Origin of the sequence: Mesorhizobium sp. M0761 (genome assembly GCF_040320205.1) — a bacterium.
Classification (GTDB): Bacteria; Pseudomonadota; Alphaproteobacteria; order Rhizobiales; family Rhizobiaceae; genus Mesorhizobium.
The window spans coordinates 219,384-329,583 of sequence record NZ_JAMYPF010000004.1 but is presented as its reverse complement, the minus strand read 5'-3'; the positions used below and the strand labels follow the sequence as shown (position 1 = coordinate 329,583).

Below are 110,200 nucleotides of genomic sequence, written 5' to 3'. Positions count from 1 at the left end.
CCACGCCGTCGTTGTTGAGATCAAATGAAGCTGCCATGGTTTCCTCCCATGAATTCCTGTTTGCCGGGTTTCAGAACGACGGAAGGGCTCAGAGCCACTCTATGTCGTCGAAACCGCGCGCGATGTAGCCGCCCTTGGAGTAGGATTCGCCCTCGTAGCCGAAGATCGGCCACACCTCCTGCTGGTTGTAGAGGCTGACGACGACGCCGCCGCGGATGGACTGGAAGAACGGCGTCGCCTCGATCTGCTGCAGCACGGCAACGCGCTGCTCCTCCCAGCCGAGGCCGCGATAGCCGCCCTCGCCCGACTTCTTGTCGAGGTCGGCGATGCCGTCTTCGATCATCGCCTTGTAGGCAGCGTCCTTGCCGGCCTGCTCATCATGCCCTTTTACGGCGATGGCGTAGTATTTGTCGGGCACCTGATCGTGCGGATAGATGTCGCGCGCCATCTGGATCAGCGTCGCCATGGTTTCGGGCTTGAGCGCCGATGTCTCGAGCCCCCAGGCATTTTCAGGGCTGATGACGGCGCTGCCGGAAATGACGAGCAACGCGCCGATGCCGCCGCGTTTGAGAAGTTCACGACGTGAGAGCCTCGCGTCATAGATCGTGACCATTTGTTCCTCCCTGCTTGCTGTTTGCGCCCTTGAACAGCGCCGTTGCTGGCGCCGCGCGGCTGAATGCGGCTGATAATCCCCTACTGGAAGCGCCCTCCACGCTGCAGAACCTCGATCTTGTAGCCGTCGGGGTCCTCGATGAAGAAAAAGCGGGCGATCAGCGATCCGTCGCGGTTGAATTCGACAATCTTCTTGGGGTGGAGGCCGAGCGCGCCGATCCGGTCGTGTTCGCTGTCGAGATCGGACACCGAGACCGCCAGATGGCCGTAACCGTCGCCTAGCCCATAAGGCTCGGTGCGGCCCTTGTTCACGGTGAGTTCGAGCTCGAACCCCGTTTCGGCGTTGGCAAGGTAAATCAGCGTGAATGTCTCGAAATCCAGCCTGTCGGCGACATCGAGCCCGAAAGCGTTTCTGTAGAAATCGACGGATCTGGCCTCTTGGAGAACCCGGATCATGGAATGGATTGCCTTCGCCAAATCAGTCTCCGCCGCTGCATGTTGGAGGCGATTATGGGCGGCACGCGCGAAAGGTGGTGGCAGCCGGTTACCACGGCTAAATTTGCAATCGCTGCTATGCCTGCGCCTAAAGACGAAAGTCCGATTGCCGATTCGGCCCACAAGGCCGAACATGCAGGGACAACCACAACTTGAAGGCGCGACACGCTGCGCCCAAAACCAACAATATCGGGAGGTAAGGATGTGCAGGGTTTTTGCCGGGCAGGATCCGGAAGGCTATCGACAGATCAACCGGTCGATCCGCATCGATGGTCATTCTACGAGTATCCAGCTTGAAGGAACGTTCTGGGCGCTGCTTGACGAAATTGCCGACAGCCAGGGCCTGACGACGCCGAAGTTCATCTCAAAACTCTATGACGAGGCGATCGAGATCAACGGCGCCATTCCCAACTTCGCGTCGATGCTGCGTACCACCTGCGCGCTCTATCTGCGCGGTCACCGGCCAGACATGGATGAGCTGACGCCGAAGCGCGAAGCGGCCTGAGGAAGCTAGCCTTCCGCCGCAACGTCGAGCCCGAGCCGCGCCATATCGGTGAACAGCGCCTGACGTTCGGAATAGGCAGTCTGTTCGCCGGTCACGATGTTGTCGACGACGGTCAGCAGCGACAGCGCGCGGGCGCCGAAATGCGCCGCGATTCGGTAGAGTGCGCTGGTTTCCATATCGACAGCGAGAGCGCCAAGCGCCTGCGCTTCGGCAAAGCGGTCGCGCCCTTCAGGGTGGTAGAAGACATCGCTGCAGATGGTCAGCCCGGCCTGGTGGTCGATGCCGAGCTGGGCGGCGCAGGCCAAAGCGTGGGCGAACAGGCCGGGATCGGGCCCGGCGGCAGCATCGTAGAGGCCGAAGACCTGGCCGCTTTGGTCGCTTTCGGCGCGCACCGACTGCGAGATCACCAAGGAGCGCAGCGGCACGCGGGGTGTCAGGCCGCCGCAGGTGCCTGTGCGGATCAGCGTTTTTACGCCGTGAACGTCCAGGAGTTCATGCGCATAGACCAGGAAGGACGGGACACCGATGCCGGTGGCCTGGATGCTGATGACACGGCCGCGATAGAGACCAGTGAAGCCGAGTGCGCCCCGGCGGCGGTTGACGCAGCGCGGCGCCTCAAGAAATGTCTTTGCCATCCACTCGGCGCGTTGCGGATCGCCCGGCAACAGCACCGTTGCGGCATAGTCGCCCCTGGCAGCCTCGTTGTGCGGCGTCACGACATGCTCCCCAAAACCCGCCGCCCGTTTCGCCTGCAATCATGGCAGTGTCACGTCATTGCGCAAGCTTTGAATTAGGGCGCCCTAGGACTCCAATACATCCTTGACCACGGTGGCCAGTTGCTTGAGGGAGAACGGCTTCGGCAGGAAGCCGAATTGCGCGTCCGGCGGCAGGTTTCTGGCGAAAGCGTCTTCGGCATAGCCGGACACGAAGACGAACTTGATGTCGGGCTGGCGCTTGCGCAGTTCGCCGAGCAGCGTCGGTCCGTCCATTTCCGGCATCACCACGTCGGACACGACGATATCGACCTTGCCGCCGAGCGCTTCGAAGACTTCCAGCGCCTCGACGCCCGAGGAGGCCTCATGGACGGTATAGCCGCGCGAGGTCAGCGCCCGCGAGCCGCCCATGCGCACGGCGTCTTCATCCTCGACGAGGAGCACAGTGGCCGAGCCCGACAGGTCCTTGGCGCTGTCGGCGGCTTTCACCGGCGCAGCCGGCGCCTCGCTGACGTCGCCGGGCTTTTTCGCCTCCACGATATGGCGCGGCAGGAAGATGCGGAAGGTCGAACCCTTGCCGACTTCGGAATCGCAGAAGATGAAACCGCCGGTCTGCTTGATGATGCCATAGACCATCGACAGGCCAAGGCCGGTGCCTTTGCCGACTTCCTTGGTGGTGAAGAACGGCTCAAAAATCTTCTTCAGCACGTCCGGGGCAATGCCCGAGCCGCTATCCTCGACCTCGACCACGACATAGTCGGCAGGCGTGAGCTCGCGGTAGGAGAAGCTCTTGCATTGTTCGGCGGTGACGTTGCGGGTGCGCAGGGTGAGGTCGCCGCCGGCCGGCATGGCGTCGCGCGCGTTGACGGCCAGGTTGACCACCACCTGCTCGAACTGGCCGATATCGACCTTGACCGGCCACAAATCGCGGCCGTGGTCGACCTTCAGCTTGATCTCGTTGCCAACCAGGCGGGCAAGCAGCATCCGGAGATCGGCAAGCACGTCGGTCAGGTTCAGCACTTCCGGCCGCAATGTCTGCTTACGCGAGAAGGCGAGCAACTGCCGCACCAGCGAGGCCGCCCGGTTGGCATTCTGCTTGATGTTCATGATGTCGGGGAAGGACGGGTCCGACGGCCGGTGATTGGTCAGCAAAAGATCCGACGCCATGATGATGGCGGTCAGCACATTGTTGAAGTCGTGGGCGATGCCGCCGGCGAGCTGTCCGACCGCCTGCATCTTCTGGCTCTGCGCCATCTGGCCCTCGAGCGCCTTCTGCTCGGTGGTCTCGACGGCATAGACGATGGCCGATTCCTCGGCGCCCTCGCCGGTGCCGTCGGCGACGGCGTTGACGTAGAAGCGGATGTGACGCTCCTCATTGCCGGGCAGCAGCGTGTCGATCGGCTCGATGTCGGCCTGCCTCAGCCGCGCCTTTTCGAACGCGGCGGCAAAGGCCGGCCGGTCGCGCTCGTGGATCACGGTGTCCAGCCGCACGCGGCGGTCGACCGCGTCGCCGTCGACGACGGAGGAAAACAGCGACAGGAACGGCGCATTGGTGCGCAGGATGCGGCCGCCATTGTCGACGGCGGCAATGGCCATCGGCGTCGAATTGAAGAAGCGAGTGAAGCGTACCTCCGAAGCCCGAAGATCGGCCGATGCGTCCTCGCCCTGGGTGCGGTTGAGCACGATGGTGCGGGTGGGACCGTTGGTCCCCTCGCGGCTGGCCGAGACCCGATGCATGAAGCGCACCGGCAGCGCCTCGCCGGTCGTCGTCGTAAGATCGAGATCGATGACGGCGTTGCGGGTGGTGCCGGGATCGGCCTTGACCGAGCGCACCAGCGCCATGCCGTCGCCGGCGACGATTTCCGGGAGTGTCACGGCGCCAGGGGTGAAGCTCGCCAGATCGATGCCCAGCCATTCGGCGAGCGTGGCGTTGATGTAGGTGACACGGCCTTCCTGGTCGGCCGAGAAGAAACCGGCCGGCGCATGGTCGAGATGGTCGATAGCCTTTTGCAGGTCGAGGAAGAAACGCTCCTGCTCGGCCCGTTCCTGCGAGATGTCGGCGAGTTGCCAGGCAAGCATCGGCAGGCGCTGACCGGGAACGCTGAAGGTACGGGCTCGCGCCCGGTACCAGCGCGCGCCGGGTTCGGCGCCCGGCCGGATCGACTGTGCCAGCCGGAACTCACCGTCGCCGGCCTGGCCATCGCGCAAGCCCGAGGCCAGCCGGTATATGGTCACCGAAGCTTCGGGGACATCGGAAAGCAGGCCTTCGACCGTCTTCAGATCGGCGGCCGACGCAGCCCCGGTCATCTCGGCATAGGCCCGGTTGGCGTAGACCACGCGGCCCTTCGTGTCGGTGACGATCAGGCCCTGCGACATGGAATCGACGAAGGCCTTCGACAGTTCATCCCCGGTCGAACGCGGCGCGATCTGCACGAAGCCGATGGCCGTGGCGAACAGGAAGCCGACGCCGATCATGGCAAGCACGCCCAGCATGCCGAGCAGGAACGGATCGCCAAGACGCTCGCGGAAAATGCCGAAAACGATCGCGGCCCCAGTCAGGACGATGATGAACACGATGAGCCGGGTAACCGCGCCTGGCCGCGTGTTCTGATCGACGATCGGTACCGGATAGAAATCGCCGCGCGTTTCCCTGGCCATATGCCCCCTGCTCGTGAGTTGTCCGACACCGCCCCCGGCCGGTTGAATCACATTCTCCTAATCCGGAAAAGGCCTTGGCGGCAAATGTCGGATAAAAATGACGCGTCGGTGTTTTCAAGCTGTTCACGAAGCGTGAAGGCAACTTGCGGTGGCTGGCCGCAACGGTCTAGTGTCCCTCCACTTCAAAGCCGATTGGGGGCACCGATGCAGTGGCTGGATAATGTGGCGGGTCCCGGATATGCCGCAGCGCTGCTGTGGACGTTTGCTGCCCTTGTCCTGCTGGTCATCGTGCTCATCATCATCAGGCTGATCCGCAACCTGACCTTCGGCACCTTCGTTGCCGGCGGCAGGAACCGCAAGACACGGCTGGCGGTCATGGACGCCACGGCAGTCGACAGCCACCGCCGGCTGGTGCTCATCCGTCGCGACGACATCGAACACCTGCTTTTGATCGGCGGCCCAACCGACGTTGTCGTCGAGCGCGATATCAGGCTTGCAGCGCCACGCCGTCCGGCATTGACCGGCGATGGCGGTGTTGGCCAGCAGCAACAGGCGCCGCGTCCGCGCGCAGCACAACCCGCTCCGGCCACGCCCGCAAGGCAGGCGCCGCCGCCGCAACCGGTAAGGGCTGCTCCGGCCGCCGTTCCGCCGCGCCAGGCCGCGCCGGCGCCGAAACCGGCTCAAATCTACCAGGCGAGCAATGTGACACCGCTGCCGGCCTATGGCTCCGCCGCCAATACTGCCCGGCAGGCCCCGCCACCGAAGCATGAGTCCATCGACGATACCCTGATGCGGGAGCTCGAGGTCTCGCTCGACGATTCGCACCCCAAACCGGCAAGCAAGCCGGCTGCGAAGGCACCGCAGTCTCTCGACGACGAGATGACCAAGCTGCTCGGCGAACTCGCCAGCCAGAAACGATAAAGCCCGGCGAACCGTCACATGTTGCCGATTCCCGATCGAACGCCGCTTAAGCGTGTCGTCCGTTTCAGCGCGACGCGCTTTAACTTGGGGGCGGACTAAACCCTTCGGCCAAAAACAGAAATGGCCGGGAAACCCGGCCATTTCTGATGAAACAGTCCTGCCTGACGGCAGCGGCTCAATCGTCGCGATAGACCTTCTCGCGGCGTTCGTGGCGCTCCTGCGCTTCGATCGACAAGGTCGCGATCGGACGCGCATCCAGCCGCTTCAGCGCGATCGGCTCGCCGGTTTCCTCGCAATAGCCGTATGTGCCTTCATCGATGCGCTGCAGCGCCGAATCGATCTTTGAAATGAGCTTGCGCTGGCGGTCGCGGGCCCGAAGCTCGATGGCGCGGTCGGTTTCCGAGGAAGCGCGATCGGCGAGATCGGGATGGTTGGCGTTTTCCTGCTGCAGGATTTCGAGGGTTTCGCGCGCTTCGCGCAGTATGTCGGTCTTCCAGGTGACGAGCTTCAGGCGAAAGTAGGATTTCTGCCGTTCGTTCATGAACGGCTCGTCTTCAGAGGGTACGTAATTGGCTGTAACGATATCGTTCATTCGACTCACCCAACAACCCCAAATTTGGCGCCTATATATTCGCGCAGAGAAGGCTGCACAAGCGTAATCCGCGCGCGTTTCACGCAATTGTTAATGCCGCGCGGGCGATCCTCAGCAAAGCCTTCCATAGCAAGGGCGCGGGCGAATTCGCACATGATTCGCTGCGCTTGGGCGTCGCCGCCCATTGTGCCTCAGGCCTTTCTCGTGGCTAATCCAGTTGTGTCATTGGTGGGCAGCACACCATTGGGGGTCCGGTGAGCAGACTGTATCTGTTGAGGCATGCGAAGGCTGGCTGGGCCCTTCCCGGCGTGCGCGACTTCGATCGCCCGCTCGACGCATCCGGCATTGCCGATGCCGAAATGATGGGGACTGCGATGCGTGCCCGCAACTACATCCCCGATATCACGCTCTGCTCCAACGCCAAGCGGGCGCGCCAGACGCTGGAAGGCATCGCCGGCCACACCGATACCGGCCGGGTGCTGTTCTTCGACACGCTCTACAGCGAGGATGCCGCCGGCTACCTCGCCATCATCCGCAGCAATGGCGGCCCCGGCTCGCTGCTGGTCATCGGCCACAATCCGATGACGGAAGACCTTGCCATGGCGGTCTCGGGCGACGGCGACGAGGCTGCTCGGGCCATCATGAACCATGGTTTCCCGACATCCGGCCTTGCGGTCGTGCGCTTCAGCGGCAACCTTGCGGAAGCCTCGCAAGGCGCCGGCTACCTCGAAGCCTTCCTGACGCCCGTCGATCTCTGAGCCGAGCCGGCCGAGGCCGGGCGCCATTTCAAACTTGAACCGCAAAGCCTATATCGGCGCAAGAGCACGCCTGAGAGAACAGATTTTGGCATCATCGCTGACCACTTTCACCGACGAAGCGAGAATTGCCCTGGATACGCTGTCGGGGCGTGCGAGCGGGCTTTTTTCGCCGTCGCTTCGGCTGGGCGTCACCGGCCTGTCCCGGGCCGGCAAGACGGTGTTCATCTCGGCTCTCGTCCACAATCTCATCCATGGCGGGCGCCTGCCGCTCTTCGAGGCGCAGAAGTCGGGCCGGATCGCGCGCGCCTTCCTCGAGGAACAGCCGGACGATGCCGTGCCGCGTTTTCAGTACGAGGACCATATCTCCGCCCTGGTCAACGACCGCACCTGGCCGGACTCGACGCGCGCCATTTCGGAACTCAGGCTCACCATCGAATATGAGTCTGCCTCCGGTTGGAACCGGATGTTTTCCAGCGGCCGATTGTCGGTCGACATCGTCGACTACCCCGGCGAATGGCTGCTCGACCTGCCGCTGCTCGGCAAATCCTTCGCCGATTTTTCGCGCGAGGCGTTCGAGATGGCGATGCTGCCGGTGCGGGCCGACGTGTCGCAGGACTGGCGGACGCTGTCGGCGACCATCGACCCCAATGCCGATGCCTACGAGATGACGGCGCGGCGCCTCGCCGAGAGTTTTGCCGCCTACCTCAAGGCCTGCAAGCTCGACGAGCGGGCGCTTTCGACCTTGCCGCCCGGCCGTTTCCTGATGCCTGGCGACCTCGAGGGATCGCCGGCGCTGACCTTCGCGCCCTTGCTGCTCAAGGGTGAGAAACGGCCGCGCTCCGGCTCGCTGCAAGCGATGATGGAGCGCCGCTACGAGGCCTACAAGACGCATGTGGTGAAACCGTTCTTCCGCGAACACGTCACCCGCCTCGACCGCCAGATCGTGGTGATCGACGCCATGCAGGCGTTGAACGCCGGCCCCGGCGCGATGGCCGACCTGGAACGCGCGGTGACCGAAATCCTCTCCTGTTTCCGTCCTGGCCGAGGCAATTTCCTCACCGACCTGTTTTCACGCCGCATCGACCGCATCCTGGTTGCCGCGACCAAGGCCGACCATCTGCATCACGAAAGCCATGACCGCCTGCAGGCAATCGTGCGGCGGCTTGCCGACCGCGCCGTGGCGCGGGCGAATTTCACCGGCGCCGATGTCGACGTGGTCGCCATGGCGGCGGTGCGCGCGACGCGCGAAGGCACGGTCAAGCAAGGCCGCGAAACCCTGCCGGTGATCATCGGCACGCCGCTGAAGGGCGAGAAGATCAACGGCGAAACCTTTGATGGTAAAGCCGAAACCGCCATATTTCCCGGGGACTTGCCGGAGAAAATTGACGCGGTTTTCGACGTTTCCGAAGCCGACCACCGGCAGAGCAGCGACGATCCGGCGATCCGTTTCGTGCGCTTTCGCCCGCCAAAGCTCGAACGCACCGCTGAAGGCGTCACGCTGTCGCTGCCGCATATCAGGCTCGACCGCGCCTTGCAGTTCCTGATCGGAGACCATCTGGCATGACCGCGCCCCGCAGACCGGCAGCTTTCCGCATCGAGCCGGAGGCCGAACCGAAGCAGGAAGCGCGCCGCCCCCATGCCGAGCCGTCGGCACGCAAGTCGCGCGCCGTCGTCGTGCCGGCCGAGATCGATGTCTTCGACGAACCCGACATTGTCGCCGCCGAACCGCCGCCGGCGACCGCGCCGCGCAGGCGCTCGCTGTTTGCCAGCCTGTTTTTCGGCGCGGCCGGCGTGCTGGTTTCGCTCGCCGTCGGCCTGTGGACCGACCAGCTCATCCGCGACCTGTTCGAGCGCGCAGAGTGGCTGGGGTGGCTGGCAGCGGGAATGGCCGCAATTGCCGTGTTGGCCCTCGCGGTCGTGCTGGTGCGCGAATTCCTGGCTATCGCCCGGCTGGCCGAGGTCGAAAAACTGCAAAAGCGGGCGCTCGATGCCGTGGCCCGCGACGATCCGAAGGCTGCAAGGGCCGTCGTCGAAGAGCTTTCGGCCTTTGTCGCTGCGAAACCCGAAACCGCGGCCGGCAGGCGCTCCCTGGCCGAATTGCGCGGCGAGATCATCGATGGCGGCAATCTGGTGCGACTGGCCGAGACCGAAATTCTCGGGCCGCTCGATGCGAGAGCCAAGGTGATGATCCTCGAAGCAGCCAAACGCGTGTCGCTGGTCACCGCCGTCAGCCCCCGCGCACTCGTAGACGTTGCCTATGTCGTGTTCGAGGCCGGGCGCCTGATCCGCCGCTTGTCCGAACTCTACGGCGGCAGGCCGGGCACGCTGGGCTTTTTCCGGCTGGCGCGCAGCGTTCTTGCCCATCTGGCGGTGACCGGCTCGATCGCCGTCGGCGACAGCTTTGTCCAGCAGATCGTCGGCCATGGCCTTGCCGCACGGCTTTCGGCGAAACTCGGCGAAGGCGTGGTCAACGGCATGATGACGGCGCGTATCGGCATTGCTGCCATGGAGACGGCGCGGCCCCTGCCCTTCATTGCCGGCAGGCGGCCGGGTATGGGCGATTTCCTGTCGGCGCTGACCTCGTTTGCGGCCAGAAAAGAGAATGAAGCACCCGCCTCGACCAAGTGAACGCCCTCTCGCGGTCACCAAGCATTAACCAATCTTGTTCATGGTCGTCCAACAACAGCCTCCTTGTTGCCGGGTGTCGTCTATGAAAAGCGTAATCTTGTCCTGCGTCCTGCCCCTGGTCGCGCTTGCAGCACCTCTGGGCCCGACCGGGAAAGCCTTTGCAGCGGAGCCCGACAAGCAGTTCTTCCGCACCGTTGAAGGCAAATGGGTCGGCCCGGGCGAAATCATCGCCGGCAAATACAAGGGCACGAAGTTCACCTGCAGCTTCGACGGCTCGACGCCGGACAACAAGACCGGCATGACGCTCGATGGCGACTGCCGCGTCGGTGTCTTCACCCAGAAAATGTCGGCGACCGTCGAGCGCAAGGGCCGCGACTACAAGGGCAATTTCATGGGCGGCGCCGCGGGGTCGGGCCTGGACATCATCGGCGGCAACGTGGTCGATGCCCGCAAAGTCGTCTTCACCATCAACCGCAACCAGCTGCGCGGCGTCATGCAGGCCCGCATTCCCGACGACAATTCGATGACGGTGACCATCGCCGTGCGCGTCGACCAGCAGCTGGTGCCGGTCATCGGCATGAGCCTCAAGCGCGTCGACGCCGTCGAAGTCGGCTCCATCGCCAAAAACTGACTCTCAAGCGGTTCCCCGAAAAAAGCGCGGAACGGGTTGCACTGCGCGTTAGCTGAGCTGTTCCGCTCAGCTCGATGTCGGGAAGGACACGCCACCTTGCGGCCAGGTTGGCGCTCCTCAAGCACGGGCCGCTCGGGCGGCACCTTTCTGCCGCGATCGGACATGTGGCGCGCAACCGACGATGTCAGCGTCCGACGGCCCAAGCCACAGCAAGGCCAACGTGTCAGGGTCCTGTGCGTGCCGGCCGTCCTTCGTGTCAGCGCGATGCGCTTTAAGAACACCAGCAAAAAAGGCGGCGGCTACTCGAGCCACCGCCTTTCTCAATTTCCGAACGAAGAATCAGCCCTTGATGGCGGCCGTCAGCTCGTCATAGGCCTTGCAGGCGTCGGCCGGCGTGGTGGCGCCCTGATATTTGGTCGTCACAGCCTGCACCTTGGCGGTCAGGTCGGCGGCCTTGGACGGATCCTTGGTGATCGCCTCCTGCAGCGCGGCGGTCATCTCCTGCGCCTTCTTGGCGGCAATCTCCTGCGTGCATTCAGGCGCCTTCGAACAGGCCGATGCGGCAAGCATGGCGACACCCACGCCGACGAGCAAAAACTTCTTCATGTCAGTCATTCTCCTCACGAAGGCAGAACTTGATCGTCGCTGCCTTCCAACGGCCGAAGCCTGGCGTCCCATAGCCGCCGATTGCGGCAAAACGCAACGTGTGCGGCGCATAAACTTGTGCAGCGCTGCTGCAACGGCGCGGACGGCCTGATTGAGGCCGCCCGTGTCAGACGAAGCAAGGTTTCAGCCACGAGGCTGCAGCAGCGCCAGTGCGGCCGTCGCCGCGGCAAGGACGGCGGTTAGGGTCAAAGGCCCCGTAGCGCCATAGGTGTCCACGACATAACCGCCGACAACCGCACCGACGGTGATGGCAACCTGGAAGGAAGTGACCATCAGGCTGCCTGCTGCTTCCAGCGCATCAGGCGCCGCGCGGGACATATTGGTCGGCAGCACAACCGGCGCCATGCCGAAGGCGAAGCCCCACAGCGTAACAAAGCCGAAGGCAACGCCGGTTTGCGCGCCCCAAAGCACCAAAGCGAGTGCCGCAAACGCCATCAACGCGGCGGTAACTGCGAGGGCCATGTGGATGTTGGTGTCGGCCAGGCGGCCACCGGCAATATTGCCGATCACAGCGGCGATGCCGAACCCGAGCAGCGCCAGGGCAATCGGCCCGGTTGTGAGGAGCGTCACCTGTTCGAGGAACGGGCGCACATAGACCGAGCCGGCAAAATGCCCGGTCATCAGCAGAACAATGGCAAGCATGCCGAGTTGGATGCCACGCCGCCGTGTCAGCCGAAAGACGTCTGCAAGGCTGTTGCTTGCCGCCGCAGGCAAGGTCGGCAGGCTGAGAAGCTGCAGCAGCATGGCAAGCGCGGCCAGCCCCGCCGTCATGGCCATCGCGCTGCGCCATCCCAGCCAGTCGCTGATCAACGCACCCATCGACGGCGCGGCAATGGTCGCGAGCGAGACGCCGAGGGTCACGATCGCCATGCCGCGACCTGTCGCATTGGCGCCGACCAGCCGCGCCACGACGGCAACGGAAAGTGCCCAGAAAGCGCTGAGAGCAATCCCCAGTCCGGCCCGGCCCAGCAACAACAGCCAGAAATTGGGCGCCAGCGCCGCAAGAATATTGGAACCGACCGCCAGGGCCATGAGGCCAACCAGCACCGCCTTGCGGTTCAATCGACCGATGAGAACATTGCTCAACATGGCCGTCACGGCGCCAACGGAAGCGGTGGCGGTGACGACCTGTCCGGCCGTTCCCTCGCTGATGCCGAGATCGCGCGCCATCGGCGTCAACAGACCTGCCGGCAAGAATTCGGCAGACACCAGGGCAAAGCTGGTGGCCGCCAATGAAAGGACCGCGAACCAGGTGGCCACGCTCCACGCGGCTGGTGCATCGGCATCAAGGCCAATGGCGGCGTCTTCAAGCTGTAATGTTGTGTCAGTCACGGGAAGATCTCCACAGTTTGGAGATCTTAGATAGGCGAGTCCGCCCGGATGTTATGTACCTTAAAATCCGAAATTCATATCCATTCGTCCGGGAATTGTGCGGCGCACAACGCCTGGCGAGACATTGGTGATGCGCTTGAACGCGCGGGCGAAGGACGCCTCGGAATCATAGCCCAAACGGGTAGCGACTTCGGCAACAGACAAGCCGTTTTGGCCCAGCAATTCGCGGGCAAGCTGCATGCGCAGGCGGGCGAGATAATGTGCGGCGCCCTCCCCCAATACCGCGCTGAAGCGCTCGGCGAAAATCGAACGCGATTGGCCTGCCACGCCGGCCAGGCTTCCCAGCGTCCAGCTGTGGCCGGGGTCGCGATGCATGGCCGCCAGAGCGCGCCCTATATGGGGGTCGCGGATGGCTGCAAGCCAACCGATGGTCGAGGCGCCGTTGCAATTGACCCAGCAGCGTATGAGCCTGGCTGTCAGCAAATCCGCCATACGCGACAGGATGGTGGCGCTGCCCATCTGCGGTTGCGCGGCCTCCACCGTCATGGCCGCCAGCAAAGGGCCGACCATCGGGTCATTGCCGGCCACGTCGCAACCCTTGATGAGAGGCGGCATCAACGTGATCAACGGATTGAGCGCATAGGAGCCGAGAGACATGGAGCCGCAGAAAAGGGTGCTTGTCGCGCCCGTTCCCTGCCGTATCACTTCGCAAACGTTGCCGCCCAACTTGATCACCTGGCAGCCCTCGAGCGAATCGCCCACCACGTCCGGCGCACTCGCCAGCCGATGGGCGATGCCTTGCGGCAGCAGCACCAGATCGCCATCGCGCAACTCCTGCCAGCCTTGCGCTTCGGTGTGAATCCAGCATGGACCCTGGCCGACAAAGTGAAAACGAAGCAGTTGTTGTTGCGGAAAGTCTATGCTCCATGGGTGCCGGAGTTCGCAGCGGCCATAGTTGACGCCACTCAAGCGAAAGTCTTGCAGAACTTCGCTGAGCGCATCCATCGGGATATGTGGCAGCGGCGACGGCCGGGACGAATAATCAGGCATTTGCCAGATATAGATACCGGCCGTCCGACAGGCAAGCGCAGACTGTTGTTCCACCGGGGAATCGCTGCCACGGCACCCTACCCATTCTGGCAGGCTTCCCGCCCTTGCCTCCCGCTCCCAGTGCATGCAAGGAGTGCTGTCGGACACAGGGACAAGAGGCATGGCAGCGGAAGCATCGGGCAGCGATCTCATTCAGGTGGTAGCGCTGCTTGCCGCAGGCGTCGTCGCCGTTCCGATCTTCAAACGCATGGGGCTGGGCTCGATCCTCGGCTATCTCGCCGCGGGCGTGGTCATCGGCCCGTTCGGTATTGGCATTTTTTCCGAATCGGAAGCCATCCTGCATGTCGCCGAACTCGGCGTGGTCATGTTCCTGTTCATCATCGGGCTGGAGATGCAGCCGTCGCGGCTATGGGGCCTGCGCCGCGAGATTTTCGGCCTCGGCGCGCTGCAGGTCGGCGTCTGCGCATTGCTGCTTACCGGTGTTGGTCTCGCCGGCGGCTTTCCGATCGCGCAATCCTTCGTTGCCGGCGCCGGCTTCGTCCTGACCTCGACGGCGATCGTCATGCAGCTTCTCGAAGAGCGTGGCGAGATGGCCAGCCCCAAGGGCCAGCGCATCGTGTCCATCCTGCTGCTCGAGGATCTGGCAATCGTGCCGCTTCTGGCGCTGGTCGCCTTCCTGGCGCCGGGCGGCGCCGAGATGACCCTGCAGCAGAGGCTGGCCGAAATCGGCATCGGTCTTGGCGCCATCGTCGGGCTGGTGGTGGCCGGCCGCTATCTGCTCAACCCGTTCTTCCGCATCCTGGCCGACGCCAAGGCGCGCGAAGTCATGACGGCGGCAGCACTTCTGGTCGTGCTGGGGTCGGCGCTGGTTATGCAGCTTTCCGGCCTCTCGATGGCGATGGGCGCCTTCCTGGCCGGCGTGCTGTTCTCGGAATCGACCTTCCGCCACCAGTTGGAGGCCGACGTCGAGCCATTCCGCGGCATCCTGCTTGGCCTGTTCTTCCTCGCCGTCGGCATGTCGCTCGACCTGCATGTGGTGGCCGACAACTGGCGGCTGATCGCCGTCTATGTCGTCGCCTACATGGCGATGAATGCGCTCGGCATCTATCTCGTCGCCCGCATGCTGAAGAGCGGTCATCGTGAAGCGCTGGAACGCGCCGTGATCATGGCGCAAGGCGGCGAATTCGCCTTCGTCCTCTATTCGGCCGCGGCGGCGGTTGGCATCATCGACAGCCGGGCCAACGCAACGCTGACCGCTATCATCATCATCTCCATGGTGCTGACGCCGCTGGCCATCATTGCGCTCAAATATTTGACGCCGCGCGACGAGCAGTCGCTTGAAGGCGTCGACATCGCCGACGGCCTTACCGGCAGCGTGCTGGTCATCGGCTTCGGCCGTTTCGGCCAGATCGCGAGCCAGCCGCTTTTGTTGCGCGGCATCGATGTGTCGATCATCGACAATGATGTCGAAATGATACAGGCGGCCGCCGATTTCGGCTTCAAGGTCTACTATGGCGACGGCACGCGGCTCGACATTCTGCGCGCCGCAGGTGCAGGCCGCGCGCGCGCCGTGCTGATCTGCGTCGACAAGCCGGACGCCACGGTGCGCATGGCGGAACTGATCAAGGCGGAGTTCCCGTTGCTGACTGTCCTGGCGCGTGCCTTCGATCGCGGCACCGCCCTGTCGCTCATCCGCGCCGGGGTCGACTTCCAGCTGCGCGAGACCTTCGAATCGGCCCTCGTCTTCGGCGGTTCCGCGCTCGAGGTTTTGGGCGTCGAGCCGGAAGATGTCGCCGATGTCATCGAGGATGTGCGACGGCGCGACAATGCCCGACTGGAGACGCAGCTGGCCGAAGGCGTCCGCGCCGGGCAACGTTTCCTCAGGGGCAATACCGGCACGCCGATCCCGACGCCGCTGACGCAACCGCGCCGGCCCGGCCAGGCGCTGAACGAAGAGACGGCCGGCGTGCTGCACAAGCCCGAGCCCGCCGATCAGGGGGAAAGCTGATGACCGCATCGGATGAGCGCGCGCTCGCCGTCACCAAATTCTGGCGCGAGGCCGGCGAAGACGCGTGGTTCGAGAAGAACGACGTCTTCGACGCGGAATTCCGCAGCAGGTTTCTCGACCTGCACTTTGCCGCCGCGCGGCGCGAGTGCGACGCATGGTCGGAGCATGCCGAGGGTTCGCTGGCGCTGATGATCCTGCTCGACCAGTTTCCGCGCAACTGCTTTCGCGGCTCAGGCCATATGTACGCCACCGATCCGCTGGCACGGCACTTTGCCGCCAAGGCGATTGCGGCCGGCCATGACCTTTCGCTGGAAGAAAACCTGCGCGTCTTCCTGTACCTGCCCTACGAACATTCGGAACTGCCCGCCGACCAGGACAGATCGGTCGAGCTCACCACCGCCAGGGCGCCGGAGTATGTGAAATACGCCATCGAGCACCGCGACATCATCCAGCGCTTCGGCCGCTTTCCGCACAGGAACAAGATGCTTGGCCGCGAGACGACGGCGGACGAACAGGCATTTCTCGATGGCGGCGGCTTCTCCGGTTAACCCAGCCACCAATCGCGGCCGGAAGCCAGCCGCTCTATGCCTGACGTATCGACGGCGCTGAGCCGCTCGGTCACGCTCCTGCCGCCCACCGCCAGATCCGGCGCGATCTCTGCCAAGGGCGCCAGCACGAAGGCGCGCTCCACCATTCGGGGATGCGGCACCTCCAGCCCGGTTTCGTGGATTGTGCGGTCGCCGAACACCAATATGTCGATGTCGATCAGGCGCGGACCCCAGCGCTCCTCGCGCACCCGCTTCAGCTTGCGCTCGGCCTCGAGGCAGAGGTCGAGCAGCGCCCTTGGCGCCAGCGAGGTCGAGATTTCGGCAGCGGCGTTGAGGAAATCCGGCTGGTCGAGCTTGCCCCAGGGCGGCGTGCGGTAAAGTGAGGAGACGGCGACGACGCGCGTGCTCTCGTCGGCGTCGAGCAGGCGCAGCGCCGCCGCCATCGAGGCCGAGGGATCGCCGAGATTGCCGCCAAGGCTGAGATAGACCGTGTTATTGTTACTCTGGCCAGACAACGGTCACCTCGACGTAATCGAGCACGCCGGGCACCGGTGCGTTGGGTTTGCGCACGGTGATCTCGGCCTTCCTGATCTGCGGGAACCGTGAAGTCAGCGCCTTCGCCACTTCGAGCGCCAGCGCCTCGATCAGGAAGCGGCGATGTCCAGTGACGATCTTTTCAATCACCGTGAAGGCGATGCCGTAATTGACGGTGTCCTCGATGGAATCATCCTCCAGCGGGCGGCTGGGCTCGACCGTCAACTCGGCATCGACATAAAAACGCTGGCCAAGCGCCTCTTCCTCATCCAGCACGCCGTGCCGGGCAAAGAAGGCGCAGTTCTTCATGCGGATGACGTACATTTCTTAGTGTCCTGGGCTCAGCGTCCTGGCTTTTCGCGCGCCAGCATAGCATCGCCGACCGCCAGTGCGTCCACGTTGATTGCGACATCGTGGACGCGAAACAGATCGGCGCCCTTCAGCCTCAGAATGACACTGGTGGCTGCCGTCCCGGCGGCGCGCGCGCCGGCTTCGCGGCCGGTGACGGTGCCGATGAAGCGTTTTCTGGAGGTGCCGGCCATCAAGGGAAAACCGAGCTCCTTAAGCTCGGAAAACCGCGCCATCAGGTCGAGGTTTTCCTCAGCCGTCTCCTTGGCGAAGCCGAAGCCGGCATCGAGTACGATATGATCGTCCGCAACGCCGCTGCGCCTGGCGACTTCCAGCGAAGCCTTGAGGAACAAAAACTGGTCGGCGATGACGTCGGGCAGTTTTTGCCGCCCGCGCCCGGTATGCATGATGACCAGTCCGGCGCCGGTCTCGGCGGCGACGCGGGCGATGCCGGGTTCACGCTGCAAGCCCCAGACATCGTTGACGATATGCGCGCCGGCGGCGACGGCGAGGCGCGCGGTTTCCTCGCGATAGGTGTCGACCGAAATCAGGGCTTCGCCTGAACTGGCGAGCGCGGCGATGACCGGCAGGATGCGGGCCTGCTCTTCTTCAGGCGTCACGGGCGAGGCGCCGGGGCGCGTCGATTCCCCGCCGATATCGACGACGGCGGCGCCTTCTTCCACCATGCGGTGCGCCTGCGCCACCGCCTGGTCAGGCGTGATGAACAGTCCTCCATCCGAAAAACTGTCGGGCGTGACGTTGAGAATGCCGACCACAATGGCTTTCTCGCCAAGGTCGAGATGGCACTTATGCGCCAGTTGCCATCGCCTTGTCGTCATTGTCCTTCAACCATGTGTCTCATTGGCATGTGGCTCATTGGCATGTGGCTCATCGAGCGCTTGCAATCCATCAACGATGCGTGATCGGTGGAAGATCAATTCCGTTGCGCCGGCAACGGCCGTAAAGCAAGGTGAGTGAAGAGGCAACATGATGAAACGACCCCTGCTCTGCGCCCTGATGCTGGCTTTGACCGTCCTGCCGGCGAATGCTGCCAATCTGGTGAAGACCTACAGCTATTTTGCCATCGGCGGCAGCACGCTCGATGACATCGAGACGCAATTGTCGAAGCATGGACCCGAGGTGAAAAGCACCGGGATGCGGCATCCAGGCGCCACCCAGATGGCGTTCACCACCCGCATCAGCTACGCGCAAACCGCAGACACCTGCCGCATCGCCAAGGCCGCCGTTACCGTCAAGGTCAAGGTCATCCTTCCGGAGTGGCGCAGGCCGCGCAAGGCCGATCCCGATGTCAGGCTGTTCTGGGACACCCTGTCGGCCGACATCAAGCGCCATGAGGAGCGTCATGTCGAGATCGCCAAGAACCACGGCCGCCTGCTCGAAGACACGCTGAACGCGAGCTTTGCGCAAAAGACCTGCGCCGGGGCAAAGGCGAAGGCGGCGCAGATCACCGCGGCCGAACTCGCCAGGCATGACCAGGACCAGTTGCGCTTCGACCGCGTCGAAGGCGTGAATTTCGAAAGCCGCATCCTGCGGCTGCTGCGCTACCGCATGCAGCGCGTCCAGAACGGCCAGCTTCCGCCCGGCTGAACCACAGGGCTGATACCAAGCCAATTCTGCCGAAACATGAGGCCAGCCCCAGAAAATTTTCGGGCAAAGGTCGAAATCGGCCTATACGGGACGACCTATGTCAGGCTCGCAAGATATGTCAGGTGGCAAGGCGCGAGCTTCGAAACACCAGATCAAGACCAATCGAGGCGGCGTATAGCGGAGCGGCCATTGGCGCCGCGCAATCGCTCGCAGACACTGTGGATGCACTGATATGGACCAGGCTGTCGACAAGCCGGCTAGGGTGGCGCCCGCCGCGCCGCTTACGGAAAGCGAGAAGAACGTCATCATCGCCGGCATCCTTTTGTCGATGCTGCTGGCGGCGCTCGACCAGACCATCGTCGCGCCGGCCATGCCGACCATCGGCCGTTCGCTCGGCCACGCCGACTACCTGCCGTGGATCGTGACCGGATATCTCCTGACGGCGACGGCCATGGCGCCGCTCTACGGCAAGATTTCCGACGTCTATGGCCGCCGGCCGACCGTCTATGCGGCGATCCTGATCTTCCTTCTGGGATCGCTGGTCAGCGCCATGGCCCCCAACATGTTCGTGCTGGTCATCGGCCGGGCGATCCAGGGTGCGGGCGGCGGCGGCCTGTTCGCCCTGGCGCAGATCGTCATCGGCGACCTGGTGCCGCCGCGCGAACGCGCGCGCTATGCCGCCTGGATTTCGGGCACCTGGGCTGTCGCCAGCATCGCCGGGCCTTTGCTCGGCGGCGGATTTGCCGAACATCTCCATTGGTCGCTGATCTTCTGGATCAACATCCCGCTCGGCATCTTGGCCATGGCCATCATCAACAAGCCGCTGCGCAAACTGCCGGTCGCCGCAAAGCGGCATCGCATCGACGCGCCGGGCGCGCTGCTTCTGGTGGTGGCGACGGCATTGCTGCTTTTGGCCCTCAACTGGGGCGGCAGCGCCTATCCATGGGCTTCGCGCGAGATCGTCGGCCTGCTCGCCTGTTCGGCGGTCTTCTGGGCTGCGTTCGCTTTGCGGCTGATGCGTGCGGCCGAGCCGCTGATCTCGCTTGAAGTGCTGAGCAATCCGATCGTGCTTGCCGGCACGGCGTCGATGTTCCTGCTGCAGGCCGCCAATATCGGCCTGTCGGTGTATCTGCCGGTCTATCTGCAGTCGATCATCGGCCTGTCGGTCAGCCAGTCGGGCCTTGCCATGCTCGGCCTGCTGCTCGGAACGGTCGCCGGCGCGACGTTCAGCGGCCGCACGATACCGCGCTTCTTCCACTACAAGCGTATCGCCATGGTCGGCGTTCTCTTCGCCATTATCTGTCTTGGCGTGCTCAGCCTGGTCGCCGGCCGCGCCTCGCTGCTGGTGGTCGAGCTCTTGACCATCTGCATCGGCCTTGGAAGCGGCACCACCTTCCCGGTCGCCACCGTATCGGTGCAGAACGCCGTCGACCGCGCGCATCTCGGCGTTGCCACCGGCGTGCTGACCTTCCTGCGTTCGCTGGGCAGCGCGCTCGGCGTCGCCATGCTCGGCGCCGTCGCGCTCGGCTATGGCCTGCCGCTTGCCGGCGAAGGCGCGCCGGCTGCCGGACAGATCGTCTCGGCGACGCCCTTCATGATGATCTTCCTTGCCGCGGCCGTCACGCTCGTGCTGGCGCTGATCACGCTGGCGCTGATGCCGGAGAAGTCACTGCGCGGCCGCGACGACGCCGAGGCGCCGGTCGTTCTGGTGGAGTGATCCGGAAAGCCCTGTAGGACCTACTCCACGACGCCGAGCTTCTTCTGCAGGCTGGTCGACGACGTCGTGTACTGGAAGACGATGCGCTCGCCCGGGCTGATGATGCGCTTGGCGGCCTGCGCCATCAGCGCCACCTCGTGAAAACCCGACAGGATCAGCTTCAGCTTGCCTGGGTACCAGTTGATGTCGCCGACGGCAAAGATGCCTGGCACCGAAGTCTGGAATTTCTCGGTATCGACCGGGATGAGGTTCTCATGAAGGTTGAGCCCCCATTCGGCGATCGGGCCGAGCTTCATGGTCAGGCCGAAGAACGGCAGCATGCGCGTGCACGGCACCTCGATGTCGCCGTCAGGCCCGCCCTTGATGGTAGCAGAGGCCAGCTCGCCGTCGGCGCCGGTCAGGCCGCTCACCTGGCCGACCCGGAACTCCAGCTGCTTCATCTCCTGCATGGCATACATCTTGTTGACGCTGTCGGGCGCCGCCCTGAATTCCGCGCGCCGGTGGACCAGTGTCACGCTTTTTGCCACCGGCTGCAGGTTCAGCGTCCAGTCGAGTGCGGAATCGCCGCCACCGACGATGACGAGGTCGTGGCCGCGGAATTCCTCCATACGGCGCACCGAATAGAAGACGCTCCTGCCCTCATAGGCCTCGATGCCGGGAATGGGCGGCCGCTTGGGCTGGAACGAGCCGCCACCGGCGGCGATCACCACCACCTTGGCTTCGAACACCTCGTTCTCGTCGGTGGTGACCCGAAATGAGCCGTCGTCCAGCTTTTCCAGGCTGGAGACCATGCGGTTGAAGGTAAAATCCGGCTTGAACGGTTGAATTTGCTCGAGCAGTTTGTCGACCAGCCCTTGCGCCGAGATCGAGGGCCAGCCTGGAATGTCGTAGATCGGCTTTTCCGGATAGAGTTCGGCGCATTGACCGCCGGGCCGGTCGAGGATATCGATCAGATGGCACTTCATGTCGAAGAGGCCGAGTTCGAACACGGCGAACAGGCCGACCGGCCCCGCCCCGACAATGAGTGCGTCCGTCTTGATTATATCGGTCATGCCAGGCGAGCCTCATTGTCAAACTGGGCCGAAACTGGCGCGAGACTGCATGAGCATTGGCCCGCTGCCAAGCGGCGGCGGGAAAAATCAGATGCTACGGGAGATCAACCCTGGCGAGCCGGCACGCGCACGACGAGGCCGTCAAGCGCGTCGCGCACCTTGATCTGGCAGGACAGGCGCGAGTTCGGCTGGACGTCATAGGCAAAGTCCAGCATGTCCTCTTCCATCGCCTCCGGCTCGCCGACCTCGGCCGTCCAGGCTTCGTCGACATAGACATGGCAGGTCGCGCAGGCGCAGGCGCCGCCGCATTCTGCCTCGATGCCCGGCACCGCGCTACGGATCGCATTCTCCATGACGGTCGAGCCGTTTTCGGCCTCGACATCGAAAGGAGTGCCGTCATGGGCAATGAAGGTCAGCTTGGTCATTTGTCACCTGAAGGGAGTCCCAGCCGAGATAATCACTCCGCCGGACAAGTCAACTGCCGCGCGAAAGCGCCGCTTTGTGACGTTTTTTCGGAAAGCTGGCCAAAGCACGCCCTGGCCCCGTCGATTCATCCCGGTGGCCGCTGCCGAGCGGCAGCCATTACCGGCTGATGGCGGCGATGAAATCGCGCACTTCCTCGATCAGGGTGCCGAGGCGCTTGAGGATGCGCGCATCTTCCGGCTGCTGTTCGATCGAGGTGGCGCAGTCGGCGATGGCAAAGGCGCCGACCCCGCGCGCCGAACCTTTCAGCCCATGCGCCAGAAGCAGTCGCTCCCTGATGTCGGCATCGACTATTCTGTCGCGGACGGAAAGCGCCTGCTGTACGAACAGTGCCAATACCTCCTGTTCGAGGGCGCGATCGCCCATTGTCTGACGGGCCAGATGGGCCAGATCCACTGGGCGCGAACGGGCCGGTCCCGACGCATCGCCGCCCGGCATTGAGAAGGCAATGCCGCTTTCACCGCGTACCAATTTGAAACTCCTTGTGCCGATCGCCGAAAAAACTAGGCGATTTCCGTCGCCAACGCGTTAATGAATGGGCTGGAAAATTGTTGCCGCTGAGGCGGTTAGATCACGTTGTCGTTAACCTTATATTTAAAGTTTTACGTATCTCGCGGAATGCATGTTTTCTTTACCCCTGTGTGTCATTACGATACGAAGGTCCATTTTCAGCCTCCTGCGTGGGATAAGACGAGCCAGAATCAGGCAAAAATAAGAAGTCCCTCGGCAGCTAGTACAGGGTAGCGAAGGCATGGCGAAGAAACCAACGACGACCAGAACTCTCGACAGCGACGTAGCCAGGGAACTCGAAAAGGCGCTAGACCTCGATCTCAGCGGAGACGGCAGCGGCGATCTCGATATCGCGGCGTCGATGGAAGATCTGGAAGCGCAGATATCGCAGGCCGCGGACGAACTGGCGCGCGAAGGCCGCCCCCAGAAGCCCGCTCCCGCTCAAAACGCGTCCGTCCAACAAAACCAGAGTGCGAAGCCGGCAGCCAAGCCCGCCGAGCTGCGCCCGGTCGAATCGCGCAACAGCGCCCAGCCAGCCGGCTTCAAGCCGGCAAACGATGACCGCCAAAAAGATTACAAGACGCTGCTGCACAGCCTCAACCGGCGCGCGTCGAGCACGATCTATTGGGTCGTGGCGTTCGTGTCGCTGGCCTGGATCGCCGGCGCCGGCGGCCTTGCCAATCTGCTGTTTGGCCCCAGCATCTGGAAAATTCGTACATTCGATCAAATCCTGGCCCGCCCTGAACTGATCGGCCTGGCGATCGCGGCAATCATACCGGTCGTCCTGTTTTGGGCCTTCGCGGCGATGATCCGCCGCGCGCAGGAAATGCGCATTGCCGCGCAGTCGATGACGGAGGTGGCTTTCCGCTTGGCGGAGCCGGAAAACCTCGCCCAGGATCGCGTGATGATGATCGGCCAGGCCGTTCGCCGTGAAGTGGCGGCGATGGGCGAAGGCATCGAGCGCACGCTGGCGCGCGCCGTCGAGCTCGAAACGCTGGTCCACAGCGAGGTCAACCAGATCGAACGCTCCTATTCGGAGAATGAATCGCGCATCCGGTCGCTGGTCGACGGGCTGGGCAGCGAGCGCGAAGCCGTCGTCACTCATGCCGAGCGCGTGCGCGCCTCGATCACCGGCGCGCATGAAACGCTGAAGGACGAGATCGGCGCCGCCTCCGACATTATTCGCGACTCTATCCTCAACGCGTCGACCAAGCTGTCGATGACGATCACCAATTCCGGCGACACGCTGATTGACCGCATCAATGAAAGCTCGATGTCGATCTTCGATTCCGTCGAAACCCGGCTGGATTCAATCACCGACAGGCTGTCGACATCGGGCGAAGCCTTTGCTTCGCTGCTCGACACCCGCATCGCCAAGCTGACGGACACCACAGACGGCCTGACCCGGTCGCTGACCGACCTGCTCGACGACCGCACCACAGGCATGGTGTCGCTGCTCGGCGGCGCCGCCCGCACCCTGAGCTCGGAATTCGAGTCCAGCCTGAACGGCATCGAGCGGACACTGGCCGAGCGCGGCCAGGCGCTGATCAGCGAATTTCAGACCCGCGCCGAAGCACTCGATACCGGCACGCAGAAGCTCAACGCCGCGCTCGAGGCGCGCGCCCGCCAGATCAACGAAACGCTGGTCGAGCGCGCCCGCGAGATCGCCCACACCTTTGCCGAGAGCAAGGATCATTTGTCGGCCATGATCGATCAGGGCAAGACCCAGATCGGCGCCGACATGGCCGACATCGTCTCGTCGACCTCGTCGATGCTCGAAGCCCGCGCCAGCGATTTCGCCGGCCGCATGGAAGCCGCCCGCCATGTCGTGTCGCGCTCATTCGACACCGACATCCAGCGGCTTGCCGATGCCCGTGTCGGCATCGAGGACGCCGTCGAAAACCACAGCCGCAAGCTGTCCGAAAGCCGCGAACGCATGGCGGCTGCCATGCAGGCAGACCTGGCGAAGTTCGCCGAGGGCCGCGCCGGCATCGATGCGGCCGTAACGAACCAGGTGCAGAAGCTGGCCGAAGGCCGCAACCTGATCTCGCGCGCCCTGGAAGAGGATCTGCGCAAGGTCAACGAGTCGCGCGCCGCCATCGACGCGTCGCTGGGCAGCCATCTCGAGCGGCTTGAAGAAGGCCGCAACCGGCTCAACCAGGCTTTGCATGAAGACTCCGGAAAACTTGTGCAAGCCCGTACGATCATTGACGAAATGGTCGCCGGACATGTCGGCAAACTGGCCGAAGGCCGCAACATTCTGTCGCGCGCCCTGGAAGCCGATCTCGGCAAGCTCGCCGACAGCCGCGCCTCGATTGACGGGCTGGTCGCCGGCCAGGTTGAAAAGATCGCCGAAGGCCGCGCCATCCTGACCAAGGCGCTCGAAAACGACATTATCGGCATCAAGGGCGTGATCGAGAACCACTCGGCGAAACTGGCCGAGGACCGCACCGAACTCAGCAAGGCGCTGGAGAACGACCTATCCGGCATCAGGGGCCTGCTCTCCGACCATTCGAGCCGGCTTGCCGACGATCGTGGCCTGTTGTCACAGACGCTCGAGGCCGACCTCGCCAAGCTCGCCGAGAGCCGGTCGAGCATCGACGGGCTGGTCGCCGGCCAGGTCGAGAAGCTGGCCGAGGGGCGCGATATCCTCAAGCGCGCGCTGGAAGCCGACCTCAACACCATCAAGGGTGCCATTGCGGGTCATTCCGACAAGGTGGCGGAAGAGCGCGGTCAGCTTTCCAAGGCATTGGAGGCCGACCTGCAAAATGTGAACAGCCTGATCGCCGACCACTCGAACCGGCTTGTCCAGGATCGTTCGACGCTATCCCAGGCGCTTAAGGATGACCTTCAGAATGTTAACAGCCTGATCACCGACCACTCGAGCCGGCTTGTCCAGGATCGTTCGACGCTATCCCAGGCGCTTCAGGACGATCTGCACAATGTCAGCGGCATCATGGCCGATCATCAAAACAGGCTCGTCCAGGACCGTTCGGCGCTCTCAAAGGCACTGGAAGACGACATCGCCAAACTGGCGGAGAGCCGCTCCAGCATCGATGGGCTGGTCGCCGGACAGGTCGAGAAGCTCGCCGAGGGCCGCGACATCCTCACACGGGCGCTCGAAGCCGATCTCAATGCGATCAGGAGCGCCATTGCCGACCAGTCGCAGAAGCTGAGCGAAAACCGTGGCGAGTTCGCACGGGTGCTGGAAGCGGATTTGGAAAATGTCAACAGCCTGATCGAGGGCCACAGCGACAAGCTCGTCCGGGATCGCGCGACGCTGTCGAAGGCTCTCGAGGACGACCTCGCCAAGCTGGCCGAGAGCCGGTCGAGCATCGACGGACTGGTCGCAGGCCAGGTCGAGAAGCTGGCCGAGGGCCGAGACATCCTGAAACGTGCGCTGGAAGCCGACCTGCAGAAGCTGTCGGCAAGCCGCGGTGAGGTTGACGACATCATCGCCGGCCATGTCGGCAAGCTGGCCGAAGGCCGCAACATGTTGACCCAGGCGCTGGAAGACGATCTGGCAAAGCTCGCCGACATACGCAAGGACGTCGACCGCTCTCTGTCGGGCCATATCGACCAGATTGCCGGCAGAAGCACCGATATCTCGGCGGCAATCGCTGCCGATGTCGAGAAAATCGAGCAGGCCTTCAGCAAGCAGACCGGCATCATCGAAGAGCGCGCCGGAACCATGGAGCGCGCGTTGTCGGTGGGTGTCGACAATGTCCGCAGCGTGCTTGAAAAGAGCGCCGTCTTCGTTGCCGGCGCGCTCCGTGAGAAGGTGATGGAAGTCACCAGCGCGCTGCACGAACAGGCCGGTGCTGCCTTCAGTGATGCCGACCGCAAGATCGCCGAGCGTGCCGAGCAGACCTCGGCCGCCCTTTTGGCCCGGGCCGAGGACATCGCCCGGACCTTCGAGGACGCGGATCGCCGTCTGCACGCCCGTGCCGAGGACACATCGAGCGCCCTGCTTGCTCGCGCCGAGGATACGACGAATGCCTTGCTTGCTCGCGCCGAAGACACGACGAGCGTGCTGCTTGCCCGGCATGACGAGACGTCGAACTCGCTGCTCGCCCGCGCCGAAGAAACGGCCGGACGGCTGGCTGCCCGCGCCGGCGAGATCGCCGGCACGTTCGACGCCGCCGACCAGAAGCTGGTCGCCCGCGCGGTCGAGACGGCGCAGTCGCTGGCCGACCGCGCCGGCGACATCCTGCGTAACTTCGAGGGTGCCGACCAGCGGCTGAGCATGCGCATCGGCGAATCCGCCGAAGCGCTGGCCGCCCGCGCCTCGGACCTTGGCCGCATCTTCGACGCCGCCGACCAACAGCTGATCTCGCGCATCGCCGAGGGTTCGGACGCGCTGTCAGCCCGCGCCACCGAGATCAGCCGCATCTTCGACGAGGCCGATCACCGCCTGGTGTCGCGCATCGCCGACTCCACGTCGACGATCGGCGAGCATGCCGACAACATCGTCGGCGCCTTCGCCAGCACCGAGCAGCGTGTTGCCGAACGCGCACGCCAGACCGGCCAGGAACTTGCCGTCCACGCCCGCGAGATGGAGCAGGCTCTTGCCGGCGCCGATGAGCGACTGGCCGCGAGCGTTGCGTCCGCAGCTTCGCGCGTCGAGGAACAGGTCGCCAACGTCGAGAACCGCCTTCTTTATACGACGGAGACGATGGGTCAGAAGCTCAACGAGCAGGTTTCCAGCGCAGAAGCTCAGCTGATCTCGCGCGCCAACACGATTGCGGAGACTTTTACCGCGGTCGGCCAGCACATCGGCCAGAGCACCAACGACGCTGCCAAGACCATCGGCACCAATACCCGCGAGCTCAACACGATGCTGGCGGCGCGTTCGGCCGAGATGGCGAAGATCCTGGACGAAACCGCGCGGCCGCTGGTCGAGCGCTTCGCCCAGGGCGGCTCGGAACTGCAAAAGAGCATGGAAGAGGTCACCGAACGCGCGACCGAGAAGCTGCGCAGCGAAAATGCCGCCCTCGTCAACGCGCTCGCCAGCCGCACCGCCGAAACGCTGTCGGCCGTCGAAGGCGCGCGCTCGTCGCTCGCCGATAGCGTCGCCGACCTCATCGGCCGCATGAGCGTCTCCAGCTCGCAGCTTGGTGAGCTGATCGAACAGGCGGCGATCAACCTCGGCCAGGTTGACGAACGTCTGAGCGGCAGCACGCAAAGCTTCGCGGCAACCACCGAAAAGGCCGCGCAGACCTTCGCCAGCTCGGCCCGCCTGGTCGATTCGAACACGACGCGGCTTACCGAACTGTCGTCGTCGACCCTGCGCGAAGTGGCCTCGATCGCCACCAAGTTCGACGAGCACAGCCGCTTGCTGTCCTCGGCCTCGGATCTGTTGAGCTCGGCGCAGAGCAATCTGGAGCACACGCTTGAGCGGCAGTCGTCGCTCGAAGATCTCGCCGTCGGCCTGGTCAAGAAGTCGGAAGACCTCGAGAAGGTGATGCGTTCGTTCGAAAACCTTGTCGGCCAGACGATGCAGAATGCCGAAGGCAAGACGCTGGCATCAGCCGACAAGATCCGGATCGCCATAACGGAAGTGGTCGATTCGGCAACCAGCCGGTTCGCCGATGCGACCGAGGAGATGCGGCGCACCGCAAGCTCGATCAAGAGCGAGCTCGACCTCACCCGCGCCGAGCTCAAGAAGGGCGTCATCGAGATGCCGGAAGAGGCCAAGGAATCGACCTCGGCGATCCGCCGTGCCGTTGCCGAGCAGATCAACGCGCTCAAGGAACTTTCGGATATCGTTGCGAAATCGGGACGCGGCGGCGACAATGCCGAACCGCGCGCCCTGCGCCCGGCGCCGCAGGCGCCAGTGCAGCGCCCGGCCGAGCCGGTACGCCGCCCGCCGCCGGCGCCACAGCCGGAGCGCCCTGCTCCGCAGGCGCCGCTCGGCGGCCTGCGTGGCACGCTCGATATCGAACGCCCTGCCGAAGCACCGCGCCAGCGCGACGCCAACGCCCGCACGCCGCAAGGCGGCTGGGTGCGCGATCTCCTGACCGGAGCATCGCGCGAGGAGGAAGTCGCCAGGCCGGCAGCGCCCGCGGAAGCACCGCGCGCAACTCCCGCCCAGCGCTCGCCGCTGCATGTCATGGAGTCGCTCAACTCGCTCTCGGTCGATATTGCCCGGGCGATCGACCACGACGCCTCGATCGAGCTGTGGAACCGCTACCGGCGCGGCGAGCGTGACGTGTTCACGCGCCGCCTCTACACGCTCAAGGGCCAGCAGACCTTCGACGAAATCCGCCGCAAATATCAGGCAGAGGCGGAGTTCCGCACCGCTGTCGACCGCTACTGCGACGATTTCGAGAAGCTGCTCAAGGACGTCTCGCGCAACGACCGCGACAACATCATGGCGCAGACCTACCTGACGTCGGACACCGGCAAGGTCTACACCATGCTGGCCCATGCGAGCGGCCGTTTGCACTGATTGAGGCGACACCACAGACAAGGCGGGAAGTTCCCGCCTTTTCTTTGTGCAAAATCGTCGGTCTGCGCTGCCCCTCATCCGCCGGCCGGCACCTTCTCCCGTATAGCGACGGGGAGAAGGGAGATGGCATCAGCCTCGCCGCCCATACTGGAACGGTGACAATTGGCGAAATCATTGGCGGCGGCGTTCTTTCTCCCGTCACTATACGGGGAGAAATGCCCGGCGGCGCAATGAGGGTCAGCGCGAACCTGCGATATTTGGTCGAGTGATGGCTAACGCGACGAACGATCGTTCGAAGCCTCGACCGGCTCAGATCACCGAATCCGTCCAGCCCACAATATCCTTCGCCGCCTCGCCGAAGGCGCTGTCGAGCGCGTTGACATAGGCCGGATTGCCGCTGCCCGAAACGGGAGCGGATGCGGTGAAGCTCTTCGAGGCGCGCACCTCGCCGTTGCGGTCATTCAGGATGCGCACGAAGAGATTGACCTCGGCATGCTCGCCACCATTGACGCGGACTTCGAAGGAGCGGATCTCGACGATCACCTGGTAGTCGATCGCCAGCCCCTCGCCCGGCTTGCCGACGCCGGCAAAGCTGCCGGAGCGCTGGAAGGTTTCGGCGAGCCTCGCCTGCACGATCAGCGGCAGCCGGTCGGCCCATTGCGCGCCCTTGAGATACTGGATCGAGCGATCTGACGGCTTGATGACGATGTTCTGGCTGTCCAGCGCCTTGAGCGCGGAGGGCTGGGCGATCAGGATCTGGCGGCGGCTGTGGCCACGGGCGTCGATCGACGGGGCGGACAGCTCGAACGTATCGAGCGGCGCCGGCTTGCCTCCCAATGCCGCGCAACCAGCCAGCGTCAAGCCAAGCAAAACGACTGCCGATCTATACCCACCCAACCCGAACGTCACGCGTGATCCCCACTGTCCCCGGATCGTATGATGAATCCGCATCCGCGGTCCATGTAATTGCTGCGGGCGGGCACGGAAGTCAACGCCGTGCCCTGCCATCGAACTGCCGGACCTCGCCGTCGCCGCCCGACAGGATGCGCTGCGGGTTGCGGCTGAGATCGGTCACCGCCTCTTCGATGCGGCTGATCGAACGCCGGCTGTCCTGGACCAGCGCCTCGACATTCGACAGGCCCTGGCCCGAGAAGCGCGCAATATTGTCGGTGATCGTGCCAAGCCGGGCGTTCAGCGTGTCGGCGACCTGCTTGAACGACTTCAGCGTGTCCCTGGCATCGGCCATGACGCCGTCGGCCTGGCCCGAACCGAGCAGCGTATCGACCCTTTTCAGGATGCCGTCGACGCGCACCGAGGCATCGTTGAGGCGCGACGCAAGCTGTTTGGCGTCCTTGATCGTCTCGTCGATGTCGTCGGCCCGGTCGGCGAACTTGTCGGTCACCTGGGCGATGTCGGCGGCGGCCTTGTTGGCATTTTCGCTGGCCTTCTGAATGTTGGCGAGCGCCACGCGCACTTGTGCCGGATCGATGCCGTCGAGCACATTGTCGACCTTTGCCAGCGTGCCTTGCGTGCGCTTGGCGAAATCGTTGACCGAGCCGACCGCGGTATCGATGTTCTTGATCACGCCGTCGAGCTGTCCGCTGGTCTCGTTCAGATTGGCGGTGACGGCGTCCACATTGGCGACGATGCTCTTGATCTTGTCCTTGTCGACGGCATTGAGCAGGCCTTGGGCAGCCTTCAGTGTGCCGTCGAGCTTGCCGGATACACCCTTCAACTCGTCCGACAGCGCGCTGACGGCGGTCAGGAACTTGTCGATGCCATCGGCATTCCTGGCCAGCGCATCGGAAAATGTCTGGGCGTTCTTGACGGTCTGGGTCAGCGGCCCGCGCACATCCCTGGTGAAACCTTCGAGTTCGGAAAGCACCTTGTCGGCACGGGTGAAGATATTCTGCGCCGTCTGCAGCAGGTTGGTGACCGCCGATGGATTGGCGACGATCTCGGCGGTCCTGCCTTCCTTTGCCGCCTCTTCCAGCAGATTTGGTTCCTTTGGATCGGCGCCCTTCAATTCGATGTTGACCTGGCCAGCAAGGCTGGCGATGCCGATATCGGCCTGCGTCGATTTGGTGAGCGGCGTTGTCTGGTCGATCTCGGTCGTAGCAATGGCGGCATTGGGGTCATTGCGGTCGAAATAGACGCGCTTGACCACCCCGACCTTGACGCCGTTGAACAGCACCAGACTGCCGGGGCCGAGGCCGGAGGCCGAACCCTGAATGCGCACGCGCAGCTCCGCCGTCTCGCCGCGATCACCGATCTGGGCGGTCCAATAGACGAACCCGAACGCCGCCAGGATTGCAGCCAGGGTGAAAATGCCGACAATTACGTAGTTGGCTCTGGTTTCCATTGCCCCACTTATGTCTATGCGCGCGCGGCAAGATCAAGTTGCCGAGCGCGTTTTCCGCGGAAATAGGATTTGACCCACGGTTCTTCGCTTTTCAGCATGTCGTCGATCGTGCCTTCGACCAGGATTTTCTTGTTGCCGAGCACCGCCACGCGGTCGCAAGCGGTAAACAGCGTGTCGAGATCGTGCGTCACCATATAGACCGTCAGATCCATTGTATCGCGCAGCTTGACCACCAGTTCGTCGAATTCGGACGCGCTGATCGGGTCGAGGCCGGAAGTCGGCTCGTCGAGGAAGACGATGTCGGGGTCGAGCGCCAGCGCCCGCGCCAGGGCGGCGCGCTTGATCATGCCGCCCGAAAGCTCCGAGGGAAATTTTTGCGCGGCGTCCGGCGGCAGGCCGACCAGTTCGATCTTGAGCAAGGCCAGTTCGTCCATCAGTTTCTTCGGCAGATCGAGATATTCGCGCATCGGCACCTGCACGTTTTCCTGCACGGTCAACGCCGAAAACAGGGCGCCGTGCTGGAAAAGCACGCCAAGGCGCATGTCGATGCGCAACCGTTCGATGTCGCTGGCCTTTTCGAGGTCGAGGCCAAACAGCTTGATCGTGCCGGACTGCTTGTGCAGCAGGCCGAGAATCGTGCGCAGCAGCACCGATTTGCCGGCGCCCGAGGCGCCGACGAAACCGAGGATTTCGCCGCGCTTGATGTCGAGCGCCAGTTTGTCGAGGATCAGCTTGTCGTCCAGGGCAACGGTGATGTCGCGCACCGACAGCACGATATCGCTTTCGCCCGTTCCCTGCATAGCCTTGGTCGCCTTTGAGTTTCTGCGCATCATGTCAGAACTCGATCGATGCGTAGAAGATGGCAAAAAGGCCATCGAGGATGATGACAACGAAGATCGATTTCACAACCGAGGCGGTGACGTGCAGACCCAGCGATTCGGCGCTGCCGCCGACCTTCATGCCTTCTACGGAAGCAATGGTGCCGATGATCATGGCCATGAACGGCGCCTTGATCAGCCCGGCGAAGATGGTGCTGATATCGATCGCGCCGCGCAGCCGGTCGATGAAGGCCGTCGGCGCAATACCGGAATAAAGCCAGGCGGCTAGGATGCCGCCGCCAAGAGCGGCAAAATTGGCGACGATGGTGAGACAGGGCAGCGCGATCACCAGCGCCACCAGGCGCGGAAACACCAGCACGCCGATCGGGTTGAGGCCGATGACCTTCAGCGCGTCGACCTCCTCGCGCATCTTCATCGAGCCGATCTCGGCGGTGATGGCGCTGCCGGAGCGGCCGGCGATCATGATGGCGGTCATCAGCACGCCGAGTTCGCGCAGGATCAGCACGCCGACCAGATCGACAACGAAAATGTTGGCGCCGAAATAATTGAGCTGGTAGGCGCCCTGCTGGGCGACGATGGCGCCGACGATCGCCGACATCAGCACCACCACGGGGATGGCGCCGACCCCCATGCGATCGATCTGGTTGAAGATCGCCGCCGGATTGATGGCATGGCCGCGCCCGAGCTTCATCTGGGCGCCGCCGATGGTGGCGCCGAGGATGTTCATCGAGGCGAGGAAATCGTCGCGCATCTCATAGATGCGGCGGCCGACCGCCTCCAGCCCGCGGAGGATGATGTTGGGGCGCCGGACGCCGCGCGATTCGGGCTCGCGCCGGACAGCTTCGCCAACGGCGCCGAGCAGGATCGAGGCGACATCGCTTTGCCCCTGCATCTTGATCTCGACACCCTTCTTTTCGAAGACACTGACCAGGCGATCGATCAGCCAGGCTCCGGCGGTGTCCATCTTCTCGATGTGGGAAAGATCCAAAGCGAGCGTCTGGAAGCCTTTGCGCTGCTCGATCTTGCGCATCTCGGCGTCGATCAGCGCCACTGTCGTCGTCGTCCAGATGCCGGAGAAAGCGCAGCCGAGGACGCCGCCCTCCTCGCCGACCGCAACGCGGGGCTGGTGGTCGGCCTCCTTGGCGGCGTTGCCGCTTGCGTCGCGTTTGCCGATGGTCAACATGGCGTCCTGTTTAGCCTGACGGGTCGTACCTGTCGATTTGCCGACGACGCGTTGTCGCATAGCCGGAGCAGAAAATTATGGCGCGTGTCATTTCGGTTGAGGCCGAGCGTTTTCCCATTGCCGGCACCTTCACCATCTCGCGCGGGTCGAAGACCGAAGCCGAAGTCATTAGCTGCACGATCAGTGATGGGGACAATCGCGGATGGGGCGAATGCGTCCCCTACAAGCGCTATGGCGAGACCATGGAGGGGGTGCGCGACGCCATCGAGGCCATGCGCCGGCAGATAGAAGGCGGCATCAGCCACAAGGACCTGCTCGATGCGATGCCGGCGGGTGCTGCCCGCAACGCCATCGATTGCGCCTTGTGGGACCTGGAGGCGAAGATCAGCGGCGTTGCGGTCGCGGACGCCATCCACGCTGTGCCCTTGTCGGCGCTGGAGACGGCCTACACGCTGTCGCTGGGCGAGCCGGAGGCAATGGCGGCGCAAGCCCGCGCCAATGCCGGGCGGCCGCTGCTCAAGGTCAAGATCGGCGGCGACAACGACATGGCCCGCATCCGCGCCGTGACCGAAGCGGCGCCCGACAGCCGCATCATCCTCGACGCCAATGAAGGCTGGACCGATGCCAACATCATCGAGAATCTCGCTTTCGCCGCCGAACATGGCATAGCCCTGATCGAACAGCCGCTTCCCGCCGGCCATGATGCCATCCTGCGCCACATCGCGCATCCGGTGCCGATCTGCGCAGACGAAAGCGTCCACGAGGCGAAGGACCTCGAAGCGCTTGTCGGCCTCTATGACGCCGTCAACATCAAGCTCGACAAATCCGGCGGCCTGACCGCCGCCCTTACCCTTCGCAACCGCGCCCGGGAGCTGGGATTCGGCGTGATGGTCGGCTGCATGGTTGGCACGTCGCTGGCGATGGCGCCGGCAGTGCTTTTGGCGCAAGGCGCCGACTTCGTCGACCTCGACGGTCCGCTGCTGCTTGCCCGCGACCGCCAGCCCGGCCTCGTGTACCAGGGGTCGCTGGTGTCACCGCCTGACAGGATGCTGTGGGGCTGAACGCGCGGCGAGCCCGATCAGCGCCAGGCCGACGATGGCGATCGGGATCATCGCCAGGAAGCCGTCGACGCCGTAGCGCTCATAAAGCGGGCCGGACGCCAGCGTCACCGCCGCCATGAAGAAGCCGTTGAAGAAATAAGCAATGCCTTGCGCGGCACCAGTGCGCTCTTCCGAAACCGTTTCGCCGATCATCTTCTGCAGGCCGATCAACACCATCGCCACCGACACCGAATGCAGGGTCTGGACGCCGAAGAAGCCGGCGACGCCAAGCCCGAGTGGCCAGATCAACGGAAAGGCGATCCAGCGCACGATGGAGCCGACGCCGGCGATCAGCATCACCTTGACGACTGAGACGGAGGCAAAAATACGGTTGAAAAACACGAACATGCAGACCTCGGCCACTACGCCCCAGGCCCACAGCAGGCCAACGACGGAATCGCTGATGCCGACCGATTTCCAGTAGATGGAGACAAAGCCGTAAAGGAAGGCATGGCTGGCGGTGATGATGCCGACGCCGAGGGTGAAATACAGGAAATACCGAATGAGAAGGCTCGGCGCCTGATGCTGGATATCGGCGGCAGATAGCGGCGAAGCGCGGCGCGGGCGGCCAAGCCGCGGCGCCAGCAATCCGGCGACGAGCGCGGCACACAATGCCGCAAAGATGATTACCGGCACGGCCTGCGGGCTCGTCCAGGCGAGGATAAAGCCGCCTGCGACATTGGCGCAGAGATAGGATATCGAGCCCCATTTGCGCATCGCGGTGTAGTTCGAGCCGAAGCGGCGCACACCCGACAGCGCGAGCGAATCGGCGATCGGCGAATGCGGCGTCCACACCACCGTCAGCGCCAGCGATACGGCAAGCACCATGGCGTAGGTCGGGTTGAGGAAATAGCCGGCGGAAAGCACCATCGTCGCGGCCACCAGCGCGATATAGACATCCGCCCTGTCCTTCGCCCGGTCGGCCAGCGCGGTCAGCAGGGGTGTTGTCACCACGCGCAGGAACATCGGCGCCGCCAGGATGATGGCGATCTGCTCGGCGTGGAAACCCTGGGCATGCAGCCACAGCGGGAAATAAGGCACATGCGTTCCCAGCGACACGAATAATGTCGCGAAGATCAGACTCATGCGCAGTTCGAAATGGCGCGGCTTGACGAGTTGTTCGGGCGAGAGCGGCGGCAGCGACATGAATCGATCCAATTACGCTGCACAAAGGGCTGCAACGCAGATCGATCCCTTAACATGCGCGAAAGCGGTCCGAAACTGCCTGGACCAGTCGATTAACAGGAGGGTTATGCCGCTTCGACGACCCTGTCTTCGATCAGCAAGGGGATGAACGGCTCGTCCGGTACTTCGGGCAGCACCAGCGCCCAGTGGATGATCTCCATCTTGCCGTCGAAATGTTCGACCACCGCCGTGCAGCTCTCTACCCAGTCGCCGGTGTTGATGTACTGCACATCCTCATAAGTCTCGATGGCGGCGTGATGGATGTGGCCGCAGATGACGCCGTCGACATGCGAGCGGCGGGCCTCCTCGGTCAGCACCGTCTGGAACGAGCCGATGAAGTTGACCGCGTTCTTGACCTTGACCTTGGCCCAGGACGAGAACGACCAGTAAGGGAGACCCAGCAAATGGCGGAGCTTCGTCACCACGCGGTTGACCATCATCGCGGCGTCATAGGCGTAGTCGCCGAGGTAGGCCAGCCAGCGTGCATTGTGGACGACGGTGTCGAACTGGTCGCCGTGGATGACCAGCAGGCGCCTGCCATCGGCGGTTTCGTGGATGGCGCGGTCGGCAACGACGATGCCGCCGAAATGCACGCCTTGGAACTGGCGCGCGAATTCGTCGTGATTACCGGCGATATAGGTGATCGAGGTGCCCTTTCGCGCCTTGCGCAGCAGTTTCTGGACGACGTCATTGTGGCTCTGCGGCCAATGCCAGCTGCGCCGCAGCCGCCAGCCGTCGACGATGTCTCCGACGAGATAGATGATATCGGCGTCGTGATACCGCAGGAAATCGATCAGGAACTCGGCCTTGGCCGCCTTCGATCCGAGATGCAGGTCGGATATGAACATGCTGCGGAAAGTGCGGGTTTCTGTACCGGACATCAGATCGTCACCGTTGCTTTCGCGCAGGCTATGCCCCGATTCATGCAACAACCGTATGACGGTTGCGATTGGGCCAGCCAAAGGGCTAGCGTGCCGCGCCATTCACAGGAGAAAATCGTCATGGATCTTGGCATCAAGGGCAAGAAGGCCATCGTCTGCGCATCGAGCAAAGGGCTTGGCCGCGGCTGCGCCACGGCGCTGGCCGAGGCCGGTTGCGATCTCGTTGTCAACGGCCGCAATGCCGAGCTGCTGGCAAAAACCGCAGCCGAACTGCGCGAACGCTACGGCGTGAAGGTGACCGAGATCGTCGGCGACGTCTCGAAACCCGACGTGCAGCACGCGCTCCTTGCCGCCTGCCCCGACCCGGATATCCTGGTCAACAACAATGGCGGCCCGCCCTTGCGCGATTTCCGCGAGCTCGACCGCGCAAAGATCCTCGAAGGCGTGACGCAGAACATGGTGACGCCGATCGAACTGGTGCAGGCCGTGATCGACGGCATGGCCAAGCGCGGCTTCGGCCGCATCGTCAACATCACCTCGCTGTCGGTCTACGTCCCGATTCCCGGCCTCGATCTGTCGTCCGGCGCGCGAGCCGGGCTGACTTCGTTCCTCGCCGGCGTGGCACGAACGGTGATCGACCGCAACGTCACCATCAACAGCCTGCTGCCGGGCAAGCTCGACACCGACCGGCTGCGCGGCCCGCATGAGGCCGGCACGATGGAAGACCCGGCAGCGGCCGCAGCGCGCAAGACCCGCATCAGCGCCGACGTTCCGGCCAAGCGGCTCGGCACGCCGGAAGAGTTCGGCCAGATCTGCGCCTTTCTGTGCTCGGTCCATGCCGGTTATCTCACCGGCCAGAACATCCCGGTCGATGGCGGCCTCTATGTCAGCGCGTTCTGAAGGGCTCGATGGATAATCGGCAGGATTTCAGCGCAATCATCTGAAATAGTTCGATCTTTCCGGACCGGGTTGTTTTAGCCGCCCTTGCGTCATTTGGCGTCGCGAAAAACCATTTTTGCGTGCTAAAAGGCTGCAAAGCAGGTTTGAGGGAGCGGCCGCATGGAAGGCGAGAACAAGAAAACGGCACGTTCGGACCTCGACGAAGCCGCCCTCTACTTCCACAAGCATCCAAGGCCGGGAAAGCTCGAGATTCAGGCAACCAAGCCGCTCGGCAACCAGCGCGATCTGGCGCTGGCCTATTCGCCGGGTGTTGCCGCGCCCTGCCTCGAAATCCGCGACAATCCGGCAACCGCGGCCGATTATACAGCGCGCGCCAATCTGGTCGGCGTCGTCTCCAACGGCTCGGCCGTGCTCGGGCTCGGCAATATCGGCCCGCTCGCCTCCAAGCCGGTGATGGAAGGCAAGGCGGTGCTGTTCAAGAAATTCGCCGGCATCGACGTCTTCGACATCGAGATCGACGCGCCGGGCATAGAGCGCATGGTCGAGACGATCTCGGCGCTGGAGCCGACTTTCGGCGGCATCAATCTCGAGGACATCAAGGCGCCCGAATGCTTCGAGGTCGAGGCGCAGTTGAAGGCCCGCATGGGCATTCCCGTCTTCCATGACGACCAGCATGGCACCGCCATCATCGTCGCCGCCGCCGTGCTCAACGGGCTGGAATTCGCCGGCAAGACCATTTCCGACATCAAGATCGTCACCTCAGGCGCCGGTGCGGCAGCGCTCGCCTGCCTCAACCTGTTGGTCTCGCTTGGCGCCAAGGTAGAGAACATCTGGGTCACCGACCGCTTCGGCGTTGCCTACAAGGGCCGCACCGACGAGATGGATCGCTGGAAAGACCCCTATGTGAAGGACACCGAGGCGCGCACGCTGGCCGATGTGATCCCTGGCGCCGACGTTTTTCTCGGCCTGTCGGCCGCCGGCGTGCTGAAGCCGGAATTGCTTGATCATATGGCGCCTAAGCCGTTGATCCTGGCGCTGGCCAACCCCAATCCCGAAATCATGCCGGAGGTCGCGCGCGCCGCTCGTCCGGACGCGATGATCTGCACCGGCCGTTCCGATTTTCCCAATCAGGTCAACAACGTGCTTTGTTTTCCTTACATCTTCCGCGGTGCGCTGGACTGCGGCGCCAGCGCCATCAACGAGGAGATGAAGATGGCCGCGGTCCGGGCGATCGCCGCGCTTGCCCGCGAAGAACCGTCCGACGTCGCCGCCCGCGCCTATTCCGGCGAGACGCCGATCTTCGGACCCGACTTCCTTATCCCCTCGCCCTTCGATCCCCGCCTGATCCTGCGCATCGCGCCGGCGGTGGCCAAGGCTGCCTGCGGCACCGGCGTCGCGACCCGGCCGATCACCGACTTCGCCGCCTATATCGACCAGCTCAACCGCTTCGTCTTCCGCTCCGGCCTAGTGATGAAGCCGGTGTTTTCCTCGGCCAAGGCGTCGACCGCCAAGCGCGTCATCTATGCCGACGGCGAGGACGAGCGCGTGCTGCGCGCAGCCCAGGTGGTGCTGGAGGAAGGCATTGCCGAGCCGATCCTGATCGGCCGCCCGCATGTCATCGAGGTCAGGCTGAAGCGCTACGGCCTGCGTATCAAGCCGGGCGTCGATTTCGGCCTGATCAACCCGGAAGACGATCCGCGCTACCGCCATTATGTCGACCTGTTGATCGAGCTTGCCGGCCGGCGCGGCGTGACGACGGAGGCCGCGCGCACCATGGTGCGCACCGACAATACGGTGATTGCGGCACTGGCGCTGAAGCGCGGCGATGCCGACGCCATGATCTGCGGCCTCGAGGGCCGTTTCGAGCGGCATCTGCGCAATGTGACGCTGGTCATCGGACCACGCGCGGGCGTCAAGGACCGCGACCTGTCGACGCTGTCGATGCTGATCTCGCAGCGCGGCATCATCTTCCTCACCGACACCCATGTCTCGGTCGACCCGACGGCCGAGGAAATCGCCGAAATGACCATATTGGCGGCGGAGGAAATCCAGCGCTTCGGCATCGAGCCGAAGGCAGCGCTGCTGTCGCATTCGGATTTCGGCTCGCGTGATTCTCCCAGCGCGCTGAAGATGCGGCAGGCAGCGGCGATCCTGGCGCGCGTTGCGCCCGACCTGCAATGCGACGGCGAGATGCATGCCGATTCAGCCCTGTCGGAGCATCTGCGCCAGCGCGTCTATCCGCATTCGCGGCTGAAGGGCGAAGCCAATCTCCTGGTGTTCCCCAACCTCGACTCCGCCAACATCACGCTGACCGCGCTGCGCACGATGATGGACGCGCTGCATGTCGGGCCGATCCTGCTTGGCACCGACAAGCCGGCGCATATTTTGACGCCGTCGGTGACCTCGCGCGGCGTCGTCAACATGACGGCGCTTGCGGTGGTCGAGGCGGCGCACAAGGCACAGGCGGTGGTTCATTTCAACTGACGCCGTCAGGCAGGCACGAAACGGTAATGCCCGGTCTGCTTGAAGGCGAACAGCGTGTCCTCCTCGCGGGCGCCCGACCCGATATTGTGGATGACCAGCGGCCTTCCCGGCACGTCCGCCGAGCGTTCGGATGAGACGATGACGATGTGCGGCAGGTTGCCGGGCAGCATCTGGGTGACAAGATCGCCCGGCTGAAAGTCGGCAGGATCCTCGCTTACGGCCAAGGAAGCACCCTTGCGCCCGAAAAAGGCGGCAAGGTTGCCGACCCGTCGGTGATCGATGTTGCGGTCGGTCGCTTTCAGACCCCAGGTCTTGGGATAGGCGGCGAAATTGGCGGCCATATCCTCATGCACCAGTTTCTGCAGGTCGAGATTGAAGGCGCGGCGATAGGCGCGCACAATGACATCCGTGCACACGCCCCTATCCGGCGCGACGTCGCCGCCGGGATAGCCGAGGCGGACATAGGCCGGGTCGTAGAAGGTGGTGACGCCGATCTGCTCACGCCCGGCTTCGACCAATTTGCTGCGCCAGTCCGGAGCGGCTGGATTTTCCTGCGCCCGGACGGCGGGCGCCGCCAGGCACAACAGACCGAACTGCAGCGCGGTTCGACGGGTAATCGCGATCATGCCAGCTCCCCGGGGCATTGCTGGATCGTGGGATAATTCCGGGGCGATTGCGCCTTTTTCATGCAGCGGTGAGATCGCACAGTTGCCGCCCTATCCAAACGCCTCCTGCAACGCGTCTATGGGCTAAGACCATCTTTGGTTGTAGATTGAGGGAACGGTTAACGGCGAATCCGGTAGACAGGCAGGCAAGCGGGGTTCGGGCAATGACGGGCGGACGATGGAGGCTGAAGCACCTGGCTGCGCTGCTCGGAGCGCTTGTGCTTTCGGCCGTCGCCACCACTGAACCGCAGGCCGCCTCCCGCGTTTGCCGTCAACTGGAAGCCGAGCTTGCTTCTTCATCGAATGGCGGCGGCAATTCCAGCATGGTGCGGAAGTATGACAAGGCCATCTCCCGCCAGTTCGAACAGCTATCAAAGGTGCGCGGTCGTGCGAGCGATGCGAATTGCGGGTTTTCGCTGTTTTCGCGCAATGTCAGCCAATGTGCTGCGCTGAACAGCAGCATCGATCGCATGAACGCCAATCTCGATGCGTTGCAAGCCAAGCGCGCGCAGCTTGCCGGCGGCGGCTCGCGGCGCGACCGCGGCCGCATCCTGGCCGCGCTCGACGCCAATGGCTGCCGTGACGAGCCCGCGCCGCGCCGGGAGCCGCTGCAGGAAGCCAGCCGCGAACCCGACGACGGCAATCTGTTCGACCAGCTTTTCGGCGGCAACCGGCAGATCGACACGCTCGATCAGCCCGATGATCCCGGCGAGGAGCGCAATGTGCGCCGGGTGCTCAATCAGCCCGGCGTGCCGGATTTCCCGACGGTCGGCGGCGAGTTCCATACGAGCTGCGTGCGCACCTGCGACGGCTATTTCTTCCCGATGTCGAACTCGGCTTCGCTCGGCGATTTCGAGCGCGACCAGAAGAATTGCGAATCGAGCTGCCCCGGCACCGAAATGCAGGTGTTCTATTCGCGCGGCATGGAAGACGATTCGGCCAACATGACGTCGTCGGTGACCGGCAGGCCCTACAGCGAGTTGCCGACCGCCTATCTCTACAAACAGCCCAACATGTCGCGGCCGCTGGCTTGTGGCTGCAATGCGCAGGCCGGAAATTTCGAGATCATCGGCGGCAACCCGCCACCGCCCGAGCAATCGCAGCCTGATACCGAGACAACGCCATTCATTCCGGTGCCGGCGGCCAAACCCGATCCGGGCGCGGATCCGGAGACGCTGGCGAACGTACAAGGCGGGCTCGACCGCGCCGCCATCAAGCGCCTTGCCGTCAAGCCGGTGGTGTCGCCGGTGTCGCTGATCCCGCCGGACCAGCGCAAGGTCAGGGTCGTCGGGCCAGCGTTCCTTCCCGACCCAGCAGCGGCAATAGATCTGCAAGCTCCGGCCCGGAAGCAAGTCCGGTAAGCGCCAGCCTGAGCGGCATGAACAGCGCCTTGCCCTTTCGGCCGCTGGCTTCCCTGATCCTGGCCGTCCAGTCTTTCCAGACCGTACCGGTCCACGGCTCTTCCGGCAACAGGTCGAAGGCCTGCTGCAGGAAGTCGCGATCCTCGCCGGAAAATTCCGGCGCCGGCTGCGGGCCGTCGGCAAGGATGCGCCACCAGCCGACCGCGTCGCTCAGCCGGTCGAGATTGCCGCGCACCGCCAGCCAGAACGGCTCGGCCTTGTCGCCGGAGATGCCGAGCACGATCAGCCGGTCCCGCGCCTCGGAAAACGGCATGTGGTGCATGAGCGCACGATTGAGCACGAACAGCTCGTCCGGGTCGAATTTGGCCGCCGATTTCGACGTGGCGGCGGGATCGAAGCGCGCGGCCAGTGCCGGCATGTCATGCACCGCCGCGACATTTTCCGAGGTGCCGACAAGGACGGCCAGCGAAGCCACAGCCATCGGCTCGATGCCCTCCTCGCGCAGGCTTTCGATCGACAGCGCACCGCTGCGCTTCGACAGGCCCTCGCCCGAGGCCGTGGTCAAGAGATTGTGGTGGCCGAAGACAGGCGGCTCGGCGCCCAATGCCTTGAACAGCGCGATCTGCACGCCGGTGTTGGTGACGTGGTCGTCGCCGCGGATAACATGAGTGACCCCCATCTCGACGTCGTCGACGACCGATGGCAGCGTGTAGAGATAAGTGCCGTCCTCGCGCCGCAGCACCGGATCGGACAGTGAGGCCAGATCGACGGTTTCCTCGCCGCGCACCAGATCGTTCCAGTGCACTTCGGTGCGTTCGGGCTGCAGCGGATCGCTGGTGAAGTTGGGCAGCAGAAAGCGCCAGTGCGGCCGGCGGCCATCGGAGCGGTATTCGGCGATCTGCTGCTGCGAAAGCGCCAGCGCCTCGCGGCCATAGACCGGCGGCAGGCCGCGCGTGCGGCGCACCTTGCGGCGCAGGTCGAGTTCTTCGGGGGTTTCGTAGCAGGGATAAACAACGCCGGCCCTTTGCAGCCGCTCCACTGCCGCGTCGTAAATTTCGAAGCGCCGCGACTGGTATTCGGTGGCATCGGGGAAAATCCCCAGCCAGTGCAGGTCGTAGAGGATGGCGTCGGAAAATTCCTGCCTCGAGCGGGCAATGTCTGTGTCGTCGAAGCGCTGGATGAAACGGCCCTTGTTGTTCATGGCAAACAGCCAGTTGAACAAGGCGGTGCGGGCATTGCCGATATGAATGCGGCCGGTTGGTGAGGGGGCAAAACGGACGGTAACTGTCATGGGCGGGGCGTAACGGATGCTCTTGGAATTGACAAGACGCGCCCCCGCGCGACGCCAAAGACATAATGCACGCCAGCTAAAATGAAAAGGCTGTGAGCCAGAATCCGGCCGGGCCTGTCTCGGGTGAACCGCTCACCAGCGGTCCACGCCGGCAGAATCGGGCTTTCCTCAGCCGTTTTTTGTCCCCGTTATCCACATATGTGACACACAAGATGTTGGGGTCACAAAAGCTACGCAAACGAATCCTTGACGACGCAAACCGAGTCGCCTTTTATGTGCCATGTGCTCTTGTTGAGGGCGCGACCGGAGAGTTTCGAGCCCGGTCATTTTTCCCGGATTTTGTGCGTTTTGGCCATGATTTCCGCCTGTTTACGAGGCTGGCGGAAGCGTTGGATCGTGGGGGCTTCGGGAGCGAAAAGGGAGATTTGTCGGACTGGAATAAATTGTCTGTTAACACTATATTTAGTGTTTGCAGGCAGGTTCGACGCTAGATAGTGTGAATTTCCCTCGATCGAGGGAATCGAGGAAAAATTCAGTTTTGAGGGACCCGCAGGGTTCGGCGCAGAGTTGGAACAGCGGCTTCGCAAGAAGCTCGACCAGCAAGGCGACGAAGAGTGCGACTAGGAGAGCCGGTGTTTCGAACGCCGGCAGACGGCGGACATGCGCGTTTCGCATTGGGGGCAGAAATCCCTGGGGAAAAGCGCTATATATAGACAAAAGGGACCGGACCAATGCGCATCGAGCGTCGTTTCACCAAGCCAGGCCAATCAGCTTACGCGGAGATCGAATTCCGCAAGGCGCTTTCGGAGATCAAGAATCCGGACGGCTCGGTGGTGTTCCGCTTGGACAATATCGATGTGCCGGCGCAGTTCTCGCAGGTTGCCGCCGACATCCTGGCGCAGAAGTATTTCCGCAAGGCCGGCGTGCCCGCGCGCCTGAAGAAGGTCGAGGAGAACGACGTCCCCTCCTTCCTGTGGCGCTCCGTCGCCGACGAGGCCGAGCTTGCCAAGCTGCCGGAAGCCGAGCGCTACGGTTCCGAAATCGACGCCCGCCAGGTCTTCGACCGGCTGGCCGGCACCTGGACCTATTGGGGCTACAAGGGCGGCTACTTCAAGTCGGAAGAAGACGCGAGCGCCTTCCGCGACGAACTCGCCTATATGCTCGCCACCCAGCGCGTTGCGCCGAACTCGCCGCAATGGTTCAATACCGGCCTGCACTGGGCCTACGGCATCGATGGTCCGAGCCAGGGCCACTATTATGTCGACCCGTTTACCGGCAAGCTGACCAAGTCGAAGTCCTCCTACGAGCATCCGCAGCCGCATGCCTGCTTCATCCAGGGCGTGCAGGACGATCTCGTCAACGAAGGCGGCATCATGGACCTGTGGGTGCGTGAAGCGCGTCTGTTCAAATATGGCTCGGGCACCGGCTCCAATTTCTCGATGCTGCGCGGCGAAGGCGAAAAGCTGTCGGGCGGCGGCCGTTCGTCCGGCCTGATGAGCTTCCTCAAGATCGGCGACCGCGCGGCGGGCGCCATCAAGTCGGGCGGCACCACGCGTCGTGCGGCCAAGATGGTCATTGTCGACGCCGACCATCCCGATATCGAGGAATTCATCGACTGGAAGGTCAATGAAGAGCAGAAGGTGGCGTCGCTGGTCACCGGCTCCAAGATCGTGAAAAAACATCTCGAAGCGATCATGAAGGCCTGCATCAATTGCGAAGGCCATGATGACGATTGCTTCGACCCGTCGATCAACACCGCGCTGAAGCGCGAGATCAAGGCGGCCAAGAAGTCGGCCGTGCCGGAGAACTACATCTACCGCGTCATCCAGTTCGCCAAGCAGGGCTACACCGCGATGTCGTTCAAGACCTACGACACCGACTGGGATTCCGACGCCTACCTCACCGTTTCCGGCCAGAACTCCAACAATTCGGTGTCGCTGAAGGACAACTTCCTGCGCGCCGTCGAGGACGACGCCGACTGGCATCTGACCGCCCGCAAGGACGGCAAGGTGCTGAAGACGCTGAAGGCACGCGACCTCTGGGAAAAGATCGGCTACGCCGCCTGGGCTTCGGCCGATCCGGGCCTGCATTTCAACACGACGATGAACGACTGGCACACCTGCGCTTCGGCCGGTGCGATCCGGGCCTCCAATCCGTGCTCGGAATACATGTTCCTCGACGACACGGCCTGCAACCTGGCCTCGATCAACCTGCTCCCCTACCGCAACGCCGACGGCACGATCGACATCGCCGCCTACGAGCACACGGTGCGGCTGTGGACCGTCGTCCTCGAAATCTCGGTGATGATGGCGCAGTTCCCGTCGAAGGAGATCGCCAAGCAGTCCTATGAATACCGCACGCTCGGCCTCGGCTATGCCAACATTGGCGGCCTGCTGATGACGTCCGGCATTCCCTATGATTCCGACGAGGGCCGCGCCATCTGCGCCGCACTCACCGCCATCATGACCGGCATTGCCTATGCCACTTCGGCCGAGATGGCCGGCGAGCTCGGCGCCTTCGCCGATTACGACCGCAATGCCCAGAACATGCTGCGCGTCATGCGCAACCATCGCCGTGCCGCCTATGGCGAGAAACAGGGCTACGAGAAGCTCGCCGTCAATCCGGTGCCGCTGGTCGCGTCCGACCTGAAGCAGCAGGAACTGGCCGCGCACGCCAAGGCTGCCTGGGACCGCGCCATCGAACTCGGCGAGGAGCATGGCTACCGCAACGCGCAGGCGACCGTGATTGCGCCGACCGGCACGATCGGTCTCGTCATGGATTGCGATACCACCGGCATCGAGCCCGACTTCGCGCTGGTGAAGTTCAAGAAGCTTGCCGGCGGCGGCTATTTCAAGATCATCAACCGCGCCGTGCCGGAAGCGCTGCGCACACTGGGTTACTCAGAAAGCCAGATCGCCGAGATCGAGGCCTATGCGGTCGGTCACGGCAACATGAACCAGGCGCCGGCGGTCAACCCCGGCTCGCTCAAGGCGAAGGGCTTCACCGACGACAAGATCGCGGCGCTCAATGCAGCACTGAAGTCGGCCTTCGACATCAAGTTCGTCTTCAACCAGTGGACGCTCGGCGCCGACTGGGTGAAGGAGACGTTCGGCTTCACCGACGAGCAGCTCAACGACTTCTCGTTCGAGATGCTGCCGGCGCTCGGCTTCTCCAGGAAGGACATCGAAGCCGCCAACATCCATGTCTGCGGTGCGATGACGCTGGAAGGCGCGCCCTTCCTCAAGGCCGAGCATCTCGCGGTGTTCGACTGCGCCAGCCCGTGCGGCAAGATCGGCAAGCGCTCGCTGTCCATCAACAGCCACATCCAGATGATGGCGGCGGCACAGCCTTTCATCTCCGGCGCCATCTCCAAGACCATCAACATGCCCAACGATGCGACGGTGGAAGACGCCAAGGGCGCCTACATGCTGTCGTGGAAGCTGGCGCTGAAGGCCAACGCGCTCTATCGCGACGGCTCGAAGCTGTCGCAGCCGCTCAATTCGTCGCTGCTCGCCGACAGCGAGGACGACGAGGACGATGCGGTCGAGCAGTTGATCGCGGCGCCCGCTTCACAGCGTGCCGTGCAGGTCACCGAGAAGATCGTCGAGCGCGTCATCGAACGCCTCTACCGCGATCGTGAAAAACTGCCGAATCGCCGCAAGGGCTACACCCAGAAGGCAGTCGTCGGCGGCCACAAGGTCTACCTGCGCACGGGCGAATTCGACGACGGCCGCATCGGCGAGATCTTCATCGACATGCACAAAGAAGGCGCCGCTTTCCGGGCGATGATGAACAACTTCGCCATCGCCATCTCGCTTGGCTTGCAATATGGCGTGCCGCTCGAGGAATTTGTCGAGGCCTTCACCTTCACCAAATTCGAGCCGGCCGGCATGGTGCAGGGCAACGACGCGATCAAGAATGCGACGTCGATCCTCGACTACGTGTTCCGCGAACTCGCCGTGTCCTACCTCGGCCGCCACGACCTCGCCCATGTCGACCAGTCGGATTTCGACAAGACGGCGCTCGGACGCGGCATCAACGAAGGCAAGGCGACGCCGTTCTCGAAGGGCCTTACCCGCGGCGCCTCGCCGGTCAAGTTGGTGTCTGGCCTAGGTGGCGAACCCAAGGGTTTTGCCGGATCACCTGCCGCGGCCCCTGCCCGGGTCACCCCAACTGCGTTCTCAGGCTCCAATGTGCTGGCGCTTAAACCAGCAAGCGACGAAGCCATCGCCTACAAGCGCGACTATGAGGAGCGAGCCAAGGAATTGGTCGAAGATATTGTTTCCGAGGAGGCAGCCGACCCCACCGGTTTGTTCACCGACGAAGCAGCGAAAGAAGCGGCCGAGGCAAAGGCGCTTGCCTCCACGCGGCGTCAGCAATCCTTGATGCAAGGCTACACCGGCAACGAATGCTCGGAATGCCACAACTTCACCATGGTGCGGAACGGAACCTGCGAGAAGTGCGATACTTGTGGATCGACGAGCGGGTGCAGCTGAGAACTCATGCCGCCTCGGCTTACAGTCCGCGAAGTCATTCGCCTGCTGGAGACCGACGGTTGGTATCTGGTTGCAACCAAGGGCAGCCATCGCCAATATAAGCACAAAACCAAAGCCGGCCGCGTCACCGTGGCCGGCAAACCGTCTGAAGAGGTTGCGCCAGGAACACTGAACAGCATCCTCAAGCAGTCCGGTTTGAAGGAGTGACTATATGCGTTACGCGGTGGTGATTGAAAAAGCAGGCAACAATTTCTCTGCCTATGTGCCGGACCTACCCGGCTGCATCGCAACTGGTGCTACCGTGCCAGAAGTAGAAATCGAAATTCGCGACGCTATACGCTTTCACATCGAGGGCTTGCGTGCCGATGGGCTGGAGGTGCCCAAAGGAATCAGTCTCGCGGAATACGTAGAGGCATAAGCGGTAGCCCTTCAGGACAACATCCTATCCCGGCACCCGCAGCGTTTGATCGTCGAACAGCGGCTCGTCCTGCCCCGCCCGAACGAACAGCACCCTCCGCCCCTCACCCGCCGGCGCCTCGAAATACTGAATACCATCCGGCATTTCGCCCCAGTCGCCGCAGGGCGGTTCGGGAACTTCGTCATTGGCAAGCGCTTTCAGCTCTTTGGAATAGGCGGCGTCGGGGCTGAATGTGTAGCGTTTGACGCCGGTGGGCACGGTGCCCTCGGTGTAGGGCGTCAGCACGCAGCGGGCGCTGACTGATTTGTCGGTCTTTTCCAGCAACAGGCGCAACACCGCGGCCTCGGCGGTTTCGCCTGATTTGATGTCGAACACCTCGATCAGCGGATCGGGCGCGCTGCCATCGCTGTATTTGATGGCGAGTGCGTTGTCGACGAATTCGAAATGGATCTGGCGGAAGCCGAAATCGCAGCGCTGCACCCAGGCGGCCAGCCCAATCGTCTTGTCGGCTAGCTTTTCCCAGACGCATTTGTCGATCGGCGGGCGGGATGGCGCCGGCTCGTCCGCCCGCGCTGCGGCTGATATCGTCGCCGAGGCAAACAGCGTGCATATCCAGACAATCGGTCTCATGGCGCTATTCATCGCTGCATCCTGTCAATGTGAAGGCGTCCCACGCCGAGCCGTCCGGATTGGCATTGGCGAAATCGGCAAATTCGGTGAAGCCCGCGCCGAAATCGGGCAGCAACAGCCTTTCGGCGCCGGTGTCGCTTCGCGTGAATTCAGCTGCTCGGCTCCGCCTCCGGTCAAGGCATAGACCTGGCCAGTCCATATCCGGCACATCCCGCTGCCGTCCTCCAGCCCCGCTTCGCGGTCGTCGTCGGTGCAGGCATGGCGGATGGTGCCGAGCGGAAACGAATTTTTGCCATTGGTCCAGGTGATGTCGGCCGGCAAGCGCGTGTCGGTGTTGGGCACGGTCACCGAAAACACTTCGGCCGTCAGTGCCGCCGGCTCATTGTTCAGCGGCCGGAATTGCATCACCGCGCCCGAACGCGGCTCGCGGTAGGTGGCATGGCTGAGCAGACATTCTTTTGCGCTCGCTGCCTGCACGGCGCCGAGCAGAGCCAGGCAAACGACGGCCAGCCTGCGGACGATCATTGGATGTCTTGTCATGAAAGTGGGCGCCTCAGATAAAACCGACCAGCCAAGCCGCGCCGCCCAGAAACGCGGCCGAACAGACCCACAGCAGCCAAAGCCCGCGCACCCTGCATTCGAGCACTGCCGAGGCGGGGTTGGCTGGGTCGTAATGCACGTCGACCTTGCCGCCCTCGGCATAGCTGCGCGCCTGGCTGCTGACGAGGCCGGGCATTGAAGCGGTGACCGTGGCGCCGAAGGTGACGCGGTCTGAGGTGTAGTGCTGGCCTGCGACGCCGTAGCTGTACACGATGCGGGATTTGAAAACGGTGCTCCAGCGTCGGTGGCCGCTGTAGTTTCGTAGCGCCTGCAGACCGGAGGAATCGATGCGGCCGGGCGCGACCGGCCATTTTGCCGCCTGCTCGGCAAGCGACTTCTGGACGAAGGCCATGCGCAGGATCATCAGGCCCATGAACAGCAGCAGCGCTCCGGCGCCGAGGTTCTGCGGCTTGGGCAGGTGCGGCCGGATCGCCTCCAGCACGCCACCGAGCGAAAACACCAGCACCACCGTGCCGATCACCAGCCCGGCCGAGAGCTTGACCATGAACTTGAAGGCGCCGTCCGGCAGGGTGCGTTCGATCACGGCCTTGCCCGGATCGGCCGGATTGTAGAAGACGGTCACTTCAGCGCCGGTGGGAAACTGCGCCAGGGTTTCGGTGACTTCGAAATTCCCCAGATTCTCCTTCACGCTGTAGCGCGAGCTTTGAAATTTCTTTTTACCGACCTTGTATTCGAAGGTGATCGCCGGAAAATTGCGCATCTCGGTGGTGTCGCTGCTGTCCGAGCCGACGCCCGACCTTCTGACTTCACGCGCCTCGACGCGCGACGAGATGATCTTGCCCGGCGCCGGCAGCCAGTGGCTCATCGCCTGCACCTCGCGCCATTTGACGAAAGTGATGAACGACAGACCGCCCGCGATCGCGCAGGCAAATCCGACAATCAGAAATTTGAGCTCTACGTCCACCGCGTCCCCCAGGAGTGTCGGAAGCTGCGAATAGATAGCACGGCGAAGGCAATGTCTTGATTATTCGCGAAGGACGAACCGCCCTTCCTCGGGTATCGAAGCCCCCTCAACTTTGTTAAGAGTCGCCCAAACTGTTAGGAGCCATGAGACCAGGATGACAGCACTGCGCGTTCTCTCGGATGCCTTCATTCCGGAACTCCCGAACCACTACAAAGGCAAGGTCCGCGAGAATTACGATCTGCCGGATGGCCGCCGCATCATCATCGCCACCGACCGGCTGAGCGCCTTCGATGTGATCCTGACCGCAATACCTCTCAAGGGAGAGCTGCTGACGCAGACGGCGCGCTACTGGTTCGAGGAAACGGCGGACATCTGCCAAAACCATGTGCTCGATTATCCCGACCCCAATGTCGTTGTCGGCACCAGGCTCGACATTCTGCCGGTGGAAATCGTTGTTCGCGACTATCTCGCCGGCACCACCAGCACTTCGGTGCTGACGAAATACAAGAACGGCGAACGCGATATGTACGGCATCCGCCTGCCGGACGGGCTGCGCGACAATGAGAAGCTGCCGCAGGCCATCATCACGCCGACCAGCAAGGCGCTCGATGGCGGTCATGACGAGCCCTTGACGCGCGACGAGATCCTGACGCGCGGCCTGTTATCGGAAGAGCAATGGGACACAGTCTCGCGCTATGCGCTGGCGCTGTTTGCGCGCGGCAAAGCGTTGGCCGCGAAGCGCGGCCTGATCCTGGTCGACACCAAATATGAGTTCGGCACGAACAAGGATGGCACCATCATCCTTGCCGATGAAATCCATACGCCCGACTCAAGCCGCTACTGGCTTGCGGCAACCTATGAAGAGCGTTTCAAGGCAGGCGAGCGGCCGCAAAGTTTCGACAAGGACTTTATTCGCGCCTGGGTGACCGCGCGCTGCGATCCCTACAAGGATCGTATTCCGAAAATCCCCGCCGAGCTCATCGAGCAGACATCGCGGGTTTACACGCAGGCCTTTGAGACCATCACCGGCAAGACCTTCACCGCCGATATCTCGGGAAAGACGGTGCTGGACCGCATTCGCGAGAACCTGCGACCTTATTTCTGACGGCGGCTGGCGGCCGCCGGTCAACTTGCCGAGGTCGCGGACACGGACGGTTCTGGCGGAGCGCGCCACGTGCCGAGATATGATCCGCACAGGATGAGCGCGAAAGCCGCTACAATGCCGATATCGAGCGGCTCTGAAAGGACGAGCACGCCGGCTGCCACGGAGACGGCGGGCGCCACATAGGTTATGACGACCGCCCGTTCGGGGCCGATCTCCCGCACCAGCAGAAAATAGGTGGCGAAGGCGATCGCCGTGCAAAACACGCCAAGACCGAGGATTGCGCCAACCACCGTTGTCGACGGCATGGCCGCCGGCCAGGCCAACGCCGCCGGCACGGCGTAGATCAGCGCGGCCCCTGCCAGACAGACTGCCGTCAGCGAGGTTGCCGGCACATCGTTCAGCCAGCGCGACGCGATGATCGAACCCGAGGCATAGCAGGCCGCGGCCATGAGAATCTCGACGACCGCGAGAAATCCGCCACCCAAGGTCGGCAGCGCCAGCACGAAGACACCGGCAAAACCGAGGAAAAGACCGGTCCAGCGGCGTATCCCCAGCCGCTCATCCGAGCCCATCAGCTTTGAGAGCGCGACGGTTACCGCCGGCGTCATGGCAATCAGCAGTCCGGCGGTGGAACTGTCGATGCTGACTTCGCCATGGGTGATCAGCCCCCATGGCAGGATCATCTCGACCAGACAGAATGCGGCGACCGCCGGCCAATGTGTCTTCAGCCATCCGAAACTGCGCTGGACAAGGACGAAGGGCAGCAGCGCCAGGGCGCCGACGGCTGTTCGGGCAAAGACCAGGAAGGGCACCGACACCTCGGCAACCGCCAGCTTGATCAACAAATAGGGAATGCCCCACAGGAGGCTGAGCAGCACGAACAAAAACAGTCCGCGGCGCGTCATGACGGCCTCACAGCCAGAAAGGTGGTCCACTCTTCGCGATCGCGGCCGACGTTGAATTCGTCTCCGACAAGAACCAGCCCGGCGTTTTCAAGGCGGGCCGCGAAGTCGTCCCTGCGCCAGTAGACCGTATGATATTCGCCGCTCTTCTCGCCATCGCCAATGCGCATCGAGACGAGGAAGGCGCCGCCCGGCCGCAACGACCCGGCAATCTTGGCAAGCACCTGGTCGGCCTGCTCGCGCGGCACGTGGATCAGGACGCACAATGCGAGCACCGCGTCGTAGGGGCCGCCGAGATCGTCGGTGATGAGATCGAGAAACTCACCATGCTTGCCGCGTGCGGCCTGCAACTCGAGAAACCGCTTCGTTGCGTCTGTGCGCCGAACCTGGACACCGAGCCCTTCGACGAAGTCCGCATCGTATCCGGGCCCCGAACCGACTTCCAGAATCCGGCCACCTTTGCCGGCGATCTTCACCAGGCGCTTCAGCCATTTCTGTTCTCTTTGGTTCGGAACGTGCCGCACCAGAGCGTCGTAGCGTTCGGCATAGTCCTCATAGGCGTTGATCGTTTGGCGGCTCTTCGCCAGATCCTCGGATGGCACAGTCATCTTTCCCTCCCCTGGTCAAAGAGCTTGCTTAGCCAATGGTGCCGGGAGGCACGCGTCCGTCAAGCATACCGATATCCCTGAGGAAATGATCCGACAGCGAGCGGCGGTCGAGCAAGCCGCGCTTGCGAGGCCTGAACGGCGCGGTGAAGAGGTCGAGCACCGGGCGGCGAAGCGTGTTGTAGAGAGCGATGGTGGTGGTCATTGCCGTATCCTCAGGGTTTGATCCGATGAATGCAGCATGCCGTTTTCCGGGCTTGGTTTCCAATCGAACGTCGCGTAGTATGCATCAGCGGGATTGATGCGTCATGAGCTGGGAACTACCACCATTAGGAGCCATCAGGGTCTTTGAAGCCGCGGCCCGGCTGGGCAGTTTCACCAAGGCAGCCGAAGAACTCGGCATGACCCAATCAGCTGCCAGCTATCAGATAAAGGTGCTGGAAGAACGTGCCGGAACGCCGCTTTTCATAAGAAAAACAAGGCAGATCGCGCTGACCGAGGCCGGACAGCAGCTGGCGCCGCACGCAACAGGCGCGTTCTCGACCCTGGCCGACGCATGGGTCGCCACCAAGGGTGGAGCGACCGGCGTGCTGTCGGTGACGACCATGGAAACCTTCGCATCGAACTGGCTGGCCGTATGGCTTGGAACATTCCAGCTGATGCATCCCGATCTTGCCGTGAAGGTGAATACATCGCACGGGCTGGTCGATTTCACGCGCGGCGACATGGATGTCGGCATTCGCACCGGCAGTGGAAAATGGCCGGGCCTGACGGCTCACTATCTGTTCAAGGCGGACTATACGCCGATGCTCAGCCCGAGACTCGCCGAAAGCGTCGGCGGCATCCACCGCCCCGAGGATCTCTACCAAGTGCCGCTATGCTGTGCCGACGATCCCTGGTGGGAAATCTGGTTCAAGGCTGCCGGCGTGCCGTTCGAGCCCGATCGCGTCATCGCTGGCCCGAAGCTGGGTACGCAGGCCTATGATGCGATGGCGGCGCTGACCGACAAGGGCGCCGCGATCCTCACCAGAAACCTTTACAGCGCCCTGTTGGAAAAGGGCCAGTTGATACAGCCATTCGGCGTGCTTGGATCGGACGGCGACGGCTATTGGCTGGTGCATCTGGAGAGCCGCCGCAACGCGCCCAAAATCAAGGTGTTTCGCGACTGGGTGCTGGCGCAGACGGCAGAGATACGCGAACGCGAAAAGCGCGACAGCCCTCTAGGCACCGCGATAAAACTCGCCCCCGCCTCAACCCTCAGTCCTTGAAGGTCAACCCGTATCTTGCAACCTGTTCCTTCGGCATATCCGCAAGCGCCTGGCGCGTGGTGTAGCCGCCATAGATCACCTTGCCGTTCTTGATCATCCAGTCCTCGACGTCGGCCTCGGTCACCGTCATCCTGTCGCCCATCTTGTACTTGTTGCCATTGACCGGGACGTCGGCGAGCAGGCCGATATAGGAGCCGTCGCTGTAGCCGACCAGCTGCAGCCAGATATGCTCGGTGGCGCCGTTCTGGGTCAGCGGGAATTTTACCGTGTAGGTGCCGGGTGTGCCGGCGTCCATCAATTCGTGGAAGCGCTTGAGGGTCGAGCGGCCGCTGTCCTTGGCGGCCTGCATCGCCTTGTCCTCGGTGGAATAGGACACGACGTTCTGCTTCGACTCGGCCAGCGAAGTGCCACTTCCGCCCGGCATGTGGCCGAGCGAGCTGAAAAACCCGTAGCCGACAGCGGCGGCAAGAGCGACAGCCACAACTGGATTGCGCATGGACCCCTCCGAAACCCGATCACGGGCACGTTACCGGAAGGCTGTTGCGATACCGCTAAAGGACACAGTGAGCGGATCGTTAGCGAGACGCTGAAAATTCAACCCAAGCCGCAGCGGCAGGCAGCGCAGGCGCACCGGCACCGGCCTGACGTTCAGTCGGCGTCGGCGACGGTCGTCTGCCCGCCTGCCCATGCCCACCAGGCGCGCTCGTCGCCATGGAAGACGTTGAGGTCGATGCGGCCGGTCACGCCGTGCGACAGGCCGGAGCCGGAGTACTGCCAGAACAGCCATTTGCGGCCGGGATAGACTTTTGAGGGATGCCGCGCCACGGCGCGCAGCCAGAACGGATAATCGAGAAACGCACCTTTGAGATTGTCGCGATAGAAATCCGGTGCGGTGTAGATGATGGGCCGCTGGCCGTAATGGCGCTCCAGCTTGTCCATGAACACCTTCATCTTTTCCAGCACGGTGGCCCGCGAAGGCTGCCGCTTGCAGGAGGATTCGCCGTTCCATTCGACATCGATCACCGGCGGCAGCGCGCCTTCGACCCTTGGCACATTGCGGATGAACCAGTCCGCCTGCTCGCCGGCGGTGCGGCACCAGTAGAAGAAGTGATAGGCGCCGCGCTTCAGCCCGGCGGCATCGGCATTGCGCCAGTTCTTCATGAACATCGGGTCGAGATGGTCGCCGCCATCGGTCGCCTTGATATAGGCGAAGTTGGCGCCCTGGGCACGCAGCTTGCCCCAGTTGACATTGCCCTGCCAGCGCGAGACGTCGACGCCGTGGACGGCAAGGTAGCGTGGCGAAGCCTTGCCGAAATTGATCGGCTTGGCGTCGCGGAAACCGTAGCGGGTGACCGGCGAGGCCAGCATGGCCGGCGCCGCGCGCGTCAACCGCTTCGGCGCAGACATCAGAGCGGCGGGCTCGAGCTGTGGTCTGGTGCTCCCCTGCGGCGTGCCCGCGACGATGGCCTCTTCTTCCTCGACCATGGAAAAGGGCGGCGCATTGTCGGCCACAGCGTTGTCGGCCACCATGTCGGACCGCATCGGCGCGAGGTCGGCGGTCTCCGCCGGAGCCGCTGTGACCGGCGCGCTCGGACGCACGACCGAACTGGTCGTCTCGTTCGACGGCTGCAAGCCATCGACGCCCGCTGTGGACGAACAGCCGGCAAGCCACAGCGATGCCAACATGAAACTGACGACGCCTGAAATCCGCATCTGGACCTGTACGCAAAACACAACAGACCGAAGGCAAACAGACGCCGCCGGACAAACCGGCCTCGATTACTAACGAGAAATTACCAACAAAGTTTGAATCAAGTTGTTAGGAATTGGCCCTCTTGTCTTCTCCCCCTGTGGGAGAAGGTGGATCGGCGCGTAGCGCCGAGACGGATGAGGGGTGTTCCAGCGGAGTGAGGCGTTGGCGTTCCCTGGAACACCCCTCATCCGACCGAGCTTCGCTCGGCCACCTTCTCCCACAAGGGGAGAAGGGGAAGCCCTTACCTTCCCAGCCATTGCTGCATGCAGCTTTTCGCCACCACATGCGCCGGTGGCACGGCGTCGGCGGCCGGGCGGCGGGCACGTTCGAGCAGCAGGCGAACCTGTTCGGGGCGCACGCGGTCACGCTCCATCACGAGGAGGACCATCGGATCGCTCAAAAGCTCGTCCAGGGTGCTGATTCTGTCGCTCATCGGTCGTCTCCTCGATACCGGCCCGCAGACGATAGATAGGCAGGCAATCATGGCCCGCCAATGACGCTTTGCCGGCTATGTCGTGGTTTCGGGATTAATTTCCGGTAAGGCCGGCGTCAATTCGGAGGCGGCGCGCCTTCATGGTGCGGCAGGCCGTCATCGAGCTGCAGCCAGGGCTGCTTCGAGGCGGTCCACATATGCATTTCCGGCTTGAACAGCGAGGGATCGTCGAGCGAGCCGGTGGTGATGCCGACGATGCCGGCGGAGTCGCGTCGGGAAAACAGCGTGGTGCCGCAAGCGGCGCAAAAGCCGCGCTTGAGGTCCGGAGAGGTGTTGACCGTCGCCACCTCTCCCTCGACCGTGACATCGTCGATGCGAAACAAAAGGCGGGCGTTGAACGCCGCGCCTATGACCTTCTGGCAGCACCGGCAGTGGCAGACGCGCTGGTTGAGCGGCGCCGCCTCAGTGCCGTAGCGCACTGCCCCGCAATGGCATCCGCCCTGGTATTTCGTCATCATTCGAACTCATCACACTGAAGGTCTCTTGATGATATCGACAGGTACCTTTCGGTCAATTGAAAAGCCCTGATGGCGCCATCGATTGCGCCGATAGGACCAATGGCTGCGCCAAGGCTCCGTAGCTTCGCAGGCACAAAAAAGCCGACCGCCTCTTCGAGACGGCCGGCATGTATTTTCAGGCAAGCTATTTCGTTTCGCTGAGGACTTCGTCCCAGGTCTTCACCTTGGTTTCGCCATTGAGGAAGGGCAGTGCCGCGGCCGTCAGCTCCGGTGCGAAGAAGACGTCGTAGTGGGTGCGATTGGGAATGATGGCCAGCCGGTTCTGCGACAGGTTCTCACGCATCCAGCCGGCATCCTTCAGCCCGCCGCCGATCAACTGGTAGAACCTGATCTCGTGCTCGGGCTTGTACATGTCGCTGTCGCCATAGGCCAGCATGACTGGCATCTTCAGCTTCGCCACATCGGCGGAATAGTCGTAATCCTTGCGCATGAAATTGCCCAGCGCATCGAGCAGTTTAGGGAAATCGTCGGGACGTGGGGCGACGGCGACGTAGGATTTGTACATCGGCGTGTCCTTCATGAAATCGGCGGCGGCCGCGCTCACCTGCGCCTGCTGGCCGCGCATCTCGTCATAGAAGCCATTGGCGGCGAAGCCGGTCGAGACCAGGACCAGCCGGCGCACCGTCTCGGGATGCTGAACGGCCATGCGGAAGGCGACGCCGCCGCCCAGCGAATAGCCAAGCACGTCGACCTTGTCATAGCCGAGCGCCTTGACGATACCAGCCATGTCGTCGCCCATCCCCTCCAGGCTGAAGGGTCGCTCGCCGAGCGCGGTGCGGCCATGGCCCTGCAGGTCGACGGCAATGATGGTGCGGTTTTCCGCCAGCTTCGGCAGCAGCGGCGCGAACATGTCCGACGTGCCAAGGCCGCCATGCAGCAGAAGCAGCGGTTCGCCCTTGCCATAGACGGCATAGTAGTAATTCAGGCCGTCGATCGGCAGCAAGCCGGACTTTTCCGGCTTCGGCATGGCTGTTGCCTCGGTGGTCATGGCGGGCTTGGTCTCCTCTGCATTGGCTGGGCCGGGCGCTGCAAACAAGGCAGCGACCGAGGCAAGAATGGCGAAATAGATTCGTCTGGACATGTCGGTCTCCTCAGGTTCCCCCCAAGGACGAGCGAGCACGCCGCGTGCCGACATGCCCTGCGAAAAATCCGCGGAAGAATGACCGGTTTGGCTGTTGTCGATCGGTCGCGCGCCTCAGTGGCGCTTGGCCTGCACCAGATAGGCGTCGATCTCGGTCTCGCCGAGCCATTTGGCGGCTTCCAGCCGGTGCAGGCCCTCGACCAGGATGTGGCGCTTGCCGTCATGGCGAACCTGGATCGGCGTCTTCATGCCGTTTTCCAGTATGTCTTCGGCCAGATGCCGGACCGTTTCGGGATGCAGCGTCTTCTTGCGCGCCGTCGGCACGTAGATTTCGTCGACCTTGACCTTCTGCACTCTCAGCATACCGGCTCCCGAGGCGGAAAATGCCGCCTCGCCTGAGATAGTCGGTTTGCCAGGTGCGGCCAAGAGCGGCCAAGCAATTGTGTCGTATGCAATTGCTGGCCCGATCGTTTCCATTTGACGCTTGGCCGGCAGATGGCCGAAATGGCGGCCTGTCACTTTTCCGGTGTTCATGACCCAACTGCCGACCGAATTTCCCGATTTCGGACTGACGCCCGAGCAGCGCCGCGAGGCAGTGCGCGGCCATTACTATGAATGGCCGGGAATGGACGGCGAGCGCGGCGAGATCTGGTGTTATTCCAACCGCTTTTCCTACCGCGCCGGCGAGACCGTGACGCTGCATGTCAGTTCGACAGTGCCGCGCTTCAGCATTGTCATTGTCCGCGACGGCGGCAGCGAGACAAAAGTCTTCGAGCAAACGGGGCTTTCGGCGCGCTGGCAGGATACGCCCGACCAGTGCTCGGTCGAAGGCTGCGGCTGGGAGGCGTCTTTCGAATTTCGCATAGGCAACGATTGGCCATCCGGCGCCTATCGGCTGACACTGACGGGGGACGGGCGCGAGCCCATCCATTGCCATCACCTCATCATCGTCGCGCCCCTGCCCGGCAAAAAGCCCGGTCGCGTGCTGCAGGTGGCGGCGACGGGCACCTGGCTGTCCTACAACACCTGGGGCGGCTCCAACGCCTATCAGGGTATCACCGGACCTGGCCGCGACCAATATGCGCGCATGGTGTCGACGCAGCGGCCGTGGTGCCGCGGCTTTGTCGTGCTGCCCAAGGACGCGCCGCGCGTGCCCTTGGAGGTCGCGGTGCCGCCGAAAACCGTGCCGCGCTATCCGCACATGGAATGGGCGTACGCCACCGGACATTCGAAGAAATACACCTCCTCCGGCTGGGCGAGCTATGACAGCCACTTCTTCCGCTTTGCCGAGCGCGCCGGCTATGGCGTCGATCTCGCCAGCCAGCACGATTTGCACTTCTCGCCCGAAATCCTCGATGGTTATGACTGTGTGGTCTTCGTCGGCCATGACGAGTACTGGACCTGGGAGATGCGGGACGCCGTCGACAGCTACGTCGAGCGCGGCGGCCATGCGGCGCGCTTTGCCGGCAATTTCATGTGGCAGACAAGGCTCGAGGACGAAGGCCGCCGGCAGGTCTGTTACAAATACCGCGCGCGGGCCGAAGACCCGGCCTATGGCGGCGACGTCACCCGCGCCACCAACTCCTGGGAAGCGCCGGAGATCGGCCGTCCCGGCGCTCTGACCTTCGGCCTTAACGCAACGAGGGGCGTCTATTCCGGCTGGGGCGGATGCGCACCGCGCGGCGTGCGCGGCTTTCCGGTCTATCGGCCCGAGCACTGGGCCTTTGCCGGCACCGGCATGTACTATGGCGACCTGCTCGGCGCCGACAGCCATGTCTATGGCTATGAGGTCGACGGGCTCGATTTCGAGATCCGCGGCGGCCTGCCCTATCCGACACCGGACAGCGGTGCGCCTGACGGGCTGCAGGTGCTGGCCGTCGGCATAGCGAGCCAGGTCGAGGAAAGCGCCGATATCCCGATCGAGGACCAGTTTCTCGCCGACGAGGATGGCCGCTTTACGGCCGAAACGCTGTTTGGCGAGGCGACCGACGCCAATCTGGAAAAGGTCAAACGCGGCAACGGCATGATCGTCAATTTTCCGCGCGGCAAGGGCGAGGTTTTCCACGCCGGAAGCTGCGAATGGGTCGCCGGCCTGCTCAGGCAGGATCCCATGGTCGAGCGAGTGACCAGGAATGTAATCGATCGCTACCTCGGAAAGTCCTGACATGCAGAAGCCCTCATCAACTGGTTCAGAAACGCGCGCGCCCTCGCACCTGTTCTACCTCTCCAGCCTGCGCCGGCCGCTGATCGACCGCGCCGAAGGCATTTATATGTGGACGCAGGACGGCCGCCGCTTCATCGACGGATCGAGCGGACCGATGGTCGCCAATATCGGCCATTCCAACCGCAACGTGCTCGACGCCATGAAGCGGCAGATGGACCGCGCCACCTTCGCCTACCGGCTGCATTTCGAGAACGAGCAGGCGGAAGAACTGGCGCGGGAGCTCGCCGGCAAACTGCCGGAGGGCATGGACCGAATCTTCTTCGTCTCCGGCGGTTCGGAGGCGACGGAATCCTGCATCAAGCTGGCGCGGCAATGGGCGGTCGCGACCGGCCAGCCGAAGCGCTGGAAGGTTATCACGCGTTTTCCCTCCTATCATGGCGGCACGCTGGGTTCGCTTTCGATAACCGGCGACGATGCGCTGGCCGAAACGTTCACACCGATGATGCGGGTGATGCCGACCGTGCCGGCGCCGACGGCATGGCGCGACCGCGACAATCTTTCGATGGAGCAGCGCGGCGTCCGTTATGCCGACATGCTGGAGGAGAAGATCCAGGCCGAGGGCCCGGACAGCGTGCTCGCCTTCATCATGGAGCCGATCGGCGGTGCGGCGACTTCGGCCCTCGTCGCACCGGACAGCTATTATCCGCGTATACGCGAGATCTGCGACCGCTACGGCATCCTGCTCATCCATGATGAAGTGATGAGCGGCGCCGGCCGCACCGGAAAATTCCTTGGCGGCGACCATTGGAACTGCAAGCCCGACATCGTCGCGCTGTCGAAGGGGCTTGGCTCCGGCTATGCGCCGCTCGGCGCGCTGGCCGCCCCGATGCGGCTGGTCGAGCCGCTGCTGGCGTCGGGCGGCTTCCAGCATGGCCACACCTATGCTGGCAATCCGCTCGCCTGCGCGGCCGGGCTCGCCGTGCTCGGCGAAATGGACCGCCTCGACCTGATCGCCAATGCCGCCGCGATGGGCGACGTGCTGATGGACGGGCTGAAAGGGCTGGCGAAGCGTTTTCCGTTCATCGCCGATGTCCGAGGCAAAGGCCTGCTCACCGGCGCCGAGATGGTTGCCGATCCCGAAACTCTACGGCCGATCGAACAGGGCAAGAAAGCCACGCAGCGCCTGCTCGACCTCGCCTACGAGCGCGGGCTGATCATCTACGGCCGCAGGGTCAAGGGCGGTGTCGACAGCGACAATTTCATGGTGGCGCCGCCGATGATCGTCACGGCTGAAGAGGTCGGCCAGATCATTTCCATCATCGGCGATTCGCTGGAAGTTCTGGCCGCCGAACTCGACCTGCCGGTCGAAGGCTGAGGGCTAAAGAATGGCGCCGAGGAAAGTCATCATCACCTGCGCGGTCACTGGCTCGGTGCACACCCCGTCCATGTCGCCCTATCTGCCGGTGACGCCGGACCAGATCGCGACCGACGCCATCGCGGCGGCCGAGGCTGGCGCCTCAATCCTGCATCTCCACGCCCGCGATCCCAAAGACGGCCGGCCGACCGCCGATCCCGAGGTGTTCATGCAGTTCCTGCCGCGCATCAAGCAAGCGACCGATGCGGTGATCAACATCACCACCGGCGGTTCGTCGCTGATGACGCTCGACCAGCGGCTGGCGGCACCACTGCGGGCCGAGCCGGAAATGTGTTCGCTGAACATGGGCTCGATGAATTTCGCGCTGTTCCCGATGCTCGACAAGCCAAGGGAATGGCAGCACGAGTGGGAACCAAAGCTGCTCGAAGCCACCCGCGACACCATCTTCAAGAACACCTTTGCCGATATGGAAGGCGTGCTCGAAAAGCTCGGCAAGGGCTGCGGCACGCGCTTCGAGTTCGAATGCTACGATGTCGGCCATCTCTATTCGCTGGCGCATTTTCGCGACCGCGGGCTGGTGTCGGGACCGCTGTTCATCCAGTTCGTGCTCGGCATTCTCGGCGGCATCGGCGCCGATCCCGACAATCTCATCCATATGAAGCGCATCGCCGACAAGCTGTTCGGCGACAGCTACCAGTTCTCGGTCCTGGCAGCAGGCCGCAACCAGATGCCATTGATCTCGATCGCGGCGGCGATGGGCGGCAATGTCCGCGTCGGGCTGGAGGACAGTCTCTATGATGGCCGCCAGCTGGCGAAATCCAATGCCGATCAGGTGCGCAGGATACGTGGCATTCTCGATGGCCTGTCGCTGGAGGTGGCCACACCGGCGGAGGCGCGGGAGATGCTGGCGCTGAAGGGTGGGGACCGGGTGGCGTTTTGAGATGATTGAGATGGCGGCGCCCAGTCGCACCCCCCTCTGTCCTGCCGGACATCTCCCCCTCAAGGGGGGAGATTGGATGTCGCCACGGCCTTCGCAAACTTCCAAAGTTGCAGGATGGACGGCAGCGCAGAAACTGCTGATCTCCCCCCTTGAGGGGGAGATGGCCGGCAGGCCGGAGGGGGGTGCCTTGGCATCATACCTCCAGTGACTGCCTCGCCTAAAGTCACCCTCCGCTCCGGCACCATCGACGACGTCGACACCATCCACGCCGCGTTGCTCAAGCTTGGCACCCATATCGGCGCGCATCAGGAGATCACGTCCACCGCAGGCGATCTCCGCCGCTACGGCTTTGGCGACAAACCCGCCTTCTCCACCCTGATCGCCGAGATCGGCGGCGATTTTGCGGGGCTCTGCCTGCATTTCCCGATCTTCTCGACATGGATGGGGCGGCCCGGCGTCTATATCCAGGACCTCTATGTCGAGGACCGGTTTCGCGGCCGCAAGATCGGCGAAAGACTGCTGCGCCGGGTCGCGCGCGACTGCCGCCGGGATGGCGGCGCCTATCTCAGGCTGTCCGTCGACACCGACAATGACGGCGCCAAGGCTTTTTATGAGCGGCTGGGCATCGCCTGGTCGAGCTACGAGCAGACGCAGAAGATTGTTGGCGATGCCTTTTTCGCCTTTGCCGATGCAGCGCAGGATGGGGACGCGGAATGAAAGCCTTCTTTGCCGAGGAGCAGAAACGCCACGACCCGAAGGCCTTTCTGTCCAGCGGTGCGCCGCAGCCCAATCCCGAACAGCCGGAGCGGGTAGAGCGATTGTTAGCCGGCGCAAAATCCGCCGGATTGATGATCGAGCGGCCCAGGGAACATGGCCTAGGCCCGGTGGCGGCCGTGCATACGCCGGAGTATCTCGCCTTCCTCGAACACATTTTTGCGCGCTGGCAGCGCATCGAGGGCGCATCCGCGGAAGTCATCCCCAACATCCATCCACTGGCCCGCACAGGGTCCTATCCGGCCTCGGCGGTCGGCCAGGCCGGCTACCACATGGCCGACACCGCTTGCCCGATCTCGGCCGAAACCTGGCACAGCGCGCTGTGGAGCGCCTGGAGTGCAGTCGAGGCAGCCGAAGCGGTGATATCGGGCGCGCCTGCCGCTTATGCGCTCTGCCGGCCGCCCGGCCATCATGCCTTTGCCGATGTCGCCGGTGGCTTCTGCTTCATCAACAATTCGGCGGTCGCAGCCCAGGTGTTGCGCAAGCAGGCGGCGCGGGTGGCGATCCTCGATGTCGACCTGCATCACGGCAACGGCACGGAAGGCATCTTTTATAGGCGCTCGGACGTGCTGACGGTGTCGCTGCATGCCGATCCGGTGCGCTTCTATCCGTTCTTCTGGGGCCATGCCGATGAGCGCGGCGAAGGTCCGGGCCTCGGCTATAATTTCAACCTGCCATTGCCGCGCAAATCCGCCGATGCTGCGTTTCTCGAAGCACTCGATGCGGCGTTCCAACGTATCCGCGCCTTCTCGCCGGACGCGCTGGTCGTGGCGCTAGGCCTCGACGCCTTCGAGGGCGATCCGTTCGGTGGGCTTTCCGTGACCACGCCAGGCTTCTTGCGGATCGGCGAGGCGATTGCGAAGCTCGGGCTGCCGACGGTGATCGTGCAGGAAGGCGGCTATCTCTGCGACGCGCTCGGCGACAATCTCACGGCGTTCCTCACCGGTTTCGGCGGCAAACAGCGATAGCTGACTAGCGCTGCTGCCTCAGCATGGCGATCACCCGGTGCACGCTTTCCAACGTCTCGTCGATCTCTGCCGCCGTGTTGTAGTGCGCAATACCGATGCGCACGACGCCCTGCTCGGCCGGAATGCCGAGATGGTGGACGATCTCCCAGGCGTAGTTGTGACCCGACCATAGAAAAATGTTCTCGGCATTCATCTGCCGCACGATCGTCTCTGGCACGATGCCGTCGACGGTGAAGGACACGGTCGGCACGCGCTCAATGACACGCTTCTGATCGGTGATGCCGCGGATGGTCAGGCCCTCAATGGCGGACAGCCCATCGATCAGCCTCAGCGCCAGCGGGTTTTCGTAGGCGATCGACACTTCGTATGCCTTTGCGATCTTTTGCCTTCGCGAACCGCCCTCGCCGGCCGCAGCACCGAGTTCGGCGAAGTAATCGACCGCTGCGGTAAGCCCGGCCATCAGTTCGATCTGCGGCGTGCCGAGTTCGAAGCGCTCCGGCAGGCCATTGGAAGAGCAACGGCATTTGTAGGGTTGCAGCGCATCGATGATGTCGCGGCGTCCCCACAATATGCCCATATGCGGGCCGAAGAATTTGTAGGCCGAGCAGATCAGGAAGTCGCAGCCGAGATCCTGCACGTCGACCAGCCCATGCGGCGCGAACTGCACGGCGTCGACATAGACCACCGCGCCGGCCTGTTTGGCGATGGCCGTCAGCGCTTTCACCCGATTGATCGAGCCGGTGAGGTTCGAGGCATAGTTCAGCGCAACGAGTTTTGTCCTGTCGGTAAGCAGAGCGCTGAGCGCCGCCTCCTCGACCTGCCAGCTGTTCTCGTCGAAAGGCAGGAAGCGCACCAAGAGGCCAAGATCTTCGGCCAGTTGCAGCCAGGGCGAGACATTGCCCTCATGATCCATGCGGGTGACGATGATCTCGTCGCCCGGCTTGAAGCCGCGGCCGAGCGTGCGCGACATGTGATAGGTCAGCGTCGTCATGTTGGCGCCGATGATTATTTCCTCCGCGCTCGCTGCACCCAGGAAATCGGCCATCGCCTCATGGGCGTCGTCGAACACCTTTTGCGCGGCAAGCGTGGTTTCGAAATAGCCGCCGAGATTGGCGTTGGTGGTGAGGAGGCAGCGCGCCACCGCGTCGGCAACCGCTTGCGGCACCTGCGTGCCGGCCGGATTGTCGAGATAGATGCGCCGGCGGCCCTTGTCGGTCAGGTCCAGCGCCGGAAATTTTCCCCTGACGGTCTCGATCGGAAAATCCATGGCTGTCCCCTTCCCCTTGTCTTTGCTCGGCAATCCCGGCCAAACGGTCTGCTTATGGGCACGGATTGCCGACGCGCTGGTGGATCGCATCCACGCCCTTCTGCATCTCGTCGGTCCAGGTCACGTCGGCTGACGACAGCGCCATCTCAAGCTGGGCAATCGTCGTCGCGCCGATGATGCTGGAAGTGACGAAAGGCCGGCTGGCGACATAGGCGTTGGCAAACAGCGCCGGTTCAAGGCCGAAGGAACGCGCCAGTTCGTTGTATGCGAGCTGCGCCTCCGCCGCATTCGGCGTCTCGTAGCGCTGGCCGCGGTTGAACAGCTGCGAGCGCGAACCTTGCGGCCGCGCGCCATGATCGTATTTGCCGGTGAGATAGCCTTGCGCCAGCGGCGAATAGGCGAGAAAGCCAACCTCTTCGCGGTCGCAGACTTCGGCGAGGTTCACCTCAAATGTGCGGTTGACGACGTTGTATGCGTTTTGCAGCGAAACGACACGCGGACCGACGCCTTTGTCGGCCTCGGCGATGAAGCGCATCACGCCCCAGGAATTTTCGTTGGACAGGCCGAGATGGCGGATTTTTCCCGCCTTCACCAGTTCGTCGAAGACGGCCAGCGTCTCGGCGATCGGCGTCTCGCCGGCCGGCGCGCCAACCGCGTCGGCGCGGCGCGGCACAGCACCCACGCGGGTCGGGTTGGCGCCCCAGGGGATGTCGCGCTCCGGCCAGTGGATCTGGTAGAGGTCGAGATAGTCGGTGCCGAGCTTGGCCAGCGATTTGTCGATGGCGTCAAAGATGTCGGCGCGCACCAGTTTTGACGGCCGATCGCCACGAAACCAGCGGTTGGCGGTGCGGCCGACCACTTTCGAGGCCAGGATGACCTTGTCGCGATTGCCCTTGGCCTTCATCCAGCTGCCGATGATCTTTTCCGTGCGCCCCTGCGTCTCGGCCTTGGGCGGGATCGGGTAGAGCTCGGCGGTGTCGATGAAATTCACGCCGCGCTCAAAAGCCAGATCCATCTGCGCATGGCCATCGGCCTCGGTGTTCTGCTCGCCCCAGGTCATCGACCCCAGGCAGATCTGGGTCACAAGAAGATCGGTCCGACCGAGACGGCGTTTATGCATCGAATTTTCTCCGGCGGGAATTGCGCGGCTACGCTGGAAGGAAGCCGCATCTATAGGGAAAGCGGCGCCGCTCTCCAACCCTTAGCGGACCGACTTTTGCGTGAACCCTGGAAAGTCAGCGCCGGACGCCAGCCAAAGCGCGCCGCTTGGCCTCGTCGATCAGCATGTTGGCCACCTGCATGCGGATCATTGCGCGCTGGCGCAGATGCGGCGCGACGCGGTCGGGGTGGTTGGCGAAGGCGAAGCTGCGGCGCATGCGGCCGAGATCGGCGTTCTTGACTGGATGATCGAGGCCGAGCTCGACGGCGATCGCGTCAGGGTCGATCGTCGGCAGCTTTTCCTCGGGCTTTGCCTCTTCGCCGGCCAGCGCCAGCTTGGCATGATCGAGAAGGGCTGCGAATTCGGCGGCGAGATCGGCTCCCGCCTCGCGGTATTCGGCTGCGAACGTTTCGCCCGAGACCTTGATGCGGCCGGAATGAAGCTCGTCGGCCACGGAGAGATAGTCGAACGGGATCGACGGCCGGGCGCTCGTCTCTTCCGCCGCCTCATCCTTGTCGGAGGCAACGAACAGATCGTCGAGCAAGGAAGCGAAATCCCGCTTGGCGCCGATGTCAGCCTCCCCCTCGTTTAAGCGTGCGAACAGAGCCGGTCGCAGCATAGAACCGGCTCGTTAAAAATGAATGCCGCTGATCTTAACCAGTTTAGGCGTTCGCCGGGCTTGCGCGACCGGTTGATGGTGCAGCTCAACAAAAAGCCGGACTGCATTTGCATGCAGTCCGGAAATTCGCCAGGAGTGGCGAGGAAAAGCCGGCCATGTGCCAGCGTCTATGCGTACGGTCGGCACCAGTCATAAGTTTCAGCGGGTGAGCCAATTGTGCCGAAAAAATTGCGCCCCCGGCATGGCTGCCATGCAAATGCTGCACTGCACAATCTTCATAATTTGCCTATACTCGAAGATGTGGAGGATCAACTAGGGGCCGAATCATGGGGTTCTTCACTGAAATGTTTGCCCGTCCGCGTCCGCAGGAGCATCTGCGTTATCGTTCCGCCCTGGCACTGCTGCACTCGATGAGCAATGCCGACCGCGCCGACATCGGCATCAAGCCGGCCGACTTCCCGCGCATAGCCCGCGAAATGTCCGTGCGCTGAACCAGCGCGAGACGAGGTTTCCCGGCAGCGACCGGGAAACCTCGGAATGCCGAATTCGTCAACGATTACCGAGATAGGCGCCCTTGGTCAGCGGCACGCCATTGTGGCGCAGGATGTCGTAGGCGGTGGTCACGTGGAAATAGAAGTTGGGCATGGCGACATGCAGCAGATACTGCATGCCGGGCATCGAGGCTTCGCGCTGGCCAAACTTCAGTTCGACCACCCTTTCATCCGAACCATCGAATTCGGCGGCCGAGAATGACGCCAGCAGATCGAGCGTCTTGGTCAGGCGCGCCTGAAGCTCGGCGAAGGTCGCTTCATTGTCTTCGTATTTCGGCACCTCGCGACGGGCCAGCCTTGATGGCGCGCCCTTGGCGTGGTCGGTGGCGACCTGCACCTGCCTGACCAGCGCGTACATGTCGGGCGCCAACCTCGCGGTCAAAAACACCTGCGGGTCGATCTTGCGCTCGATTGCATTCTGTTCGGCCGCCGACAGCACGCCGGACAGCGCCTTCAGCCTGGCCGAAAACACCGGCACCGAGGCTTCATACATCGATAGTGTCACGTTCAAATCTCCATTGCGGCTGAAGCGCCGACGGCGGGACGTAGCGCCTTCCCGGAGGATTTTTCAAGCGTCACCACGTCGCCGCAATCGATGTGATAGAATCCTGTCGTGGTGGAGATCCCCGATGAGACTTGTCTTTCTGGCAGCGACCGCTTTTTTCTCCCTTGCTGTATCCAGCCAAGCTTTGTTGGCCGATGATGACCCGGCGACCGATGACCAGGCACCTTATGTCGACGACAGGTCGGATGCCGCAGCGGTGGTCCGTTCGCTCTACAGTGCCATCAACCGGCACGAATTCGCCCGCGCCTGGGCTTACTACGGCGATACCAAGCCGGCAAAGGATTTCGACACTTTCGTCAAGGGCTATGACGGCACCGACAAGGTCGACGTGGAAACCGGCGCCATTTCCGATGAAGGTGCCGCCGGCAGCATCTATTACAGTGTCCCGGTGGCCATCCGCGCCACCGACAAGGACGGCAAGGAAGCAGTCTTCGCCGGCTGCTACACGCTGCGCCAGGTCAGCGCTCAGATCCAGGCCCCGCCGTTCCGACCAATCTTTATCGACAAGGGCGCGCTGAAGCCATCCAAGGCCGATTTCGAGGGGGCGCTGCCGCCAAGCTGTGGTGACGGGCCGCCGCCGCCGAAGAAGGACACCGCACTCGAGCAGGTGAAGAAACTGTTCGCCGCCGATTATGGCGATCAGTGTGACAAGCAATTTCTCGGCGAGGAGCCGAACATCTTTTCGATCAAATACAAGGCAAAGGACGCGGCTGCCAGCGATCCCGACAAGGAAACGCGGCTTTTCGAGTTCTACTGCCAAGCGGCAGCCTATAACGCAAGTTCGGTCTACTACATGACCGACGAAGTATCGGGCGTGCGGCAGTTGCAGTTCACCGAGCCCGAAATGGATATCCGTTACGAGAACAATGACAGCGACGGCAAACTGCTGGGCATGGATATCATCGGCTTCCGCACAACCGGCTGGGCGGCCAATTCCGAATATGACGAAGACGCCAAGACGCTGACCACGTTCAACAAATGGCGCGGCATCGGCGACGCCTCGGACAAGGGGATATACCTGTTCCGTAACGGCGATTTTTCCCTCGTCCAATATGATGTGGACGCGTCTTACGATGGCGAGGAGAACCCGCAGACAGTGGTCGACTACAACACCGCGCCGTGAGCCGGGCCAGCCATGCGTTATGATCAGCGGCAGCGGCGCCGGTCCGTTGCCTGGCTGGTGGACAAAGTGGACATCTAGGTTGTTCAGCCTCGTCAGATATTGCGGCAGCCGGTTCAGCCGCGCCTCTTGCACTCTCCAGTCGAAGCGGTCTCGCCAGTAATCCGCAAGGCGCTTGATAAACGGCAGCTCGGCCCCATCGCTCCAGCCCGCTTCGCTTAGCGGAATTGGCCATCGTGTTGCGCTAAGCCGGCGCTGGAGATCTTCAAGTTGTTCGTTCGGAATTTGGATCTTGAAGGGGTGGGCGTCCATCGCTGTGCTTCCGATCTGTTGGATCATATCAGCCTACACCTAAGAGGATATCGGCCGAACCATGATTGCCAAAACCAAGGGGCACCTCTGGGCGATATGCCTCAGGGCGCCTTCGACAGCATCCAGTTCAGCGTTTGGCGCCAGTCGACCATGCGGATCGGCGTGCCATGGGTGCCGGTCTCGAACCGGACGAACCGGGTCGGATAGGCTTTCGAGTTCGCAATGATGGAGCGGAAGAAGGCCTCCTGCTTCTCCACGGGAAAGACCGGGTCCTTGCTGCCCTGGCCGAAGAACACCGGCACATGGCGCCTGTAGGCCGGGCTCGACAGGAAACTGTCATCCCACAGCGAGCCGAGCAACAGCAGCCCGTTGATGCGCCGTCCCGTATCGCTGCGGCCGGCCAGCTTCCAGCACAGCGCGCCGCCCATCGAGCCACAGGCGACGAAGATTTTCGCGTCCGGCGAGGCCTCGGCATAATGGCCGATCAGCGCCGCGACCTGGGCCGCGCCCTTGTCGCCGAAATCGGTGAAATCGGGTGAGAGATAGAGGCCGCCATTGCCGGCCATCAGGTTCTTGATTCGGTTGAAGTTGCCGCCGAAGGTGAAGTCGTCGACGCCCTGCTTGCGGCTGCCGCCCTGCCCGTGCAGGTAAAGCACGATGATACCGGCGCCTTCGGTCTTGCCTACGGCGACATGCCTGACATCGCCGGCTTCGGTTTTCAGCATCAAATCCCGCTGCACCTTGCGCACGCCGGTGTCGGTATACTGCGCATGCACGCGCTTTTCCGGCACTTCGTCGCGGTCGTTGATGTCGCGCATCTCGCGATAGTCGATGACGGCGTAAGCGCCTTTGTCAGACGAAGAGAGCGTCGCCGGATAGGCGAAGAGGTCATCCTTGTAGGGTTTTAGTTCGAGGGCGTCAGCGTGGGTGGTGGAGAACAGGAACAGAAGTGAAACCAGAAGGGTATGGAGCGCGGCTACCCCCCTCTGGCCTGCCGGCCATCTCCCCCTCAAGGGGGGAGATTGGATGTCACGCCGGCTTCCGCCAATCTTCAAAGCTGTAGGATAGACGCCGCCATCGAGGCTGCTGATCTCCCCCCTTGAGGGGGAGATGGCCGGCAGGCCAGAGGGGGGTAGAAGCGCTGAGGCAAGTAAAGAGAGAGCCATGCTAAAGGCATGCGTTTTTCGGCTTCGCTTTGTCAATCCTGCAGCACGCCGCCGGCGTCTTCCAGCGCCTCGCGGGTGTCGACATCGATCGACGCGCCGTCGCCGATCTCGACGTCGATGACATCCAGTCCCTCGGCCTCGACCAGATGGCGGGCGCCGGTGTCGCCCTCGAGGTGAGCGATGCCTCCAAACAGCGCGCGTGGCAGCAGCACCGGATTGCCGCGGCGGCCGTCATGGGCGGCACGCACCACTGAGCGGCCGCCGTCCCTACGGAAGGCCTCGATCAACCGGTCGAGATCGGCCGATGAGATACCCGGCATGTCGCCGAGGACGATCATGGCGCCGGCCGCCTCGGCTCCAACGCGGGCAATGCCGGCTTTTAGAGACGAGGACAGGCCGTCGGCAAAATCCGGATTGTCGGCGAAGATCACGTCGAGGCCGGTCAAGGCTTGGTGCACCCGCTCACGCTGGTGGCCGGTGACGACAACGGTGCTGGTTGCCTTCGAGGCCAGTGCGCGCTCGACTGTCCGGCGCACCAGCGGTTTGCCGTCGAACAGCGCCAGAAGCTTGTTCGGCCCGCCCATGCGGCTGGAGCGACCGGCGGCCAGAAGCACGATCTCGACCTTCAGCCCGGCTCTCGCCGGCAGCGGCTCGCGCGGCTGCGGCCGGGTCGGGATTTCCATCAAGAGGCCGCCAACGCCCATGCCGGCGATGTCCTTGGCGGTGACGTCGAGGCCGGCGATCAGCCTGTCGAGCACCCAATCGAAACCGTTCTCCTTGGGGCTGCGGGCGCAACCGGGCGCGCCGATGACGCGCTTGCCGTCCAGCGTGCCCAGCACCAGCAGATTGCCGGGATCGACCGGCATGCCCGCGCGGATCACCGTGCCACCTGCTGCCTCGATCGCCGCCGGAACGACATCGTTGAAATCGCTCATCGCCGAGGCGCCGAAGATCACCACCATGTCGTTGTCGCGCGCCAGCGCGGCCGCTGCCTCGGCTACAGGCGCGATCTCGTGCGGCGTGCGGCGCTCCGTCGTCAGCCGACCGCCGGAGCGTGCCAGCCGGGCCTCGGTGACGCGCAGCGTTTTGTCGAGCACGCTGGGCTTGATGCCGGGCAGCATCGTCTGAATGACGCCGATGCGCACCGGATGGTAGGCGTTGACGGCGAAGATCTCGCCGCCGGCGCAGATCTTTGTCACCGCATCGACAAGGGCCGAGGCAACGGCGAACGGGATGATCTTGACCGTCGCCACCATCTGGCCCTGCTCAACCGGCGCGTGCTGCGCCAGCGTGGCGATGGTGATGGTCGGGTCGACCGCATTGATGGCGTCGATCATGGCGGCATCGACGGTGAAGAGACCGGCGGCCTTGGCATGGAGGTTGACGCGGCCGGTCGCGGCCGGTTTTGCCTCGATGTTGCGGTGGGCCATGCTGGCTGCAATCTTTTCGGCCGCCGCATCCTCGCTGAGGTCATCGGCGGCAAGCACCGCCACGACGATCTCGGTAATGCCGGCCGCCTTCAGCACCGCCACGTCCTGCGTGCTCAGCCTGTGCGCCTTGCGGAAACGCCGCTCGCCCGCCGTCGTGGCATGCGCCAGCACCGCGCCTTGCGCCTGATCGATCGGGATCGGCCCGAACTTCACGCCGCCGCGCCTTTGGCTTCGAGACCGCGCGAGCGAAAGGCGTGGATCGTCTGCGCCAGGATGGCGACGGCGATCTCGGCCGGGCTCGCCGCGCCAATGTCGATACCGATCGGTGCGTGGATGCGGGCGATCTGGTCGGCGCTGGCGCCGAGCGCCAGCAGGCGCTCGACGCGCCTGGCGTGTGTTTTGCGGCTGCCGAGTGCGCCGACATAGAAACAGTTGGCGTCGAGCGCGGCCTTCAGTGCGAAATCGTCGATCTTCGGATCATGGGTGACGGCGGCCAGCGCCGTATAGCTGTCGAGCGGCTGGCGTTTCAGCACATCCTCCGGCCATTCGGCATGGAGTGCTACATCGGGAAAACGGTCCGGGGTGGCGAAGGCGGTGCGCGGATCGACGATCTCCAGGGGATAGCCGGCGATCCTGGCCATCGGCGCCAGCGCCTGACTGATATGGACGGCGCCGACTACCACCAGGCGCGGCTGCGGCAAATGCGCGTTGAGGAAGAAGGTGCGCCCTTCAGCCTCGACCGAACCCGAATTGCCGGTGCGGAAAGCCTTGGCGATCGCTTGGCCGAGATCGCCGGCAACCTGGTCGCCTTCTCGCACGATGCGGTCGCGGCCGTCGCCGAGATCGGTCACCAGGATCGCCGCACGGCGGGCACGGCGTTCGGCATTGAGGGCTTTGAGAGCGTAGGGATCCATGCCTAACCGAGCCGCTCCACATAGACCTTGATGCGGCCGCCGCAGGATAGGCCGACCTGCCAGGCGGTTTCGTCGGCAACGCCGAATTCCAGCATCTTGGCTTTCCCCGAGTCGATGACGTCGATCGCCTCGCTCACCACCGCGCCCTCGACGCAACCGCCCGAGACCGAGCCGTGGAAATTGCCTTCGGCGTCGATGATCAGATGGCTACCGACCGGCCTCGGCGCCGAACCCCAGGTCTCGACCACAGTGGCGATGGCGACATCCTTGCCGTCCTTCATCCAGCCTTCCGCGATGATCAAGGGGTCGCGGGCCTCATCGAGATAGATGCTGTTGTCCATGATCGCTTGCCTCAAAGTCTGTTTTCTCTGGGAGCCTGTTTTCGGAATCCAATATGGCTATGCGGCGCGCCTGACACCAGCGTCCTGCCAGCGACGCGGATCGACCGAAGCGGCGGATTTCTTGTCCAGCGAGGCGCAGAGGTCGGCCAGCGCATCGAGATTGTGTACCGAGCGGAACTCGTCAACATGAGGCAGCATCGCCTTGACGCCGCGGGCGCGGGCCTCGAAACCGTCAAAGCGCAGCAACGGGTTGAGCCAGATCAGCCGCCGGCAGGATTTGTGCAGGCGATCCATCTCCTCCGACAGGCCGGAAACATCGTCGCGCTCCAAACCGTCGGTGATCAAAAGCACCACCGCGCCCTGCCCGAGCACGCGGCGTGACCAGTGCTTGTTGAACTCCGCCAGCGTATCGCCGATGCGGGTGCCGCCCGACCAGTCCTTCACCGCCGCCGAGCAGTCGGCAAGGGCGGCATCGGGGTCGCGATGGCGCATCTGCCGCGTGAGATTGGTCAGTCGCGTGCCGAAGACGAAGGTGTGCACGCGCCGCCGTTTTTCGGTCAGCGCATGCAGAAAGTGCAGGAAGATGCGCGTGTACTGGCTCATCGAACCGGAGATATCGGCGAGAACCACCAGCGGCGGATGCACTTCGCGGGCTGAGCGGAATTTCGGCAGGATCAGTTCGCCGCCGGTGCGCGCGGCCGAGCGCATCATGGCGCGTGGATCGATACGGCGGCCATGCAGGTCTGCCTTGAAGCGTCGGGTACGGACCATGTCGAACGGCAGCCGCAGCCGGGCAATCGCCTTCTTGGCGTCTGCCATCTCGTCGGCATTCATCTGGGCAAAGTCCTTGCCGCGCAGCACTTCATTCCCGGAGAAGGTTAGCCGGGCGTCGACTTCGATCTCCGGGATTTCCCTGACCGGCCGATTCTTCTCGTGGCCTTCGAACATGGCCTGGCTGACGCGATTTTCTGCCGCGCGCGGCTTTTGCTTCTCCCTGGTGTCGGGCGCCACAGGCGAGAACATCGCCAGAAGTTTCTCGATCAGCTCGCGCGATTTCCAGAACAGCCGGAAGGCTTCGTCGAAAACAGGGTGATCCTCGTGCCGCGACACCAGCACGGCATGCAGCGTCCAGTAGAAATCGTCGCGCGAACCGATGCCGGCTGCCAGCACCGCCTCGATCCCATCCTTGACCGAAGCCGGCCCGACCCGCATGCCGGATTTGCGCAAGGTGCGGGCGAAATAGACGATGTTGTCGGCGATGCGCCCGTCTTCCGTCGCCTCTCTGGGGTCGGTCTCTTTGGGGTAAGCACCCGGCGCCTTCACTGCCCTACTCCGCAGCCGCCAGTTCGGCCTTGACCTCATCGAGGATGCGCCGGCCCTCGCCCGCGCCGATGCGGGCAATGTCGTCCTGGTATTTCAACAAAACGCCGATCGTGTCGGAGACGGTTTCGGGATCGAGCGCCACCTTGTCGAGTTCGGTCAGCGCGCCGGCCCAGTCGATGGTTTCGGCGACACCCGGCGCCTTGAACAGCTCGACCCGGCGCAGCTTCTGGATGAACGACACCACTTCCGCGGAAAGTCGGCTGTTGGCCTGCGGCACCTTGCGGCGCACGATCTCCAGCTCGCGCTCGGCATTGGGATAGTCGACCCAGTGATAGAGGCAGCGCCGCTTCAGCGCGTCGTGGATTTCGCGGGTGCGGTTGGTGGTGATGATGACGATCGGCGGCTCCTCCGCCTTGATGGTGCCGAGCTCAGGCACCGTCACCTGGAAGTCGGACAGGATTTCGAGCAGGAATGCTTCGAAAGCCTCGTCGGTGCGGTCGAGCTCATCGATCAGGAACACCGGGGCCGCACCCGCCATGCCGGTCAGCGCATCGAGCACCGGGCGGCGGATCAGGTATTTTTCGGAAAAGACATTGCGCTCCATGTCGGAGCGGTCGACCGAGCCTGCCGCCTCCTCCATGCGGATCTCTATCATCTGCGCGGCGTAATTCCACTCATAGACAGCGGACGAGACGTCGAGCCCTTCATAGCATTGCAGGCGGATCAGCCGGCGGCCGAGTGCCTGCGCCAGCACCTTGGCGATCTCGGTCTTGCCGACGCCGGCCTCCCCTTCAAGGAACAGCGGCCGCTGCATGCGCAGGGACAGGAACAGCACCGTTGCCAGCGAGCGGTCCGCGACGTAGTCCGCGCTGGTCAGGAGATCGAGCGTTTCGTCGATCGTCCGCGGCTCGGGGCGCGGTTTCAGCTCGGTCATTCTTTCTCCGTTGCCGCCTCTGCTCCGCTCTGCAGCACGTGGTAGTCGCGGGCGTGGTAGATCAGCGGCCGCAAATTATCGCCCATGCGCAGGCCTGTCACCTTGCCAAAAAGCACACGATGGGTGGCGAGATCCTTGGTGTCGATCAATTCGCAGTCGAAAACCGCAAGAGCGCCCTTCAGGGTAGGCGCGCCCGTCGATATGACATCCCACTCGCCAAGCGCGAAACGCTCATCGGCCGACAGCCCGGTCAGGCCTGAAAACGCCACCGATAGGGGCTGCTGGTGCGAAGCCAGCGTGTTCAGCGCAAACCGGCCGTTTTGCACGAACAGCTCGTTCTTGGCATTCTCGCGGTTGAGACAGACGAGAACCGTCGGCGGCGTGTCCGACACCGAACAGGCGGCAATCACCGTCGTGCCGCGTTTGCCGGCGGGCCCGTCGGTGGTAACCACATGGACGTGGCCGGCAAAATGCGCCATCGCGTCGCGATAGGCCTGAGGCCCTATGTCGTTCAACTTCAACACCGATGATTTTCCATAAGCGGGAATCCAAGCGTTATATATGGCGGCACACAATAGGCCACAAGCGAAGTGGTTGACGCCAATCCGCAAATTCCCGTGTTGCGCCTGGGGCGGGCAGCCTTTAGGTCTTGGCGGAAGAGACGCTGGAAGCATGCGACCGGCACGGAGGAATTCGTCGTCAGAATGCGACCCCCAACAGCTGTAATAGCGGCACTGCTCTGGCTGCTGCCGGCAAGCGCCGGCGCGCAGACTTTGCTTGTCGGCGTCGCCGCACCCCTGTCCGGTCCGTCGGCGATCCTGGGCAAGCAGATTGAGGCGGGTGCTGCCCTGGCAGCAGAAGCCAACGGCGCCGAGATCAGGACGGTCGACGATGCCTGCACAGCCGATGGCGGCGCCGCCGCCGCGAGGGAGTTCGCGGCGGCGAAGGTCAAGGTCGTCGTCGGCTTCCTCTGCACCGAGGCGATCCATGCGGCGCTGCCGATCCTCAAGGACGCTGACATACCGGTCATCACCGTTGGCGTGCGCACCGAAAGCCTGACCGATCGCCGCGCCAAAACCGGCTGGCCGGTCTATCGGCTGGGGCCGCGCGGCGATGACGAGCGCAATGCGGTGGCCGCCATCCTGACCCGGCTGTGGCAGAGCGAATTGTTCGCCATCGTCGATGACGGCACCATCTATGGCCGCGAAATCGCCGAGACGCTGCGCGCCGCAGCGGAGCAGGCAGCGCTGAAGCCGGTCTTCACAGACACGTTCCGGCCGCAGCTCGACAACCAGATCGGGCTGATCGGGCGGCTGAAGAAGGCGGGCGCCACGCATGTCTTTGCCGGTGGCGACGGCGACGACATCGCCATTATGGGCCGCGACGCCGGCCAGCTCGAGGCCGGCATTGTCTTTGCCGGCGGCGAGAATTTGCGCACGCCACCCGGCGATGTGCCTTACGCCGTCGGCACGCTGATGATCGCGCCGCCGGAATGGGCCGATGTCGCCGATCCCAAGGTGCTGGCGGCGTTTACGGCCAAAAACATCGCGCCGGATGGCTATGCCTTGCCGGCCTATGCGGCGGTGGAGATTGCCAAGGCGGCCTCGGCCGCGCCCGAGACCTCGGGCAAGGGGCTGGCCGACGCGCTAACCGGGAACGATTTCACCACCGCGATCGGCCCGCTGCGGTTCGACGACAAAGGCGATCTGAGCCAAAACCTCTATCGCGCCTTCCGCTTCGACGGGACGCGTTTCGTGCCGGCGGAGACGAACTGATGTTTCGCACCGGGCCGCGCAATCTGATCACCGATGTCGCCGGCCTGCGCGTCGGCAACGCGTCGGACGCCAGGCTGAAATCGGGCGTCACCACCGTATTGTGCGACGAACCGGCGGTCGGTGGCGTGCAGATCCTCGGCGGCGCGCCGGGCACGCGCGAGACCGACCTGCTCGAACCGCACAATTCCATCGAGGCGGTTCATGCCGTCGTGCTGTCGGGCGGCTCGGCCTTCGGCCTCGACGCCGCCTCCGGCGTTCAGGCAGCGCTGCGCGAAAAAGGCATTGGCGTCGATGTTGGCGGCTTTCGCGTGCCGATCGTGCCGGCGGCGATCCTGTTCGACCTGCGCAATGGCGGCGACAAGGATTGGGGCCGTTATCCTCCCTACCGCGACCTCGGCTACGAAGCCGCCCAGGCGGCAACAGTCGACTTTCCGCTCGGCACAATCGGCGCCGGCACCGGGGCGCTGAGTTCCGGGCTGAAGGGCGGCCTTGGCTCTGCCTCGACTGTGCTCGACAGCGGCGTCACCATCGGCGCACTCGCCGCCGCCAACCCGACCGGCTCGGTAACGATCGCGCGGACCCGCTATTTCTGGGCGGCGCCCTTCGAGATCGGCGATGAGTTCGGCGGGCTTGGCTATCCCTCGCCAATGCCGGACGATGCCAGGCGGATCCTGTTGAAATACCGCGACAAGCGTGTCGGTGGACAAGCCGAGGCCGGTGGCAACACCACCATCGCCGTCATCGCCACCGACGCCGTGCTGACCAAGGCGGCAGCCAAGCGGCTGGCCATTTCAGCGCATGACGGCTTCGTGCGCGCCATCTGGCCCGTGCACACGCCGGCTGACGGCGATCTGGTGTTCGCGCTGGCGACGGGGAAGAGCGGCATAGAACTCAGCGCCGACGATGCCGTCGATTTCTTTGCCGCCGCCGGCGCCACCATGGCGCGCGCCATCAGCCGCGGCATCCATGCCGCGACGCCGGCCGATGGCGATCTGTTTCCGGTGTGGTCGTCGCGCTGACTTTCAGTCAGGTCGGGTCGGACTCCTCTTCCTCGAAGCTGACCGCGACATCCGAATTCGCCGACAGCCAGACTTTCTGGCCCTCGACCTCGGCAAGCAGGCTCAAGGGAATGTAGTGGTGATGCCCCTGATGGGTGCCCTCGCCGCTGTCGGCCTTGGTCAACTTGATCCGCTCGCCATCGACCCTGTCGACGGTGCCGATGTGAACGCCGTCGGCGCCGACCACTTCCATATGCTCGCGAATCTTGCTGGCCTCAGTCATGGGGTGTTCTCCTTTTGAAAACGATCGACGATAACAAACAGAGGCGAAATTGGATGCATCGCCTTTCGAATAGCACGATGTTTTGACTGTCTCGTGATAGGGAACGATCGAACCACGGCAGGCGGAGCGGAACCCCGATGCGAAATCTCGTCCTGATTGGCGTTTGCCTGCTGGTCCATCTCGCATCCGCCATGGCCGCCCGAGCGGGCGATGTCGCCGAGCTTGAAATCCTCGGCTTCAGCAAGGATGGCAGCGTCTTCACCTTCGAGGAATATGGTGTGGCAGACGGTTCGGGCTTTCCCTATGCCAATCGCTACTACATCAACACCGCCGACGACACGTTCCTGAAGGGCACGCCAATCCGGGTCCGGCTGGAGGATGAGACCGCCTCGCTCGAGACGGCCCGTCAGCAAGCCAGGCAAAAAGGCGAAGCAATCATTGCCCAGGCCGAGCTTACCGCCAACCGCGGCATCACCGCCGGCTTCAACCCGGTGACCGAATTGTCGGCCGACCCGTTCCGCATGGTGGTCAACCCACGGCCGATCTTTTCGCCGGTCGACCCGCCGCTGGAATTCCGGCTGGACGAGATCGGCATGAATGACACCGAAAGCTGCCAGAGCCAGGGCGAGGTCAACGGTTTTCGCCTGCTGCGGATCGAGGCCAGGGATGGCGGCCGGACCCATCTGCTGCATGAGGATAAATCGATCCCGAAAAGCCGTGGCTGCCCCAACGGCTACAGGATCGGCGCGGTGCAGACGTTCTCGATGGACAGCATCAGCGCCTATGCGGTGCTGATCGCGGTGCGCCAATACGGCTTCGAAGGGCCGGATTTTCGCTGGATCGCCGTGACCGGACGCCTGTGACATCGCTCGATCAATCCAGTTGGCGCAAGCGCGCCGGAAATCGCGTCAGCCGCGCCGTACCATCGACGGGCACGGCGCTTGTCGGCGCCTTGCTGTGGGCGATGGCCATGGGCGCCAGCGCGCTGACCGGTCTTTGGCTCGACAATTGGGAGACCCCGGAAAAGATCCGCTTCGTCGCCCTGCTGTTTGCGACCGGCGCGGCATTGGCCTTTCCCGTCGGGTTGTTCGCGGCGCGGCTGGTCTCGCTCGACCGGCATTGGGAGGTGGCGTTCGCCGCCGCCTTCGTCTGCCTGCTTGCCACGACGCTCGCCTTCACCGGCGGGTTGTTTGCGCTGCAATACCGCTCCTACTATGCCGAATGGCACGCGGAGGCCTTCACCGCCCGGTGGGCGTTCGAACTGGTCTTCACCTCGCTGACGGCGCTCTACCAATTCGTGGTGCTGGGTATCAGGCTCTATTTTCCGCTCGGATTCATCGCGCTTGCCGCCGCCAGCGTGTGGTTTGCGCGCCAGCAGCGTTGAGCATTCGGTCCGCCTCTGTTAGGACGCGCACTTAACCACGGACACATCAGGACTGACGGATGATCCCTCGCTATTCCCGGCCGGAAATGGTCGCCATCTGGTCGCCGGAAACCCGCTTCCGCATCTGGTTCGAGATCGAGGCCCATGCCTGCGATGCGCTGGCCGAGCTCGGCGTCATTCCCAGGGAAGCCGCCAAAACCATCTGGGAAAAAGGCGGCGCCGCCCAATTCGACGTCGGCAAGATCGACGAGATCGAGGCCGTGACCAAGCACGACGTCATCGCCTTCCTCACCCATCTGGCCGAATTCGTCGGGCCGGATGCGCGTTTCATCCACCAGGGCATGACCTCGTCAGATGTTCTCGACACCTGCCTTGCGGTGCAGCTCGGCCGCGCCAGCGATATCCTGCTGGCCGACCTCGACGGCCTGCTCGCCGCGCTGAAGCGCCGGGCCTTCGAGCACAAGGACACCGTCACCATCGGCCGCAGCCACGGCATTCATGCCGAGCCGACCACGTTCGGCGTCAAGCTGGCGCAGGCCTATGCCGAGTTCTCGCGCTGCCGCGAGCGGCTGGTGCACGCGCGAGAGGATATTGCCACCTGCGCTATCTCGGGCGCGATCGGCACCTTCGCCAACATCGACCCCTATGTCGAAGAGCATGTGGCGAAAAAGCTTGGGCTGAAGCCGGAACCGGTGTCGACGCAGGTCATCCCGCGCGACCGCCATGCCATGTTCTTTGCCACGCTCGGCGTCATCGCCTCGTCGGTCGAGCGGCTGGCGACAGAGATTCGCCATCTGCAGCGCACCGAGGTGCTGGAAGTGGAAGAGTATTTTTCGCCGGGCCAGAAGGGCTCGTCGGCAATGCCGCACAAGCGCAACCCGGTGCTGACCGAAAACCTCACCGGCCTTGCCCGCATGGTGCGCTCCATGGCGCTGCCGGCGATGGAGAATGTGGCGCTCTGGCACGAGCGCGACATCTCGCATTCCTCGGTCGAGCGCATGATAGGGCCGGACGCCACGGTAACGCTGGATTTCGCGCTGTCGCGGCTCACCGGCGTCGTCGACAAATTGCTGATCTATCCCGACAACATGCTGAAGAACATGAACAAGTTCCGTGGCCTGGTGCATTCGCAGCGCGTGTTGCTGGCGCTGACCCAAGCCGGCGTCAGTCGCGAGGATGCCTACCGCCTGGTGCAGCGCAACGCCATGAAGGTATGGGAACATGGAGCTGATTTCCTTGAGGAACTGTTGGCCGACAGGGAAGTCACCGCAGCGCTGCCCGAAGCCGAGATCCGCGAGAAATTCGACTTGGGCTATCACACCAAGCATGTCGACACGATCTTCAAGCGGGTTTTCGGATAGGTTTTTCGATGCGGCTGGCCGTCCTTTCCGACATCCATGGGAATCTGCGCGCGCTTGAGGCGGTTCATGCGCAGATCAAAGACGCTTCTCCCGACATAATCGTCAATCTGGGCGATTGTCTTTCCGGGCCGCTATGGCCAGAAGAAACCGCGCAATATCTGATGGCGCAGAATTGGCCGACCGTGCGCGGCAATCACGACCGTGTGCTGGTCGAGCCGCCTGCTTCCGGGTTGGAAGACGTCGATGCTTTCACCCACCAACGCCTGTCCCAGGCGTCATTGACCTGGCTCTCCGCATTGCCGGTCACCCTGTCGCCTGCCCAGGACATCCTGCTTTGCCATGGCAGCCCCAGTGACGACGACGTGTTCCTGCTCGAGGAAGACGGAGGCAGCCACTTCCACCCGTCCAATGAAAAGCAGATCAGGCACAAGCTGGGCAGCGCCGGCGCCGGGCTGACCTTGTGCGGCCATACACATACGCCGCGCGTTGTGCGCTTGTCGGACAACCGGACAATCCTCAATCCCGGCAGTGTCGGCGTCCAGGCATTCCCAGGTTTGACTGTGACCGGCAGTCCGGATGCCCGCTATGCCCTTGCCACGCGCAAGGACAGACAATGGTCGTTCAGCCATCATACGGTCAGCTATGACTGGACCGAAGCATCCGGCCGCGCCACGGCGACCGGATTCGACAGCTGGGCGCATGGGCTGCTGACGGGCTACGCCGCCAATTCCTTGTAAGAACCGAGCAGACGCTCAGCCTGGGGCGCCTGGTACGGTGCGGATCACCGTGCCCCACGGATCTTCCCGTGTGATGTCAGCGGTTGTCTTGTCCGAGCGCATCTCGACCCAGGCCAGCCCTGAGCGGGACGGATCGCGGCGCCCGGCGCCGGCGCTGTGCCACGAATTGCCACCGATATGATGGTGGTAGCCTCCCGACGACAGGAACACCGCCTGCCCTCCATACTTAGCGACCGTGTCGAAGCCAAATTCGTCGTGCCACCAGGCCTCGGCATCTTCCGGCCGGCCGACGCGCAGATGGACATGGCCGATAATGCTGTTTTGCGGCGCGCCCTGCCAGCCGGCGTCACCGGCCGGCACGCTGCCAACCACGGCGGCCAGATTCAGCCGCTCGGTCGCCATGGCGATCTTGTCGCCGTTCCACTTCCACTCCTGCGGCAGACGGTCCCTATAGATTTCAATGCCGTTGCCTTCGGGGTCGGTCAGGTAGAGAGCCTCGCTGACCAGATGGTCGGAGGCGCCCTCGATGCGGATTTTGTTGGCGGCGGCATGGTTTATCCAACGGCCGAGATCGGCGCGGCTGGGCAGAAGGAAAGCGGTGTGGAAAAGGCCGGCGCTGCGCGGATCGTCGGGCTTGGCCGCTGCGTCAGGCTCGATCACCAGCAGCGGGCGCTCGGCAGCGCCCAGCGTGATGGCGCCATCGGCGCGGCTCAATTCCTGCAGGCCGACAACAGCCCGGTAGTAATCGGCAAGTCCTTCGGCGTCGCGCGCCTTCAGGCCCACGCGTGACACGCTGACGGGGGTCGTCGCGGCAAAAGGCAGTTCGCTCATAAAACTCTCCGTTCAGCGCATTATCCCAGGCCGCGCCACCAGTCTATTCTGTCGTCCATCTCTTCCTGCCTCAAATCGTCGATCCTGATCGTTCACACAAGATGGAAAGAATCGAACAGGTTGTTCACAATTGTGATGCACCGCATGCGTCAGCGCGGGTTGCACGAGACACGGCCGCTCGCTATCTCAGCGCCATGAAAGTCAAAGACGCAGATATTCTGATCGTGCCGGGCTACACCAATTCCGGCCCCGAACACTGGCAGACACGCTGGCAATCGAAACTGTCGACGGCGCGCCGGGTCGAGCAGGCGGAGTGGTCGAAGCCGGTGCGCGAGGACTGGACGACGAGCGTGGCGAACGCTGTCAACGAGGCCGAGCGGCCGGTGGTGATCGTTGCCCATTCCCTCGGTGTGGCGGCCGCGGTGCAGGCCATTCCGCAGTTCAGGAAGCCGGTCGCCGGCGCGTTTTTTGTCGCGCCGCCCGACGTCGCCAACCCGGAGATAAGGCCGCGTCACCTGATGACCTTTGGTCCCTATGCGCGCGAACCGCTGCCCTTCCCGTCCATCGTCATCGCCAGCCGCAACGATCCGTTCTGCGCCTTCGAGGTCGCCGAGGACATTGCCGGCGCCTGGGGTTCGCTGTTCATCGATGCCGGCGAAACCGGTCACCTCAATGAGGATGCCGGCTTCGGCCCTTGGCCGGAAGGGTCGATGACCTTCGCCAAGTTTCTGACCGACCTCAAGGCCTGACCGGGCAAGGCACCACGCCTCAGCCCTTTATCGAATCGTTCATGCTTTTGATGAGTGTCTTTGCGCCGAGCGAAATCAGCGCATGGTCCGAGCCCATCGCCAGCAGCCGGTAGCCCATCGCCACGACGCGGCCGGCAATCGCCGGCTCAACGACGTAGATCGCCGCATGCTTGCCCGCCTTGCGCGTCCGCTCGGCGATGGAGGCGACGGTTTCCATCATGCTTTCCAGCGTCGAATTGACGGTGGCGCCATTCGACCAGGCGATGGAGAAATCCGATGGGCCGAGAAAGATGCCGTCAATGCCCGGCGTGTCGAGGATGCCGTCCAGCGCATCGAGTGCGGCGCGCGTTTCGACCATGGCAAAGGCCATGGTGCGTTGATTGGTGTCGCGCAGCCATTCGGCGTGGTCGCCTTTGCCATGGCGCGGAAAAGCATAGGTCGGGCCCCAGGAGCGCTCGCCCATCGGCGGATATTTCATCGCCGCGGCAAAGAGTTTTGCATCGGCCACCGAATTCACCATCGGTGCAATCACCGCCTCGGCACCGAAATCGAGGGCGCGGCTGGCCATGTCGAAGCGGCCGACCGGAATGCGCACCAGCGCCGGCTTGTTGGCGGCGAGCACCGGTACGAGGCCGCGCAAGACCGAGTCTTCGTGGTGTCCGCCATGCTGCATGTCGAGCGTGACGGCGTCAAAACCCTGCTTGGCGATGATTTCGACCGTCAAAGCGTCCGGAACGCCGGACCAGGCGGTGAACAGCGTTTCATCCGCCGCCAGGCGTGACTTCAGGGACATGGGTGCTTTCCTCGTTGGGTAGAGCCTTGTAACAGGCCTACGCACAGTTTCAGCCGGAAAAGGCTGAAAAGGCAAAGAAAAACCGCCCGGCTGGACCGGGCGGTCGATTGGTCCAGCGCTACTCGCTCTAGGTGTTCTTGATCTGCTCGATCGCCTGCGCCATCAGTTCGTCCATGGTGCGGCGGATCTGGTGATCCGACTGGTCGACGCCGGCGGCGTCGAAATCCTTGCGGATCTTGCGGAATACGTCGTGATCGCCAGCTTCCTCGATGTCGGAAACCACAACTTCCTTGGCATAGGCGTCGGCGTCAGTGCCGGACTTGCCCAGCTTTTCGGCTGCCCACAGGCCAAGCGCCTTGTTGCGGCGTGCCGAAGCCTTGAAGCGAAGTTCTTCGTCGAAGGCGAATTTGCGCTCAAAACCCTCTTCGCGGTCTTTCATGCTGCTCATGGCTTCCCTCCGATGAAATCGATTCGCGTTGGTGATGGATATGTGTGCTGCCGCAGCACAAACCAAAAGGGCGCGGGCCGGTCAATATACTACATCGCTTGCTGCGCTGCGGCATTTCATTCCTGAAAGCGGTCGATCGAAAGGATTTGCCGATTGAGCAAACGCTGTGATTGGGATAGACCCGGCATTGAACCCCACCCGTCGCCGCACCAATTTAGGCAGACGGACAGGAACTGGTCGCTTGCCGCCTGCCCGCAAATCCAGAGAAAAATCAGATGAAAAATCGCCGCCGCATTTATGAAGGCAAGGCCAAGATCCTCTATGAGGGACCGGAACCGGGCACACTTATCCAGTTCTTCAAGGATGATGCGACCGCATTCAACAAGAAGAAACATGAGGTCATCGACGGCAAGGGTGTGCTCAACAACCGCATTTCCGAGTACATCTTCAACCATCTGAACCGCATGGGCATTCCGACCCACTTCATCCGCCGGCTCAACATGCGCGAGCAGTTGATCAAGGAAGTCGAGATTATTCCGCTCGAAGTGGTGGTGCGCAATGTCGCCGCCGGCTCGCTGTCCAAGCGCCTCGGCATCGAGGAAGGCACCGTTCTGCCGCGCTCGATCATCGAATTCTATTATAAGGCCGATGCGCTCGACGATCCGATGGTGTCGGAAGAGCACATCACCGCTTTCGGCTGGGCAAGCCCGCAGGAGATCGACGACGTCATGGCGCTGGCCATCCGCGTCAACGACTTCCTCTCCGGCCTGTTCATGGGTGTCGGCATCCAACTCGTCGATTTCAAGATCGAATGCGGCCGCCTGTTCGAGGGCGACATGATGCGCATCGTCGTTGCCGACGAGATCTCGCCGGATTCGTGCCGGCTGTGGGACGTGGCAACGCAGGACAAGCTCGACAAGGACCGTTTCCGCCGCGATATGGGCGGCCTCGTCGAAGCCTATCAGGAAGTTGCCCGCCGCCTCGGCATCATGAACGAGAACGAGCCGCCGCGCCCGACCGGCCCGGTGCTCGTCGCCTCGACCGATGGCCTCAAAGGCAAGCCGCACTAAGTCTTCATTTCTTGACGCGATTCCGGACGAAAAACCGCTTCAGACTTTTCCTGGAATTGCTAAGTCTTCGAACAGGAACCTGTCCAGCATGATCAAGGCCCGCATCACCGTCACCCTCAAGAACGGCGTGCTCGACCCGCAGGGAAAAGCCATAGAGCACGCTCTGTCCGGACTGGGGTTCGGCGGCGTCGGCCAGGTGCGGCAGGGCAAGGTCTTCGACCTCGAGCTCTCAGAGACCGACAAGGCCAAGGCCGAAGCCGATCTGAAAGCCATGTGCGACAAGCTGCTGGCGAACACAGTGATCGAGAATTACGCGGTGGAGATCGCTTGATATGAAATCAGCTGTCGTTCTTCTCCCCGGCCTCAACCGCGACCGCGACATGATTGCGGCGCTGACCAAGATCTCCGGGCAGGCGCCGGCGACCGTCTGGCAGACCGACACCGAAATCCCTGATGTGGACCTGATCGCCATTCCCGGCGGCTTCTCGTTCGGCGACTATCTGCGTTGCGGCGCCATTGCCGCGCGCATGCCGGTCATGCGGGCGGTGGCGGAAAAGGCGGCCAAGGGCGTCATGGTCATCGGCGTCTGCAACGGCTTCCAGATCCTGGTCGAGGCTGGCCTTTTGCCCGGCGCGCTGATGCGCAATGCCTCGCTGAAATTCGTCTGCCGAGAGGTGAAGCTCGAAATCACCAACGCCAACACCATGTTCACCCGCCGCTACCAGCCGGGTCAGATCATCCGCACGCCGGTGGCGCATCACGACGGCAATTATTTCGCCGACGCCGACACGCTTGCCCGTCTCGAAGGCGAAGGACAGGTGGTGTTTCGCTATGCCGAGGGCAGCAATCCCAATGGCTCGATGAACGACATTGCCGGTATCGTCAGCGAGAAGGGCAATGTGCTCGGCCTGATGCCGCATCCCGAAAACCTGATCGAGGCAGCGCATGGCGGAAGCGACGGCCGCGCCCTGTTCGAAGGCGCGCTCGGCATCGCCGCCTGATATCTCTTCGAATTCCTTTCAAAACGCGGGGGCGGTTGACCATGAGACTGATGATTGTTCGCCTAGGTCCCCTGGCTGCTGCCGGCTTGGCGTTGGCGTCCTGCCAGTCCAGCCCGAAGAGCGCGCCGGTCCCCACGGGCAAGAGCGCTTCGCTGCTGGCCATGGAACAGGTAGCGATATCGGCCCACAAATGCTGGATCGCCAGCAAGGATCCCGCCTTCAAATCCTATCAGATGGCCAATGAGCTGAATTCGTTCAGCGGCACGCCCCGCTTCCTGCTGGTGCCGGCCAAGCATTATGGCGGCAAGCCGCTGCTGGTCGTCCAGGCGCAAGGCAATTCCAGCCGCGTCGACGTGTTCGGTCCGCTGATGGACGATCCGCTCGGCGCGCGCATCGGATCCGACATTGCGCGCTGGCAAACGGGCAACCCCTCCTGCAACGCGGCCGCCTGACGCCATGGGCCGCTTCCTGCAGTTTGCGGGATTGGTCATAGGTCTGGCCGGGCTTGTCCTGCAAGCGTGCATCACCATCCCGGCATCGATGGAGGCCGGCCGCAGTTTTCTCGGCTCCATCGTCTTTCTGTTCAGCTTCTTCACCATCCTGACCAACATCGGTGCGGTGCTGGTCCATGTCTCGCTGCTGTCGCCTTCGGGCTACGCCTGGCTGCCCGCCTTTGCCGGACCGCGGATGCGGGCCGGCGTCGCCGTGTCCATCGCGCTTGTCTTCATCGTCTATGCGACGGTTCTGGCGCAGCTCTGGCAGCCGCAGGGGCTGTTCCTGCTCTGTGACGTGCTGCTGCACTATGTGACGCCGGTGCTGTTCGTGCTGTGGTGGCTTGTTGCAGGCGCTGACGGCAGGACACGCTGGAGCGACATTTCGTGGTGGATGGCCTATCCGATCGCCTATCTCGCCTATGCGCTGGCGCGCGCACCGATCGCAGGCGAAGTGCCCTACCCGTTCCTCGACGTTGCGAAAAACGGCGCGGCCAACGTCGCCCTTGCGGCGCTGGCCGTCACCGGTGTTTTCCTGGTGCTGTGCATCCTCGCCGTGCTTGCCGATAAGGGCGTCTCACGCCTCAGGGCTCCGGGCACACGCCGCTGACCAGACTAAAAGTTAGTCCCAGAATCGCCTGATGCCTTCGCGGTGAGCGTCGTCACGCGACACACCGATGTCCCTGAGCTGCTCGTCGGTCATTTCGAGCAAAGCCAGGCGGCCGCGACGGCGCTCGATCAGCACGTCAATCCATCGCGCCAGCGATCTGACCACATGCACGATCCGGCCGACAAAGCCTCGCCGGCTGGACGGGCGCGGCCCGACCAATTCAATGCCCGCGCAGCGGATTGTCTCGATTGTATCCATTGTCTTTCTGCCAACCTTGCAAATTGTACCCATCTTGGTACGGTTCTCATATGCATTGACACCCGATCTGGTGCAATATACAGAATTGTCACCATGACAAATTGGCTCCCTGACCTCACCACCGGTTCCGGCCCGCTTTACCAGCGCCTTGCCGACAGCATCGAGTCGGACATCGACAAGGGCGTTATCGATGCCGGGGCAAAATTGCCGCCGCAGCGCGATCTCGCCTATGACATTGGCACGACGGTCGGCACGATCGGCCGGGCCTATCAGCTGCTGCGCGAACGCGGGCTGGTGAGCGGCGAAGTCGGACGCGGGACCTATGTGCTGGCGCAGCAATCGGAAGCGGCGTCACCCGAATTCGCCGAGCCCGCCGTGCAAGGCACGCGCTGTGTCGATGCACCGCCGGGCAAGCTGCGCTTCGACAGCACTGCCGCGCCCGACATCGGCCAGGGCGCCATTGTTGCCGACATGTTGCTTCGCACGGTTCAGGATCATCCGCACGAGATTTCGAGCTACACCAGGGATTTTCCGGAGCGCTGGTTCGAGGCCGGCGCCCGCTGGCTGTCGCGCAATTCGTTCCGCCCTGCCGCCGAGACCATCGTTCCCACGCTGGGCACCCATGCCGCGGTGATGGCGGCGATCGCGGCGCTGACCACGCCGGGCGACTATGTCGTCTTCGAGCACCTCACCTATTCGCAGATCGCCCGCAGCGCCGGGCTGATCGGGCGGCGCATAGCACTGGTGGCATCGGACGAAGAAGGCCTCGATCCCGAGGATTTCGAACGCGTCTGCGCGCAAAAGCACCCGAAGATGATCTTCCTGATGCCGACGGTGCAGAACCCGACGCTGGCGATCCTGTCGGTTTCGCGCCGCGAGGCGATCGCCCGCGTCGCGCGCGCGTACAATGTCATCGTCATCGAGGACGATCTCTATGGCGGCCTGACCGAAGATCCGACGCCGCTCATCGCCGAATATGCGCCCGAGCGCACCATTGTCGCCGGCGGTCTGTCGAAATCGGTCGTGGCAGGTGTTCGCGGCGGCTGGCTCTCCTGCCCGCCCGCCTATCGCCATCGCATCCGCGTCGCCCACAAGATGATGACCGGCGGGATGCCGTTCCTGTTGGCGGAGGTGAACGCGCGGCTGGTGCTGTCTGGGCAGGCTGGCGATATCCGCAAACGCAGCATTGCCGAAATTGCCGCCCGCATCGCCATCGTGCGCGAGACACTGGCGGGTTTCGCCTTCAAGTCACACGGCAGCGTGCCCTTCGTCTGGCTGACGCTGCCCGATCCCTGGCTGTCCGGCACTTTCAGGAGCGCATGCCTCGAAAATGGCGTGCTCCTCGACGACGAGGACGAGTTCAAGGCGGGGCGTTCCGAGCAGGTTTTTCACGGCGTGCGTTTCGGCGTCTCGCAGCCAAGGCGGCGCGAGGACATCACCGGCGGCGTCGCGGTGATCCGGCGACTGTTGGAGGAAGGCCGCGCCGGCTACGACAGTTCGTCCTGACTCGGTCCTCCTGTATCCCGATCTTCAGGTTCAGCCCTCTGCCTTGAAGTTTTTGGCTTCCTTCGCGCCCTTGTCCTTGCCGTGCTTCTCGGCCAGGTCCTTGGCCTGCTTGGGCGAAACGTCGGTCGTCTCGGCAATATGCATGGCCTCCTTGTCGGAGAGGCGATTGTCTTTCTTGCCTTGCTTGGTGGCCATGTCGAAATCTCCTGATTGGTTTGAGGCCTAACGGCCGGGATGCCATAGCGTTCCCCAACGGCGCCCCGCTACCATCGTCGCCTTGTGTTTTCCGGCGTTTTTCGTCATCCGATGGGGTGTATCACGCCAAAGCTTGCGATATGAGGGGACTCAAATTCCCTCTCCCATGGACACCAATCGCCGCCCATGACCATTTCTAATTCCGTGCCGATCACCCCGGAACTCATAGCCGCGCATGGGCTCAAGCCCGACGAATACCAGCGCATCCTCGATCTGGTCGGGCGCGAACCGAGCTTTACCGAACTCGGCATCTTCTCGGCGATGTGGAATGAGCACTGCTCCTACAAATCCTCGAAGAAATGGCTGCGCACGCTGCCGACCACCGGGCCGCAGGTCATCCAGGGTCCGGGCGAGAATGCCGGCGTAGTCGATATCGGCGATGGCGACTGCGTCGTCTTCAAGATGGAGAGCCACAACCATCCCTCCTACATCGAGCCCTACCAGGGTGCGGCGACCGGCGTCGGCGGCATATTGCGCGATGTCTTCACCATGGGCGCGCGGCCGATTGCGGCGATGAACGCTTTGCGCTTCGGCGCACCGGACCATCCCAAGACCAGGCACCTGGTCAGCGGCGTGGTTTCCGGCGTCGGAGGATACGGCAACGCCTTTGGCGTGCCGACCGTCGGCGGCGAGGTCAATTTTGACGCCCGCTACAACGGCAACATCCTGGTCAACGCCTTTGCCGCCGGCCTCGCCAAGACAGATGCGATCTTCCTGTCGGAAGCCAAGGGCGTCGGCCTGCCGGTCGTCTATCTCGGCGCCAAGACCGGCCGCGACGGCGTCGGCGGCGCCACGATGGCCTCGGCCGAGTTCGACGACAAGATCGACGAGAAGCGCCCGACCGTGCAGGTCGGCGATCCCTTCACCGAAAAATGCCTGCTCGAAGCCTGCCTTGAGCTGATGGCGTCCGGCGCCGTCATCGCCATCCAGGACATGGGTGCGGCCGGCCTCACCTGTTCGGCGGTCGAGATGGGCGCCAAGGGCGACCTCGGCATCGAGCTTCACCTCGACCAGGTGCCGGTGCGCGAAGAGCGCATGAGCGCCTATGAGATGATGCTGTCGGAGAGCCAGGAGCGCATGCTGATGGTGCTGCGCCCCGAGAAGGAAAAGGAAGCCGAGGCGATCTTCCACAAATGGGGCCTCGACTTCGCCATTGTCGGCAAGACCACCGACGATCTGCGCTTCCGCGTCATTCACCAGGGTGACGAGGTCGCCAACCTGCCGATCAAGGACCTTGGCGACAAGGCGCCGGAATATGACCGCCCCTGGGTCGAGCCGAAGAAGCCTGCGGCGCTCGCAGCCGGCGATGCGCCGAAGGCCGATGTCGCCGATGCGCTGTTGAAACTGCTCGGCGGGCCGAACCTGTCGTCGCGCCGCTGGGTGTGGGAGCAGTACGACACGCTGATCCAGGGCAATTCGCTGCAGCTTCCCGGCGGCGACGCCGGCGTGGTGCGCGTCGAAGGCCATCCGACCAAGGCGCTCGCCTTCTCCTCCGACGTCACGCCGCGCTATTGCGAGGCCGACCCGTACGAAGGCGGCAAGCAGGCGGTGGCCGAATGCTGGCGCAACCTCACCGCCAGCGGCGCGCTGCCGCTGGCGGCCACCGACAACCTCAATTTCGGCAATCCGGAACGGCCTGAGATCATGGGCCAACTGGTCGGCGCGGTGAAAGGCATTGGCGATGCCTGCCGGGCGCTCGGCTTCCCGATCGTGTCGGGCAATGTCTCGCTCTACAACGAAACCAATGGCCAAGGTATCCTGCCGACGCCGACCATCGGCGGCGTGGGGCTGATTGCCGACTGGTCGAAGATGACCCGTATCGGCTTTGCCGCCGAGGGCCAGATGATCCTGCTGGTCGGCGCGCCCCCAAGCTTGGGCAGCCATCTCGGCCAGTCCGCCTATTTCAGAGACATTCACGGTCGGACCGACGGGCCGCCGCCACCCGTCGACCTCGCCCATGAAAAGCGCGTCGGCGACCACGTGCGCGCGCTGATCGCGTCGGGCGTCGTGACCGCGGCGCATGACCTTTCCGATGGCGGCCTGGCGATAGCCCTGGCCGAAATGGCGATGGCGTCCGGCATCGGCGCCACCATTCCGGGGCTCGCCGGCACCGACCCGATCCCGGTCTGGTTCGGCGAGGACCAGGGCCGCTACCTCCTGACGCTGTCCGTCGATCCGCAGAGCAAGGAATGGGACGCCATCCGCGACGAACAGAGCAGGCTCGGCATCTTTGCGCCATGGATCGGCTCGACCGGTGGAAACGAAGTGAAGCTCGGCGATGCCAGGGCGATCCCGGTCAGCGAATTGACCGCTGCCCACGAAGGCTGGTTCCCGAACTTCATGGACAAGTCCAGTTGACCAGCCTGGCAGCCCGGACGCTGATCGCAGTCGTCTTCTGGCCGTCGCTGTTCTTCTTCTGGTTCCTCGGGCCGTTCGTCTTTTTCCTGCTGTCGACGACCTCGAGCGAGGTCTGTCCGCTGCTGGAAAGGCGTGACCAGTTCCTTGAGGCGGCCAATGGCACACTGCAGATGCTGGCCTTGCAAAGTCTGATCTATGCGATCCCCATCGTCTGCCTGGTGCTGTGGAGCCGCCTTTTGCCGAACCCGGCGCGCGCAAGGCATGTCGCCACCTGCATCAAGCTATTTGCCATTGCGGTCATTACCGGCGCGCTGTGGGAATACGGGTCATCGCTGATCTGCGACGGCTATGGCCAACCATTCTTTTCGCCCTTGTGGCAGATGACCAGCTATCTCCCGATTATCACCCTGGCGCTCAACATCCCGCTCTATGTCCTGGTGTTCAGCCTTGGCCGGGGGTTCTCGACCCGCGACGACATCACAGAAGATGGTGTGGTTCACCCGCGGCAGGATGGCCCTTAGACACTGCGTCGCCGACAGAACGGCTTCAACCCGGACCAGAAAGGCTTTAGGCTGCCGTCCGAGTCACTCGTGCCTAGCCGCCCAGAACAGGATTTTGCCATGGCAATGGATGCCCACGACATCGAAAAACTGATCAAGGACGGCATTCCGGACGCCAAGGTGACGATCCGCGACCTCGCCGGTGACGGCGATCACTATGCAGCCGAAGTGGTGGCCGAAAGCTTCCGCGGAAAGAGCCGCGTCCAGCAGCACCAAATGGTCTATGATGCGCTGAAGGGCAATATGGGCGGCGTGCTGCACGCGCTGGCCCTGCAGACCAGCGTGCCGGACTGAAGCCAGACTGGCCTACTGTTTCTGCGGCTGCTTCGCCGACACTGACGTGATCGGCTTCGCCGACACTGAGATGATCGGGCCCGCCGGGTATTTTCCGCCGACGATCATTCTTTTCCCATCCGACAGCGCGGAGACCGCGCCGTCGAGGAACAGCGCGTTGCGGCATTGTAGCGCGTCGCGAAACAGCCGCGCAAAGCTGCCGAAACTGACCTCAGACCGCGAGATCACCTGCAAAACGGTGTTTTCATCGCGCACGCCGACGCCGTTGCGGATGTAGCGCGAGGTTCCGTTCGGCTCGAAGCGTGGGTGAATCTTGCCATCGATCACCAGCATCGGGCCGGACTGCGTGGCGAAGGCAACATCGCGTTTGGTGACCGCATAGGCGTTGCTTTCCATGACAGCCGCCTTGCCGTCATTGCCCACCAGAAAGACGCCGTTCGGTTTCAGGAAGAAATTGCCTTCGCCGTCGGCAAGATTGAGCCGTGACTTTTCGCTGCCGTCCTCGACCAGCAGGCCGACCGGCGACAAATCCTCGTGATACATGCCGCCATTCATGGCGAGCATACCGGCCTCCCCTCGCCCGCAACCGCCTTGTCGAAGGCTTCGAGCGAACCAAAAGGCTTGCCATCGGCGCCGGCGTGGAAAACACCGATGCTGTCGGCGCGAAGATCGATCTCGCAAACGACATAGGTCACCGCCTCGAAGGCGACATTCCGGCAAGGCGCGGGCAGGTCACCGCCAATGACCAGCGGCGGCGGCTCCGGGCGTCTCGGCCACCAGACAACGGCAATCGCGGCCAGCAGGATGGCGATCAGAAGGGCGGCGCCATATCGTCTTTTCATCATGTCCCGGAGGCTGCAATCGGCAGGGATGCTTGGCCCAAGACAGGCGATCCTTTGCGCCATTTCCGCGACGGCGGCGCAAACATCTTGTTTCGGCCCATCTATGGGTTTATTTGATGGCTATGCTTCGAGCCTGACTCCCACAGGCGTGAAAGGATATCTCATGAGCGGCATCAACGACTACATCGACAGCGAAGTGAAGGGCAACGACGTCGTCCTTTTCATGAAGGGCACGCCCGGTTTTCCGCAGTGCGGCTTTTCCGGCCAGGTCGTCCAGATCCTCGATTACATCGGCGCCGACTACAAGGGCGTCGACGTGCTGACCTCGGCCGAACTGCGCCAAGGCATCAAGGAATATTCGAACTGGCCGACGATCCCGCAGCTTTACGTCAAGGGCGAATTCGTCGGCGGCTGCGACATCATCCGCGAAATGTTCCAGGCGGGCGAGCTGCAGACGTTGCTCGTCGACAAGGGCGTCAGCGTCAAAGCGACAGCCTGATTCTGAGTTGAGACGGGGCAGCCCCGCCCCGGCAAAATGTTACCTGCCCCTATCGGAGTGAGGACGAACTTATGCGCCGGCATGCCGGCGCATATTCGTTTTGAAGATCGGACCCGCCGTGGACCAGCCAGCAAAAGCGCCGCAACAGGCACGCAAATTGCCTATTCCGCGCTGGGAATTCATCGCGCTTTGCGCGGCACTGATGGCGTTGAACTCGCTGGCCATCGACATCATGCTGCCGGCACTGCAGCAAATCGGCGCCACGCTTGGCGTTGAGAATGAAAACCACCGCCAGTATGTGATCACCGCCTATATATTGGGCTTCGGTGGCGGACAGCTTTTCTTCGGACCGATCTCGGACCGGTTCGGGCGCCGCGCGCCACTCGTTGCCGGGCTGGCGATTTATGTCGTGGCGGCGGCAGCTGCCGCCATCGCCCCGTCATTCGCCGTCCTGCTGCTGTGCCGGCTGGTGCAAGGCATCGGTGCGGCGGCGACCCGCGTCATCGCCGTCTCGATCGTGCGCGACACGTTCGACGGTCGGCGCATGGCCGAGGTGATGTCTCTGATCTTCATGGTGTTCATGGCCATCCCGGTGATCGCGCCTGGGATCGGCCAGTTCATCATGCTGTTCGCAACATGGCACTGGATCTTCGTCACCATGGCCGTCGGAGCGCTGATCGTGTCGGCGTGGTCGCTGCTGCGGCTGCCGGAGACGCTGCATCCGGAGTACCGCCGGCCGCTGACAGTCTCATCCGTCGTCGGTGGTTTCCGCATCGTGCTCACCAACCGCATGGCGCTTTGCTACGCCTTTGCCAGCACCTTCATTTTCGCCGCCATGTTCGGCTTCATCGCCTCCGCACAGCAGATCTATGTCGACATTTTTCATGTCGGCGAATTGTTTCCTGTCATCTTCGCGGGTGTCGCCGGCGTTCTCGCTTTTTCGAACTACCTCAACTCGCGCCTGGTCGGCCGCATCGGCATGCGCCGCCTGTCGCAGAGCGCACTGCTGTTGTTCCTGGTGATCAGCCTTGCCTGGCTCACCGTTTCGCTTCAAATGAAGATGCCACTCTGGCTGTTCATCACCTTCTTCGCCAGTGCGATGCTCCCGTTCGGCGCGCTCGGCGCCAATTTCAACGCGCTCGCGATGGAACCGCTCGGCCAACTGGCGGGCACCGCGTCGTCCATCCTGGGCTTCATGCAGACTTTTCTCGGCGGCATCCTCGGCACGCTGATCGGCCAGGCCTTCAACGGCACGGTGACGCCGCTTGCCGCCGGCTTCTGCAGCGTCTCGGTCGCGGCCCTGCTGATGATCCTGATCGCCGAGCGCGGCAAGATGTTCCAGCCGCACAACCCACCCAGGGCACGTCACCGACCTGCATTGAGCGACGCGCCTTGAGATTGTTGGTCTCAAAACCGCATCCACCTTTATGCGACGCGTTTCAGGATGCGCCGCCAATCACTGCCGTGAAACGAGGGAACAGCGGGCGCCCTGCGATGGCGCCACCCATGCTGTCCGACAGCGGCATCGGCAGAGCCTTGTCGAGCGCTTCGAGCACGGATGACACAAAGACCCGGTTGAGCGAGGCATCATCTCCCATATGGGAGAAAGTGGCGCGCGGCTTGCCCATCAGCGTGCCGTTTTTGCGAATTGAAAAACTCAGCGTCAGGGTCAGGCCAGCACTTCCAGGCGGCGGCTGCCAACAGGCAAAGATCGCGTCGAACATTTCGTCGATGGTGTCGATGGGATCGGGGCTACGACACGCGCGCTCCTGCGATCGTGCCTCAGTGGCGCAGGCGACCAGGGCAAGTGCAAGTGCCGTTGCGACAATTGCGGACCGATGTTTCATTTCGCGGCTCCGGCTTCGCGAGAGATTGGACCACTATAACAGAGCCAATATACTTGACGAAAGCGTCTACCGGCAGTTGGACCGACTATTGCGCCCAGAGTTCCCTGCGCAACTCCTGCCAGCTTTCCTTGTCCGGGGCGACAAGAATGCCGCCGTCGATATGCGAGGGCAGATAGGCGCTACCGTCGATCCGCGCGGTGTAGCCGCCGGCCTCGGCGTGGATCAGCACACCGACCAGATGGTCCCACGGCATCAGTTTGTTGTAGACGACGAAATGGGCATGGCCGCTGGCCAGAAGACGGTATTCATGTGCCGCGCAGCGATAGCCGAACTGCGACAGGGTCTTGGTCTGGTTGCGCGCCAGGAGCGAGCGTTGCGGTTCCGCCAGATATTGCCAGGAGACGGAGCCGGTCATCTGCGAGATCGGCACGGCATCGGCGACGTGCACCGTCTCCAGCGCGCCATGCGCATGGCGGATATGGCTGCCGGCGCCCTTGGCGCCGATCAGCCAGTCCCGGCCTACGGGGTCATGGATGATACCGGCGACGGTTTCGCCCTTGACGACGACGCTCAGCATGACGCCGAAGAGCGGCACGCCGGAGGCGAAGTTGAAGGTGCCGTCGACCGGGTCGACGACGAAGGCGAGGTCGGCATCGCCGAGCCCCTGAAGCAGCGCCGGATTGTCGGAACAGGCTTCCTCGCCGACGATCATCGCCGTGGGATAGCGCTCGCGCAGCCTGGCCGTGATCAGCCGCTCGGCGTTGATGTCGGCCTCGGTCACCAGGTCGGCAGCCGAGGTCTTCTGTCTGATGTCGCCCTCGCCCAGCCGGCGAAAGCGTGGCATGATTTCGGCCCTGGCTGCATCGGCGAGAAGCTCGGCCAGCCAGTCGATCGCTTGGTCGTCAAATATCATCGGAAATGTCTTGTCCTGTGCTGAGGCTGCCATTGAGGGCGGCAAAGTCGAACAGCTTTCTGTCGAGCAGATGCGACGGCCTGGTGTTGGACAGCGCGCGCAGCATCGTATCCTTGCGGCCCGGCATGCGCTTTTCCATATCGTCCAGCATCGCCTTCATGGCGTTGCGCTGCAGGCCTTCCTGGCTGCCGCAGAGATCGCAGGGAATGATCGGGAATTTCATAGCGGCGGCGAATTTTTCCAGATCGACCTCGGCGCAGTAGCTCAGCGGCCGCAGCACCATGACGTCGCCGTCGTCGTTGAGCAGCTTTGGCGGCATGGCGGCAAGGCGGCCGCCATGGAACAGATTCATGAAGAAGGTTTCGAGAATGTCCTCGCGGTGGTGGCCGAGCACCAGCGCCGAACAGCCCTCCTCGCGCGCGATGCGATAGAGATGGCCGCGCCGCAGCCGCGAGCACAGCGAACAATAGGTGCTGCCCTGAGGCAGCTTGTCGGTGACCACCGAATAGGTGTCCTGATACTCGATGCGATGGGCAATGCCATGCGCATCGAGGTAGTCGGGCAAAATGTGCTTCGGAAAATTCGGCTGGCCCTGGTCGAGATTGCAGGCCAGCAGCTCGACCGGCAGCAGCCCGCGCCATTTGAGATCGAGCAGCACGGCCAGCAGCCCGTAGGAATCCTTGCCGCCGGACAAGGCCACCAGCCAGCGGTCGCCGGGCCTCGCCATGGCGAAATCCTCGACCGCCTGACGGGTTAACCGCAACAGCCGCTTACGCAGTTTGTTGAACTCGACGGAAGACGGCACGTCGGCAAACAGCGGATGGAAGCCGCCTTCAGCAATCGGTTCAACTGTTTCGATGTCTGCCAGCATGTTCATGGCTTGTCGCTTTCCATAGCCGAGAGTGCCGGATTAGCGGACATGGCCGACAAAGAAAAGGCCGCCTCGACGGGCGGCCCTTTCCAGTATCGCAGAAAAGCGATCGCTTAGCGCGAATAGAATTCGACGACCAGGTTCGGCTCCATCTGCACGGCGAACGGAACATCGGCCAGGCCGGGGATGCGCGAGAAGGTCGCGACCATCTTGTTGTGATCGACTTCGATATAGTCCGGCACGTCGCGCTCGGCGAGGCCGACCGCTTCCAGCACGATGACCAGCTGCTTCGACTTTTCGCGCACTTCGACGACATCGCCCGGCTTGCAACGGTACGAGCCGATGTTGACGCGCTTGCCGTTGACGTTGACGTGGCCGTGGTTGACGAACTGGCGAGCCGCGAAAATGGTGGGCACGAACTTGGAGCGGTAGACGACCGCGTCGAGACGCGACTCGAGCAGGCCGATCAGGTTCTCGGAGGTGTCGCCCTTGCGGCGATCAGCCTCTTCATAGACTTTGCGGAACTGCTTTTCGGAGACATCACCATAGTGACCCTTCAGCTTCTGCTTGGCGCGCAGCTGCAGGCCGAAATCGGAAAGCTTGCCCTTGCGGCGCTGGCCGTGCTGGCCGGGGCCGTATTCACGCTTGTTGACCGGGGACTTCGGGCGGCCCCAGATGTTTTCGCCGAGACGGCGGTCGATCTTGTACTTCGCGGATTCGCGCTTGCTCATCGCATTCCCTTTCAAAACAAACCACCCGGAGCCTCATGGTCCGGGTGAAGGAAACGCGCCCTCCTCTGGCCTCCGTTTTCGAGGCCTGACAGGGTTTTCCCACGCAACGCGGCGGAAAACCCACGGGACACGTCAGTCTAGACAAAACCCAGGAAACGATAAACCTGCTTTCCCGGGCTTGCCATGCAAAAGAAACAACCGGGCATTGCGGCCCGGTGTTGGTGCGCTCGTTAAACGGAGATTTGAGCAGAGTCAAGCGCGTCGCTGGCGCTGGGCCCGGCAACCATATCACGTCTTTGGCGTTGAGTGCCGTGCCGGATGCGGCGGGAGGTTGTTGCGCCGACGGCATTTAGGAAGGGACTGGAGCCAAAGGAGCCCGAAGTCGCATGAAGAAGTTTTTCCTCTCGTTGGTCGGTGCAGCCGTCCTGGCCGGGACGATGTCGATCGCCGTGCCCGAGCCAGCGATGGCCAAGCATTGGCAGGGCCACAAGCATCGTCAGACCTGCCATGTCGTGGTGAAGAAGAAGGTCATCTGGCGGCATGGCCACAAGAAGGTCATCCGCTACAAGGTGAAGCGCTGCTGGTGACGTCAGGGGTTTCGGGCTTGGCCTGAACCGAAGAAGCCCGTGGTTTCGGCCACGGGCTTTGTTTATCGACTCGGTTCAAGGTTTCAGTCTGCCGATTTCTTCTCCGGCAGGCCTTTGCGCTTGGTCTCTGCGAATTCCTCGAGCTGTTTTTCGCTCATCGAATTGTACATCGACTTCGACGCGCCTTGAAGTTCGCTCTTCCTGGTCTCGCCGCGCTTGGCCGACAGGGCTGCGCCAGCGGCCTTTTGCTGTGCTTTTGAGGTTGCAGGCATATCGGCACCTCCTTTGCTGACAGAGGAAGAAACGTTGCGCTCCGGCGACGGTTCCAGCGCTGGCGGTCAACTTCCGTTCCGCGCTCATGTCTGCCCATGGTCGGCCAACTGCCGGCAAAACCACCTTCCCGTGCCCGCAACGCCGGTGTAGGACGGCGCCATGAAATCGTTGAACGATCCCTCGCAGGCACTCGCTACCGGCCTCGCGAAAATCCGCACCGAGTTCCATGTGCCGGAGGGATTTCCCCCTGATGTAATGGCCATGGCACAGACGGCGGCCAGGCGCGTGCCCGACCAGCATGCCGACCGCACGGCGATGCCCTTCGTGACGCTCGATCCCGCGGCTTCCACCGATCTTGACCAAGCGTTTTCGATCGAAGCGAGCGGTAGCGACCTTCTGTTGCACTATGCGATTGCCGACGTAGCCTGGTTCGTCGCGGACGGCGACGCGGTGGATCGCGAAGCCTGGGCGCGAGGCGAAACCCTGTATTTGCCGGACGGCAAGGCCGGGCTCTATCCCCGGGTGCTTGCCGAGGGCGCCGCGAGCTTGCTGCCCAGCGGTCCGCGTCCGGCTGTCATCTTCACGGTCCGGATCGTCGACGACGGAGCGGTAAGGCTGGATGGCGCGGAGCGGGCAATCATTCAAAGCCGCGCCAAGCTCGCCTATGACAGCGTGCAGGCCGCCGACGTCCCAGTCGGCTTCGCCGAAATCGCGCGGCGCATGGCGGCGGCCGAAGACCGTCGCGGCGCTTCGCGCGTCGACCCGCCCGAGCAGGAGGTGGAACAGCTTGCCGATGGCACGTTCCAGCTTGCGTTCAGACCGCTGCTGCAATCCGAGCAAGACAACGCAGCACTTTCGCTGGCCGCCAACATGGCGATTGCCGACGCCATGCTGGCACACCGGACCGGCTTGTTCCGGGTGATGGCGCCGCCCGATGCTTCCAAAGTGCAAAGACTGCGCAGCGCGGCACGGGCCTTAGGCCTGTCCTGGCCTCCTTCGACCAGCCTGCCCGACTATCAGCGAACCCTCGATCCTGCCAACATGCAACAGGCAGCGCTGATGCTGGAAATCCGCCGCGCCGGCTCCGGTGCGTCCTACCAGCCCTATGAGGAAGGCGTTGTCCCCTGGCACGAGGCGATGGCCGCGACCTATGCCCACGCCACCGCACCCCTGAGGCGGCTGGCCGATCGCTATGTCGTGCGCTGCGTGCTGGCCATCGTCAACGGCCAGCCGGTGCCGCAAGTCGTTAACGAGGCGTTTTCCAGACTGCCGAAGGTGATGGGCCGCGCAGGCGCCCGCGCCTCGCAGATCAACCACGCGGCCATCGACCTTGCCGAGGCGGTGATGCTGAGGGGGCGTGTGGGTGAAACATTCAAGGCCGTCGTCACCGACGTCGGTGATCAGCGTGCGCGCGTTCAGCTCTCGGACATGCCTGTCGTTGCGAATGTGAAGGCCTCAGGGTTCAGGCAGGGCGATGGCCTGACGCTAAGGCTTGTTTCGGCCGATCCGGATCGGCGCGTCATTGTCTTCGAACCTGTCTAAAGCGCGTCGGCGACGCGCTTTAGTTTTTTTGTTTTTATGCATGTCCTTGTCCCAAAACCGCTGCGCACTTTTGGGCGACATGCATTAGCGTGCGCTCAATCCAAAACCCTGCATCAGCCGGCTGATGGCGAAGTCCGCCTTTCCCGAGGTAAAGACGGCGATGTCGGGCTCGCTTTGCGGCAATGGCCCGTCGACAGCCGGAAGCAGCGACAGAGCGCGCCGCGCAATCGCCTCGGCCGGGTCGATCCAGTCGACCGGCCAGGGCGCGGTCTTGCGCATGCGATTGGCCAGGAACGGATAGTGCGTGCAGGCGAGCACGACGATGTCCGTGCGCAAATCGTCATGCTGGACAAAACACGGTGCGATCTCGGCACGCACGGCCTCCTCGTCGACAAAGCCCTCGCGCATGTAGGCCTCGGCCAGTCCGGCGAGATTGTTGCTGCCGACCAGCCGGACATGGCATTTCTGCGCCCATTTGCCGATCAGGTCGCGCGTGTACTGGCGCTTCACCGTGCCCGGCGTCGCCAGCACCGAGACCAGCCCGGACCGGGTGCGCTCGGCAGCCGGCTTGATTGCCGGCACCGTGCCGACAAAGGGATGGCCAGGGAATTTTTCCCGCAAGGCATCGATCACCAGCGTCGAAGCGGTATTGCAGGCGACGACCGAAATTTCCGGATCAAAACGGTCGAGCAGCTTGGCGAAGAGCTCGACTATATGGGCCTGCAGCGCCGGCTCTTCCCACGCGCCGTAGGGAAAGGCCTTGTCATCGGCGACGTAGACGAAGCGCCGGTCGGGCATCAGCACGCGCGCTTCGCGCAGCACGGTCAATCCGCCAACGCCGGAATCGAACATCAGGATCGGACGGTGGCTCATTGATATCGGACCATGAAAGAGGCTGGATCAGAAGGCTTGGCGGTCATTGGCCAATGCCGTTCTTCTATCTGCAACCATCATGGTCTTGAAGTGGCGAATGTCAGCAAGTTCTATGCAAAGCCGGCGAAGACGACCTTGCCTCGGTCTAGAGCCCGCGCTTGCCGAAGCCGGCGGGCCTCGGGCGGCCCATAGGCTGGGCGGACGGCACCGAGCGCGTGGCCGGTGTGGCGTTGCGCATGGAAGACTGTGCCGTGCTGCTGGCCATCCGACCGGATCCCGCAGGCATGGGCGTATCGCCATCGAAATCGAAAACCGATGTCAGTTCGTCGATATTGATGCCCGCCACCGGCTTAGCCACCAGGATCGTGCACCAAAGGCCAAAGATCGACAGCGCCAGCAGGTTCAAACCGCTGGACGTGCTTTCCGGGTTCTTGAAATCGATGACCAGCAGCGTGCCTGCCTGCAGAAAGGCGTAGATGGCGCAGAACACGATGTAGGACCACAGGATCCAGGCTTTGCCGTTGGCGTCGCGGCTGCGTCGCCAGGCGATGTTGGCACGCATGACCACGGCCAGGAGGGAAACGACCAGAACCGCGCCTGCCATGCCTTGCCGCGATGGACCGGGCGCCGAGTTGACCAGCCCCTCAAAGCCGATCGTGCCAACGATGCACAGCACAGCAAGAACGGCCTCGAGCAGGGCTACGCCGAGCGAATAGAAGAAGAAGCGCATACGGCCGATTTTGGACGTGAACATTTGCCACCCCACCGTTTTGACAACAATGGACGAGAGGCAAATAAAATTCGGTTACTTCAGCCGTTCGAAGCTTAGCGATTTCTAATCTTCTTTGTCTGCCTGGCGTTTTCGCGCAGCGGCCGGCAAACGCCTTGGATCGTCTCCCGGCGAGCCGTCACCGCGCGGCATGGCCGGCGAAAACCGGTCGAGCGACGAGATGATGCCACGCAGCACTTTCAGTTCCGGCTCGGCGAAACCGGCGCGCGTCAAGACGGCGCGCAGATTGTCGACCATCTTGGGTTTCTTGGGCGCCGGGCGGAAATAGCCGCGCGCTTCGAGCGCGCCTTCGAGATAGGCAAACAGCCCGTGCAACTCTTCCTTGCTTGCCGGCTTCATTTCAGGGCTGGAGAAATTGGTCGCCGTCTCGTCTTCCAGGCCCGACTTCATCCATTCATAGGACATCAACAGCACGGCCTGGGCGATGTTGAGCGACGAAAAGCCGGGATCCACCGGGAAGGTGACGATCTCGTCGGCCAGCCCGACCTCGTCATTGTAGAGCCCAAAACGCTCGCGGCCGAACAAGATGCCGGTGCGCAGGCCGGCCATCTGACGCGCCCTCAGCGCCCTGCCCGCTTCGACCGGACCACGCACGGGTTTGAAGCCGTCGCGCTCCCGCGCCGTGGTGGCGAAGACGAAGTTGAGGTCGGCGACGGCGGACGCCAGGTCGCCGAACACTGTTACGGCATCGATGACATGGTCGGCGCGGCTGGCGGCGGCGCGCGCCTTCTCGCTCGGCCAGCCGTCACGCGGGTTGACCAGTCTCAGTTCGGCAAGGCCGAAATTAGCCATGGCGCGCGCAACCATACCGATATTCTCGCCGAGCTGCGGCTCGACCAGGATGATCGCCGGCCCGGCGGCGGATGCGTTTTCAGGATGATCGACGGCGGACATGATCTCAATGAACTGCTGTTTGCGGCATTTCAGCGTTCCCTGCCACATCCGCTCGGCAAAATGAAGCTTTTGCAAACACCGGTCGCGGCACAGACGACCCATTCTGCACGGATGGTCGTTTGCGCGGCCAAATAGGCTTTGATATACGCTCCGCATACCCGGCCGAAGCCATGCGGGCGAGGCCGTTTTGTTCCCCAAAAGCGAGGCATTCTTTTCATGGCGAAGATCAAGGTGGCGAACCCGGTCGTCGAGCTCGACGGCGACGAGATGACCCGCATCATCTGGCAGTTCATCAAGGACAAGCTGATCCACCCTTATCTCGACCTGAAGCTCGAATATTACGACCTCGGCGTCGAGCACCGCGACGCCACCAACGACCAGGTGACCATCGATTCGGCCAATGCCATCAAGAAATGGGGCGTCGGCGTGAAATGCGCGACGATCACGCCCGACGAGCAGCGCGTCGAGGAATTCAAGCTGAAGAAGATGTGGAAGTCGCCGAACGGCACCATCCGTAACATTCTCGGCGGCACCATTTTCCGCGAACCGATCATCATGAAGAACGTGCCGCGTCTGGTGCCGGGATGGACCAAGCCGATCATCGTCGGCCGTCATGCTTTCGGCGACCAGTATCGCGCCACCGACTTCCGCTTCCCCGGCAAGGGCAAGCTGACCATCAAGTTCGTCGGCGAGGACGGCAAGGTGATCGAGCACGACGTATACGACGCACCCGGCGCCGGTGTTGCCATGGCGATGTACAATCTCGACGACTCCATCCGCGAATTCGCCCGCGCCTCGCTGAATTACGGCCTGCTGCGCAATTATCCGGTTTATCTCTCGACCAAGAACACCATCCTCAAAGCCTATGACGGCCGCTTCAAGGACATTTTCCAGGAGGTCTACGAGGCTGAATTCGAGGCCGAGTTCAAGGCGAAGAAGCTGTGGTACGAGCACCGGCTGATCGACGACATGGTGGCCTCCGCCCTGAAATGGTCTGGCGGCTATGTCTGGGCCTGCAAGAATTATGACGGCGACGTCCAGTCCGACACGGTGGCGCAAGGTTTTGGCTCGCTCGGCCTGATGACCTCCGTGCTGATGACGCCGGACGGCAAGACGGTGGAAGCGGAGGCCGCGCACGGCACAGTGACGCGCCACTATCGCCAGCACCAGAAGGGCGAGGAAACCTCGACCAATTCGATCGCCTCGATCTTCGCCTGGACGCGCGGCCTCGCCCACCGCGCCAAGCTCGACGATAATGCCGAGTTGAAGCGATTTGCCGACACGCTGGAGAAGGTCTGCATCCAGACGGTTGAGAGCGGCTTCATGACCAAGGACCTGTCGCTCTTGATCGGTCCCGACCAACCATGGCTGTCGACCACCGGCTTCCTCGACAAGATCGACGAGAATTTGCAGAAGGCGATGGCGTAAGCCGGCAGCCATGGCCAAGCCGGTCGTCTACGGGGCGGACTACAGCGTCTATGTGCGCATCGTCCGCCTCGTGCTGGCGGAAAAAGGCATCGACTACGACCTTGTGCCGGTCGATGTCTTTGCCGCCGAGGGCACTCCCGCCTGGTACTTCGAGCATCACCCTTTCGGCCGCATTCCGGCCGTCGAGCATGACGGGTTTCGCCTGTTCGAAACCAGCGCAATCGCCCGCTATGTCGACGAGGCGTTCGACGGCCCGGCACTGCAGCCAAAAGACGCCCGCACCCGCGCAACGATGAACCAGATCATCGGCATGCTCGACGCCTATGCCTACAGATCGATGGTCTGGGACGTCGCCGTCGAGCGGCTTGAGAAGGAAGCGCCAGACGAGGCACTGGTCGCCAACGGGCTGCGCCAGGCGGAAACGGTGCTGCGGGTGCTCACCGCACTCAAGCCTCCCGGGCCGTGGCTGCTCGGCGACCAGCTGACGCTGGTCGACCTGCATGCGGCATCCATCATCGCCTATTTCGTCAAGGTCGCCGACGGGCAAAAGCTGCTTGCGGCGTTCGCCGACATCCAGGCCTGGTGGGAGGGCATCGCAAAACGTCCGAGCCTGGCGGCGGGCTGATATGGGTTCGGGCCATGGCTGAGCCATCTCGCCAGGACGCGCTCACCGTCGCCAGAATTGTCAGGGTCAACCACGCCGGTGAGTTCGGTGCGATCAGGATCTATTCGGCGCAGATTCTTGTCGCCAGGCGCTTATGGCCGGATTGCGTGCCATCCTTGTCGGAGATGCTTGGGCACGAGCGCACGCATTGCGCTGCGTTCCGCGCCGCCATGCCGGCGCGGCGGTCGCGACCGTGCCGGGTGATGCAGTTCTGGAGCTGGGGTGGCTGGGTGCTGGGTTTTGTCACCGCCCTGCTCGGTCCGCAAGGCATCTGGGCCTGCACGGCGGCGGTTGAAGCGGCGGTGCATCGCCATCTGGACGATCAGCTGTTTTTCCTCGCCAATCGCGACCACGACTTGCACGGCATCATCCTGGCGATCCGCGAGGAAGAGCTCGCCCATCTCCATCACGCCGAAGAGCAGCTGAAATCGCCCGGCCCGGCGCTGAACTTTTTACGGTCGCTGATTTCGATCGCCACGGACGTGCTGATCTGGCTGTCCACCTGGGGCGATTCCAGCAGAATGACGCGCGCCCTGAAAGCGGCGAAAAAGAACTAGCTAGACGGACCGTCTAAGAGCTGATTGCAGGCTTGCCACTATCAGCCACAGAATGGCAAGCACGGCGGCGAAGGCCGGAAAGCCGCACACGAACCAGATACGACATAGGGTGGCTTTCAGGCTGCCTCCAGCGCCGCCCTCACCGCGGCGATCGCATCATTGGCCTTCGAGGCGTCCGGGCCGCCGGCTTGCGCCATGTCGGGCCGTCCGCCACCGCCCTGCCCGCCCAATGCGGCCGAGGCAACGCGCACAAGATCGACAGCGCTGAAGCGGCCGACGAGATCGTCCGTCACTGCGACCACGACGCTTGCCTTGTTGTCTTCGCCCGCACCGACGAAGACGACGACGCCTGAGCCGAGCGAAGTCTTGCCGGCATCGGCCAGCGGCTTCAAATCCTTCGGCGACACGCCGGAAACCGCTTTGCCGAGGAAGCCGATACCGGCGACGGTTTCGGTGGTGGCCGGAGCATCGGCCGCGGCACCACCGCCCAGCGCGAGTTTCTTGCGGGCTTCGCTCAGTTCCTTCTCGAGCTTCTTGCGTTCCTCGAGCAGCGCCTCGACACGCGCCGGCACGTCGGCCGGCGAAATCTTCAACACAGCCGCCGTCGCCTTCAGGCGCCTGTCCTGCTCGTCGAGATATTTTCGTGCGGCTTCGCCGGTCAGCGCCTCGATGCGGCGCACGCCGGCGGCGACCGCGCTGTCGGAGACAACGCGAACCAGACCAATATCGCCGGTCGCCCGGACATGGGTGCCACCGCAGAGCTCGACCGAATAGGGCCGGTTGGCCTTGGCGCCATGCACGCCGGTGCCCATCGAAACGACACGCACCTCGTCACCATATTTCTCGCCGAACAGCGCCATGGCGCCTTCGGCGATGGCGTCGTCGACCGACATCAGGCGCGTCGTCACCGGGCTGTTCTGGACGACGATTTCGTTGGCCATGCGCTCGACCTCTTCGAGGTCTTCGGCCGAGATCGGCTTGTTGTGCGAGATGTCGAAGCGCAGGCGCTCGGGCGCGACCAGCGAACCTTTCTGCGCGACATGGGTGCCCAGCACCTCGCGCAGCGCCTCGTGGATCAGATGCGTTGCCGAATGATTGGCGCGCAGCCGGGTGCGGCGCGCATGGTCAACCTTCAGCTCGACGGCTGCACCTGGCTTGACCGTGCCGTTCGTCACCTTGCCCAGGTGCACGAACAGGCCGTCGGCCTTTTTCTGCGTGTCGGAAACCTCGATCGAGAAACCTTCGCCGGAGATGATACCGGTGTCGCCCATCTGGCCGCCGGACTCGCCATAGAACGGCGTCTGGTTGACGACCACCGCCACCGCGTCGCCCTTGATCGCGCTGTCGACGGTCTTGCCGTCCTTGACCAGCGCCTGGATGAGGCCTTCCGCCTGTTCGGTCTCGTAGCCGAGGAATTCGGTGGCGCCGGCCTTCTCGCGTACAGAAAACCAGATGGTCTCGGTGGCCGCGTCGCCGGAGCCAGCCCAATGCTTGCGCGCTTCGGCCTTCTGCTGCTCCATCGCATGGGTGAATCCGGCAAGGTCGACCGAGATGTTGCGCTGGCGCAGTGCGTCCTGCGTCAGATCGAGCGGGAAGCCGTACGTGTCATAGAGCTTGAACGCGGTCTCGCCATCCAGCATATCGCCGGCGTGCAGCGTATCCGTCGCCTCCGAGAGCAGGCCGAGGCCGCGCACCAGCGTCTTGCGGAACCTGGTCTCCTCGAGCTTCAGCGTCTCGGTGATCAGCTGTTCGCCGCGCAGCAGTTCGGGATAGGCCTGGCCCATCTCGCGCACCAGCGCCGGCACCAGTTTCCACATCAACGGCTCCTTGGCGCCGAGCAACTGCGCATGGCGCATGGCGCGGCGCATGATGCGGCGCAGCACATAGCCGCGGCCTTCGTTCGACGGCAGCACGCCGTCGGCAACCAGGAAGGAGGACGAGCGCAGATGGTCGGCAATGACGCGGAAGGAGGCGACCGTCTCCTTGTCCGGGCCCTGCCCGAGCGCCGATGACGCCGCATCGATCAGGTGGCGGAACAGGTCGGTCTCGAAGACGCTCTCCACCCCTTGCAGGATGGACGCCATGCGCTCCAGGCCCATGCCGGTGTCGATCGACGGCCGCGGCAGGTCGATGCGCTCATCCTTGGTGACCTGCTCATATTGCATGAACACCAGGTTCCAGAATTCAAGGAAGCGGTCGCCATCCTCCTCCGGGCTGCCGGGAGGGCCGCCCCAGATGTGCTCGCCACGGTCGATGAAGATTTCCGAGCACGGCCCGCACGGTCCGGTGTCGCCCATAGCCCAGAAATTGTCGGAGGTCGGGATGCGGATGATGCGGTCGTCGGAGAAACCGGCGATCTTCTTCCAGAAGCCGGCCGCCTCGTCATCGGTGTGATAGACGGTGACCAGCAGCTTGTCCTTGTTCAGGCCGAACTCCTTGGTAATCAGGTTCCAGGCCAATTCGATGGCGCGCTCCTTGAAATAGTCGCCGAAGGAGAAATTGCCGAGCATTTCGAAAAAAGTCAGGTGGCGCGCGGTGTAGCCGACATTGTCGAGGTCGTTGTGCTTGCCGCCGGCGCGGACGCTTTTCTGCGCGGTGGTGGCGCGCGAATAGGACCGCTTCTCCAGGCCGGTAAAGACGTTCTTGAACTGCACCATGCCGGCATTGGTGAACATCAGCGTCGGGTCGTTGCGCGGCACCAGCGGGCTCGAGGCCACGACCTCGTGGCCCTCCTTGCGGAAATAGTCGAGGAATGTCGACCGGATCTCGTTCACGCCACTCATGACTGCTGCCTTTTCGCGAAAACCGCCGGCACGGCCGGCGGACACTGGTCTCTGCTTTTTAGAAGATTGACTTGGCCTTTTAGCGGGCACGCCCCACCCTGTCCAGAAACACGGAATTGGGCCATCCCGGCAACTGCCAAGCCGGCTTCACGCTGCCCAAAAACGAAAACCGCCGGCGCGAAGGCCGGCGGTTTGAAACGCAATACTAAAGAACTCGGTTACTTAATCATCGGATAATAGACTGGATTTTTATGGCCGAACTCTGGCCGTGCCCTACATGGCGCCGGATTCTTCCTCGAAGCCGTCGTCGCTTTCGCCGCGCTCGGGGCCGCCATTTTCAAGAAATTTCTCGGCGATCAGCCCGGCATTCTGCCGCAGCGCAAGTTCGATCTCACGCGCCGTGTCGGGATTGTCGCGCAGGAACAGTTTGGCGTTTTCGCGACCTTGGCCGAGACGCTGCGAATTGTAGGAGAACCAGGCGCCGGACTTCTCGACCACGCCGGCCTTGACGCCGAGATCGACCAGTTCGCCGGTCTTGGAGACGCCCTCGCCATACA

General features: G+C 63.2%; 115 protein-coding genes and 1 pseudogene (2 of these 116 only partly in view). 50 read left to right on the top strand and 66 right to left on the bottom strand.

The window, feature by feature from the left end:
- From NKI32_RS09290 to NKI32_RS09280, 3 genes are all read right to left on the bottom strand, one after another.
- A protein-coding gene (locus NKI32_RS09290) for a GMC family oxidoreductase (RefSeq protein WP_023684618.1) crosses the window boundary here: on the bottom strand, window positions 1-37 show its 5' end (the start). It extends 1,535 nt beyond the left edge of the window; the window shows 37 of its 1,572 coding nt (coding positions 1-37); it begins with the start codon at window positions 35-37; its stop codon lies beyond the left edge, outside the window.
- Between the two features lie 51 nt (window positions 38-88).
- Window positions 89-613: a twin-arginine translocation pathway signal gene (locus NKI32_RS09285; RefSeq protein ID WP_023832053.1), complete on the bottom strand. Its 525-nt coding sequence runs from the start codon at window positions 611-613 to the stop codon at window positions 89-91.
- A gap of 80 nt (window positions 614-693) precedes the next feature.
- On the bottom strand, window positions 694-1,089 hold the full coding sequence (locus tag NKI32_RS09280) for a VOC family protein (RefSeq protein ID WP_023693374.1): 396 nt from the start codon (window positions 1,087-1,089) through the stop codon (window positions 694-696).
- Between the two features lie 220 nt (window positions 1,090-1,309).
- On the opposite strand from NKI32_RS09280, the gene NKI32_RS09275 reads away from it, so the two are divergent.
- Window positions 1,310-1,612, top strand: coding sequence for a ribbon-helix-helix domain-containing protein (locus tag NKI32_RS09275; protein ID WP_023670924.1), 303 nt, complete (start codon window positions 1,310-1,312; stop codon window positions 1,610-1,612).
- 5 nt (window positions 1,613-1,617) lie between these two features.
- Here NKI32_RS09275 and NKI32_RS09270 read toward each other — a convergent pair whose 3' ends face one another.
- Both NKI32_RS09270 and cckA read right to left on the bottom strand, forming a co-directional pair.
- Window positions 1,618-2,328 (bottom strand): purine-nucleoside phosphorylase, encoded by a 711-nt coding sequence (locus NKI32_RS09270; RefSeq protein ID WP_353002532.1) that lies wholly within the window; start codon window positions 2,326-2,328, stop codon window positions 1,618-1,620.
- A gap of 84 nt (window positions 2,329-2,412) precedes the next feature.
- The gene (cckA, locus tag NKI32_RS09265) at window positions 2,413-4,983 is read right to left on the bottom strand and encodes a cell cycle histidine kinase CckA (RefSeq protein ID WP_353002531.1); all 2,571 of its coding nucleotides are present in this window, start codon (window positions 4,981-4,983) and stop codon (window positions 2,413-2,415) included.
- Between the two features lie 204 nt (window positions 4,984-5,187).
- Between cckA and NKI32_RS09260 the strand changes: the two genes are divergently transcribed.
- The gene (locus tag NKI32_RS09260) at window positions 5,188-5,904 is read left to right on the top strand and encodes a flagellar biosynthetic protein FliO (RefSeq protein WP_023706175.1); all 717 of its coding nucleotides are present in this window, start codon (window positions 5,188-5,190) and stop codon (window positions 5,902-5,904) included.
- 175 nt (window positions 5,905-6,079) lie between these two features.
- On the opposite strand, the gene dksA is transcribed toward NKI32_RS09260, so the two are convergent.
- Together dksA and NKI32_RS09250 are read right to left on the bottom strand one after the other, a co-directional pair.
- Complete coding sequence (gene dksA, locus NKI32_RS09255; RefSeq protein WP_023673491.1) at window positions 6,080-6,496, bottom strand: RNA polymerase-binding protein DksA; 417 nt, start codon at window positions 6,494-6,496, stop codon at window positions 6,080-6,082.
- Between the two features lie 5 nt (window positions 6,497-6,501).
- Window positions 6,502-6,681, bottom strand: a complete 180-nt coding sequence (locus tag NKI32_RS09250) for a hypothetical protein (RefSeq protein ID WP_023696495.1) — start codon at window positions 6,679-6,681, stop codon at window positions 6,502-6,504.
- A 69-nt stretch (window positions 6,682-6,750) separates the two neighbouring features.
- Between NKI32_RS09250 and NKI32_RS09245 the strand changes: the two genes are divergently transcribed.
- The 4 genes from NKI32_RS09245 (at window position 6,751) to NKI32_RS09230 (ending at window position 10,513) form a co-directional block, all read left to right on the top strand.
- Window positions 6,751-7,254 (top strand): SixA phosphatase family protein, encoded by a 504-nt coding sequence (locus NKI32_RS09245; RefSeq protein WP_023688651.1) that lies wholly within the window; start codon window positions 6,751-6,753, stop codon window positions 7,252-7,254.
- An 85-nt stretch (window positions 7,255-7,339) separates the two neighbouring features.
- Window positions 7,340-8,818, top strand: a complete 1,479-nt coding sequence (locus NKI32_RS09240; RefSeq protein ID WP_352841242.1) for a YcjX family GTP-binding protein — start codon at window positions 7,340-7,342, stop codon at window positions 8,816-8,818.
- Entirely contained in the window at window positions 8,815-9,882 is a 1,068-nt protein-coding gene (locus NKI32_RS09235) for a YcjF family protein (RefSeq protein ID WP_352885916.1), read from the top strand. Before NKI32_RS09240 ends, NKI32_RS09235 begins: the two co-directional genes overlap by 4 nt.
- Window positions 9,883-9,964: 82 nt before the next feature.
- Window positions 9,965-10,513: a hypothetical protein gene (locus NKI32_RS09230; RefSeq protein WP_023673495.1), complete on the top strand. Its 549-nt coding sequence runs from the start codon at window positions 9,965-9,967 to the stop codon at window positions 10,511-10,513.
- Between the two features lie 339 nt (window positions 10,514-10,852).
- Here NKI32_RS09230 and NKI32_RS09225 read toward each other — a convergent pair whose 3' ends face one another.
- The 3 genes from NKI32_RS09225 to NKI32_RS09215 all read right to left on the bottom strand — a co-directional run bounded on the left by NKI32_RS09225 (window position 10,853) and on the right by NKI32_RS09215 (window position 13,561).
- Window positions 10,853-11,119, bottom strand: coding sequence for a hypothetical protein (locus NKI32_RS09225; RefSeq protein ID WP_023688654.1), 267 nt, complete (start codon window positions 11,117-11,119; stop codon window positions 10,853-10,855).
- A gap of 183 nt (window positions 11,120-11,302) precedes the next feature.
- Window positions 11,303-12,511 carry an MFS transporter gene (locus tag NKI32_RS09220; RefSeq protein WP_353002530.1) on the bottom strand — a complete coding sequence of 403 codons (1,209 nt, stop codon included), beginning with the start codon at window positions 12,509-12,511 and terminating at the stop codon, window positions 11,303-11,305.
- A gap of 60 nt (window positions 12,512-12,571) precedes the next feature.
- Window positions 12,572-13,561: an AraC family transcriptional regulator gene (locus NKI32_RS09215; RefSeq protein WP_023688656.1), complete on the bottom strand. Its 990-nt coding sequence runs from the start codon at window positions 13,559-13,561 to the stop codon at window positions 12,572-12,574.
- 160 nt (window positions 13,562-13,721) lie between these two features.
- Between NKI32_RS09215 and NKI32_RS09210 the strand changes: the two genes are divergently transcribed.
- Window positions 13,722-15,569: a monovalent cation:proton antiporter-2 (CPA2) family protein gene (locus NKI32_RS09210; protein WP_353002529.1), complete on the top strand. Its 1,848-nt coding sequence runs from the start codon at window positions 13,722-13,724 to the stop codon at window positions 15,567-15,569.
- Window positions 15,569-16,117 carry a DUF924 family protein gene (locus tag NKI32_RS09205; RefSeq protein ID WP_353002528.1) on the top strand — a complete coding sequence of 183 codons (549 nt, stop codon included), beginning with the start codon at window positions 15,569-15,571 and terminating at the stop codon, window positions 16,115-16,117. Before NKI32_RS09210 ends, NKI32_RS09205 begins: the two co-directional genes overlap by 1 nt.
- Here the strand turns inward: NKI32_RS09205 and folK are convergent.
- Genes folK through folP form a run of 3 tightly spaced genes read right to left on the bottom strand, consistent with a single transcriptional unit; the run spans window position 16,114 to window position 17,838 of the window.
- Window positions 16,114-16,632 carry a 2-amino-4-hydroxy-6-hydroxymethyldihydropteridine diphosphokinase gene (gene folK, locus NKI32_RS09200; protein ID WP_023685987.1) on the bottom strand — a complete coding sequence of 173 codons (519 nt, stop codon included), beginning with the start codon at window positions 16,630-16,632 and terminating at the stop codon, window positions 16,114-16,116. The two genes, NKI32_RS09205 and folK, sit on opposite strands and share 4 nt — an antisense overlap.
- A complete protein-coding gene (folB, locus tag NKI32_RS09195) occupies window positions 16,616-16,975 on the bottom strand; it encodes a dihydroneopterin aldolase (protein ID WP_023673502.1) in 360 nt (119 codons plus the stop codon). Before folB ends, folK begins: the two co-directional genes overlap by 17 nt.
- 17 nt (window positions 16,976-16,992) lie before the next feature.
- Window positions 16,993-17,838: a dihydropteroate synthase gene (folP, locus tag NKI32_RS09190; RefSeq protein ID WP_023752194.1), complete on the bottom strand. Its 846-nt coding sequence runs from the start codon at window positions 17,836-17,838 to the stop codon at window positions 16,993-16,995.
- A 148-nt stretch (window positions 17,839-17,986) separates the two neighbouring features.
- On the opposite strand from folP, the gene NKI32_RS09185 reads away from it, so the two are divergent.
- Window positions 17,987-18,607, top strand: a complete 621-nt coding sequence (locus NKI32_RS09185; protein ID WP_353002527.1) for a DUF922 domain-containing Zn-dependent protease — start codon at window positions 17,987-17,989, stop codon at window positions 18,605-18,607.
- Between the two features lie 232 nt (window positions 18,608-18,839).
- Window positions 18,840-20,324: an MDR family MFS transporter gene (locus NKI32_RS09180; protein WP_352760031.1), complete on the top strand. Its 1,485-nt coding sequence runs from the start codon at window positions 18,840-18,842 to the stop codon at window positions 20,322-20,324.
- Between the two features lie 20 nt (window positions 20,325-20,344).
- On the opposite strand, the gene NKI32_RS09175 is transcribed toward NKI32_RS09180, so the two are convergent.
- The 3 genes from NKI32_RS09175 to NKI32_RS09165 all read right to left on the bottom strand — a co-directional run bounded on the left by NKI32_RS09175 (window position 20,345) and on the right by NKI32_RS09165 (window position 22,297).
- On the bottom strand, window positions 20,345-21,376 hold the full coding sequence (locus NKI32_RS09175) for an NAD(P)/FAD-dependent oxidoreductase (protein ID WP_023748746.1): 1,032 nt from the start codon (window positions 21,374-21,376) through the stop codon (window positions 20,345-20,347).
- Between the two features lie 104 nt (window positions 21,377-21,480).
- On the bottom strand, window positions 21,481-21,801 hold the full coding sequence (locus NKI32_RS09170; RefSeq protein ID WP_023673507.1) for a 2Fe-2S iron-sulfur cluster-binding protein: 321 nt from the start codon (window positions 21,799-21,801) through the stop codon (window positions 21,481-21,483).
- Window positions 21,802-21,958: 157 nt separating this feature from the next.
- On the bottom strand, window positions 21,959-22,297 hold the full coding sequence (locus NKI32_RS09165; protein WP_023700815.1) for an Hpt domain-containing protein: 339 nt from the start codon (window positions 22,295-22,297) through the stop codon (window positions 21,959-21,961).
- A gap of 313 nt (window positions 22,298-22,610) precedes the next feature.
- Between NKI32_RS09165 and NKI32_RS09160 the strand changes: the two genes are divergently transcribed.
- Window positions 22,611-28,820, top strand: a complete 6,210-nt coding sequence (locus NKI32_RS09160; protein WP_353002526.1) for a kinesin — start codon at window positions 22,611-22,613, stop codon at window positions 28,818-28,820.
- Between the two features lie 309 nt (window positions 28,821-29,129).
- Here the strand turns inward: NKI32_RS09160 and NKI32_RS09155 are convergent, their stop codons facing one another.
- Genes NKI32_RS09155 through NKI32_RS09140 form a run of 4 tightly spaced genes read right to left on the bottom strand, consistent with a single transcriptional unit; the run spans window position 29,130 to window position 33,204 of the window.
- Window positions 29,130-29,771 (bottom strand): ABC-type transport auxiliary lipoprotein family protein, encoded by a 642-nt coding sequence (locus NKI32_RS09155; RefSeq protein ID WP_502897930.1) that lies wholly within the window; start codon window positions 29,769-29,771, stop codon window positions 29,130-29,132.
- A 37-nt stretch (window positions 29,772-29,808) separates the two neighbouring features.
- A complete protein-coding gene (locus NKI32_RS09150; RefSeq protein ID WP_353002525.1) occupies window positions 29,809-31,182 on the bottom strand; it encodes an MlaD family protein in 1,374 nt (457 codons plus the stop codon).
- A 14-nt stretch (window positions 31,183-31,196) separates the two neighbouring features.
- Window positions 31,197-32,015, bottom strand: coding sequence for an ABC transporter ATP-binding protein (locus NKI32_RS09145; protein WP_023694175.1), 819 nt, complete (start codon window positions 32,013-32,015; stop codon window positions 31,197-31,199).
- Window position 32,016: 1 nt separating this feature from the next.
- Entirely contained in the window at window positions 32,017-33,204 is a 1,188-nt protein-coding gene (locus tag NKI32_RS09140) for an MlaE family ABC transporter permease (RefSeq protein ID WP_023708615.1), read from the bottom strand.
- 77 nt (window positions 33,205-33,281) lie between these two features.
- On the opposite strand from NKI32_RS09140, the gene dgcA reads away from it, so the two are divergent.
- Entirely contained in the window at window positions 33,282-34,265 is a 984-nt protein-coding gene (dgcA, locus tag NKI32_RS09135) for an N-acetyl-D-Glu racemase DgcA (protein WP_023711447.1), read from the top strand.
- Here the strand turns inward: dgcA and NKI32_RS09130 are convergent.
- The gene (locus NKI32_RS09130; RefSeq protein ID WP_353002524.1) at window positions 34,236-35,450 is read right to left on the bottom strand and encodes an MFS transporter; all 1,215 of its coding nucleotides are present in this window, start codon (window positions 35,448-35,450) and stop codon (window positions 34,236-34,238) included. The two genes, dgcA and NKI32_RS09130, sit on opposite strands and share 30 nt — an antisense overlap.
- Before the next feature lie 104 nt (window positions 35,451-35,554).
- Window positions 35,555-36,370: a UDP-2,3-diacylglucosamine diphosphatase gene (locus tag NKI32_RS09125; protein ID WP_023694171.1), complete on the bottom strand. Its 816-nt coding sequence runs from the start codon at window positions 36,368-36,370 to the stop codon at window positions 35,555-35,557.
- A 120-nt stretch (window positions 36,371-36,490) separates the two neighbouring features.
- On the opposite strand from NKI32_RS09125, the gene NKI32_RS09120 reads away from it, so the two are divergent.
- Window positions 36,491-37,270, top strand: a complete 780-nt coding sequence (locus tag NKI32_RS09120) for an SDR family oxidoreductase (RefSeq protein ID WP_023694170.1) — start codon at window positions 36,491-36,493, stop codon at window positions 37,268-37,270.
- Between the two features lie 159 nt (window positions 37,271-37,429).
- On the top strand, window positions 37,430-39,754 hold the full coding sequence (locus NKI32_RS09115) for an NADP-dependent malic enzyme (protein ID WP_353002523.1): 2,325 nt from the start codon (window positions 37,430-37,432) through the stop codon (window positions 39,752-39,754).
- Between the two features lie 5 nt (window positions 39,755-39,759).
- Here NKI32_RS09115 and NKI32_RS09110 read toward each other — a convergent pair whose 3' ends face one another.
- Window positions 39,760-40,380 carry a DUF1287 domain-containing protein gene (locus NKI32_RS09110; RefSeq protein ID WP_023711449.1) on the bottom strand — a complete coding sequence of 207 codons (621 nt, stop codon included), beginning with the start codon at window positions 40,378-40,380 and terminating at the stop codon, window positions 39,760-39,762.
- A 203-nt stretch (window positions 40,381-40,583) separates the two neighbouring features.
- Between NKI32_RS09110 and NKI32_RS09105 the strand changes: the two genes are divergently transcribed.
- Window positions 40,584-41,780, top strand: a complete 1,197-nt coding sequence (locus NKI32_RS09105) for a DUF2865 domain-containing protein (protein WP_023694166.1) — start codon at window positions 40,584-40,586, stop codon at window positions 41,778-41,780.
- Here the strand turns inward: NKI32_RS09105 and gltX are convergent.
- Window positions 41,698-43,071 carry a glutamate--tRNA ligase gene (gene gltX, locus NKI32_RS09100; protein ID WP_353002522.1) on the bottom strand — a complete coding sequence of 458 codons (1,374 nt, stop codon included), beginning with the start codon at window positions 43,069-43,071 and terminating at the stop codon, window positions 41,698-41,700. The genes NKI32_RS09105 and gltX overlap by 83 nt on opposite strands.
- A 731-nt stretch (window positions 43,072-43,802) precedes the next feature.
- Here gltX and NKI32_RS09095 point away from each other — a divergent pair.
- Genes NKI32_RS09095 through NKI32_RS09085 form a run of 3 tightly spaced genes read left to right on the top strand, consistent with a single transcriptional unit; the run spans window position 43,803 to window position 47,985 of the window.
- Window positions 43,803-47,567, top strand: coding sequence for a vitamin B12-dependent ribonucleotide reductase (locus tag NKI32_RS09095; RefSeq protein WP_353002521.1), 3,765 nt, complete (start codon window positions 43,803-43,805; stop codon window positions 47,565-47,567).
- A gap of 6 nt (window positions 47,568-47,573) precedes the next feature.
- Complete coding sequence (locus tag NKI32_RS09090) at window positions 47,574-47,774, top strand: type II toxin-antitoxin system HicA family toxin (protein WP_023669047.1); 201 nt, start codon at window positions 47,574-47,576, stop codon at window positions 47,772-47,774.
- A 4-nt stretch (window positions 47,775-47,778) separates the two neighbouring features.
- Window positions 47,779-47,985 carry a type II toxin-antitoxin system HicB family antitoxin gene (locus NKI32_RS09085; protein WP_023669048.1) on the top strand — a complete coding sequence of 69 codons (207 nt, stop codon included), beginning with the start codon at window positions 47,779-47,781 and terminating at the stop codon, window positions 47,983-47,985.
- Between the two features lie 24 nt (window positions 47,986-48,009).
- On the opposite strand, the gene NKI32_RS09080 is transcribed toward NKI32_RS09085, so the two are convergent.
- The 3 genes from NKI32_RS09080 to NKI32_RS09070 are packed head-to-tail and all read right to left on the bottom strand — an operon-like array spanning window position 48,010 to window position 50,140.
- The gene (locus tag NKI32_RS09080) at window positions 48,010-48,615 is read right to left on the bottom strand and encodes a hypothetical protein (protein ID WP_245272086.1); all 606 of its coding nucleotides are present in this window, start codon (window positions 48,613-48,615) and stop codon (window positions 48,010-48,012) included.
- Window positions 48,616-48,639: 24 nt separating this feature from the next.
- Complete coding sequence (locus NKI32_RS09075; protein ID WP_245272087.1) at window positions 48,640-49,155, bottom strand: hypothetical protein; 516 nt, start codon at window positions 49,153-49,155, stop codon at window positions 48,640-48,642.
- Window positions 49,156-49,168: 13 nt separating this feature from the next.
- Window positions 49,169-50,140, bottom strand: coding sequence for a DUF3592 domain-containing protein (locus NKI32_RS09070; protein ID WP_023669050.1), 972 nt, complete (start codon window positions 50,138-50,140; stop codon window positions 49,169-49,171).
- 163 nt (window positions 50,141-50,303) lie between these two features.
- On the opposite strand from NKI32_RS09070, the gene NKI32_RS09065 reads away from it, so the two are divergent.
- Complete coding sequence (locus NKI32_RS09065; protein WP_023669051.1) at window positions 50,304-51,245, top strand: phosphoribosylaminoimidazolesuccinocarboxamide synthase; 942 nt, start codon at window positions 50,304-50,306, stop codon at window positions 51,243-51,245.
- 20 nt (window positions 51,246-51,265) lie between these two features.
- On the opposite strand, the gene NKI32_RS09060 is transcribed toward NKI32_RS09065, so the two are convergent.
- Genes NKI32_RS09060 through NKI32_RS09050 form a run of 3 tightly spaced genes read right to left on the bottom strand, consistent with a single transcriptional unit; the run spans window position 51,266 to window position 52,957 of the window.
- A complete protein-coding gene (locus tag NKI32_RS09060) occupies window positions 51,266-52,150 on the bottom strand; it encodes a DMT family transporter (protein ID WP_023669052.1) in 885 nt (294 codons plus the stop codon).
- A complete protein-coding gene (locus NKI32_RS09055) occupies window positions 52,147-52,755 on the bottom strand; it encodes a class I SAM-dependent DNA methyltransferase (RefSeq protein ID WP_023669053.1) in 609 nt (202 codons plus the stop codon). The genes NKI32_RS09060 and NKI32_RS09055 overlap by 4 nt, the downstream gene beginning before the upstream one ends.
- Window positions 52,756-52,783: 28 nt before the next feature.
- Window positions 52,784-52,957 carry a hypothetical protein gene (locus NKI32_RS09050; protein WP_023669054.1) on the bottom strand — a complete coding sequence of 58 codons (174 nt, stop codon included), beginning with the start codon at window positions 52,955-52,957 and terminating at the stop codon, window positions 52,784-52,786.
- A 103-nt stretch (window positions 52,958-53,060) separates the two neighbouring features.
- On the opposite strand from NKI32_RS09050, the gene NKI32_RS09045 reads away from it, so the two are divergent.
- Window positions 53,061-54,020 (top strand): LysR family transcriptional regulator, encoded by a 960-nt coding sequence (locus NKI32_RS09045; RefSeq protein WP_023669055.1) that lies wholly within the window; start codon window positions 53,061-53,063, stop codon window positions 54,018-54,020.
- On the opposite strand, the gene NKI32_RS09040 is transcribed toward NKI32_RS09045, so the two are convergent.
- From NKI32_RS09040 to NKI32_RS09015, 6 genes are all read right to left on the bottom strand, one after another.
- On the bottom strand, window positions 54,010-54,516 hold the full coding sequence (locus tag NKI32_RS09040; RefSeq protein ID WP_023669056.1) for a DUF2314 domain-containing protein: 507 nt from the start codon (window positions 54,514-54,516) through the stop codon (window positions 54,010-54,012). The two genes, NKI32_RS09045 and NKI32_RS09040, sit on opposite strands and share 11 nt — an antisense overlap.
- A 152-nt stretch (window positions 54,517-54,668) precedes the next feature.
- Window positions 54,669-55,733 carry a glycoside hydrolase family 25 protein gene (locus tag NKI32_RS09035; protein WP_023669057.1) on the bottom strand — a complete coding sequence of 355 codons (1,065 nt, stop codon included), beginning with the start codon at window positions 55,731-55,733 and terminating at the stop codon, window positions 54,669-54,671.
- Between the two features lie 281 nt (window positions 55,734-56,014).
- Window positions 56,015-56,206 carry a hypothetical protein gene (locus NKI32_RS09030; protein ID WP_023669058.1) on the bottom strand — a complete coding sequence of 64 codons (192 nt, stop codon included), beginning with the start codon at window positions 56,204-56,206 and terminating at the stop codon, window positions 56,015-56,017.
- Window positions 56,207-56,322: 116 nt separating this feature from the next.
- On the bottom strand, window positions 56,323-56,721 hold the full coding sequence (locus tag NKI32_RS09025; RefSeq protein ID WP_023754395.1) for a GFA family protein: 399 nt from the start codon (window positions 56,719-56,721) through the stop codon (window positions 56,323-56,325).
- A gap of 187 nt (window positions 56,722-56,908) precedes the next feature.
- The gene (locus tag NKI32_RS09020; protein WP_353002520.1) at window positions 56,909-57,865 is read right to left on the bottom strand and encodes an alpha/beta fold hydrolase; all 957 of its coding nucleotides are present in this window, start codon (window positions 57,863-57,865) and stop codon (window positions 56,909-56,911) included.
- A 114-nt stretch (window positions 57,866-57,979) separates the two neighbouring features.
- Complete coding sequence (locus NKI32_RS09015; RefSeq protein ID WP_023669061.1) at window positions 57,980-58,228, bottom strand: ParB N-terminal domain-containing protein; 249 nt, start codon at window positions 58,226-58,228, stop codon at window positions 57,980-57,982.
- Window positions 58,229-58,397: 169 nt separating this feature from the next.
- Between NKI32_RS09015 and NKI32_RS09010 the strand changes: the two genes are divergently transcribed.
- From NKI32_RS09010 to NKI32_RS08990, 5 genes are all read left to right on the top strand, one after another.
- Window positions 58,398-60,029, top strand: a complete 1,632-nt coding sequence (locus NKI32_RS09010; RefSeq protein ID WP_023745991.1) for a N,N-dimethylformamidase beta subunit family domain-containing protein — start codon at window positions 58,398-58,400, stop codon at window positions 60,027-60,029.
- Between the two features lies 1 nt (window position 60,030).
- Window positions 60,031-61,404: an aminotransferase family protein gene (locus tag NKI32_RS09005; RefSeq protein ID WP_353002519.1), complete on the top strand. Its 1,374-nt coding sequence runs from the start codon at window positions 60,031-60,033 to the stop codon at window positions 61,402-61,404.
- Between the two features lie 10 nt (window positions 61,405-61,414).
- Complete coding sequence (kce, locus tag NKI32_RS09000; protein ID WP_353002518.1) at window positions 61,415-62,344, top strand: 3,5-dioxohexanoate:acetyl-CoA acetone transferase; 930 nt, start codon at window positions 61,415-61,417, stop codon at window positions 62,342-62,344.
- A 204-nt stretch (window positions 62,345-62,548) separates the two neighbouring features.
- Window positions 62,549-63,061 (top strand): GNAT family N-acetyltransferase, encoded by a 513-nt coding sequence (locus NKI32_RS08995; RefSeq protein ID WP_023834157.1) that lies wholly within the window; start codon window positions 62,549-62,551, stop codon window positions 63,059-63,061.
- Complete coding sequence (locus NKI32_RS08990) at window positions 63,058-64,086, top strand: histone deacetylase family protein (protein WP_353002517.1); 1,029 nt, start codon at window positions 63,058-63,060, stop codon at window positions 64,084-64,086. The genes NKI32_RS08995 and NKI32_RS08990 overlap by 4 nt, the downstream gene beginning before the upstream one ends.
- 4 nt (window positions 64,087-64,090) lie before the next feature.
- Here the strand turns inward: NKI32_RS08990 and NKI32_RS08985 are convergent, their stop codons facing one another.
- The 3 genes from NKI32_RS08985 to NKI32_RS08975 all read right to left on the bottom strand — a co-directional run bounded on the left by NKI32_RS08985 (window position 64,091) and on the right by NKI32_RS08975 (window position 67,131).
- The gene (locus NKI32_RS08985) at window positions 64,091-65,353 is read right to left on the bottom strand and encodes a cysteine desulfurase-like protein (protein WP_023690167.1); all 1,263 of its coding nucleotides are present in this window, start codon (window positions 65,351-65,353) and stop codon (window positions 64,091-64,093) included.
- A 52-nt stretch (window positions 65,354-65,405) separates the two neighbouring features.
- On the bottom strand, window positions 65,406-66,473 hold the full coding sequence (locus tag NKI32_RS08980) for an aldo/keto reductase (protein WP_353002516.1): 1,068 nt from the start codon (window positions 66,471-66,473) through the stop codon (window positions 65,406-65,408).
- 115 nt (window positions 66,474-66,588) lie between these two features.
- Window positions 66,589-67,131: a hypothetical protein gene (locus NKI32_RS08975; RefSeq protein ID WP_352511257.1), complete on the bottom strand. Its 543-nt coding sequence runs from the start codon at window positions 67,129-67,131 to the stop codon at window positions 66,589-66,591.
- Window positions 67,132-67,457: 326 nt separating this feature from the next.
- Between NKI32_RS08975 and NKI32_RS08970 the strand changes: the two genes are divergently transcribed.
- Window positions 67,458-67,622: a hypothetical protein gene (locus NKI32_RS08970; protein WP_023706483.1), complete on the top strand. Its 165-nt coding sequence runs from the start codon at window positions 67,458-67,460 to the stop codon at window positions 67,620-67,622.
- 58 nt (window positions 67,623-67,680) lie between these two features.
- Here NKI32_RS08970 and NKI32_RS08965 read toward each other — a convergent pair whose 3' ends face one another.
- On the bottom strand, window positions 67,681-68,187 hold the full coding sequence (locus tag NKI32_RS08965; RefSeq protein WP_023743118.1) for a DUF1993 domain-containing protein: 507 nt from the start codon (window positions 68,185-68,187) through the stop codon (window positions 67,681-67,683).
- Window positions 68,188-68,311: 124 nt separating this feature from the next.
- On the opposite strand from NKI32_RS08965, the gene NKI32_RS08960 reads away from it, so the two are divergent.
- The gene (locus NKI32_RS08960; protein WP_352511258.1) at window positions 68,312-69,370 is read left to right on the top strand and encodes a DUF1176 domain-containing protein; all 1,059 of its coding nucleotides are present in this window, start codon (window positions 68,312-68,314) and stop codon (window positions 69,368-69,370) included.
- Between the two features lie 9 nt (window positions 69,371-69,379).
- On the opposite strand, the pseudogene NKI32_RS08955 reads toward NKI32_RS08960, so the two are convergent.
- The 8 genes and pseudogenes from NKI32_RS08955 to NKI32_RS08920 all read right to left on the bottom strand — a co-directional run.
- A pseudogene (locus NKI32_RS08955) lies at window positions 69,380-69,679 on the bottom strand (epoxide hydrolase N-terminal domain-containing protein); the annotation flags it as partial.
- Between the two features lie 101 nt (window positions 69,680-69,780).
- Window positions 69,781-70,692: an alpha/beta hydrolase family protein gene (locus NKI32_RS08950; RefSeq protein WP_488377170.1), complete on the bottom strand. Its 912-nt coding sequence runs from the start codon at window positions 70,690-70,692 to the stop codon at window positions 69,781-69,783.
- A gap of 185 nt (window positions 70,693-70,877) precedes the next feature.
- Window positions 70,878-72,488 (bottom strand): NTP transferase domain-containing protein, encoded by a 1,611-nt coding sequence (locus NKI32_RS08945; RefSeq protein WP_023697584.1) that lies wholly within the window; start codon window positions 72,486-72,488, stop codon window positions 70,878-70,880.
- The gene (locus NKI32_RS08940) at window positions 72,485-73,189 is read right to left on the bottom strand and encodes an XdhC family protein (RefSeq protein WP_023669076.1); all 705 of its coding nucleotides are present in this window, start codon (window positions 73,187-73,189) and stop codon (window positions 72,485-72,487) included. Before NKI32_RS08940 ends, NKI32_RS08945 begins: the two co-directional genes overlap by 4 nt.
- A 2-nt stretch (window positions 73,190-73,191) precedes the next feature.
- Window positions 73,192-73,530 carry an XdhC family protein gene (locus tag NKI32_RS08935; protein ID WP_023690176.1) on the bottom strand — a complete coding sequence of 113 codons (339 nt, stop codon included), beginning with the start codon at window positions 73,528-73,530 and terminating at the stop codon, window positions 73,192-73,194.
- 57 nt (window positions 73,531-73,587) lie between these two features.
- Window positions 73,588-74,853, bottom strand: a complete 1,266-nt coding sequence (locus NKI32_RS08930; protein ID WP_023690177.1) for a vWA domain-containing protein — start codon at window positions 74,851-74,853, stop codon at window positions 73,588-73,590.
- Between the two features lie 4 nt (window positions 74,854-74,857).
- Window positions 74,858-75,787: an AAA family ATPase gene (locus tag NKI32_RS08925; protein WP_023690178.1), complete on the bottom strand. Its 930-nt coding sequence runs from the start codon at window positions 75,785-75,787 to the stop codon at window positions 74,858-74,860.
- Entirely contained in the window at window positions 75,784-76,311 is a 528-nt protein-coding gene (locus NKI32_RS08920) for a flavin reductase (RefSeq protein WP_023690179.1), read from the bottom strand. The genes NKI32_RS08925 and NKI32_RS08920 overlap by 4 nt, the downstream gene beginning before the upstream one ends.
- A 180-nt stretch (window positions 76,312-76,491) precedes the next feature.
- Here NKI32_RS08920 and NKI32_RS08915 point away from each other — a divergent pair, with 180 nt between their 5' ends.
- Together NKI32_RS08915 and NKI32_RS08910 are read left to right on the top strand one after the other, a co-directional pair.
- Entirely contained in the window at window positions 76,492-77,562 is a 1,071-nt protein-coding gene (locus tag NKI32_RS08915) for a branched-chain amino acid ABC transporter substrate-binding protein (RefSeq protein ID WP_023690180.1), read from the top strand.
- Complete coding sequence (locus NKI32_RS08910) at window positions 77,562-78,581, top strand: P1 family peptidase (protein WP_023694138.1); 1,020 nt, start codon at window positions 77,562-77,564, stop codon at window positions 78,579-78,581. Before NKI32_RS08915 ends, NKI32_RS08910 begins: the two co-directional genes overlap by 1 nt.
- A 7-nt stretch (window positions 78,582-78,588) precedes the next feature.
- On the opposite strand, the gene NKI32_RS08905 is transcribed toward NKI32_RS08910, so the two are convergent.
- Entirely contained in the window at window positions 78,589-78,843 is a 255-nt protein-coding gene (locus NKI32_RS08905; RefSeq protein ID WP_023690182.1) for a DUF2171 domain-containing protein, read from the bottom strand.
- Between the two features lie 137 nt (window positions 78,844-78,980).
- Here NKI32_RS08905 and NKI32_RS08900 point away from each other — a divergent pair, with 137 nt between their 5' ends.
- The 4 genes from NKI32_RS08900 (at window position 78,981) to NKI32_RS08885 (ending at window position 82,325) form a co-directional block, all read left to right on the top strand.
- Window positions 78,981-79,706: a DUF2259 domain-containing protein gene (locus tag NKI32_RS08900; RefSeq protein ID WP_023690183.1), complete on the top strand. Its 726-nt coding sequence runs from the start codon at window positions 78,981-78,983 to the stop codon at window positions 79,704-79,706.
- A gap of 101 nt (window positions 79,707-79,807) precedes the next feature.
- Complete coding sequence (locus NKI32_RS08895) at window positions 79,808-80,227, top strand: hypothetical protein (RefSeq protein WP_245261354.1); 420 nt, start codon at window positions 79,808-79,810, stop codon at window positions 80,225-80,227.
- A 59-nt stretch (window positions 80,228-80,286) separates the two neighbouring features.
- Window positions 80,287-81,588 (top strand): adenylosuccinate lyase, encoded by a 1,302-nt coding sequence (gene purB / locus NKI32_RS08890; RefSeq protein ID WP_353002515.1) that lies wholly within the window; start codon window positions 80,287-80,289, stop codon window positions 81,586-81,588.
- A gap of 8 nt (window positions 81,589-81,596) precedes the next feature.
- Complete coding sequence (locus NKI32_RS08885) at window positions 81,597-82,325, top strand: metallophosphoesterase family protein (RefSeq protein ID WP_023743129.1); 729 nt, start codon at window positions 81,597-81,599, stop codon at window positions 82,323-82,325.
- 15 nt (window positions 82,326-82,340) lie between these two features.
- Here the strand turns inward: NKI32_RS08885 and NKI32_RS08880 are convergent, their stop codons facing one another.
- Window positions 82,341-83,156, bottom strand: coding sequence for a VOC family protein (locus tag NKI32_RS08880; RefSeq protein ID WP_023754381.1), 816 nt, complete (start codon window positions 83,154-83,156; stop codon window positions 82,341-82,343).
- A 194-nt stretch (window positions 83,157-83,350) separates the two neighbouring features.
- Between NKI32_RS08880 and NKI32_RS08875 the strand changes: the two genes are divergently transcribed.
- Complete coding sequence (locus NKI32_RS08875) at window positions 83,351-83,905, top strand: RBBP9/YdeN family alpha/beta hydrolase (protein WP_023684890.1); 555 nt, start codon at window positions 83,351-83,353, stop codon at window positions 83,903-83,905.
- Between the two features lie 19 nt (window positions 83,906-83,924).
- Here NKI32_RS08875 and NKI32_RS08870 read toward each other — a convergent pair whose 3' ends face one another.
- Both NKI32_RS08870 and NKI32_RS08865 read right to left on the bottom strand, forming a co-directional pair.
- Entirely contained in the window at window positions 83,925-84,698 is a 774-nt protein-coding gene (locus NKI32_RS08870) for an HpcH/HpaI aldolase family protein (protein ID WP_023715987.1), read from the bottom strand.
- A gap of 127 nt (window positions 84,699-84,825) precedes the next feature.
- Window positions 84,826-85,146, bottom strand: a complete 321-nt coding sequence (locus NKI32_RS08865) for a DUF1476 domain-containing protein (protein WP_023669091.1) — start codon at window positions 85,144-85,146, stop codon at window positions 84,826-84,828.
- Window positions 85,147-85,421: 275 nt separating this feature from the next.
- Here NKI32_RS08865 and purC point away from each other — a divergent pair, with 275 nt between their 5' ends.
- The 5 genes from purC to NKI32_RS08840 all read left to right on the top strand — a co-directional run bounded on the left by purC (window position 85,422) and on the right by NKI32_RS08840 (window position 88,318).
- Entirely contained in the window at window positions 85,422-86,216 is a 795-nt protein-coding gene (gene purC, locus NKI32_RS08860; protein ID WP_013532127.1) for a phosphoribosylaminoimidazolesuccinocarboxamide synthase, read from the top strand.
- Between the two features lie 88 nt (window positions 86,217-86,304).
- On the top strand, window positions 86,305-86,547 hold the full coding sequence (gene purS / locus NKI32_RS08855) for a phosphoribosylformylglycinamidine synthase subunit PurS (protein ID WP_023669092.1): 243 nt from the start codon (window positions 86,305-86,307) through the stop codon (window positions 86,545-86,547).
- Window position 86,548: 1 nt separating this feature from the next.
- Window positions 86,549-87,217 (top strand): phosphoribosylformylglycinamidine synthase subunit PurQ, encoded by a 669-nt coding sequence (purQ, locus tag NKI32_RS08850; RefSeq protein WP_353002514.1) that lies wholly within the window; start codon window positions 86,549-86,551, stop codon window positions 87,215-87,217.
- A 41-nt stretch (window positions 87,218-87,258) separates the two neighbouring features.
- Entirely contained in the window at window positions 87,259-87,669 is a 411-nt protein-coding gene (locus NKI32_RS08845) for a hypothetical protein (protein WP_023697575.1), read from the top strand.
- A 4-nt stretch (window positions 87,670-87,673) separates the two neighbouring features.
- Window positions 87,674-88,318: a Pr6Pr family membrane protein gene (locus tag NKI32_RS08840; protein ID WP_023834166.1), complete on the top strand. Its 645-nt coding sequence runs from the start codon at window positions 87,674-87,676 to the stop codon at window positions 88,316-88,318.
- Window positions 88,319-88,330: 12 nt separating this feature from the next.
- On the opposite strand, the gene NKI32_RS08835 is transcribed toward NKI32_RS08840, so the two are convergent.
- Entirely contained in the window at window positions 88,331-88,576 is a 246-nt protein-coding gene (locus NKI32_RS08835) for a DUF1127 domain-containing protein (protein ID WP_023700852.1), read from the bottom strand.
- 93 nt (window positions 88,577-88,669) lie between these two features.
- Between NKI32_RS08835 and NKI32_RS08830 the strand changes: the two genes are divergently transcribed.
- Window positions 88,670-90,082, top strand: a complete 1,413-nt coding sequence (locus NKI32_RS08830; protein ID WP_353002513.1) for an aminotransferase-like domain-containing protein — start codon at window positions 88,670-88,672, stop codon at window positions 90,080-90,082.
- Window positions 90,083-90,112: 30 nt separating this feature from the next.
- Here the strand turns inward: NKI32_RS08830 and NKI32_RS08825 are convergent, their stop codons facing one another.
- A complete protein-coding gene (locus NKI32_RS08825) occupies window positions 90,113-90,277 on the bottom strand; it encodes a hypothetical protein (protein ID WP_023669098.1) in 165 nt (54 codons plus the stop codon).
- 186 nt (window positions 90,278-90,463) lie between these two features.
- Between NKI32_RS08825 and purL the strand changes: the two genes are divergently transcribed.
- The 3 genes from purL to NKI32_RS08810 all read left to right on the top strand — a co-directional run bounded on the left by purL (window position 90,464) and on the right by NKI32_RS08810 (window position 93,549).
- A complete protein-coding gene (gene purL / locus NKI32_RS08820) occupies window positions 90,464-92,695 on the top strand; it encodes a phosphoribosylformylglycinamidine synthase subunit PurL (protein WP_353002512.1) in 2,232 nt (743 codons plus the stop codon).
- Window positions 92,692-93,216, top strand: a complete 525-nt coding sequence (locus NKI32_RS08815) for a hypothetical protein (protein WP_023706458.1) — start codon at window positions 92,692-92,694, stop codon at window positions 93,214-93,216. The genes purL and NKI32_RS08815 overlap by 4 nt, the downstream gene beginning before the upstream one ends.
- Window positions 93,217-93,315: 99 nt before the next feature.
- Window positions 93,316-93,549 (top strand): BolA/IbaG family iron-sulfur metabolism protein, encoded by a 234-nt coding sequence (locus NKI32_RS08810; protein WP_010909092.1) that lies wholly within the window; start codon window positions 93,316-93,318, stop codon window positions 93,547-93,549.
- A gap of 12 nt (window positions 93,550-93,561) precedes the next feature.
- On the opposite strand, the gene NKI32_RS08805 is transcribed toward NKI32_RS08810, so the two are convergent.
- On the bottom strand, window positions 93,562-94,113 hold the full coding sequence (locus NKI32_RS08805; RefSeq protein ID WP_353002511.1) for a phosphodiester glycosidase family protein: 552 nt from the start codon (window positions 94,111-94,113) through the stop codon (window positions 93,562-93,564).
- Complete coding sequence (locus tag NKI32_RS08800) at window positions 94,101-94,394, bottom strand: hypothetical protein (RefSeq protein WP_353002510.1); 294 nt, start codon at window positions 94,392-94,394, stop codon at window positions 94,101-94,103. The genes NKI32_RS08805 and NKI32_RS08800 overlap by 13 nt, the downstream gene beginning before the upstream one ends.
- Window positions 94,395-94,554: 160 nt before the next feature.
- Between NKI32_RS08800 and grxD the strand changes: the two genes are divergently transcribed.
- Entirely contained in the window at window positions 94,555-94,890 is a 336-nt protein-coding gene (grxD, locus tag NKI32_RS08795) for a Grx4 family monothiol glutaredoxin (RefSeq protein WP_023669102.1), read from the top strand.
- A 202-nt stretch (window positions 94,891-95,092) separates the two neighbouring features.
- Complete coding sequence (locus tag NKI32_RS08790; protein WP_502897931.1) at window positions 95,093-96,286, top strand: multidrug effflux MFS transporter; 1,194 nt, start codon at window positions 95,093-95,095, stop codon at window positions 96,284-96,286.
- A 43-nt stretch (window positions 96,287-96,329) separates the two neighbouring features.
- On the opposite strand, the gene NKI32_RS08785 is transcribed toward NKI32_RS08790, so the two are convergent.
- The 4 genes from NKI32_RS08785 to rpsD all read right to left on the bottom strand — a co-directional run bounded on the left by NKI32_RS08785 (window position 96,330) and on the right by rpsD (window position 99,252).
- Entirely contained in the window at window positions 96,330-96,737 is a 408-nt protein-coding gene (locus NKI32_RS08785; RefSeq protein ID WP_023706454.1) for a UCP034077 family protein, read from the bottom strand.
- Between the two features lie 85 nt (window positions 96,738-96,822).
- Window positions 96,823-97,650 (bottom strand): inositol monophosphatase family protein, encoded by an 828-nt coding sequence (locus tag NKI32_RS08780; protein ID WP_023684879.1) that lies wholly within the window; start codon window positions 97,648-97,650, stop codon window positions 96,823-96,825.
- Window positions 97,640-98,527, bottom strand: coding sequence for a tRNA 2-thiocytidine(32) synthetase TtcA (gene ttcA, locus NKI32_RS08775; protein ID WP_023669106.1), 888 nt, complete (start codon window positions 98,525-98,527; stop codon window positions 97,640-97,642). The genes NKI32_RS08780 and ttcA overlap by 11 nt, the downstream gene beginning before the upstream one ends.
- 107 nt (window positions 98,528-98,634) lie before the next feature.
- Window positions 98,635-99,252 carry a 30S ribosomal protein S4 gene (gene rpsD, locus NKI32_RS08770; protein ID WP_023669107.1) on the bottom strand — a complete coding sequence of 206 codons (618 nt, stop codon included), beginning with the start codon at window positions 99,250-99,252 and terminating at the stop codon, window positions 98,635-98,637.
- 386 nt (window positions 99,253-99,638) lie between these two features.
- On the opposite strand from rpsD, the gene NKI32_RS08765 reads away from it, so the two are divergent.
- Window positions 99,639-99,839 (top strand): hypothetical protein, encoded by a 201-nt coding sequence (locus NKI32_RS08765; protein ID WP_023690200.1) that lies wholly within the window; start codon window positions 99,639-99,641, stop codon window positions 99,837-99,839.
- An 83-nt stretch (window positions 99,840-99,922) separates the two neighbouring features.
- Here NKI32_RS08765 and NKI32_RS08760 read toward each other — a convergent pair whose 3' ends face one another.
- Window positions 99,923-100,111, bottom strand: coding sequence for a DUF3008 family protein (locus NKI32_RS08760; protein WP_023684876.1), 189 nt, complete (start codon window positions 100,109-100,111; stop codon window positions 99,923-99,925).
- Window positions 100,112-100,271: 160 nt separating this feature from the next.
- Between NKI32_RS08760 and NKI32_RS08755 the strand changes: the two genes are divergently transcribed.
- Complete coding sequence (locus NKI32_RS08755) at window positions 100,272-101,654, top strand: RNB domain-containing ribonuclease (RefSeq protein ID WP_023711500.1); 1,383 nt, start codon at window positions 100,272-100,274, stop codon at window positions 101,652-101,654.
- Window positions 101,655-101,738: 84 nt separating this feature from the next.
- On the opposite strand, the gene murI is transcribed toward NKI32_RS08755, so the two are convergent.
- The 3 genes from murI to NKI32_RS08740 all read right to left on the bottom strand — a co-directional run bounded on the left by murI (window position 101,739) and on the right by NKI32_RS08740 (window position 104,211).
- The gene (gene murI / locus NKI32_RS08750) at window positions 101,739-102,527 is read right to left on the bottom strand and encodes a glutamate racemase (RefSeq protein WP_023684874.1); all 789 of its coding nucleotides are present in this window, start codon (window positions 102,525-102,527) and stop codon (window positions 101,739-101,741) included.
- 145 nt (window positions 102,528-102,672) lie between these two features.
- Window positions 102,673-103,281: a DUF805 domain-containing protein gene (locus NKI32_RS08745; protein WP_023690201.1), complete on the bottom strand. Its 609-nt coding sequence runs from the start codon at window positions 103,279-103,281 to the stop codon at window positions 102,673-102,675.
- 81 nt (window positions 103,282-103,362) lie between these two features.
- Window positions 103,363-104,211 carry an RNA methyltransferase gene (locus NKI32_RS08740; RefSeq protein WP_023690202.1) on the bottom strand — a complete coding sequence of 283 codons (849 nt, stop codon included), beginning with the start codon at window positions 104,209-104,211 and terminating at the stop codon, window positions 103,363-103,365.
- 216 nt (window positions 104,212-104,427) lie between these two features.
- Between NKI32_RS08740 and NKI32_RS08735 the strand changes: the two genes are divergently transcribed.
- Genes NKI32_RS08735 through NKI32_RS08725 form a run of 3 tightly spaced genes read left to right on the top strand, consistent with a single transcriptional unit; the run spans window position 104,428 to window position 106,860 of the window.
- Window positions 104,428-105,639 carry an NADP-dependent isocitrate dehydrogenase gene (locus NKI32_RS08735; protein WP_023669114.1) on the top strand — a complete coding sequence of 404 codons (1,212 nt, stop codon included), beginning with the start codon at window positions 104,428-104,430 and terminating at the stop codon, window positions 105,637-105,639.
- A 10-nt stretch (window positions 105,640-105,649) separates the two neighbouring features.
- On the top strand, window positions 105,650-106,264 hold the full coding sequence (locus tag NKI32_RS08730; RefSeq protein ID WP_353002509.1) for a glutathione S-transferase family protein: 615 nt from the start codon (window positions 105,650-105,652) through the stop codon (window positions 106,262-106,264).
- A gap of 14 nt (window positions 106,265-106,278) precedes the next feature.
- On the top strand, window positions 106,279-106,860 hold the full coding sequence (locus NKI32_RS08725; protein ID WP_352624560.1) for a demethoxyubiquinone hydroxylase family protein: 582 nt from the start codon (window positions 106,279-106,281) through the stop codon (window positions 106,858-106,860).
- A gap of 116 nt (window positions 106,861-106,976) precedes the next feature.
- Here the strand turns inward: NKI32_RS08725 and alaS are convergent, their stop codons facing one another.
- Both alaS and recA read right to left on the bottom strand, forming a co-directional pair.
- Window positions 106,977-109,643, bottom strand: a complete 2,667-nt coding sequence (gene alaS, locus NKI32_RS08720) for an alanine--tRNA ligase (protein WP_352624558.1) — start codon at window positions 109,641-109,643, stop codon at window positions 106,977-106,979.
- A 273-nt stretch (window positions 109,644-109,916) separates the two neighbouring features.
- On the bottom strand, window positions 109,917-110,200 hold the final stretch of the coding sequence (recA, locus tag NKI32_RS08715) for a recombinase RecA (protein WP_023669117.1). The gene runs 820 nt beyond the window's last position; only the last 284 of its 1,104 coding nucleotides appear in the window; its start codon lies off the right edge, out of view; the stop codon is at window positions 109,917-109,919.

Coding starts and splice junctions, on each gene's coding strand:
- NKI32_RS08895 (WP_245261354.1), top strand. CDS start 79,808: ATGGCCATGGGCGCCAGCGCGCTGACCGGTCTTTGGCTCGACAATTGG.
- NKI32_RS09125 (WP_023694171.1), bottom strand. CDS start 36,370: ATGTCCGGTACAGAAACCCGCACTTTCCGCAGCATGTTCATATCCGAC.
- NKI32_RS09145 (WP_023694175.1), bottom strand. CDS start 32,015: ATGATGCGCAGAAACTCAAAGGCGACCAAGGCTATGCAGGGAACGGGC.
- NKI32_RS09155 (WP_502897930.1), bottom strand. CDS start 29,771: ATGCGGATTCATCATACGATCCGGGGACAGTGGGGATCACGCGTGACG.
- NKI32_RS08735 (WP_023669114.1), top strand. CDS start 104,428: ATGGCGAAGATCAAGGTGGCGAACCCGGTCGTCGAGCTCGACGGCGAC.
- purQ (WP_353002514.1), top strand. CDS start 86,549: ATGAAATCAGCTGTCGTTCTTCTCCCCGGCCTCAACCGCGACCGCGAC.
- NKI32_RS08785 (WP_023706454.1), bottom strand. CDS start 96,737: ATGAAACATCGGTCCGCAATTGTCGCAACGGCACTTGCACTTGCCCTG.
- NKI32_RS08760 (WP_023684876.1), bottom strand. CDS start 100,111: ATGCCTGCAACCTCAAAAGCACAGCAAAAGGCCGCTGGCGCAGCCCTG.
- NKI32_RS09110 (WP_023711449.1), bottom strand. CDS start 40,380: ATGATCGCGATTACCCGTCGAACCGCGCTGCAGTTCGGTCTGTTGTGC.
- NKI32_RS08910 (WP_023694138.1), top strand. CDS start 77,562: ATGTTTCGCACCGGGCCGCGCAATCTGATCACCGATGTCGCCGGCCTG.
- dksA (WP_023673491.1), bottom strand. CDS start 6,496: ATGAACGATATCGTTACAGCCAATTACGTACCCTCTGAAGACGAGCCG.
- NKI32_RS08875 (WP_023684890.1), top strand. CDS start 83,351: ATGAAAGTCAAAGACGCAGATATTCTGATCGTGCCGGGCTACACCAAT.
- NKI32_RS08745 (WP_023690201.1), bottom strand. CDS start 103,281: ATGTTCACGTCCAAAATCGGCCGTATGCGCTTCTTCTTCTATTCGCTC.
- NKI32_RS08900 (WP_023690183.1), top strand. CDS start 78,981: ATGCGAAATCTCGTCCTGATTGGCGTTTGCCTGCTGGTCCATCTCGCA.
- NKI32_RS09050 (WP_023669054.1), bottom strand. CDS start 52,957: ATGACCACCACCATCGCTCTCTACAACACGCTTCGCCGCCCGGTGCTC.
- NKI32_RS09165 (WP_023700815.1), bottom strand. CDS start 22,297: ATGCCGGGCGGCGATGCGTCGGGACCGGCCCGTTCGCGCCCAGTGGAT.
- NKI32_RS09095 (WP_353002521.1), top strand. CDS start 43,803: ATGCGCATCGAGCGTCGTTTCACCAAGCCAGGCCAATCAGCTTACGCG.
- NKI32_RS08880 (WP_023754381.1), bottom strand. CDS start 83,156: ATGAGCGAACTGCCTTTTGCCGCGACGACCCCCGTCAGCGTGTCACGC.
- NKI32_RS09060 (WP_023669052.1), bottom strand. CDS start 52,150: ATGACGCGCCGCGGACTGTTTTTGTTCGTGCTGCTCAGCCTCCTGTGG.
- NKI32_RS08970 (WP_023706483.1), top strand. CDS start 67,458: ATGGGGTTCTTCACTGAAATGTTTGCCCGTCCGCGTCCGCAGGAGCAT.
- NKI32_RS08825 (WP_023669098.1), bottom strand. CDS start 90,277: ATGGCCACCAAGCAAGGCAAGAAAGACAATCGCCTCTCCGACAAGGAG.
- NKI32_RS08800 (WP_353002510.1), bottom strand. CDS start 94,394: ATGATGAAAAGACGATATGGCGCCGCCCTTCTGATCGCCATCCTGCTG.
- NKI32_RS08940 (WP_023669076.1), bottom strand. CDS start 73,189: ATGGATCCCTACGCTCTCAAAGCCCTCAATGCCGAACGCCGTGCCCGC.
- NKI32_RS09160 (WP_353002526.1), top strand. CDS start 22,611: ATGGCGAAGAAACCAACGACGACCAGAACTCTCGACAGCGACGTAGCC.
- purC (WP_013532127.1), top strand. CDS start 85,422: ATGAAAAATCGCCGCCGCATTTATGAAGGCAAGGCCAAGATCCTCTAT.
- cckA (WP_353002531.1), bottom strand. CDS start 4,983: ATGGCCAGGGAAACGCGCGGCGATTTCTATCCGGTACCGATCGTCGAT.
- gltX (WP_353002522.1), bottom strand. CDS start 43,071: ATGACAGTTACCGTCCGTTTTGCCCCCTCACCAACCGGCCGCATTCAT.
- NKI32_RS09010 (WP_023745991.1), top strand. CDS start 58,398: ATGACCCAACTGCCGACCGAATTTCCCGATTTCGGACTGACGCCCGAG.
- NKI32_RS09090 (WP_023669047.1), top strand. CDS start 47,574: ATGCCGCCTCGGCTTACAGTCCGCGAAGTCATTCGCCTGCTGGAGACC.
- NKI32_RS09150 (WP_353002525.1), bottom strand. CDS start 31,182: ATGGAAACCAGAGCCAACTACGTAATTGTCGGCATTTTCACCCTGGCT.
- NKI32_RS08725 (WP_352624560.1), top strand. CDS start 106,279: ATGGCTGAGCCATCTCGCCAGGACGCGCTCACCGTCGCCAGAATTGTC.
- NKI32_RS09210 (WP_353002529.1), top strand. CDS start 13,722: ATGGCAGCGGAAGCATCGGGCAGCGATCTCATTCAGGTGGTAGCGCTG.
- folB (WP_023673502.1), bottom strand. CDS start 16,975: ATGTACGTCATCCGCATGAAGAACTGCGCCTTCTTTGCCCGGCACGGC.
- NKI32_RS09015 (WP_023669061.1), bottom strand. CDS start 58,228: ATGCTGAGAGTGCAGAAGGTCAAGGTCGACGAAATCTACGTGCCGACG.
- NKI32_RS08960 (WP_352511258.1), top strand. CDS start 68,312: ATGAGACTTGTCTTTCTGGCAGCGACCGCTTTTTTCTCCCTTGCTGTA.
- NKI32_RS08730 (WP_353002509.1), top strand. CDS start 105,650: ATGGCCAAGCCGGTCGTCTACGGGGCGGACTACAGCGTCTATGTGCGC.
- NKI32_RS08915 (WP_023690180.1), top strand. CDS start 76,492: ATGCGACCCCCAACAGCTGTAATAGCGGCACTGCTCTGGCTGCTGCCG.
- NKI32_RS08805 (WP_353002511.1), bottom strand. CDS start 94,113: ATGCTCGCCATGAATGGCGGCATGTATCACGAGGATTTGTCGCCGGTC.
- NKI32_RS09025 (WP_023754395.1), bottom strand. CDS start 56,721: ATGACGAAATACCAGGGCGGATGCCATTGCGGGGCAGTGCGCTACGGC.
- NKI32_RS09075 (WP_245272087.1), bottom strand. CDS start 49,155: ATGACAAGACATCCAATGATCGTCCGCAGGCTGGCCGTCGTTTGCCTG.
- NKI32_RS08990 (WP_353002517.1), top strand. CDS start 63,058: ATGAAAGCCTTCTTTGCCGAGGAGCAGAAACGCCACGACCCGAAGGCC.
- NKI32_RS09175 (WP_023748746.1), bottom strand. CDS start 21,376: ATGACCGATATAATCAAGACGGACGCACTCATTGTCGGGGCGGGGCCG.
- NKI32_RS09030 (WP_023669058.1), bottom strand. CDS start 56,206: ATGAGCGACAGAATCAGCACCCTGGACGAGCTTTTGAGCGATCCGATG.
- NKI32_RS09035 (WP_023669057.1), bottom strand. CDS start 55,733: ATGCGGATTTCAGGCGTCGTCAGTTTCATGTTGGCATCGCTGTGGCTT.
- NKI32_RS09105 (WP_023694166.1), top strand. CDS start 40,584: ATGACGGGCGGACGATGGAGGCTGAAGCACCTGGCTGCGCTGCTCGGA.
- NKI32_RS09005 (WP_353002519.1), top strand. CDS start 60,031: ATGCAGAAGCCCTCATCAACTGGTTCAGAAACGCGCGCGCCCTCGCAC.
- NKI32_RS08870 (WP_023715987.1), bottom strand. CDS start 84,698: ATGTCCCTGAAGTCACGCCTGGCGGCGGATGAAACGCTGTTCACCGCC.
- NKI32_RS08975 (WP_352511257.1), bottom strand. CDS start 67,131: ATGCTGCGACCGGCTCTGTTCGCACGCTTAAACGAGGGGGAGGCTGAC.
- NKI32_RS09275 (WP_023670924.1), top strand. CDS start 1,310: ATGTGCAGGGTTTTTGCCGGGCAGGATCCGGAAGGCTATCGACAGATC.
- NKI32_RS08765 (WP_023690200.1), top strand. CDS start 99,639: ATGAAGAAGTTTTTCCTCTCGTTGGTCGGTGCAGCCGTCCTGGCCGGG.
- NKI32_RS08845 (WP_023697575.1), top strand. CDS start 87,259: ATGAGACTGATGATTGTTCGCCTAGGTCCCCTGGCTGCTGCCGGCTTG.
- kce (WP_353002518.1), top strand. CDS start 61,415: ATGGCGCCGAGGAAAGTCATCATCACCTGCGCGGTCACTGGCTCGGTG.
- NKI32_RS08925 (WP_023690178.1), bottom strand. CDS start 75,787: ATGACCGAGCTGAAACCGCGCCCCGAGCCGCGGACGATCGACGAAACG.
- NKI32_RS09045 (WP_023669055.1), top strand. CDS start 53,061: ATGAGCTGGGAACTACCACCATTAGGAGCCATCAGGGTCTTTGAAGCC.
- NKI32_RS09250 (WP_023696495.1), bottom strand. CDS start 6,681: ATGGGCGGCGACGCCCAAGCGCAGCGAATCATGTGCGAATTCGCCCGC.
- NKI32_RS09080 (WP_245272086.1), bottom strand. CDS start 48,615: ATGAGACCGATTGTCTGGATATGCACGCTGTTTGCCTCGGCGACGATA.
- NKI32_RS08885 (WP_023743129.1), top strand. CDS start 81,597: ATGCGGCTGGCCGTCCTTTCCGACATCCATGGGAATCTGCGCGCGCTT.
- NKI32_RS09085 (WP_023669048.1), top strand. CDS start 47,779: ATGCGTTACGCGGTGGTGATTGAAAAAGCAGGCAACAATTTCTCTGCC.
- NKI32_RS09285 (WP_023832053.1), bottom strand. CDS start 613: ATGGTCACGATCTATGACGCGAGGCTCTCACGTCGTGAACTTCTCAAA.
- alaS (WP_352624558.1), bottom strand. CDS start 109,643: ATGAGTGGCGTGAACGAGATCCGGTCGACATTCCTCGACTATTTCCGC.
- NKI32_RS09215 (WP_023688656.1), bottom strand. CDS start 13,561: ATGCCTGATTATTCGTCCCGGCCGTCGCCGCTGCCACATATCCCGATG.
- ttcA (WP_023669106.1), bottom strand. CDS start 98,527: ATGAACATGCTGGCAGACATCGAAACAGTTGAACCGATTGCTGAAGGC.
- NKI32_RS09055 (WP_023669053.1), bottom strand. CDS start 52,755: ATGACTGTGCCATCCGAGGATCTGGCGAAGAGCCGCCAAACGATCAAC.
- NKI32_RS08780 (WP_023684879.1), bottom strand. CDS start 97,650: ATGATATTTGACGACCAAGCGATCGACTGGCTGGCCGAGCTTCTCGCC.
- rpsD (WP_023669107.1), bottom strand. CDS start 99,252: ATGAGCAAGCGCGAATCCGCGAAGTACAAGATCGACCGCCGTCTCGGC.
- NKI32_RS09185 (WP_353002527.1), top strand. CDS start 17,987: ATGATGAAACGACCCCTGCTCTGCGCCCTGATGCTGGCTTTGACCGTC.
- NKI32_RS09170 (WP_023673507.1), bottom strand. CDS start 21,801: ATGACCAAGCTGACCTTCATTGCCCATGACGGCACTCCTTTCGATGTC.
- NKI32_RS08810 (WP_010909092.1), top strand. CDS start 93,316: ATGGCAATGGATGCCCACGACATCGAAAAACTGATCAAGGACGGCATT.
- NKI32_RS08985 (WP_023690167.1), bottom strand. CDS start 65,353: ATGGATTTTCCGATCGAGACCGTCAGGGGAAAATTTCCGGCGCTGGAC.
- NKI32_RS08935 (WP_023690176.1), bottom strand. CDS start 73,530: ATGGACAACAGCATCTATCTCGATGAGGCCCGCGACCCCTTGATCATC.
- NKI32_RS08980 (WP_353002516.1), bottom strand. CDS start 66,473: ATGCATAAACGCCGTCTCGGTCGGACCGATCTTCTTGTGACCCAGATC.
- purB (WP_353002515.1), top strand. CDS start 80,287: ATGATCCCTCGCTATTCCCGGCCGGAAATGGTCGCCATCTGGTCGCCG.
- NKI32_RS09130 (WP_353002524.1), bottom strand. CDS start 35,450: ATGTCGCTGCCGCCGCTCTCGCCCGAACAACTCGTCAAGCCGCGCCAT.
- NKI32_RS09260 (WP_023706175.1), top strand. CDS start 5,188: ATGCAGTGGCTGGATAATGTGGCGGGTCCCGGATATGCCGCAGCGCTG.
- purL (WP_353002512.1), top strand. CDS start 90,464: ATGACCATTTCTAATTCCGTGCCGATCACCCCGGAACTCATAGCCGCG.
- NKI32_RS09140 (WP_023708615.1), bottom strand. CDS start 33,204: ATGTTGACCATCGGCAAACGCGACGCAAGCGGCAACGCCGCCAAGGAG.
- NKI32_RS08830 (WP_353002513.1), top strand. CDS start 88,670: ATGACAAATTGGCTCCCTGACCTCACCACCGGTTCCGGCCCGCTTTAC.
- NKI32_RS09180 (WP_352760031.1), top strand. CDS start 18,840: ATGGACCAGGCTGTCGACAAGCCGGCTAGGGTGGCGCCCGCCGCGCCG.
- NKI32_RS08865 (WP_023669091.1), bottom strand. CDS start 85,146: ATGAGCAGCATGAAAGACCGCGAAGAGGGTTTTGAGCGCAAATTCGCC.
- NKI32_RS09205 (WP_353002528.1), top strand. CDS start 15,569: ATGACCGCATCGGATGAGCGCGCGCTCGCCGTCACCAAATTCTGGCGC.
- grxD (WP_023669102.1), top strand. CDS start 94,555: ATGAGCGGCATCAACGACTACATCGACAGCGAAGTGAAGGGCAACGAC.
- NKI32_RS09120 (WP_023694170.1), top strand. CDS start 36,491: ATGGATCTTGGCATCAAGGGCAAGAAGGCCATCGTCTGCGCATCGAGC.
- NKI32_RS09115 (WP_353002523.1), top strand. CDS start 37,430: ATGGAAGGCGAGAACAAGAAAACGGCACGTTCGGACCTCGACGAAGCC.
- purS (WP_023669092.1), top strand. CDS start 86,305: ATGATCAAGGCCCGCATCACCGTCACCCTCAAGAACGGCGTGCTCGAC.
- dgcA (WP_023711447.1), top strand. CDS start 33,282: ATGGCGCGTGTCATTTCGGTTGAGGCCGAGCGTTTTCCCATTGCCGGC.
- NKI32_RS09235 (WP_352885916.1), top strand. CDS start 8,815: ATGACCGCGCCCCGCAGACCGGCAGCTTTCCGCATCGAGCCGGAGGCC.
- NKI32_RS09225 (WP_023688654.1), bottom strand. CDS start 11,119: ATGAAGAAGTTTTTGCTCGTCGGCGTGGGTGTCGCCATGCTTGCCGCA.
- NKI32_RS08835 (WP_023700852.1), bottom strand. CDS start 88,576: ATGGATACAATCGAGACAATCCGCTGCGCGGGCATTGAATTGGTCGGG.
- murI (WP_023684874.1), bottom strand. CDS start 102,527: ATGAGCCACCGTCCGATCCTGATGTTCGATTCCGGCGTTGGCGGATTG.
- NKI32_RS08740 (WP_023690202.1), bottom strand. CDS start 104,211: ATGTCCGCCGTCGATCATCCTGAAAACGCATCCGCCGCCGGGCCGGCG.
- NKI32_RS09040 (WP_023669056.1), bottom strand. CDS start 54,516: ATGCGCAATCCAGTTGTGGCTGTCGCTCTTGCCGCCGCTGTCGGCTAC.
- NKI32_RS08755 (WP_023711500.1), top strand. CDS start 100,272: ATGAAATCGTTGAACGATCCCTCGCAGGCACTCGCTACCGGCCTCGCG.
- NKI32_RS08840 (WP_023834166.1), top strand. CDS start 87,674: ATGGGCCGCTTCCTGCAGTTTGCGGGATTGGTCATAGGTCTGGCCGGG.
- NKI32_RS08790 (WP_502897931.1), top strand. CDS start 95,093: ATGGCGTTGAACTCGCTGGCCATCGACATCATGCTGCCGGCACTGCAG.
- NKI32_RS08905 (WP_023690182.1), bottom strand. CDS start 78,843: ATGACTGAGGCCAGCAAGATTCGCGAGCATATGGAAGTGGTCGGCGCC.
- NKI32_RS09020 (WP_353002520.1), bottom strand. CDS start 57,865: ATGTCCAGACGAATCTATTTCGCCATTCTTGCCTCGGTCGCTGCCTTG.
- folP (WP_023752194.1), bottom strand. CDS start 17,838: ATGACGACAAGGCGATGGCAACTGGCGCATAAGTGCCATCTCGACCTT.
- NKI32_RS09230 (WP_023673495.1), top strand. CDS start 9,965: ATGAAAAGCGTAATCTTGTCCTGCGTCCTGCCCCTGGTCGCGCTTGCA.